The organism is Pseudomonas sp. Marseille-Q7302, from assembly GCF_965111925.1.
Map to the genome: position 1 here is coordinate 4,115,940 of NZ_CBCOPK010000001.1, position 112,428 is coordinate 4,228,367.

The following is a 112,428-nucleotide window of genomic DNA, read 5'->3' on the forward strand; positions in this document are numbered from 1 at the left end:
CAATGTGGCCGCCGCCAGCGAGGCGTTGACGACTGCCTACGCCGCCTATACCGAAGCCCTGAAGAAAGCTGGCGACAGCACCGGTGGTGTCAGCGCCCGGGCGTGATGCTGGCCCCCTGACTGGACGGCCTGGGCTACTCTCGGAGGCTATTCAAGATCTGGAGGGCGTACTCGCATGGCAGCCAAACTCAGCGGCAAGACCGCGCTGGTCACCGGCGCGGCCCAGGGCATAGGCGCCGCCATCGCCCGGGCCTTCGTGGCGGCAGGCGCCTTCGTCTATGTCACCGACCTGAACGATGACCTTGGCCGCGCCGTCGCCGCCGAGCTGGGGGACGGTGCCTGCTACCTACCCCTGGACGTGCGCCTGGAGGCCGACTGGCAGCAGGTCACACGGCAGATCCTCGCGGAGCGCGGTGGGCTGGACGTGCTGGTGAACAACGCCGGGATCACCGGCTTCGAGCAGGGGGTGGTGGCCCACGATCCCGAAAACGCCAGGCTCGAAGACTGGCACGCGGTGCATCGCACCAACCTCGATGGCGTCTTTCTCGGCTGCAAATACGGCATCCGTGCCATGCGCCCGGTTGGGACCGGGTCCATCATCAATATCTCGTCGCGCTCCGGGCTGGTGGGCATCCCCGGCGCGGCGGCCTATGCCTCGTCCAAGGCCGCCGTGCGCAACCACAGCAAGACGGTGGCCCTCTATTGCGCGGAGCAAGGCCTCGCGATCCGCTGCAATTCCATCCACCCCGCCGCCATCCTTACGCCGATGTGGGAGCCCATGCTGGGCGACGGCCCGGACCGCGAGGCACGCATGGCTGCGCTGGTGCGGGATACGCCGCTGCGGCGCTTCGGCCGGCCCGAGGAAGTCGCCGCCGTGGCACTGCTACTGGCCTCCGACGACGCCGGCTACATGACCGGCAGCGAGCTGAATCTGGACGGCGGCCTGCTGGCCGGTTCGGCGGTGACGCCCGCGACAGCGGAAGCGCCCTAGTCGTTGAGTAGGCGATGGAAGACTGCGCTCTGGCGTTCGGCCGGCGAGCGGCTACACCGGCGCCTCAGAGCGCCGTGTCTTCCTGCCGGTAGATCCGCAGCCCACGCGCCTGGTAGTTGGCCAGGGCGGCTGGGTGATCCAGGGTGCAGGTATGCACCCAGACGCGCTCGGTACCAGGCCAATCCCAGGCAGAACGGAGGGCATGGCTGAGCAGCGGCCCACCGAAACCGAGCCCCATGAAGGCGCCGGCCAGGCCGAAGTAGCGGATCTCGGCGTTGCGGCCATCCGGGCGGTACAGCTCGTAGTAACCGGCGATGGCGCCGCGGTGATAGGCGACCCAGGTGCGGTGGCCTTCCTGCTCCACCAGCTCGCGCCACTGGGCGTCGCTCCAGCTATCGAGATCGCTCCAGTCCCAGGCCTGGCCGACTAGGGCATAGAGAAAGCGATTGAGTTCGGGTTGCGGCACCTCGCACTCGACGATCTGCAGGTCAGGCCGTGGCGGCTTCTCGCGCAATTCGGTCGGCGCGGTCATCTCCAGGTAGAAGGTGGTATAGCTCTGCGTCATCGGCTGGCTCCTTGGTAACGTCAGGCCCGATTGTGACCAGAGCCAAGGAGATGCCGCCAGCCTGATTGCGACGTCTAACTAGGTTGCTTGAGCGCGATACGGAGACTTGCCTTAGCGACGTGCGGTGGTATTGGATGAGCCCCTACCTGTATCGAGGATGACCATCATGCCTCTCTCATCGCGCCTGACGCCCCTGTCCGAACAGGCCATGACCGGAGAACAGCAACGCGTGCTAGCCGAGATCCAGAGCGGCCGGCGGGGCAATCTCGATGGGCCCTTCCTGGCCTGGATCCACAGTCCGGCGCTGGCCAACCATGCCCAGCGGCTAGGGGCCTTCTGCCGCTACGGCACCCGGCTGGAACTGCGGCTTACCGAACTGGCGATCCTGACGACCGCCGCCTGGTGGCGCGCCCAGGCGGAATGGCAGATCCATGAGCCCATCGCCCGTCAGGCGGGGCTGGCGGATCAGGTGATAGAGGCACTCCGGCAAGGCGCCGTGCCGTCCTTCGAGACGCCCGAGGACGCCTGCGTCCATGCCATCGGGGTGGCGCTCTACGACACCCGGCGCATCCCCGATGACCTCTACCAGCAGGGCGTGGCGCTGTTCGGCGAAGCCGGGATGGTCGAGCTGATGGGTGTCTATGGCTATTACAGCCTGATCGCCATGACCCTCAACGCCTTCGCAGTGGACCGGGGCGGCAACGCGCCCCTCCCCTTCGCCGAGTAAGGCCGACCTGCTCGTGGCTACCCTGCCACTGCTGTACCGGTCGCCCGACCGCGCCAGGCCAGGGCCAGCACCATCAGCAGCCCCAGGGCGGCCATGCCGGCGCCGGCCAGGGAAATCGCCGGATAGCCCAGACCGGCGCTGATGACCGCGCCACCCAGGGCCGCGCCCAGGGCATTGCCCAGGTTGAAGGCACCGATGTTGACCGCCGAGGCCAGGTTGGGGGCGTCCTTGGCGGCGTCCATCACCCGCATCTGCAGCGGCGGGACCAGGGCGAAGCTGGCGATGCCCCAGAGCAGGATGGCCACGGCGGCCGGCAGCGGCCAGCGCATCAGCACGGTAAAGGCCAGCAGCACCAGGATCAGCAGGCTCAGGGAGGCGATCAGGGTGCGGTCGATGGATTTGTCCGCGGCCTTGCCGCCCCAGAGATTGCCCAGGGTCAGGCCGACGCCGAACAGCACCAGCATGGCGGTGATGAAGGCCGTGGAGCCATGGGTTTCGCTGGCGAGGATGGGCGCGATATAGGTGAAGACGGTGAACATGGCGCCCGAGCCGACCACGGTCAGGCCCAGAGCGGCCAACACCGGCGGGCGGCCCAGCACGCGGATCTCGGCCAGCACGCCGTCGCTGGGTGGCAGGGCCACGTTGGGCAGGGCGAACCAGAGCGCGGCCATGGTCAGCAGGCCGAGTCCGGCGATGCCCCAGAAGGCCTGGCGCCAGCCGAGCAGTTCACCGAACCAGGTAGCCAGGGGCACCCCGCCGATGGTGGCCAGGGTCAGGCCCATGAACATGGCGGCGACCGCCCCGGCGCGCCGATCCGGAGCGACCACGCTGGCCGCCACCAGGGCGCCGACGCCAAAGAAGGCGCCATGGTTGAGCGAGGTCACCACCCGGGCGATCAGCAGGCTGGTGTAGTCGGTGGCCAGGGCCGACATCAGGTTGCCCAGGGTAAAGATGGCCATCAGGCCGATCAGCAGCTGGCGACGCGGAATGCGGCCGGTGGTCAGGGTCATCAGCGGTGCGCCGATCAGCACGCCCAGGGCATAGGCGCTGACCAACAGACCCGCCGCCGGGATGGAGACGCCGAGGTCGGCGGCGATGCCGGGCAGCATGCCCATGGGGGCGAACTCGGTGACACCGATGCCGAAGGCACCCGTGGCCAGGGCCAGCAGAGGGGGATTGATACGCATGGGAAAGGCTCCTTATCTATGCCGTGAATGCTAAGCTCCTGCTCGATGAGCCGGTAGACGGCGGTTTTGGCATGCACCTTTGCCCTGGAGGCACAAGTGGATCTGGCAGGTCGCTCGGGAGAGATGGCGGTGTTCGCGCAGGTGGTCGAGGCTGGCAGCCTCTCGGCAGCGGCCAGAACCCTGCGCCTGACGCCTTCGGCGGTGAGTCGCTCCATCGCCCGCACCGAGCAGCGCCTGGGTACGCGGCTCCTGCTGCGCACCACCCGGGCCATCACCCTCACCGCCGAGGGCGAGGCCTATCTGCGCGCCGCGCGGCGCATCCTCGCGGATCTGGCCGAGGTGGAAGAGGCCATCGCCGACCAGGGCGTGCCCCAGGGACGGCTGCGGGTCAGCGCCGCCCTCGGCCATGGCCGCATGACCATCGTGCCGTTGGTGGCGGCCTTCAGCGCCCGCTATCCCGACATCCTGGTGGACCTGGCGCTGGGTGACGAGGTGGTGGACATCCTCGCCGGCCAGGCCGATGTGGCGATCCGCTTCGGCCAGCTCGCCGACAGCCCTCTCACCGCCCGGCCCATCGGCGTCACCGGCCAGGTGGTGGTAGCTTCGCCCGCCTACCTCGCCCGCCACGGCACGCCCCTGGTGCCGGAAGACCTGCTCGGCCACAACTGCCTGAGATTCAACTTTCGCCGCGCCGCGCCGGACTGGCCTTTCGTGCGCGATGGTCGCGAATTCACCCTGAAGATCGCCGGCAACATCGAATGCAACAGCGGCGAGGCCCTGGCACTGCTGGCCCGCGAAGGCGCCGGTATCGCCCGCATCGGTGAATTCAGCGTGGCCGACGACCTGCGCAGCGGTGCCCTGGTGCCGCTGCTGGAGGCCTGGAATCCGGGCGATCTGGAGCCGATCCACGCCGTTTTCGTCGGAGGCACCACCATGCCGGCGCGGGTGCGGGTATTCGTGGATTTCCTGGTGGAACGCCTGGGCCGCTGACGCGTCATCCGACCGCCGTCACCGCGGTACGGGCCGGCGCTCTGCCGCCCGCGTCATTCGCCAAGCCGGTCCGCTTGTAATAGTCTGAGCAATCAACATGCTTAGGTCGCGGCCCTCCTGCCTGTCGCTGTCGCTGCTGACGGCGGTACGTCCCAGGCCCCTCTTTCCTTGTCCCGCAGGAGCCCTCTTGTCCAACCTTCCCTCGCAGCTGGCCTTTCTCGACGTCCCCGGTGAAATGGCCGCGCTGATGCGCCAGAAGGACTGGTCCCAGACGCCCTTCGGCCCCCTGGAAACCTGGTCGACCGCCCTGCGTTCGGCGGTCAGCATCTGCCTCGGCTCGCGTTTCCCCATCGTGCTCTATTGGGGCGAGACCCGCGCCCTGATCTACAACGATGCCTGGAGCACGGTGCCGGGGCGCAAGCATCCCTGGGCGCTGGGGCGTGCCGGCTGGGAGGTGTGGGCGGAGATCTGGGACATCATCGGCCCCATGTTCGACCACGTGATGACGACCGGCGAGGCCACCTGGTCCGAGGACCAGCTGCTGCCGCTGAACAGATTCGGCTACGTGGAGGAGTGCTACTTCTACTACAGCTACAGCCCGGTACGCGGCGATACCGGCGAGGTGGAGGGCATCTTCACCGCGGTGACCGAAACCACGCACCGGGTGCTCACGGAACGCCGTGAGCGCCTGCTGCGCAATGTCTCCGAGGCCACTTCGGCGACGCGCGTCGCCGAAGACGCCTGCCGCGAAGGGGTGCGCTGCCTGCACGAGGTGCCGGAGGAATCACCCTTCTGCCTGGCCTATCTGCGCGACGCCGCGACCGGCACCTTGCAGCGCGTGGCCCTGGCCGGCCTGGCGCCGGACGATGTCCTTGCCCCATTGGAAGTCACCCCGGAGGCCGCCGGCCTGCCCTGGGCCTTCACCACGGCGCGCAGCGCGCCGACCCTGGTGACCGGTCTCAACGAGCGCCATGGCGGCCGGCTCGCCGGGACCCCTTGGCCGGAGCCCCTGGAAGAGGCGCTGGTGGTGCCGATTCCCGGACCGCTGGGCGAGGAACCCTATGGCTATCTGGTCTCGGGCATCAGCCCGCGGCGGCGAGTGGATGCCGACTACCAAAGCCTGTTCGTCCGCGCTGCCGGGCACCTCAGCACCGCCATCGCCAATGCCCGGCGCTACGAGGAAGAACGCCGCCGTGCCGAGCAGTTGGCCGAGCTGGACCGGGCCAAGACGGCCTTTTTTTCCAACGCCAGCCATGAATTCCGCACGCCGCTGACGCTGATGCTCGGTCCCCTGGAAGACATGCTGGCGCGGCCGGACCGCGCCGACGGCGAGCCTGCGGTGAGTCGCCAGGAGCTGGAACTCATCCAGCGCAACGGCCAGCGCCTGCTGCGGCTGGTCAATTCGCTGCTGGATTTCTCGCGCATGGAAGCGGGCCGGATGCGCGCGAGCTTCGCGCCCCTGGACCTGGCGATCTATACCGCGGAGCTGGCCAGCAGCTTTCGTTCGGCCATGGCCCGCGCCGGCCTGACCTTCACCCTCGACTGCGCTCGCCTGGACGAGCCGGTGTGGGTGGATCGCGACCTCTGGGAAAAGATCGTCCTGAACCTGGTCTCCAACGCCTTCAAGTACACCCTGGAAGGTGAGGTGCGGGTCAGCCTGCACCGCCAGGACGCGCATGTCGTGCTGGCAGTGAGAGACACGGGGGTGGGCATCCCGCAGAGCGAACTGGGCAAGGTATTCGACCGCTTTCACCGCATCGAGGGTCAGATCGGCCGGACCCACGAGGGCACCGGCATCGGCCTGGCGCTGGTCAAGGACCTCACCGAGCTGCACGGCGGCGAGGTGCGGGTCACCAGCCAGATCGGCCTGGGTACCACCTTCGAGGTGCTGCTGCCCTTTGGCCATGCCCATCTGCCCGAGGCCAACCGAGTGGGCGCCACGAACCAGGTGTCCACCGCCACCCGCGCCGACACCTTTGTCGCCGAGGCCCTGCGCTGGCTGCCGGACGAGCCGGCCACCCCTACCCCCACGGGGCTCGACGAGCATGCCGGTGGTGGCCAGGGGCGCGGCGAGCGCATCGTCCTGGCCGACGACAATGCCGACATGCGCGGCTATGTCGAGCGGCTGCTGCAGGAGTCCGGCTACCAGGTGGACGCCGTGGCCGATGGCCGCGCCGCGGTCGAGGCGGTGCAGCGGCAATTGCCCGCGCTGGTGCTCTCCGACGTGATGATGCCGGTGCTGGATGGCTTCGGCGTGCTGCGCGCCCTGCGCAGCGACGAGCGCACCGGCCAGGTGCCCATCATCCTGCTGTCGGCGCGAGCGGGCGAAGAGGCCTCCATCGAGGGCATCGCCGCCGGTGCCGACGACTATCTGGTCAAGCCCTTCAGCGCTCGGGAGCTCATCGCCCGGGTGGAAGGCGCCATGCGCCTGGCGCGACTCAGGCGCGAGACCGCCGATGCCCTGCGGCAGGCCAACGAGGTGCTGGAGATCCGCGTCCGCGAACGCACCCGCGAGCGCGACCAGCTCTGGGCCTACAGCCACGATCTCATCGGCATCGCCGACAGCCGGGGGATCTGGGTCAGCGTCAACCCGGCCTGGACCCGCACCCTGGGCTGGACGGTGGACGAGATCGTTGGCAAGACCTCGGAATGGCTGGAGCATCCCGAAGACCGGCAGCGCACCCGCCAGGAGATCGCCCAACTGGCCGCCGGCGCCGCCACCTTCAACTTCGAGAATCGCTTTCGCACCCGCGGCGGCACCCATCGCCACCTGTCCTGGACCGCCGTGCCCGAGGGCGGGCTGCTCTACTGCGTGGCCCGTGACGTCACCGTGGAGCGCGAACGGGCGCTGGAGTTGGAGCAGGCGCGGGACGCCCTGCGTCAGAGCCAGAAGATGGAAGCCATCGGCCAGCTCACCGGCGGCATCGCCCATGACTTCAACAATCTGCTCACGGCCATCACCGGCTCGCTGGAATTGCTGCAGCGCCATCTGAACGGCGAACAGCCGCGTGCCGAGCGCTACATTGGCATCGCCATCGCCTCGGCGCAGCGGGCCGCCGCCCTCACCCAGCGCCTGCTCAGCTTTGGCCGGCGCCAGGCCCTGGATCTGCAACCCCTGGACGTGAATCGGCTGGTCACCGGCATGGAGACCCTGATCCAGCGCACCCTCAACGAGAACATCCGGCTGCACCTGCGGCTCGACGCGGCCACCTGGCCCACCTGCAGCGATGCCAACCAGCTGGAAAATGCCCTGCTCAACCTCTGCATCAATGCCCGGGATGCCATGGCCCAGGGCGGCCAGCTGGTGATCGGTACCCGCAACCTGCGCGATCCGCAGCTGCTGATGCTGCCCGAGCAACTGAGCGGCGACTATGTCGAGCTGGCCGTGAGCGATACCGGCAGCGGCATCCCGGCCGCCGTGCTGGAAAAGGTCTTCGAGCCCTTCTTCACCACCAAGCCGCAGGGCAAGGGCACGGGGCTGGGTCTGTCGATGGTCTATGGCTTCATCAAGCAGAGCGGTGGCTACATCGACATCCACAGCGAGGAAGGCCGTGGCACCCGGGTCAGCCTGCTGTTCCCGCGCCACCAGGGCATCGCCAGCGAAGGGGTTCCGGAGGAAGTGGCGCTGCAACCAGGTCGCGGCGAGCGGGTACTGGTGGTGGAAGACGAACCCGGGGTGCGCCTGCTGATCGTCGAGGTACTCCGCGACCTGGGCTATACCGCCCTGGAGGCCGAAGACGCCCCCACCGCCCTGGCGCTGCTGGAGCGCGAGCCGCAACTGGACCTGGTGGTGTCCGACGTGGGGCTGCCGGGCCTGACCGGTCGCGAGCTGGTGGAAGAGATCCGTCGCCAGCGCCCCGGTATCGCCGTGCTGCTGGTGACTGGCTACGCCGAAGAGGCCATGGACGTGCAGCGCTTCCTCGGCCAGGGCATGCAGCTGCTGCAGAAGCCCTTCGCCATCGAGGTGCTCAGCGAGCGTATCCAAGGCCTGTTGCAGGACCGTCGCGAGCGCCCCTGACCACGGTTTGCGCCCCTGGCGGGAAATCCTGGAGCTGACGCCTGTCCTATCCAGCCAGGTCGGACCGACCGCCCTCCGTCGCCAGCGGCGCGGGGGCGGTGCGACCTCGCCTACCCCTCAGGTTTTCAGGATACCCGCGTTCGCTATGTCTTCCTTCCGCTCCACCGCTCCCGCCGCCGACCCTGACCAGAAGGCCTCAGCCCGGCGACTGATCTTCATCACCGTGCTGGTCGCCACCATGGGCGCCCTGGCCTTCGGTTACGACACCGGCATCATCGCCGGCGCCCTGCCCTTCATGACCCTGCCCGCCGACCAGGGTGGCCTGGGGCTCAACGCCTACACCGAGGGCCTGGTCACTGCCTCCCTGATCGTCGGCGCGGCCTTCGGCTCCCTGGCGGCGGGCTATCTCGCCGATCGCTATGGCCGGCGCACCACCCTGCGCCTGCTGTCGATCCTCTTCGTCCTGGGCGCCCTGGGCACCGCGGTAGCACCCTCGGTGGAGCTGATGGTGGCCGCGCGCTTCGTGCTCGGCCTGGCCGTGGGCGGTGGCTCGGCCACGGTGCCGGTGTTCATCGCCGAGATCGCCGGACCCAAGCGCCGTGGCCGCCTGGTGAGCCGCAACGAGCTGATGATCGTCAGCGGCCAGCTGCTGGCCTATGTGCTCAGCGCCCTGCTCGCCTGGCTGGTGCACGAGAACGGTATCTGGCGCTACATGCTGGCCATCGCCATGGTGCCGGGCATCCTGCTGTTCGCCGGCACCTTCCTGCTGCCCACCTCCCCGCGCTGGCTGGCGGCCAAGGGGCGACTCGAAGAAGCCGAAGCGGTGCTGGAACGCCTGCGCGACACCCCCGAGGAGGTGAAGCGAGAGGTCGAGGAGATGCGCGAGAGCGAGGAGCAGGCCAAACATCGACCGCCCCTGCGCGAGCTGCTGAGTCAGGGTTGGGTGGTCAAGTTGCTGCTGCTGGGCATCGGCCTGGGCTTCGTCGCCCAGTTCACCGGGGTCAACGCCTTCATGTACTACACCCCGATCATCCTCAAGAGCACCGGCATGGGCACCAGCGCGGCCCTCACCGCCACCATCGGCAACGGCGTGGTCTCGGTGATCGCCACCCTGCTGGGCATCTGGGCCATCGGCCGCGCCGGCCGCCGCACCCTGCTGCTGACCGGCCTGGTGATCGTGGTGCTGGCGCAAATGGCGCTGGGCAGCGTGTTGCTATGGCTGCCGCAGAACCTCACCCAGAGCTACCTGGCGCTTGCCTGCATCCTGGTGTTCCTGCTGTTCATGCAGATGTGCATCGCCCCGGTGTACTGGCTGCTGATGTCCGAGCTGTTTCCCAATCAGGTCCGTGGCCTGCTGACCGGGGTGGCCGTGGCCGTGCAGTGGCTGTGCAACGCCACCGTGGCCTTCAGTTTTCCGGTCGCGCTGGAGTGGATCGGCAACTACACCTTCTATGGCTTCGCCGCGATCAACCTGGGGTCGCTTTTGTTCGTCTATTTCTGCCTACCGGAAACCCGTGGCGAGTCATTGGAAGAAATCGAACGCCATCTGAAGAAAGAGTTATAGCGGGTCGTTAGCTGACCGATCGGCGATTTTCCGGCCTGCTGCGGACCAAATGGAATAATTTTTCATTCCGTATCAAGTCGGACTTATCCGGGCCGATGCAGAGTGAAGGCATGTTGCCGTCACTCTTCGCGCAGCGCGCGACCGGGGCATTCGATGAACATCAAACAAAAACTCACGTCGCTTTTCGCGGTAACCGCCTGCCTTCCGGTGATCCTGGTGGCAGGCGTGGTCATCATGAACGTTCGCAGCCAGGCTACCGGGGATTTCCTCGACGGCAGCGGGCGCGAAATCCGTCAGATCGATCGCAACATCCAGCAGTTCTTTGCCGGCATCCAGCAGAACGTCGACTACCTGGCCAAGGAGCCGAACGTCATCGCTCTGGAAGGCCTGAAGAACTACAGCAGCGCGGATGCCGCTCAGATTCCCCAGACCGAAACCGGCCAGCAGGCGCTGAGCTATTTCACCCGCTTCGCCAAGACCCACCCCACCACCGCCTACCTGTCGGTTGGCCTGGCCGATGGCGGCTACATCAGCTGGCCGGACGACGCCAAGCTGGCCAACTACGATCCGCGCGTGCGCCCCTGGTACCAGGCGGCCATGGCCAATCAGGGCAAGGTGGTCCGTACCCCAGCCTATTATTGGGCGACCGATGATGTCGCCCTGATGGGCATCGTCCGGACCATGGAAGACGCCACCGGCAAGGTGCGTGGCGTGGTCGGCCTGGACATCTCGCTGAAGCAGCTCACCGACCTGGTCAAGAGCATCACCCTCGGCCAGAGCGGCTACCTGATGCTGGTGGAAGACAACGGCAACGTACTGGTCGACCCTCGCGATCCCAAGCACAACTTCAAGCAGCTCAAGGAACTGGGTAACGCCTACCAGACGCTCAGCGGCATCCAGAACGGCCTGGGCGAGGTCAATCTCAATGGCACCGACTACATGGTCAACGTCTACCCCGCCAAGGAGCTGGGCTGGAAATTCATCGGCCTGATCGAGCGCAACGAGGTGATGGGCAAGGCCACCACCCTGACCTGGCAGATCGCCGGCATCACCGCCGTGCTGGCGCTCCTGTTCGCCGTACTCGGTGCGGCCTTCGCCGGCATGATCGTGCGGCCGATCCGCGGCGTCTCCGCGGGCCTCGAATCCATCGCCCAGGGCGAAGGCGATCTGACCAAGAGCCTGAACGTCCAGGGTAAAGATGAAACCGCCACCCTGGCCGGCTGGTTCAACCAGTTCCTCGCCAGCATCCGCCAGCTGGTGCAGCGCATCGGCCAGGCTTCCAATGACCTGCAACAGGCCTCGCAGGCGACCACCCAGGCCGCTGCCAGCATGAACGATGTGGCTGGCCGCCAACGCGAAGCCGTGGAAATGGTCTCCACCGCCTTCAACGAGATGGTGGCTACTTCCAACGAAGTGGCGCGCTCCTGCAGCCACGCCGCGGCCTCCGCCGATGCCGGCCACCACAGGGTGCAAGAGGGCTACGGCCAGATCGAAAAAGCTACCAGCAACGTCAACCAGCTCAGCGGTAGCCTCACCCAGTCGGCTCAGGCCATGGCGGTGCTGGAGCAGGACAGCCACAACATCAACACCATTCTCGACACCATCCGCGGTATCGCCGAGCAGACCAACCTGTTGGCGCTCAACGCCGCCATCGAAGCGGCCCGCGCCGGTGAGCAAGGCCGCGGCTTCGCCGTGGTGGCCGACGAGGTCCGGGCCCTGGCCAAGCGCACCGCTGATTCCACCGGCGAGATCGACGGCCTGCTCGGCAACCTGGCGCGCAAGACCCAGGAGGTCACCCGCCAGATCGAGACCAGCCTGGAGCTGTCGCAGACCAGCGTGACGTCCATCAGCGAGGCACGTGGCAGCTTCGAGGGCATCCGCCAGTCGGTGGACGAGATCCGCGACCAGGCCCTGCAGATCGCCGCGGCCGCCGAGGAGCAGCATCAGGTGGCCGAGGACATCAACCGCCACATCGCCCAGATACAGGACGACGCCCAGCAGGTGGAAGGCCTGGCCCAGTCCACCACCCGCGACTCCTCGCGCCTGTCGCAGCTGTCGGGTGAGCTGGATGGACTGGTGAGACGCTTCAAGGCCTGATGACTGGTTGAGATAGCGAAAGCCCCGCCGGTAATCCCGGCGGGGCTTTTTGTTGGGCGGGAGAGTGGTGACGCGTGGAAAGCAGTGCAGCCTTTTCCGCCACCGTGTCCAGCACCCGTTGGGCTTCGCTGCGCTCAGCGCCAACCTACGACCGTGCACTCCGTAGGTTGGGCTGAGCCGGCTCTATCGTCGAAGCCCAACAGAACCCTGCACTCGAACTACTGCTTGTCCGGCAGCATCTTGCCGCCCTTGGCTTCGGCGCGTTGGCAGCCCGGCAGCTGGCGCAGGCCCTCGAAATAGGCCTTGAACACCGGATACTCGTCCAGCACCCCGGCCATGGCGACCATGGCGCCCAAGTAGGAGAGCTGGATGTCGGCCAGGGTCAGGCGGTCGTCGACGATATAGGTCTTACCGCGCAGGTGGTCGCTCAAATAGCCAAGCACCCTGTCCAGCTCCAGCTTGCCGCGAGGTTCGAGCACACCGACGTCGCCCCGTTTGCCAAAGATCAGGATCAGCACCGGCGGCCAGGCCGAGGCTTCGACGAAGTCCAGCCATTCCTCGTGATGGGCCCAGGTGGCGGTGCCTGGCTCCGGCGCGAAGCGCCCCTGGCCATAGCGCTGATTGAGATAACGCAGGATCGCCGAGGACTCGGACAGTTGCAGCTCGCCATCTTCCAGCACCGGCGACTTGCCCAGCGGGTGAACGCGCTTGAGTGCCTCGGATGCCTGGAAAGCCTCGGTACGCGGATAGCGGACCAGCTCATAGGGCAGGCCCAGTTCTTCGAGCAGCCAGAGCACGCGGTGCGAACGGGAATAATCGAGGTGATGCAGCTTGATCATGGGATCTCCTGGGATGTCAGGCGCCAGAAGGCGAGCCCTGGTCACGGTCGCCGCGCAGGCTGCTGTGGGCCCCCTGGCAGATCTCGCGCAGACCGGACTTCAGGCCTTCTTCGAGGGTAGGATGGTAGAAGGGCATGTCGAGCAGCGAACTGGCGGTCTCGCCATGGATCAGCGCCAGTACCAGCAGGTGGCCGATATGGTCCATGCCCGGCCCGACCATGGCCGCACCAGTGAGCTTGCCGGTACCCGGCTCGGCATAGAAACGAGCGACGCCCTGGTTGCGCGCCTCGGCCCGGGCACGGCCCTGATCCTGATAGGAAGAGGTGCCAATCAGACTGCCCGCGTCTGGCGGGCTGCCCAGCACGGCCACCGGCGGATCGGTGAAGATCAGGGAAAACAGCGGCGAGCGCGGCGTGGGTCGAACCTCCGGATAACAGGCGGCGTTGTGGCCGGCGATGGCGCCCTCGTCGGACGCCTCATGGAGGATGGGGCGGTCGTGGTCGGCATCGCCGGCGATGAAGATCGACGAGGAGCCGCATTGCAGGGTCTGGGGGTCGTAGACCGGAGTGCCATGGTCGTCCAGCTCGATGCCGGTGGTTTCCAGGCCCAGGCCCTTCAGCCGCGGCGGTCGTCCGGCGGCCACCAGCACGTAATCGAAATCACCCTCGCCGCTCGTGGCGCCGGACCAGGACAGCCGGACGCCCTCGCCTTCATGCCGGGCATCCACCTCGACATTCAGGTACAGGGTCAGATCCTGCTCCAGGATCTTGCGCAGCTCGGCCTTGACCTTGGTGTCCTGGAGCGCACCCAGGCCATCGTCCTGACCGAACAGGGTGACGGCCACGCCCAGGCGGGCCATGGCCTGGGCCAGTTCCAGACCTACAGGACCGGTGCCTATCACCGCCAGCGAACGTGGCAGGTCGGGCAGCTCGAAGATCGATTCGTTGGTCAGGGCGCGGTCGCCCAAGGCGTCGAAGGGTGCGGGCACCAGCGGATAGGAGCCCGTGGCGATGATGATACTTTTGGCCTGAATAGTTTTACCATTACTCAGTTGCAGTCGATCTGGCGCGATGAAGCGGGCGGTGGCGCGCTGAGCCACACCCTCGGGTAATTTCCCGAAACCCTGCTTGGTCGCCGCAACGAAGTGATCGCGTTCGCGGCGCACCCGCGCCATGACGGCGGCGCCATCGACGTGGACCTCGCCTACCTCGATGCCAAAGGTCGCGGCGCGCTGGACGGCATGGTGGGCCTCCCCCGCGATGATCAGCAGCTTGGACGGCATGCAACCCACCGAGGCACAGGTGGTGCCGGCCCAGTGGTCGTCGATCAGCAGGGTGCGGGCACCCTGGCGCCGGGCGGCGCGTTCGGCGGCGAGGCCAGCGGTCCCGGCACCGATCACGGCGACGTCGCAATGGAGATCCGGGGAAGTCGAACGCTGTGCGGGGTCACTCATCACATCACCTGACGTTGCGAAGGGTTAACCCGACTCACGCCAGGCTCTAGTTAGGGACCCCAAGCGCAGCGTTGAGGTTGCATCTCCAACTCGTGACCCACTTCGACAAAAAACCGACAATTCTTGTCAGGAGCGTCAATTTTCATGCCATTCGTCACCTTATACTGGCGAACTGGAACCATTGAGGCGTCTCATCCTCAATTAGCCAACTTATATGGACGCAGGCATTCACATGGAACGTGACATCAGCAAGATCCCGCTCATCAACGATTGGTCCTACCTGATCGCTTTGGAAACCGGCCTGTTCACCCGTGGTGAACTCAGCGGCGTGGTGCTCAAGGCACTCAACGACCAGGCCCGCCTGCTCTCCCGTCGCTATCTGGTGCAGAAGTCCAAGCTGGATGTGCGCAAGCTGACGCCTGCCGAGACCGAGATCCTCGATACCCTGAGCGAGACTGCCGCCAATCTGCGTCGCCGTCACCGCCTGCCGCACAACATCGTCAAGAGCCTCCGCGCCGGTGGCCTGATCGCCGCCGTCGAGCGCAGCGTCTGCGCCTCGGGCATCCTGCAGTGCCATAACGGCTTCTATGAAGACGGCCTGGAGCCTGGTGCTTTCGAGCGTATCGTCATGCGTCATCCCCAGGAATTCGGCGACCACGCCCGCCAGAGCGCCGCGCTCTATTTCGCCCAGGAACATCCGCAGGAAGACCTGCAAGACCAGCCGCTGCAGGCCAGCGCCTGATGCGCGTGACGTGCGCAGGGAAAGGGGCGGCCGGGAGGCCCCAGTCCCCTTTCGCCTGCGCGCGTCACCCGTCCCTGCTCGTCCCCGCGGTAGTGCTTTTCCGGAGTCCTGGCGCATGACGCCCGCTTTCGCCCCGCTCAGCCCCCCATAGCTCCTGCCCTCGCTGGCCGGCCGGACGATCCCGTGGATCGCGCTGGCTGCCGCCCCTTCGTTGCCGGTAGATCCGGCAGCGGCCTTTGCCTGCGTCCGTCTCGCTGACGGGCGTTCCTGCCAATGCCGTCCGCGTCACCGCCTGCCTGGCGTTCGTCCAGGGTGGTGGCCGCGGCATGGGCCACGGCTGCGAGGAGCAGACATGACCACCGCTCACGTCCCCCATGGACGCAACAACTTCGATTTCCTGAGATTCGCCGCGGCCTCCACCGTGGTGATCGGCCACGGCTTCTGGCTCTCGGGGCACATCGGCGCCGAACCCATCCTCAACTTCACCGGCTTCACCGACGCGGCCAACATCGCCGTCTATGTGTTCTTCGTGATCAGCGGCTTTTTGATCACGGCGTCCTTCCAGCGCAGTCGCAATCCGCTGGACTTTCTCGCCAAGCGCGCCCTGCGGATCTTTCCGGCCCTGATCGTTTCGGTACTCTTCTCCGTGCTGGTGGTGGGCTGGCTCGCCACCAGTCGCGAGACCGGCGCCTATTTCAGCGACCGTCAGACCCTGGGCTTCTTCAAGAACATCTTCCTGATGACGCGCTTCGAACTGCCCGGCGTCTTTACCGGCAATCCCTATCCCGACACGGTGAACGGCAGCTACTGGACCCTGCCCTACGAGGTGTTCATGTACCTGTCGCTGCTGATCATCGGGGTGCTGGGGCTGCTGACCCGCTCGGTGGTCATGGCCACCCTGGTGGTGCTGGTGCTGGGCAACTTCCTGCTGCTGCCGCAGATGGGCGTCGCCAGCTTCGTGCTGCACAAGGTGTTCAGCCTGGGCATGTTCTTTTTCGCCGGCGCCCTGCTGCAGCTGGCGGGGCCGCGCATCCCCTGGCGGCTGGATCTGGCCCTGGCGCTGTGCCTGCTGTCGCTATCGGCCATCGTCTGGAAGATCGCGCCGGTGATCCACCTGGTGTCGCTGTCCTACGTGATCATCTACCTGGCCCAGGTGCAGGTGCCGGTGCTGCATGGTTTTGGCCGCTTCGGCGACTATTCCTACGGCCTCTACCTGTTCAACTTCCCGGTCCAGCAGCTGCTCATGCACTGGTTTCCCGACCGCTTCTCGCTGGGTGGCTTCCTGGTGGTGAGCTATGTGCTCACCCTGGGCATCGCGATACTGTCGTGGCACCTGATCGAGGCGCCCGCGCTCAAGTTCAAGCCGCGGCGCAAGGTTCCGACCGCCCCCGTGGCACCGGCTTGAGGCCGGCGGCCGGTCGACTCAGCCGAGTCGGCCGGCCAGGGCGAAACCGGCCAGGGTCAGCAGCAACGACCCCAGCACATGGATGGTGATGGTCAGTGCCGCCCAGCCCAGGCGACCGCTCTGCAAAAGCGTCACCACCTCGGCGGAAAAGGTCGAGAAGGTGGTGAAACCGCCGCAGAAGCCGGTCACCAGGAGCAGTTTCCAGTGCGCGTCCAGCCCCGGATAGCGGGCGAACAGCCCCAGCGCCAGACCGATGACGAAGCCGCCGACCAGGTTCACCAGCAAGGTGCCCAGAGGGATATGGGCGAACAGCGCGTTGAGGCGCAGGCCGATCCACCAGCGGCAGGCGCTGCCTATGGCGCCTCCGAACATCACCGCAAACAGCGCAAGGGGCATGACAGGTCCTTGTTAACGACGACGGGCAGCCAGGAGCAGCACGGCGACGCCGGCCAGGGCTGACAGCAGCGAACCCAGCAGCACACCGATCTTGACCTCGTCGACCAGGAAGGGCGCGCCGGGAAAGGCCAGGGCGCCAATGAACAGGCTCATGGTAAAGCCAATCCCGCAAAGCAGGGCCACGCCATAGAGCTGCATCCAGTTGGCGCCCTCCGGCAGGCGCGCCAGGCCACTGCGGATGGCCAGCACCGCCATCAGCGAGATGCCGACCTGCTTGCCGAGGAACAGCCCCAGGGCGACACCCAGCGGGACCGGGTCCAGCAGATTGCCGGGCGACATGCCGGCCAGGGAGACCCCGGCATTGGCGAAACCGAACACGGGCACGATGAGGAAGGCCACCCAGGGGTGCAGCGCGGACTCCAGCTTGAGCAGCGGCGAGGCGTCGTCGGCCTCGGTATCGCCCAGGGGAATGAACAGCGCCAGGATCACCCCGGCCAGGGTCGCATGGATGCCCGAGCGCAGCATGCAGAACCACAGCAGCGCCCCGACCAGCAGATAGGGCAGCAAGGCGGTGACCTTGAGGCGGTTGAGCACGAACAGCACCGCCACCAGCCCAGCCGCGGCCAGCAGCATGCTGGTGGAGAGATCGCTGGTATAGAACAGGGCGATGATCAGCACGGCGCCGAGGTCGTCGAGGATCGCCAGGGCCGAAAGGAAGACCTTGAGCGATACCGGGACCCGCGAACCCAGCAGCGACAGCACGCCGAGGGCGAAGGCGATGTCGGTAGCGGCGGGAATCGCCCAGCCCGACAGGGTCTGGGGATCGTGGCGATTGACCAGGACATAGAGCAGCGCCGGCACCAGCATGCCGCCCAGGGCCGCGAGGCCCGGCAGGGCGCGATCACCCCAACTGGAGAGTTGGCCGACCGCCATCTCGCGCTTGATCTCCAGGCCGACCAGCAGAAAGAAGATGGCCATCAGGCCGTCGTTGATCCAGTGACCGAGCGACAGACCACCGATGTACCAGTGCAGGCTGGCGAAGTAGCCTTCGGCCAGCGGTGAGTTGGCGACGATGATGGCAATGGCCGCGGCGATCATCAGCACCACGCCACTGGCCGCTTCGGCGGCGACGAAGCGATTGAGATAGGCCAGGGCCTTGGCAGGGGAAACCGGGGTTGGCATGGGCAGCAGCACTCCGCGCGGCGGCCCGACCTGCGCTCTGTTCAACCTGTCCTACCGCGCTATTGCGGCGACACCCAGCCCTCGATGTTACTACGGCCTCCCCGCCCGTCGCAGCAGAAAATGCCAGCCCGCCCACTCACTCGCAGGGCCACGCCCGATCTGTTCCGGTCTTGCCAGTGACTTGCGCACGGAGGACCATCACTCCCCCGTTCTGCCCAGCAGCTGCCTTTCGCATGTCCCAGGAACCCGTCACGCCCCCCTCCTCCAGCCCCCTTACCCGCCTCGGCCAGGGCCTGCGTGCCTTCTGGCCGGCCCCCTTGCCCATCGACGCCCGCGAGCGGCTGCGTGCCAGCCTGGGTGCCGGGATCGGCATCCTGCTCGCCGCCCTGCTGGCGGCCTGGTGGCTGGAGGGCCAGCCGGTGCATCAGCACGGTGCCCTGGCGCTGGCGCTGGTGGCCCCGCTGGGCGCCAGTGCGGTGCTGGTGTTCGCCCTGCCGTCCAGCCCCCTGGCGCAACCCTGGTCGGTGGTGGGCGGCAACACCCTGTCGGCGCTGATCGGCATCGCCTGCGCGCTGTGGATTCCCGAAGCCAACCTGGCCGCCGCCGCAGCGGTCGCCCTGGCCATCGCCGCCATGTTCACCCTGCGCTGCCTGCACCCCCCGGGCGGCGCCTCGGCACTGCTGATGGTGCTCATCGGCGCCCAGGATTTCAGCTATGCCTGGAGTCCGGTGGCGGTGGATTCACTGCTGCTGGTCGCCGCCGGCTTGATCTACAACAACCTGACCCGCCGCCCCTGGCCCCATGTGCCGCGCCCCGCCGAACCAGGCGGCGAGACCCTTCTGCAGCGGGCCGACCTGGATGCCGTGCTGGCGCGCTACAACCAGGTGCTGGACATCAGCCGCGACGACCTGGCCGAACTGCTCGAACAGGTGGAAGCCCTGGCCTACCAGCGCAAGATGGGCGAGTTGCGCTGCGCCGACGTCATGAGCCAGGAGCCGGTGACGGCCCGCGCCGAGATGCCGCTGCAGGAAGCCTGGGCACTGATGCGCGCCCGCCGCATCAAGGCGCTGCCCGTGATCGATCGCCAGGGCTACCTGCTGGGTATCGTCACCGTCGCCGACTTCATGCGGCAGATCGACCTGGACGTTCATGAAGGCCTCGGCTGGCGCCTGCGCACCCTGGTCCGGCCGAAGGCACGCCAGGACGACCATACCGTCGGCCACATCATGACCCGCACCGTGCGGGTGGCCAGCGCCGATCGCCTGCTGATCGACCTGGTGCCGGTGTTTTCCGAGAATGGCCACCGCCACATCCCCATCATCGACGGCTCGCGCCGCCTGGTGGGCATCATCACCCAGTCGGATCTGATCCGGGCGCTGTACCAGGCGGTGCGCGTCTAGGGCTCAGACCTGGAAGCGGTTCACCAGGCCCTGCAGGTCCACCGCCAGCCGTGACAGTTCCTGGCTGGCGGCACTGGTCTGGTGGGCACCGTCGGCGGACTGGGTGGAAAGATCGCGGATGTTGACCAGGTTGCGATCCACCTCGCGGGCCACCTGGGCCTGCTCCTCGGCCGCGCTGGCAATCACCAGGTTGCGCTCGTACATCTCGCCAATGCGGGTATTGATCTCTTCCAGCGCCACCCCGGCGGTTTCTGCCAGGGCGCGCGTGGCCTGGGCGCGTTCACTGCTGCTGTGCATGGAGCCCAGGGCCTGACTGGCACCGCTGCGCATGCCCGAGACCATCTGCTCGATCTCGTGGGTGGACTGCTGGGTGCGGCTGGCCAGGGCACGCACCTCGTCGGCCACCACGGCGAAACCACGCCCGGCCTCGCCCGCCCGCGCCGCTTCGATCGCGGCATTGAGCGCCAGCAGGTTGGTCTGCTCGGCGATGGCGCGAATGACGTCGAGCACCTTGCCGATGTCCTGGGACTGCTCGGCCAGGCGCTGGACCACCGTCCCGGTGGCCGCCACCTCGTCGGACAACGCCTCGATGGCGCCCAGGGTCTCGGCGACGCGGGTCTGGCCCTGCTGCGCCGCCTGGCTGGAGGCACGCGAGGCCTCGGAGGTGGAGACGGCGTTGCGCGCCACCTCGTCCACCGCGGTGCTCATCTCGGTGACGGCGGTGGCAGCCTGTTCAATCTCGTCGTTCTGGCGCTGCAAGCCCTGTCCGGCGGCTTCGGTGACCGCATTGAGTTCTTCGGCGGCGGTGGCCAGTTGGGTGGAAGAGCCGGCGATGCGCGAGAGGGTCTCGCGCAGCTGCCCCTGCATCTGCTGCAAGGCGCGCTGCAACTCGCTCACCTCGTCGCGCCCCTGCACCGCCAGGGTCTGGGTCAGGTCACCTTGGGCGACCCGGCGGGCGGCCAGTAGCGCTTCACGCAACGGTCCGACGATGCTGCGGGTCAGGAGCCAAGCCATGAGCACCGTGGCCAGGGCGGCCAGGGCGATCACCGCGATGACAATCAGCCGCGACGCCTCGTAGCGGTCCGCGGAGACCTTTCCATCCCGCTCGATACCTTCGGCATAGAAGTCGCCCAGCTCGCCGAGCTGCTTGCCGGTGCCGTCGACCACCGGCTTCATGTCCACTAGGGTCAGCTTGTTGAGCGCGGCCGTGTCACCCTGGCGCGCCAGGGCGAAGGAAGAGGTCATGCCCTGCTGATAGGTGGCGAAGTCACGCTTGAACAGGTCCCAGCGCTGGTGCTCCTCGGGGGTGTCGACGAAGGCCTCATAGGCCTTGATGCCCTCCATGAGCACCTTGTTGCGCGCCTCGTACTGGCCGACATAGGTGTCGATATTGCGCGGATCCGGGTCCAGCGCCAGGCGCAGGGAGATGGTACGCACCCGCAGCATGTTTTCGCGGATGGCATCCACCGCACGGATGCTCGGCACCCAGTCGCGCTCCACCAGCACCTGACGTTCGCGGATGCCGGCCATCTGCGCCAGGGAAAACAAGCCGAGAAAGGCCACCATCAGAGCGATCAGGCCGAAGCCCAAGGCCGCGCGGGGCGCGATGTTGCAGTTGCGTAACAGCATGGAAATCTCCGTGGCCGCTGGCCCTGTTGTTGTCTGACAACGTATATCGGCCAGGACACCCTGCCCTTTAGCGCAGCGGTTGCAGCGAACCTCGCCGCGTTTTCGTCGTCTCACAGGCACTGTCGCCCATTCCGGGCGACCTGCCAGGAATGTACGGATGAAAACCGGTCCCTCTCGCGCCTCCCCGTTCTCCGCGCCCCGTGCGCTGCTCGCCAGCCTGGTCCTGGGTGGCGGTCTGCTGCTCGCAGGCTGCGCCGGCAATCCGCCGACCGAGCAGATGGCCGTGACCCAGTCCGCCGTCGACGAAGCCGTGAGCAGCGGCGGCAACCAGTTCGCCCCGGTCGAGACCAAGTCCGCCCAGGACAAGTGGACCCAGGCCCAGGCGGCACTGTCCAACGAGAAATACGACGACGCCAAGCGCCTGGCCGAACAGGCCGAGTGGGACGCCCGCCTGGCGACCCGCAAGACCCAGGCCGCCAAGGCCGGCGCGGCACTCCAGGATGCGCAGAACAGCATCCAGCAGATTCGTGAGGAAGGTCAGATCAACCTCCAGCTGCAACAGAATCTCCAGAAAAAGGTGCAGCAGTAAGGCTGCCCCGCTCTCTTGAAGGACGAAACCCATGCGTAAACGTTTTCTGCTTCCGGTACTGTCGGCGCTGACCCTTACCCTGGCCGCCTGCGCCACCCCGCCCAACCCCAACCTGGAAAAGGCGCGCAACGACTACGCCGCCCTGGAATCCCAGCCGCAGGCCACCCAGCTGGCGGCGCTGGAAACCAAGGATGCCGGCACCTGGCTGGCCAAGACCGACAAGGCCTACAAGGACGGTGAGAACGAACGTACCGTCGACCAGCTGGCCTACCTGACCCAGCAACGCATCCAGACCGCCATGCAGACCATCAAGCTGCGCATGGCCGAAGCCGAGCTGAAGAAGGTCGACGCCCAGCGCGGCGAAACCCGCCTGAACACCCGCACCGAGCAGCTGCAGCAACTGCAGAAGGCCATCAAGTAAGGCCGACGGGTGCAGGATCCTTACGGGAATCCTGCACCCCCTACCGTGGTCCTCTACAGACCCGCGAGCCCTCTGCTCGCCATCGCTCTGGAGGATCTCACCTGATGCACGCCATACGCCTACGCAAACCCGGCGGTCTGGACCAGCTGGAACGCTGTGAACTGCCCGATCCCGGTCAGCCCGGAGCCGGCGAGATCCGTGTGCGGATCAAGGCCAGCTCGCTGAATTTCCATGACCTGGGCGTGGTGCTGGGCAAGATGCCCGCTGCCGACGGTCGCATTCCCATGTCCGATGGCGCCGGTGTCGTCGAGGCGGTGGGCGCCGACGTCAGTGAGTTCGCCGTGGGCGATCACGTGGTCTCGACCTTCTTTCCGCACTGGCTGGACGGCGAGCCGCCCATCGACGACTTTTCCACCACCCCCGGCGATGGCGTCGACGGCTTCGCCTGCGAGGTAGTGGTGCGACCGGCCACCGCCTTCACCCGAGCGCCCAAGGGCTACAGCCATGCCGAGGCGGCGACCTTGACCACCGCCGGTCTCACTGCCTGGCGCGCCCTAGTGGTGGACGGCAATCTCAAGGCCGGTGACAGCGTGCTGGTGATGGGTACCGGCGGCGTCTCCATCTTCGCCCTGCAGATCGCCAAGGCCATGGGCGCCACGGTGATCGCGACCTCTTCCTCGGACGAAAAGCTGCAGCGCGCCTATGCCCTGGGTGCCGATCACCTGATCAACTATCGCAGCGAACCCGAGTGGGGCGCCAAGGTCCAGGCCATCACCGGCGGACGCGGCGTCGACATCGTGGTGGAAGTCGGCGGTCCTGCAACCCTGGCGCAATCCATCCAGGCCGCGCGCATCCATGGTCACCTGGCGCTGATCGGCGTGTTGACCGGCGTCGAGGGGCAGGTGCCCACCGCCAACCTGATGCGCCGTCACCAGCGACTGCAAGGCCTGATCGTCGGCAGCCGCCGTCACCAGCAGGACATGATCCGCGCGCTGGAAAGCACCGCAATCAAGCCGGTCATCGATCGCAGCTACCCGCTGGAGGAGATCACCCAGGCCTTCGCCTTCCAGAAGGATGGCAGCCATTTCGGCAAGATCGTTCTGGAGTTCTAAAAATCGTCAGACGAATGCAGGGCGTAAGGTGAAACAGCTCTGCTAGACTTCCGGAACCGCCGCATCGCGTGTTCTGGAAGTCCCGATGACCCTGCCCTCCTCCCCGCCCTACGTCGTCGTCATCGAAGACAACGGGATGCTCGCCGAACTGCTGGGCAGCCATCTCGAAGAACGACTGCAATGGGCTTGCACGCGCTTCGACAATGCCGACGATGCCCTGGTGCATCTACTGCAGCAGCAGGACGCTCCTGCCCTGGTGATCACCGATCACCTGATGCCCGGTCAATTGCGCGGCGGCGAACTGGCGCAGATGCTGTTGCAGCGCTGGCCCGAATTGCCGATGGTGATCACTTCCGGCTATGGCTACGAAATCACCACGGCGTTGCCACCCCAGGTGATCTTCCTGCAGAAGCCCTGGACGCTGGATGAAGTGGATTCGGCGGTACGCCTCGCACGAGCGCGTCAGGCGGTCGGTTAGACGCCCAACTGGCCGCAGGCCTTCAGCAACTGGTCGATCGTCCAGGGCTTGGGCAGGAACAGCGCCCGGTCTTCACGTTCGGCATATTGCTGGCCCGTGTACCCGGAGGACACCAGGATGGGCAACTGCGGAAACCGTTGGCGGACCTGTTTGGCCAGGGCGAGCCCGTCCAGCTGACCGGGCATGCGCACGTCGGTGAACAGCAGATCAGGTGGCAGCGGGTCGGCTTCGAACCAGCACCAGGCGGCATCGGCGGTGTCGAACGACTGGACGGCATAACCTTCCATTTCGAACACCTCCGTCGCCAGCGATCGCAGTACGGGATCGTCTTCGACGACCAGCACAGTGGTAACGGCTGCGGAAGAAACTACATCGGTCATGGCAACGCTACTTCATTAGTACGACTAATTAGACCGAATTTACTCGAATTGGATCACAACACTCGGATAGGCGGCTGGTCGCTTTCCGCTAGCACTTGTCTGATGCCCGCGCGACGACTTAATTCCCAGTCGCTCGAAAAAAGAGTCAGTGAATCCCTGGCCGTCCTCGGACTCTTTAACTCTAAGGCTCTCGCTGGACGCTGTTGGCGTCCTCCCTCTGCTGCTAACGCGTTCGAACGACCTCATGGCTGAATCCGATCTGTCCTACGCTGAACTCCAGGCGGAAGTCCGCCGCCTCCGTGCCGCGCTCGACCAGTGCACCGCGTTGCCCGCCCAGGACGCCCAGCGGCGCCTGGCGATCTTCGACGGCGCCATCGACTTCGCCATGGTCGTGCTCGACCCCACCGGAATAATCAGCGACTGGAACAGCGGTGCCGAACGCCTGCTGGGCTGGACGGCGGAGGAGATCCGCGGCGCCCCGGCTGAGCGCTTCTTCACCCCGGAAGACAACCAGATCGGCCGGGCGACGCTGGAAATGCAACTGGCCCTGCGGGATGGCCGCGCCGAGGACGAACGCTGGCATCTGCGGCGCGACGGTAGCCGCTTCTGGGCCAGCGGCGAAATGCATCCGCTGCACGATGACGCCGGGCGCCATACCGGCTACGTCAAGATCCTGCGGGACCGCACCGCCCAGCACCTGGCGGGCCAGGCCAAGCACGACGAAGAAGGCTATCGCCGGGCGCTCGCCGAACTGGCTGACGGTTTCAGCCACCTGAACGACACCGACGCCGTCACCGAACTCGCCTGTGCCACCCTGGGCACTACCCTGGATGCCCATCTGGTGGGCTATGGGCTGGTGGATGACGACGCTGAAACCATCCGGGTGGAACGCGACTGGACGGCGCCGGGCACCCGCAGCCTGATCGGCACCCTGAATTTCCGCGACTACGGCAGCTGCATCGAGGATTTCAAGCGCGGCGAAACCGTGGTGATCGAAGAGGTCCGCGAAGATCCGCGCACCCGGGCCAATCTCGCGGCCCTGGAGCAGCTGGACACCCGTGCCTTCGTCAACACCCCGCTGTTCGAACACGGGCACTTCGTCGCCCTGCTCTATGTCAGCTCCCGCCATCCACGGCGCTGGACGGCGGCCGAATTGCGCTTCATCGGCGAGGTGGCCAATCGCACTCGCTCGGCAACGGCACGGCTGACCGCCGAGCATGCCCTGCACGACAGTGAGCTCAACCTGCGCCTGGTGGCCGACACCCTGCCCTGCCTGATCGCCTTCGTCGACCGCGCCCTGGTGTATCGCTTCGCCAACGCCGAGGCGCCCAAGTGGTTCAAGAACGCCCCGGACAGCATCCTTGGCCGCAGCATGGCGGAGGTCTTCGCGCCAGAGCTGTTCGCCGCCCGCCGCCCGGCCATCCAGGCCGCACTGGACGGTACCCCGGCACGGCTCGACCTGCCCTGGGCCTGGCCAGACGGCCGCCGGCGCATCGCCGACATCCACTATCGCCCACGGCGCGACGCCCGGGGTGCGGTGGATGGCTTCTATGTCTTCGCCCAGGACGTCACTGTCCAGCGCGACGCCCAGGCGCTGATCCAGGCGCAGAATTTCAGCCTCAGCCAGGAGGTCCAGGCACGTACCGCAGAGCGTGACCGCCTCTGGGCGCTCAGCGAGGACCTGCTGCTCACCGCCGACTTTACCGGGCAACTGCTCCGGGTGAGTCCGTCCTGGTCACGCGGGCTGGGCTATTCCGAGGCGGATCTGCTGAGCCGTCCCTATCCCGAGCTCATCCATCCTGACGATCTTCCCGGGGTCCTGGCAGCGCTGGATGAATTGCGCCGCAGCGGGCTGCCGACCCGGGTGGAGAATCGGGTCCAGGCGGCGAATGGCAGCTGGCGCTGGCTGGCCTGGACCCTGTCGCTGGACCTCGATCAGGAGCACCTCACCGGGGCCGGTCGCGACATAACCCGGGAAAAGGAGGCCATGGAGACCCAGGCCGTGCTGGAAGAGCAGCTGCGGCAGTCGCAGAAGATGGAAGCGGTCGGCCAGCTCACCGGTGGCCTGGCCCACGATTTCAACAACCTGCTCGCCGGCATCGTCGGCAGCCTGGATCTGCTCACGCTGCGCATCGGCCAGGGTCGGCTGAACAATCTCGAGCGCTACACCACGGCGGCCCAGGGCGCCGCCATCCGCGCCGCCGCCCTGACCCACCGCCTGCTGGCCTTTTCCCGCCGGCAGACGCTGGATCCCAAGCCCACCGACGTCAATCGCCTGGTGGCCGGCATGGAAGACCTGATCCGCCGCACGGTGGGACCAGCGATCCAGATCGAAGTAGTGGCCAGCAGCGATCTCTGGTCGACCCTGGTCGATCCACCGCAGCTGGAAAACGCCCTGCTCAACCTCTGCATCAACGCCCGCGACGCCATGCCCGAAGGCGGGCGCATCTTCATCGAAACCGCCAACCGGGTGCTGGATTCCCGCATGGCCCGGGTGCGCGATCTGGAGCCGGGTGAATACATCGCCCTGAGCGTGACCGACAACGGCTGCGGCATGCCACCCGAGGTGATCGCCAAGGCCTTCGATCCCTTCTTCACCACCAAGCCGATCGGCGTGGGCACTGGCCTGGGCCTGTCGATGATCTATGGTTTCGTCCGCCAGTCCGGTGGCCAGGCGCGCATCCATTCCCAGGTCGACCAGGGCACCAGCGTCACCCTATTCCTGCCACGGCATCGCGAAGCCGCAGCCAGCGCCGACTCCGCCATCGCCCAGCCGGCCCTGCCCCGAGTCGGTCATGGCGAGACGGTGCTGGTGGTGGATGACGAACCCACGGTGCGGATGTTGGTCGTCGAGGTGCTGGAAGAGCTGGGCTACGCGGCCCTGGAGGCGGCGGATGCCAGCTCCGGGCTGCGACTGCTGGAGTCCGACGTGCGCATTGACCTGCTGGTCAGCGACGTCGGCTTGCCTGGCGGCATGAATGGTCGACAGATGGCCGACGCCGCGCGGCAGCGCCGCCCGGGGCTGAAGGTACTGTTCATCACCGGCTACGCCGAGAACGCCGTGGTCGGCAACGGCCACTTGGAACCAGGCATGCACGTGATGACCAAGCCCTTCGCCATGGACGCCCTCGCCTTGCGCATCCGCGAGCTGATCGAGGGCACGTGAAGCCGTGGGGTGGCAGGAGCCGTAGATACCGTCTTCCACCTCAGTGTGCAATTGCCAATGCAGGATCGAAAGGCTTGCCCGATTTGAGCACGCCATAGGCGATGCTCAGCAGCTTGCGCATGGCGGCGCAGACGGTTTGTTTCCCTTTCTTGCCCTTGGCTTTCAGGCGCTCGGCTTGCGCCTTGATCGCGGGGTTATGGGTCAACGCCACGACGGCAGGCAGGTACAGCGCGGTGCGCAAGCGGGCTGATCCCGTACGCGAGATACAGGTACGGCCACGATAGGTGCCAGACTCCTGCAAGCGTGGATCCAGACCCGCAAAGGCAGTGACGGCGCGGGCATGAGTGAAGCGACCGATATCGCCCAGCTCAGCTAGGATCAGGGCTGCGGTCTTGTCGGCGATGCCGTCTATGCTCACCAGCAGATCACGTTTGCCGCGCAGGTCCGGATCATCGTCGATGTGCCGTTTGATCTGCTCTAGCGTCCAGGCAATCTGTTCATCGAGCCGCTGCAGGACTGCTCGGATCGAGTCCTGGACGTTTTCCGGGCTGACCTCGAGTCGGTTGAGCTCCATCTGCCGCAGCGATCGAAGATCTTCCAAGCGTCGGGTCAGCGCGCGGAGTTGGCGCAAGGGCAGAGGCTCAGGTTGCCAGGCCCGTAGTCGATCCAGATGCAGCTGGCCATAGGTGGCAATCAGCTTGGCATCGAGCTTGTCTGTCTTGCTGCGCTGCAGCTGACTTTGTGCATAGCGGGCAACCTGCGCAGGGTTGAGTATGGCGATCCGATAGCCCAAGGCATGAAAGTGCTCGGCAAGGGCTTCGTGGTAGATGCCGGTCGCCTCCATCACGATCCAGGCGTCCGGTTCGGCATGCCGCTGCAGCCAGTCGGCAAAGACCGCGAAGCCTGCCTTGTCGTTAGCCAGTTTGCCCTTGGTTCGATACTTGCCGTTGGGTTGCAGCATCGCCAGATCAAAGGTGCGCTTGGCGATATCGATGCCCACTACCACTGCCATGAGATCTCCTCCACGAAGGTGTCTTGATGATCACGTCATCCTGTCCAACCTTGCGTAATACGAGCTCTTGTGGCTCCAGATACCGTTCGGACTTAATGGATGAGTGTGGAGGAGGCAGCCCAATCTACGTTGCAAGCTCAAAGGCTTAAGGGTGGATACGGCTTGCCATCCTCCCCCGATGATCAGTCGGGGACTATGACCTCGCAAAGGGCCGTAGTCGAGATACAAGGGTGGATAACGGCGCAGCCTTATCCACGCGGGTGTGCCGGGTTTAACCAGTGGAAACGCTGCGCGGCTTTCCACGCTAGGTCATGGCCTTGCTCGGATCGCGGCCATGGGCCGCTCCTACGGGAGCGATGGAAGCGCTCACTCCGGCGCACGCCACCAAGCCACAATTTGCACCAGACTCAATCGCGCCCTTTCCCTCCGGGAGAGGGCTAGGGTAAGGGGCCAGGATACGCCGGAGGTCGCTTTTTGTTGGGCTTCGCTGCGCTCAGCTCAACCTACCTCCAGGCGAAGGGTGGATAACGGCGCAGCCTTATCCACGCGGGTGTGCGGAGTTTAAACAGTGGAAAACGCTGCGCGGTTTTCCACGCTACGTCATGGCCTTGCTTGGATCGCGGCCATGGGCCGCTCCTACGGGAGTGATGGAAGCGCTCGTTCCGGCGCACGCCATCAAGCCACAATTTACACCAGGCTAAATCGCCCCCTCTCCCTCCGGGAGAGGGCTGGGGTGAGGGGCCAGGATGGGCTGGGCTCAACCCAACGTCCGTCTTACTCAACCGCCGCCGGTACCCGTACCCAGCCTTCCATCAGCCGCCGGGCACTGCGACTCATGCTGGCTTTTTCCACCTGCCAGCTGCCGTCGATCTCGCGCGCCTGGGCGCCGACCACCACAGTGCCCGCAGTATGCCCCATGCGCACCTGACGGCCGCCCAGGTCACCGGTCAGCCGATTGACCAGGGTCCCCGGCAGCGCAGCGGCCACCGCCACGGCGACCGCGCCGGTACCGGGGATGGCATGGTGCAGCTTGCCCATGGAGATCATCCGCGCGATGACGTCGATAGCCTCGGCCGGCACCTGCTTGCCACCCGCCACTTGGTAAGTCTGGGGCGGCGCGATCAGGCACAGCTTGGGTGTATGCGGACGTTCCACGGTGGCCTGAACCGCGGTCCTGGCTAGGCCCATGGCTACTGCGCCAAGGGCGCGGACAGCCTCCAGGCGCTCCAGCAGCGCCGCATCGCCATTGACCTGCGCCTGGGTCTCGGTGCCGCTGAGGCCGAACGACTCGGCATAGGCGAAAACGGTAGGGTTGCCGGCGTTGAGCAGGGTCACCGGCAGCCGGCCCAGCCCGGGGATATCCAGCTCGTCGACCAGTTGCCCGCTAGGTAAGACGCTGCCATCGGTGCCAGTGGGATCGAGGAAGTCGAGTACCACCTCGGCGGCCGGAAAGGCCACGCCGTCGAAGCGGAAATCGCCCTCCTCCTGCACCTCGCCATTGACCATGGGAACGTGGGCGAGGATGCGCTTGCCGAGATTGGCCTGCCAGATGCGCACCGTGGCCAGGCCGTCGCGGGGCGCCTCGACCAAGCCCTCGCTGATCGCGAAGGGACCGACGGCGGCGCTGAGATTGCCGCAGTTGCCCGACCAGTCGATTACCGGCGCCTCGATGGCCGGAGCGCCGAAGAGGTAGTCGACATCGCAGTCCGGCCGACAGGAGGGCGTGATTACCACCACCTTGCTGGTGCTGGAGGTGGCGCCACCCATGCCATCGATCTGCTTGCCATAGGGATCGGGACTGCCGACCACCCGCAGCAGCAGGGCATCACGCGCTGGACCGGCGGGCGGCAGGTCACGGGCATGAAAGAACACGCCCTTGCTGGAACCGCCACGCATGTAGACGGCAGGAATACGCAGTTGCGGCATCGGTTTCTCCGGTGAGGGAATCAGGCGAGATAGCGGCCGAACCAGTCCAGGGTGCGCTGCCAGGCCAGCTGGGCGGCCGCCTCGTCGTAGCGCGGGGTGGAGTCGTTATGGAAGCCGTGGTTGGTGCCGGGATAGCGGTGCACCTCGTAGGTCCTGCCCGCGGTCTTGAGCGCCTCTTCGTAGGCGGCGGCGCCTTCGTTGATGCGCGGATCGTTCTCGGCGTAGTGGATCAGCAATGGGGCCTTGATGCGCGCGACCTCCTCCGCCCGCGCCTGGCGGCCGTAGAAGGGCACCGCAGCGGCCAGCTCGGGATAGGCGACGGCGGCCGCGTTGGCCACGCCGCCGCCATAGCAGAAGCCGGTGATGCCGACCTTGCCGGTGCTGAATTCATGACCCATCAGGGTTTCCACGGCGGCGAAGAAGTCGTTCATCAGCTTTTCGGGATCGACCTGCTGCTGCAACTCGCGCCCCTTGTCGTCGTTGCCGGGATAGCCGCCCATGGACGTCAGGCCATCCGGCGCCAGGGCCAGGTAGCCAGCCTTGGCCAGACGCCGCGCCACGTCTTCGATATAGGGATTGAGGCCGCGGTTCTCGTGGACCACCACCACGGCCGGTACCTTGCCGCTGGCCTTGGCCGGGCGCACCAGGTAGCCGCGCACTCGGCCATGGCCCTGGGGCGAAGGGTAGTAGACGTATTCGGCGACGATATCCGGATCGGTGAATTCCACCTGGCTGGCCAGGGCATAGTTGGGGCTCAGTGCCGCCAGCACGCCGGTGGCCGAGAGCCCCAGCACCGCGGCGCAGGCCCCGGCGCGGTCGAGGAAGTCGCGCCGGCTAATGCGACCGTGGACATAGAAGTCATAGAGTTCGAGCAGTTCGGGCGAGAAATCCTTGGCGGTGAGACGGGTCATCGCGGCGCTCCTCTGGCGGGAAACGGAGCGCTCGACCCAGCTAGGTAGGCGCCCCGGTGGCTCCCGAGTGTGCCGCGAATCGTCTGACTATGCCACCGCATCTCCCTGACGCCACAAGGCGTGCAGCACGACGATCAGCGCCTCGAATTGACCAACTCGGCGCTTATGGAAGCCTCACGGCCGCAGAAGAAAATGGTCACGCCAACGAGCCTGTTCTTCTGCGCCGTCATCCCCCTGGGTTACCCCTGCCGAAGCTGGCGTTCGAACCAGAGCAGGACGGCGCCCAGCTGCTGCGCGAACTCGACCGCTGCCGCCTGTGGCTGCCGGGCTTCGGCATAGAAGAAATCCAACGCGGTGCGCTGCTCGGGATGCAGCCGCCGGGCTCGGCTGTAATGGTCTTCCAGCGTCCAGGGCCAGCCCGTCTCGTCTGGACGGCGCAGCACCTGTATCGCCCGGAGCAGCCGCCGCGCCGCCTCGCGCTGTATGCCCAGGCGCTCGACCGGACTCGCACAGCTGGCGTGGGCCAGGAGGTAGCGCTGCATCACGGGCAGCACGTCGCCATTCACCGCCTGGGCGATGCCGACCTCCGGTTTGAAGGGCGCGTAGCGCCGCGCCAGGTCTTCGCCCCACAGCCAGCGGCAGTGATGTCTGAGCCAGAAGCCCCAGCTGAGACGGTTACCGGGGGCCAGGGCTTCGGCCCGGCGGCCGATATCGAAGTCGATCTTACTGACCTCGCCATGGCAGCGTTCCAGCAGACGGCGACGCCGCTCCAGTTGCACCAGCAGCCCTGCGGGGCAGGCATCGCTCAGGACCAGGGTGAGATCCAGGTCCGATTGCCCCGGTCGGGCGCGGCCTTCGGCCACGCTGCCATAGACATAGAGGGCTATCAGATGGCGGCCCAGAAGGGCTGGCAACTGGCACCGCACGGTAGCCAGCAGTGCCCGATACTCCACCTGGAATGGCACCCTGGGCACCTGTCGGATAAAACCTTCGGCATCCACTCCATCGTTGGCTTCCCGCATCAGAACAACCCCATTTGCCGATCCAGCAGTCGGTCGAAGCGGTCGCCGACGAAGGGCAGGATGGCGTCGGCCACCGGCGCCAGCTGGCGCTGTACATAGTGGTCATAGTCGGGCGGCGCATGGGGCAGCTCGACCGGTTCGGCGCCGGCGGTGGTGATCAGGTAGCTGATCCAGCCGCCACGGCGAAAGCGGCTGCGGCGTCCCAGCCGGGCGTTTTCCGCCTCCAGCAGCCGCGCCGCGCGGACCTGAGGCGAGAGATTGCTCTGGTACTCCTCCAGCGGTCGGCGCAGGCGCTTGCGATAGACCAGCAGGTCGTCGAAGTCGCCGGCGCGGGTTCGGGCGACGAAGTCGCGCACGTAGTCCTCGTGCGGTTCGCCGGTGAAGATGCGTAGGTACAGCTCACGCTGGAAGCGCTGGGCCAGCGGTGACCAGTCGCTGCGTACCGTTTCCAGGCCCTTGAACACCAGCTCGGGCTGGCCGTCGGCTCCGGGTCTGAGCCCGGCGTACCGCTTCTTGCTGCCCTCCTCCGCACCGCGGATGGTAGGCATGAGAAAGCGGCTGAAGTGGGTCTCGTACTGCAGCTCCAGATGGCTTTCCAGCCCCAGCTCCGCCTGTAGCCGCTCGCGCCAGTGGGCGTTGACCGCCGCCACCAGCTCGCGACCGATACGCTCGGCCTCGGCTTCGGCATGGGCAGCTCCGAGCCAGACGAAGGTGGAGTCGGTGTCGCCATAGATGACCCGATGGCCACGCGCCTCAATCAGCTCGCGGGTCTGGTGCATCACCGCGTGGCCGCGCAGGGTGATGGACGAGGCCAGGCGGTGATCGAAGAAGCGGCAGTGCGGCGTGCCCAGCACCCCGTAGAAGCTATTCATGATGATCTTCAGCGCCTGGGCCAGGGGCGCGTTGCCGGCACGCTTGGCGGCGTCACGGCCTTCCCAGACCCGCGCCACCATCTCCGGCAGGCAATGCCGGGTGCGATGGAAGCGCGCGCCGCGAAAGCCCGGCACGGTCTCGTCCTCGGCTAGCGCCAGCCCCTCCACCAGGCCCACCGGATCGATGAGAAAGGTGCGGATCAGCGAGGGATAGAGGCTCTTGTAGTCCAGCACCAGCACCGACTCGTAGAGCCCGGGCCGGGAATCCATGACGAAGCCGCCCGGGCTGGCCTCGGGCGGCTGGGCACCGAGACTGGGGGCGACGAAGCCCTGGCGGTGCATCAGCGGCAGATAGAGGTGGTAGAAGGCGGCGATGGAGGCGCCATGACGCTCCAGCGGCAGGCCGGTGACGCTGGCGCGCTCCAGCAGGAAGCGCAGCAGCTCGGTCTTGGCGAAGATGCGGGTGACCAGTTCGCAGTCCACCAGGTTGTAGCGCGCCAGGGCGCTCTTCTCGCCCGCGAACATGCGGTTGATGGAGGCCATGCGGTCGTGGGGATTGTCGATGGCCTTGCCTTCGCCCAGGAGGCTGCGGCTGACGTTCTCCAGGCTGTAGGAAGGAAACACCCAGGTCGCCGACTTGAGCGCCTCCACCCCGTCGATGATCGGCCGTCCGGCCAGCAGGGCGTGGAATTGCCGGCCCTGGCCGACGGGTTCGTAGCGATCGTCCTCCAGTGCACCACGCCCCAGGTGCAGGGGCACGCCCAGTTTGCGCGCGTGTTCGTGGAGCACGCGGATGTCGAACTGCAGCACGCTCCAACCGATGATGACGTCGGGATCATGGCGCGCCATCCAGGCGTTGAGACGCTGGAGCAGGGTGGCGCGGTCGTCGACGTATTCCAGGTCGAAGTCAACGGCCGCGTCCTCGCCAGTGGGCGGGCCGAGCATGTACACCTGGCGCTGGCCGCAGCCGTGCAGGCCGATGCTGTAGAGCTCGCCGCGCTCGCTGGTCTCGATGTCCAGCGACAGGGTGCGCAGCGTGGGGCGATAGTCGGGATCGGGCCGCAGTGGCCCGCCGTCTGCCGTGGGCAGTGTCACCGGCGCGGTGATGAAGCGCTCCATGAGGAAGCGATCCGCCGGGGTGATGTCGGCTTCGTAGAGGTCGATGCCGGCGGCAGGGAGGCGCTGCTCCAGTTCGCGCAGGGTGCGATAGCGCGGCGCATAGAGCCCCAGGACGGGGCGCCGCTGGAAGTCCTGCAGCGCCAGCTCGCGGATCTCCACCCCGGCCGGCAGCAGGCGCTCGATGTCCGCCCGTCGCGCGGCCGGCGCAAAGGCCACGGCCTGTTGCGCCGGCACCCGCAGCTGGCGCGGACCGCTGTCGGTGGCGAACCAGAACACCAGCTCCATCCCGGTGGACGTCTCGCGCCAGAGGCGTGTCAGCAAGAAACCCTGGGCGGCGACCAAAGCGGCAGCGCTCCTCGACGTGAATGAAGGGCTCATTCTCGCAAGACCGGCTACCACCGGCGACCCCGGCGCGCCAGATGGTCCGCTCGTCGCCACCGCCGAACGGCCTGTGTCCTGTGGCGATGATCTTGCATCGAATGCCCACACCCGTCGTAGAGCCGACCCTGTCGGCTTCTGGGCGCCTCCTTGGTTTCACCTGTCAGGCCGTGTCATGAACCTGTTGTCGTCGTCTTTTTCTGCCACTGCCGTCCCCGGCTACAACGCCCAGCAAGTGCGGGTGCGCGAACAGGCGCGCCGCTGGCTGGAGCAGGATGTGCTGGTGCTGGATACCGAGGCGACCGGCCTGGGCGAGGACGCCCAGCTGATCGAGGTGGCGGTGATGACCCTCAGCGGCCGGGTGCTGCTCGATACCCTGGTCCGCCCCAGCATCGCCGTACCGCGCGAGGCGACCCTGATCCACGGCCTGACCGATGCCCACCTGAGCCAGGCGCCGTCCTTTCCCGAGGTGTTCGCCCAGCTCTGGTCGCTGCTGCAGGGCCGCACCGTGCTGGCCTATGGCATGGCCTTCGACTATCGCCTGCTGGCCCATAACGCGGGCTTGCATGGCCAGGCACTGCCGCCGGAACTGGAGCGGGAGACGCCGCCGGTGCAACTGGTGGATGGCACCCGCCTGCACTGCCTGATGCAGCTCTATGCCCAGTTCTGGCAGGAGCCGAGCCTGGACAGCCGCAGCCAGGACGGCTGGCGGCGCAAGTCCCTGGCCACGGCTGCGCGCCAGCAGGGCGTCGCCGTGCAGGAGACCCACCGCGCCCTGCCCGATTGTCGCCTCAAGGCCGCCCTGGTCCAGGCCCTGGCCGACGAAGCGCCGGCCACCTGGCATGGCGTGCAGGCCCTGGCCGGCTAACCGAGCAGGTAGTCCACCGGCAGTTGGCGGTCGAGCTTCATCTCCCGCAGGCAGAGGTTGGAGCGGATGTTGAACACCCCCGGCAGCTTGCGCAGCACCTGCTCGACGAAGCGGCTGTAGTCGTCCAGATCCCGCGCCACCACATGCAGCAGGAAGTCCGCTTCCCCGGTGACGTTGTAGCAGGCCAGTACATGGGGCGAGGCACCGATGATGGCCTCGAATTGCGCCGTGACCTCTTCACTGTGCTGGGTGCAGCCGATCTGCACGAAGGCCATGACGCCGATGCCCAGCCGCCTGCGATTGAGCACCGCCTGATAGCCCTCGATCACCCCGGCCTCCTCCAGGCGCTTCTGCCGCCGCCAGCAGGAGGCCTCGCTCATCGACAGCTGCTCGGCCAGCCGTGCATTGGACAGCCGGCCATCGCGCTGCAGGCGCTCGACGATGGCGACATCCCGACGATCGAAGTGAGGCATGGAAGAATCCTTTCTGATTGGGTTGCTGGCACGAAAGACTATTTCAACCTAGCGGCTTCCGAGAAGCCAATCAGACAGGCTAATTCCGCGCGGCTCGCCATACTGGAGGTCTCATCCCACCCGAGGCCCCGCCATGAAAGCCGTCGTCTACGAAGCCTTTTCCGCGCCACCCCGCCTGTGCACCGTGCCGGACCCTACCCCCGAGCCGCACGGCGTGGTGCTCAAGGTCATGGCCACTGGCGTCTGCCGTAGCGACTGGCACGGCTGGGTCGGCCATGACACCGACATCGAACTGCCCCATGTGCCGGGCCACGAATTGGCCGGGGTGGTCGAGGCGGTGGGCAAGGACGTGACCCGCTGGAGCATCGGCGACCGGGTGACGGTCCCCTTCGTCGGTGGCTGCGGCGCCTGCCCGCAGTGCCATGCCGGCCACCAGCAGGTCTGCGACCATCAGTTCCAGCCCGGCTTCACCCACTGGGGCTCCTTCGCCCAGTACGTCGGCATCCACCAGGCCGATCTCAACCTGGTCGGGCTGCCCGAGCAGCTGGACTTCGCCACGGCGGCGAGCCTGGGTTGTCGCTTCGTGACGTCCTTTCGCGCCGTGGTCGACCAGGGCAAGGTCAGCGCCGGCCAATGGGTGGCGGTACACGGCTGCGGTGGCGTCGGGCTCTCGGCGATCATGATCGCCAGCGCCCTGGGCGCCCAGGTGGTGGCCATCGACATCACCGCCGACAAGCTGGCCCTGGCCCGCAGCCTCGGGGCCGTGGCCACTCTCGATGCCACCCAGGTGGCCAGCGTGCCCGAGGCGGTGCAGGAGATCACTGGCGGCGGTGCCCATGTCTCCCTCGACGCCCTGGGGCATCCCACCACCTGCTTCAATTCCGTCGCCAGCCTGCGCAAGCGCGGCAAGCACGTTCAGGTCGGGTTGCTGCTGGGCGACCAGGCGACGCCGGCGCTGCCGATGAACCTGGTGATCGCCAAGGAGCTGGAAATCCTCGGCAGCCACGGCATGCAAGCCCATCGCTACGACGTGCTGATGGCCATGCTACGCAACGGCACCCTGGCACCGGAGCGGTTGATCGGTCGCGAAATCAGCCTGGCCGAGTCCAGCGAGGCCCTGATGCACATGGACAGGTTCGAAGGTACCGGCGTGACCGTCATCACCCGCTTCGACTAGGGCGCTAGCCGGACTCCGCCGCCTGCAACACCCAGCGCAGCCCTTGCAGGTCCTCGGCGGACAGGGTTGCGCGCAGACGGCAGAGGCGATAATTGACCCGGGTATTCATCGCCACCCATTCCAGGTCCTGGCGGCTGGGCTGGCCGATGAAGTACTCGCCGTAGCGCTCATCCAGCCCGGCCATGCGGTACTGGCCCTTGAGCGGCAGGTAGAGCTGACCGTTCATTTCCCAGCGACTGGCGCTGCAACCATGGAAGCGCACCTTGTCGCCAAAGGTGGACAGCTGGGTGCGGAAATCGGTGGTGGCGTTGCCAGCACTGGTCTTGAACTGGCTGGCGATCACGCTGAAGACGATCCCGTCGGGCGAGGGCGCCCCACGCCATTCGATGACCCGACGATTGAGCGCCGTGTCGAACTTGTCGGTGAAGATGCCGGCGGCCTGCGCCGTGAGCGTTGGCAGGGTCAGGGCACCCAGCAACGCCATCATTGTTTTCAAAACAGACTCCTGGTGGCGACCCGCACACCCAGCCTGAAGCAACAGGCAGAGGCGGCAAAGGGCCAGCTTCAGTCTTTGGAGACCCGATTGGCTGAAAGGTGCCCCCAGAGGTCCGGATAAGCGGTATCTTTCACAGTCTAGGCTCTGTACGAAAAGTGCCTGCGCTCGGTGATGCTGCGTTAAAAATCAGCTCGGAATGCTCATTTACCACTCGTAAACTCCGCTTCCTCGCTGATTTTTGCCTTGCCTGACCTTCGCTCGGCGACTTTTCATACAGAACCTAGCGACGAGCCAGGCTCGTCCATCCCTTGAACCGTCGCCAGCGAGGCGTACGGCCCGACCACGAAACGACCGGCCAAACCGCCGGAGAGCACTGCGAGGATCTATGAGCGCTGCGGACATCGATTGGAAGACCCTCGGTTTCGACTACATCAAGACCGACTTCCGCTATATCGCCACCTATCGCAACGGCAGCTGGGGACCCGGCGAGCTGACTCGCGACAACCAGCTGCACATCAGCGAAGGCTCCACGGCCATCCACTACGGCCAGCAGTGCTTCGAGGGCCTCAAGGCCTATCGCTGCCAGGACGGCTCCATCAACCTGTTCCGTCCCGACCGCAACGCCGCCCGCATGCACAAGAGCTGCGCCCGCCTGCTGATGCCGCCGGTCCCCACCGAGATGTTCATCGAGGCCTGCCAGCAGGTGGTCAAGGCCAACGAGGCCTGGATTCCGCCCCATGGCACCGGCGGCGCCTTCTACCTGAGACCCTTCGTCATCGGCGTGGGTGACAACATCGGCGTGCGCACCGCCCCCGAATTCCACTTCGTGGTATTCGGCATCCCGGTCGGCGCCTACTTCAAGGGCGGCATGACCCCGCACAACTTCGTCATCTCCGGCTATGACCGCGCCGCGCCCCAAGGCACCGGTGCCGCCAAGGTCGGCGGCAACTACGCCGCCAGCCTGATGCCCGGCGCCCAGGCCAAGGCCGAAGGCTTCGCCGACTGCATCTACCTGGATCCCCTGACCCATCGCAAGATCGAGGAAGTCGGCTCGGCCAACTTCTTCGCCATCACGGGCGACGGCAAGTTCGTCACCCCGCGCTCCGAATCCGTGCTGCCGGGCGTGACCCGCATGTCGCTGATGGAGCTGGCTCGCGAGCGGCTGAACCTGGAAGTGGTCGAGGGCGATGTCTATATCGACCAGCTCGACCAGTTCGTCGAAGCCGGCGCCTGCGGCACCGCGGCGGTCATCACCCCCATTGGCGGCATCCAGTACGGCGAGAAGCTGCACGTCTTCCACAGCCTGACCGACGTCGGCCCGGTGACGCGCAAGCTGTACGAGGAACTGACCGGCATCCAGACCGGCGACAAGCCGGCTCCGGAGGGTTGGATCGTCAAGGTCTGACTTGGGGTTGGTTTAGTGTGAAGAAGGCGCCTCAGGGCGCCTTTTTTTGTTGGAGAAGGGGTTGGCGGTAGGTTGGGTCGAGCGGAGCGAAGTCCAACACCAAAGGCACGGCGTAGGTTGGCGCTGAGCGCAAGCGAAGCCCAACGGATTGCGGTTAGGGTTATAGGTGCCCTAGCTGTTTATCGCAGTCTGTTCGTGGCTCTTGTTTCGCCCACCCGGGCGAGTCACTTTTGCCAGTCACGGCTGCGCGCCCCGGACAAAAGCAACCAAAAACGCTTGCCCCGATCATCCGGCCCTCCGCTGAGCTCCGGGTGACTCGCGTTGCTCGCCCTTCGGGCCAGCCTGCGACTGTTACTTCGCTGCGCTTCGTTTCGCTCACGCCAGCGCCGTTCCGGGATCGGCCTACACGGGCCGTCCATGGCCCGTTAGGCCTCTCGCCGCATCCATGCGGCTCGACCCACTCCAGGACACTGGCGTTCGCCCTCCTGAACGGGGCGATTCGCGCGCCTGATGCCTTGGGTGCAAACCGGTAGGGTGGACAACGGCGCAGCCTTGTCCACGCGTTAAGCGTTACTCCCTCAGTGGAAAACGCTACGCGGTTTTCCACGCTACAACATGTGAACACCTAAGTATCAGGCTTGCGCCCCGTCCCCCGTCAGTGAGGCCGAGTGCAGGCGTTGCGCAGGGGGATGCGAGGTAGGACGCCGAGCAAGGCGCGAGGGGCAGGAGGCCCCTTCGTGCCGTGCCCCCGGAGCGGCGCCGGAGCGCGGGGACCCGGAGCGCAGCGAAGGGCCGAAACGTGGGGACAAGCGTTTTTGGTTACTTTTTTGGCGTTTGAAAAAAGTAACTCGCCCAGGTGGGCGAAACCAAAACCATCAAGGCACTCGATAACGAGCCGGGGCACAAACGAGCACACAGGAGCGTCGGGCTTCGCTTGCGCTCAACCCAACCTACGCAGCCCTCCCCTACGCCCCCTCTCGCCGCCGCAGGATGGCGCGGGCGCCGATAAAGAGCACCACCACGCAGATCGCCGCCGCGACCAGCCAGCGCTTCGACACATGATGCTCGGCGAAGAAATCCCGCAGGATCTCCCCCACCGCGTAGCCGATGCCGGTCATGACGAAGCCCCACAGCAGGGCGCCGATGATGTTGAAGAACAGGAACCGCCGCGGCCGCACGCCGCTGGCACCGATCAGCAGCGGGCCGATCAGGCGGAAGCCATAGGCGAAACGGATGCCGATGATCCACAACGCTTCGTGGCGATGGATGCGGCTGCGCAGCCAGTCGATGCGCGCTTGCTGGCGCTTGAAGCGGCTGAGGATGCTGTCGCCATAGCGACGGCCGAGATAGAACAGCGTCTGATCGCCGATGAAGCCGCCCAGGGCCACGCACAGCGCCGTGAGCGGAAACAGCAGGTAGCCATGTCGCACGGCGATACCGGCCAGGATGGCGACGCCGTCGCCCTCCACCAGCGCACCCAGGACGGCGGCGCCGTAGCCGTAGTTGCTGATCACCTCGCTGTCGATCATGGGGCCGTCCTAGAGACCGAGGATGGTCAGCATGATGAAGGTGCCGAACAGCACGAAATGGGTCATGCCCTCGATGGCGTTGGTCTCGCCGTCGTTGAGGTTGATGGCGGCGACGATCAGGGTCACGGCCATCATCACCGTCTGCACCGGCGTCATGGCCATCTGGATCGGCTGGCCGTTGTACAGGGCGATGGCCTCCACCACCGGTACGGTGAGGATCACGGTGGACAGGCTGGCGCCCAGGGCGATGTTGATCACCGACTGCATGCGATTGGCCATGGCCGCGCGCAGGGCGGTGAGGATCTCGGGGCTGGCGGAGATCACCGCCACCACCAGCGCCGGGACCAGGGCGGGAACAGCCAGACCCTCCAGCCCGGTATCCAGCGACTTGGACATCACCTCGGCCAGGGCTCCGGTGGCGACGATGCCGACGATCAGCATGGCGATGGACAGGGTGGCGCTGCTTTCACCATGGCCGGCGGTGGCGGCTTCGCCCTCGGCAACCGGGCGCTTACGCTTCTTGTCCGGGTAGTTGTAGCTGAAGAAATAGCTGTGCGGGCCGGTCTGCATGCGCAGGAACAGGGCATAGAGCAGCGCCATGGCACCGATGGTGAAGAAGGAATAGACGTGCCACTGGGCCGAGGGAATGAATTCCGGCACCAGCATGGAGATGCTCACCGCGGTGATGATCATCACCCCGTAGCTGCGGCTGGAGTCATCGTTGTAGGCCTGCTCGCCGTGCTTGAGGCCCCCGAGCAACGCGGCCAGGCCGATGATGCCGTTCATGTCCAGCATGACCGCGGCATAGATGGTGTCGCGGGCCAGGGTCGGCGAGTGGTCGTGGCTCATCATGATCGCCAGGATGATCACCTCCACCAGCACGGCGGAGAGCGTCAGGATCATGGTGCCATAGGGATCGCCGACCTTTTCCGCCAGCAGTTCGGCGTGGTGGGCCACACGCATGGCCGCACAGATGATGGCGGCGATCAGACCGCCAGCCGCGATCAGCGCCAGGGTCTGGCCACCGCCGAGCAGCGCGTGTTCGAACACATAGGCCAGCACCGTGGCGCCAATGGCGACCAGCAGCAGGGTTTCGTCTTTGAGAGCGGCGAGCATGGAAAAGGGCGTCCTTGGTTGAGCAATGCCTTGTTACGACCGCCGTAGACGGCAAAACGCTCGCAGGCACCTCCATCCCGCTGGAGATCGCCGCCCCAGCCGGGCTCAACCCACGCGAGCAGGCGGCACCAGCCGCTTCCATACCGCCTTGGTGCCGGTCGCGCAGGCCTGGCGATAGCCCAGGGCATGGCGTTCCACCAGGAACCAGGACACCACCGCCAACGGCAGGGTGATGCCGATGGAGAGCACCACCATGGTCCAGGCCTCGATGCCGGGAATCACCGCCGCCAGGGTCTGCTGCACCGGGAAGGAATAGATGTAGAGGCCGTAGGAGTAGTCGCCTACTTCATTGAAGGCGCGGATGCGCCCGGCCGGTACGAAGGCGAGATAGAGCAGCACATAACCTAGCGTCAGGTTGTAGACCAGGTAGAAGCTGTCGCGGTCGGGCATCGCCACCGCCAGCAGCGCCACGGCGGCGACGAAGGCCGCCCGCGACAGGGGGATGTAGCCACGCAGCACATAGAAGGCACCGCCCAGGAAGAACATCTGAAACAGCCGCAGCAGGTGCGATTCGCTGGCGGAGAAGTAGTAGGCGAACAGCTTGAACAGCGCGGCGCCCGCGGCGAACAGCAGGATGGCGCGCTGGAAGTGGCGACTGTCCAGCCGCAGCCAGAGCACGAACAACCAGAGCAGCGCCAGGGCGCCATACATGCCCACCTCGAAGGGCAGCGTCCACAGCGAGCCATTGACGATGGCCTGCAGCGGATTGCCCTCGAACAGACCGGGCAGGTCGAATTCGGCGCCAGCGATCAGGCCGGTGTTCTTGAACAGATAGAACCAGGTCTGGGGATCGCTCAGATAGTCGTGCAACGGTGCCCGGGTCAGCCAGGCGCCCAGACCCAGCACGGTCAGCACCAGCATCACCAGCAGCCCTGGCACCACGCGCAGGGCACGGCCCCAGACGAAGTCGATGATATCGGCGCGGCTGAGCAGACTCTTGGTGACCAGAAAGCCACTGGTGATGAAGAAGATGTCGACCGCGATGTCGCCCAGGGTCATGCCCAGGCTCTCGCGTCCGGGTTCCGCCGTGGCGGTACCGCTGGAAATGGCGAAGCTGTGGCTGAAGACCACGGCGAGCGCCGCGATCATGCGAATCAAATTGAGATTGTTGTTCTTGCCGCCAACGTAATCCTGAACGGTCTGCACGGATACCTCACGTCTGGTGTTTGGAGCCATGCGTCCCGATTGTAGTCAGATCCAGACCCAATGCAGGCCTTATGGCCCTTTGCTGGCCCAAAGCGTGGAATGCTGGGAATTTCTGACCGCCCAAACCACCGTACATCGGTCAGCGGGAACCCGGATGCCTGCGGAAACCGATGCAAAGCGTGCGACAATCGTCCATCTTTTTCCGATTCAAGCTATCCCGAGGATCCCATGTACGACTGGCTCAATGCCCTGCCCAAGGCCGAACTGCACCTGCACCTGGAAGGCACCCTGGAGCCCGAGTTGCTGTTCAAGCTGGCCGAGCGCCATGGCGTCGCCCTGGCCTGGCCGGACGTCGAGGCCCTGCGCGCCGCTTACAACTTCGGCAACCTGCAGGAATTCCTCGACCTCTACTACGCCGGCGCCGACGTGCTGCGTACCGAGCAGGACTTCTATGACCTGACCTGGGCCTATCTGCTCAAGTGCAAGGAGCAGAACGTCATACACACCGAGCCCTTCTTCGATCCCCAGACCCACACCGATCGCGGCATTCCCTTCGAGGTGGTGGTACGCGGCATCACCCAGGCGCTGACCGACGGCGAGCAGCAGCTGGGCGTGACCAGCGGGCTGATCCTGAGCTTCCTGCGTCACCTCTCCGAAGACGCCGCCCAGGCCACCCTGGACCAGGCGCTGCCGTTCCGCGACCACTTCGTCGCCGTCGGCCTGGACAGCTCCGAGAAAGGGCATCCGCCAAGCAAGTTCAAGCGCGTCTTCGCCCGAGCCCGCGCCGAGGGTTTCCCGGCCGTGGCCCATGCGGGCGAGGAAGGCCCGCCGGAGTACATCTGGGAAGCCCTGGACCAGCTCGGCGTGGTGCGGATCGACCATGGCGTGCGCGCCTTCGAGGACGAGCGCCTGATGGATCGCCTGGTCGACCAGCAGATCCCGCTCACCGTGTGCCCGCTGTCCAACACCAAGCTCTGCGTGTTCGACGACATGAGCCAGCACACCATCCTCAAGATGCTCGACCGCGGCCTCAAGGTCACCGTCAACTCGGACGATCCGGCCTACTTCGGTGGTTACGTCACCGAGAACTTCATGGCCCTGCACGAAGGCCTGGGCATGACCCAGGCGCAGGCCCAGCGTCTGGCGCAGAACAGCCTCGACGCCCGCCTGGTGAAATGAGCATGAGCCTGACCGCTGCCGAGATCTCCTACTACGAACGCTTCGCCGAGCGCCTGGCCGATGCCGCCGCCGTGGCCATCCAGCCCTATTTCCGCGCCCAGCTGGCAGTGGACGACAAGGGCGACGCCGCCATCGCCGGCCGCCGCTACGACCCGGTGACCATCGCCGACAAGGCCGCCGAACGGGCCATGCGTGAACTCATCCAGGCCGAACACCCGGATCACGGCATCCTCGGCGAGGAAGAAGAGAACGTCGCCGGCAGCAGTCCCCTGAGCTGGGTGCTGGACCCCATCGACGGCACCCGTGCCTTCATCACCGGCCTGCCGCTGTGGGGCACCCTGGTGGCGCTCAACGACGGCAGCCGCCCGGTGATCGGGGTGATGAACCAGCCCTTCACCGGCGAACGCTACCTGGGCACCCCGGCCGGCGCCTGGCGCAACGGCGCGGCCCTGCGCACCCGGGCCTGCGCCAGCCTGGCCCAGGCCCGGCTGATGTGCACCAGCCGCGACATCTTCGACACCCCCGAGCGTCTGGCGGCCTTCGACGCCGTGGCCGCCGAGGTGCAGCTGGCCCGCTTCGGCGGTGACTGCTACGCCTACTGCATGCTGGCCTCGGGCTTCGTCGACGTCATCATCGAGGCGGGCCTGCAGCCCTACGATGTCCAGGCGCTGATCCCCATCATCGAAGGCGCCGGCGGCCGCATGACCGCCTGGGACGGCGGCGACGCCCAGCAGGGTGGTGCCATCCTCGCCTGCGGTGATCCGGCGCTGCATGCGCAGTTGGTGGAGCGGCTCAAGCTCCTGGCCTAGGACGCCCACTTTCGTAGGTTGGCGCCGAGCGCAGCGAAGCCCAACAATACAGTGCGTCCAGCCTGGCTTATGGGCGCTCTGGCTGCTTATCGAGGTTTGGGGGAGATGCTAGAACCACCAGCAGCCCTCTATAACCCGCCAGGGCCCTATAGCTAATCCTCAGCAATCGCGGCCATGGGCCGCTCCTACAGGTTAGGACTAGACCTGTAGGAGCGGCCCATGGCCGCGATTGGCGATGCTCCATTTTCCGTAGGAATGGCGATATCGGCGGACAATCAGTCAGCCCCGCCGTACCCATGCACGTCGCCTCGGATAACCTCCTTAAGCCCCCTCTAAGCCAAACCCCGTATACCGGCAGGATTCCGCCAAGAGTCATTGCCTTGCTCCCCTCCTCCTCCCCTGCCTCGCCACGCGCCGCGCGTCTGGAGCGGGCACTGCTGCTCTGCTGCCTGGTTGCCTACCTGCTCGCTGGCCTGTTCGGCCGTGGCCTGTGGAAGGCCGACGAGCCCTACTCCTTCGGCATGGTGTGGAACTTCCTCATCACGCCGGACTGGCTGATCCCGCGGGTCGGTACCGCGCCCTTCATGGAAAAGCCGCCGCTGATGTACTGGACCGGCGCCCTGGCCGCGCAGCTGTCTTCGCCCTGGTTGAGTGCACCGGACGGTGCCCGGCTGGCGGTACTGGCCTGGATGCTGGTGACCCTGGCCGCCCTGGCCTGGCTTACCCAGAGGGTGCTGCCCGGGCGTAGGCGCCAGGCCGTACTCGCCCTGCTGGGCATGTTCGGCATCGTGCAGCACAGCCATCTGCTGATCGCCGACGTGCCCCAGCTGGCCGGCGCCACCCTCGGCCTGGCTGGCCTCGCCGCGCAGTTGCACGACCGGCGCCACCCCTGGCGTCATGGCCTGCTGTGTGGCAGCGGTCTCGGCATCGCCTTCATGAGCAAGGGCCTGCTGGTACCTGGGGTACTGGGGCTCACGGGAGGACTCTGCGCGCTCTGCTGGCCCAGGCGCTTGGTCGAGCCGGAAGGTCGCCGCTGGCTGCTCGCTGCCAGCCTGGCCGCCCTGCCCTGGCTGCTGATCTGGCCATGGCTGCTCTGGCACCGGGCTCCGGAACTGTTCCATACCTGGTTGTGGACCAACAATATCGGCCGCTTCTTCGGCCTGGAGGCACGCAACAGCGACAGCGATGGCCTGGTCTCCAGCCTGGCGGACCTGGTGGCGCTGTCCTTTCCCACCGGACCGATCCTGCTCGGCGCCACGCTCTGGCAACTGCACCACCGCGGCGGCAGCCCCTTGCGACGGCTGGGCCGCCATCCCGGCCTGGCCACGGTGGTGCTCTACACGATCGTCTGCCTGGCGGTCCTGCTCAAATCAGCGGTGTTTCGCAGCCTCTATCTACTGCCGCTGTTTCCGGCCCTGGCGCTGCTGGCGGCGCGCCTGCAGCCGCCGCCGCCTCTCGCCCGGTTCGGGCGCGTTCTTGGCCTGGGCGTCTGGACGCCTCTCATCACCCTGCTGGCCCTGGGTGGCCTCGGCCTGGCGCGGGGCTGGCCGCTACCCTGGCCAGCCTTGATCCGCGATCACCTGCCGATAGGAGAACGCCTGTCGGTGAGTCTTCCGGCCTGGACCCTGGCCCTGCTGGCCCTGGTCGCCTGGGGACTGGTGCTGGGTGTGTGCCGTCGGCTGACGCCGGGCAGCGTCTGGTTCGTCGGCCTGACCGTCAGCTGGAGTCTCGCCAACAGCCTCTGGCTACCCTGGGTCGATCTGGGCAACAGCTATGCGCGGCCCTTCAGCGAGCTGCAGCGGGTACTCTCGCCCACGGCTTGCCTGGCCAGCTATGGCCTGGGCGAGTCGGAACGCGCCATGGTGCATGTCTATACCGGCTATCCGCCGCAGGAGATATCCGACCTCGCCCAGGTGCCCTGTCGAATCCTGGTGGTCCAGGACGAAAGACACGAAGCGGTGGCCATGCCCACGGGCTGGCAGGAGCTCTGGCAGGGCGCCCGCCCCGGCAATCGCAAGGAGCGCTTTCGCGCCTTTCGGATCAGCCCTTAGTTTCGGCTCGCTACCCGGGCAGGCGGTCGAGAACGTGAAGGGCCCATTCGAAGATGAAAAACCCGTAGCCCTGGACAGACTAGCTGAATCGTTTAACCTTGCCACGACAAGCTCTAGCCTGCGGATTTCAGGCGAAACGGCTCTGCGCTGCCAGACGGCCGTGCCCGGGCCATGGCTGTGCCCCTGACGTGCTAGAGTGAAAAAACGGATCGACGCTGCAACGCTCGACCGAAGGTTCGTCGACCAGGACGGTGCGAACCCGAACGAACGTGCTGCCGGAGCCGCTCGTGTTCCGGCGCAGTCGGCACGGATCAGACGCTGAAAAGGCCCAAGGAGCAGTTCGTGAATCAGGCCAGCGATTCCCCGCCACGCAAACCTCGGCAGCCCAGTCCCGCCGCCCAGCAGCGACGACAGCGCCAGATCGAGGCCAAGCGCGCCCAGATCCTCAGCGCCGCCCTCGACATCTTTTCCCGCTTCGGCCTGCATGGCGCTAGCCTGGATCAGGTGGCGCTGCAAGCGGACGTCTCCAAGACCAACCTGCTCTACTATTTCAGCAACAAGGAAGAGCTCTATCTCGCGGTGCTGCGCCAGCTGCTCGCCACCTGGCTGCGGCCCCTGCGCATCTTCAGCGAAGACCAGGAGCCCCTCGACGCCCTGCGCGGCTATCTGCGGCAGAAGCTGGAGATGTCCCGCGACCACCCCGCCGAATCCCGGTTGTTCTGCCTGGAGATGGTCCAGGGTGCGCCGTTGCTGCTGCCCGAATTGCAGAGCAGCAGCCTGCACGCCCTGATGGACGAGAAGGTCCGGGTGATCCGCGCCTGGATCGACGCCGGCCGGCTGGCACCGGTGGATCCGCATCAGCTGATGTTCAGTATCTGGGCCACCACCCAGCACTATGCGGACTTCCGGGTACAGGTACAGGCCCTGTGCGGCCGCACGCTGAAGGATCCGATCTTCTTCGACGAGGTCCTGCGCGGCCTGGAAACCCTGATCATCGACGGCCTGCGCCCACGTCCGGCCGCCTGAGCACGCCTCAGGGCACGAGGAAGAAGTCGGCGAACAACTCGCTCAGCAAGGGCCAGAGCGGTGCCGGCAGATCGTGAGCCATCTCGGCAATGAGCTCGAAGCGGGCACCGGGAATGGCCCTGGCCACGGCGCGCCCACAGGCTGGGCGCAGGAGCGGATCCCGCGCGCCATGTACTACCAGAGCCGGCGCCTGGATGCGGCGGGCGAAGGGGCGCAGGTCGCCACTGCCCAGCAGGGCGAACAGCTGCCGCTGCACCCCGTCCACGTCCATGCCGCGCGCCAGGATCCGTTGCACCAGGCGTTCGAGATCGGCATCGCTCTGGCGGTAGCTGGGGCTCTCGATACCGCGGAGCAGGTTCTTCTGTCGGGCGAGCGCCGCATCGGCCGGCAGGTCGGTCGGCGGCCGCAGCAGCAGGCTGCCAAGCAGCTTGAACGAGGGCGGCGGCAACAGCGGCTGATTCGTGGACGAGAACAGGATACCCAGGCGCGCGACCCGCTGCGGCCAGTCGGCGGCGAGGATCTGGGCGATCATGCCCCCCATGGAGCCGCCCAGCACATGGGCGCGCTCCAGCCCCAGGTGATCGAGCAGCCCGACCGCATCGGCGGCCATGGCTTCCAGGCGATAGGGCACCGCGCTGGGCTTGCCCAGCTGCGCCCGGCCCAGCACGGGCCACAACGACGGCGGTCGCCCACCGGGCCAGCTCAGCCGCGAAGACTGGCCGACGTCGCGATTGTCGAAACGGATCACCCGCAGTCCACGCCGGACCAGGGCTTCGCAGAAGCCTTCCGGCCAGAGCAGCAGCTGGGCGCCAAAGCCCATGATCAGCAGCAGCGCTGGATCGGCGGGATCGCCCCAGTCCTCGTAAGCCAGTTCGAGGGCGCCAACCCGGGCGCGACCTTCACGTATGTCCATGGCTCCCCCGCGAAATCGGTAAAGGTTCATGCTACTCCAAGGCCAGCGCGAGCAAAGCGGTAGAACCCGACGGTCACGCAGCAGCGGTGCGCTATGCTCAGGCGACCTTCTACCTGAGACCACGGCCATGCCTGCAGCGCCACTGGAATACCACCTTACCGACGAAGCCCGGGAGGACCTGCGCCAGGCCATCGCTGCGCCGCTGCGACAGTACAACGAAGCCCAGGCCGGCCCGAGCGGTTATCGGGCCCTGGTCATCAGCCTGAGCCGCGACGGCCAGCCCCTGGGCGGACTCTGGGGCTACACCAGCTATGGCTGGCTCTATGTACAGTTGCTGGCGGTGGACGAAGCCGCCCGTGGCCAGGGTGCCGGTCGCGAGCTGATGCTGCGCGCCGAGGCCGAAGCGGTAGCCCGCGGCTGCCACGGTGCCTGGCTCGACACCCACGAATTCCAGGCCCGCGGCTTCTACGAGCGCCTGGGTTATGAGGTGTTCGGCGAACTGGCGGACTATCCACCGGGCTTTGCACGGTATTTCCTGCGCAAGGCGCTGGTCTGAGCGGCCGGCTACCGAGGGACCATGCGAGCCTTATCCTTTCGAACGATGGGTCTGATAGCGCTGCTGGCGCTGGCGGGCAGCAGTCAGGCCGAACCGGGCGTCAGGGTCATCGACGGGCGCGGCTGCCTGCTAGGCCTCACCACGGGAGGGCGAACCCAAACTCAGCCGACACTGGCCTTCGTCGGCGCCCTGTACGATGAGCCAGGAGTTCGCCGGGAGGTGCTCTTGCAGATGGCGCAGACCGCCCTGGCCACCGGCTGCGCGGCCGACGAACCTGTCGACGCCGGAGGCCTGACGCCGCTCAACGCCGCCATCCTCTTCAATCGGCCGGACCTGGTCGCCCTGCTGTTGCGCTACGGCGCCGATCCGGAGCGACGTATCGCGCGCCCTGGCAAGGCATCGGATGGCTGGAATGCCTACCAGCTCCAGGCCTTCCTGAAGCAGAAGCGGTCCCTTGATCGCAGTGCCATCGACCGTTTGCTGGACGAGCAGCGCCAGCGCGCCGCGCGCCCCTGAAGTCGCTAGAACGCGGTCAGGAAATTCCCCACCCGGGCGTTCTCTTCCCCACCCTCCAGCAGGGGCACCTCGGCTTCGTCCTTGAGCTGCACCCCGGAGAGCTTGCGACGATCGGCCTCGCGCATCAGGTAGAGCAACTTGTGCGCTGCCAGGCCATAGGCGAGGCCCTCCAGGCGCACGTTGGAGATGCAGTTGCGACCGGCATCGTTGAGGCCCGGGCGCGGACCATAGGTGAAATAGAGACCGAGGCTGTCGGGCGAACTCAGGCCTGGGCGCTCGCCGATGAGCATCACCAGCAGCCGCGCCTTGAGCAGCCCGCCGATCTCGTCACCCACCGCCACCCGGCCCTGTTCCACCAGGGTGACCGGCGCCCAGCGCCAACCGTCGGCCTTGGCCTGGTCGGCCAGCCGCTCCAGGAACGGCAGGGCATGGCGATGCACTGCCAGGGCCGAGAGGCCGTCGGCGATGACCACGGCGACGTCGAAGCCATCCGGATGCTCGGCGGCATAGGCCTGGAGTTCGCGGGCGGATTCCTCCGACAGCTTGCGTCCCAGGTCGGGGCGCTGCAGATAGGTGTGTCGATCCGGCGCGGCGCTCTTGAGCACCAGGGTCTCGCGGCCCTGGGCGGTCAGGCCTTCGCGCAGCGCCTGGTGATCGAAGGCCAGGTGCACGGCATCGCGCGCCTGGGCATGGGCGGCCTGGAAGTCCAGCTGGGCGGCAGTGGGCAGGCTGGTGCCGGCGCGGCCCAGGGCGATGCGCGCCGGGGTCAGGCGACGCAATTCGGCCCAGGGATCGGGGCGGGCGGTGTCGGAGGGGTTCATGGGCAAGACTCCTGAGCGATTCGGTGTCTGTCTGGAAAGGCTGTCGCGGCCATGGGCCGCTCCTACAGGGATGGACGCTCTTGTAGGAGCGGCCCATGGCCGCGATAGTCGCGATCCTCCCTAAATCTGCGCCAACACCCGCTGGAACGGCGCGGGCAGGCCCTCGCCGAGGCAAAAGCGGCCGTCTTCCAGGCGCAGGATGCCCAGGCGATCGAGCCAGGCGGCGAATTCCGGCGCCGGTTGCAGGCCCAGCACCTGGCGGGCGTAAAGGGCGTCGTGGAAGGAGGTGGTCTGGTAGTTGAGCATCACGTCGTCCGAGCCCGGGATGCCCATGATGAAATTGATGCCCGCCGCGCCCAGCAGGGTCAGCAGCATGTCCATGTCGTCCTGGTCCGCTTCGGCATGGTTGGTGTAGCAGATGTCGCAGCCCATGGGCACGCCGAGCAGCTTGCCGCAGAAGTGATCCTCCAGGCCGGCGCGGATGATCTGCTTGCCGTTGTAGAGGTACTCCGGGCCGATGAAGCCGACCACGGTGTTCACCAGCAGCGGCTGGAATTTGCGCGCCACGGCGTAGGCGCGCACCTCGCAGGTCTGCTGATCGACGCCATGGTGGGCGCCTGCAGAAAGAGCACTGCCCTGCCCCGTCTCGAAATACATGAGGTTGTCGCCCAGGGTGCCGCGGCGCTGCGACAGCCCCGCTTCGTAACCTTCCTGCAGCAGCGCCAGGCTGATGCCGAAGCTCTCGTTGGCGCCCTGGGTCCCGGCGATGGACTGGAACACCAGGTCCACGGGCGCGCCACGTTCGATGGCGGCGATGCTGGTAGTGACGTGGGTCAGCACGCAGGCCTGGGTCGGGATCTCGTAGCGCTGGATCACCGCATCGAGCATCTTCAGCAGCTCGCAGATGCCGCCCGTGCTGTCGGTGGCCGGATTGATGCCGATCACCGCGTCGCCGTTACCGTAAAGCAGGCCGTCGAGGACGCTGGCGGCGATGCCGGCCGGATCGTCGGTGGGGTGATTGGGCTGCAGCCGGGTCGACAGCCGCCCACGCAAGCCGATGGTGTTGCGGAAACGGGTCACCACGCGGACCTTCTGGGCTACCAGGATCAGGTCCTGGATGCGCATGATCTTGGACACCGCGGCGACCATCTCCGGGGTCAGTCCCGGGGCCAGCGCAGCGAGACTGGTCTCGTCCGCCGCCGGGCCGAGCAGCCAGTCGCGAAAGCCGCCCACGGTGAGATGGGCGACCGGCGCGAAGGCCTGGGCATCATGGCTGTCGACGATCAGCCGGGTGACTTCGTCGGCCTCGTAGGGAATCACCGCTTCGCTGAGAAAGTGCTTGAGCGGCAGCTCGGCCAGGGCCATCTGCGCCGCCACCCGCTCCACGTCGCTACTCGCGGCGACTCCGGCCAGGACATCTCCCGACCGCGCCGGAGTGGCCTTGGCCATGAGCGCCTTGAGATCGGTGAAACGCCAGGTCTGGCCGCCTACACTGTGCTGGAAACCGCTCATGCTACCTCCCGGGTTGCGCTGCTCAGGCCTCGCCGAAGGCAGCGTCGGGTGCAATGTCGCCCTGTCTACGGCTGAGACCGCAGACCAGCGCCCCTATCACCATCAGCACCACGAAGACGCTGGCGATCACCGGGTTGTACCAGACCATGGCGATCAGGCAGACCACCGCCAGCACCAGGGCGATGGCTGGCACCACCGGATAGCCAGGGGCGCGGAAGGTGCGCTCCAGGTGGGGCTCGCTGCGGCGCAGCTTGAACAGGCTGAGCATGCTCATGATGTACATGACGATGGCGCCGAACACGCTCATGGTGATCATGGCGGCGGTCAGGGTCATGCCCTGCAGGCTGATCACCCCGTCGCTGAAAATGGCGGCGATGCCCACCACGCCGCCGGCCAGCACCGCCCGGTGCGGCGTCTGGAAGCGCGACAGCTTAGCCAGGCCGTGGGGCAAAAAGCCGGCGCGGGCCAGGGCGAAGAATTGCCGCGAATAGCCAAGGATGATGCCGTGGAAGCTGGCCACCAGCCCGAACAGGCCGATGCCCACCAGCAGGTGCAGCCACATGGAGCCTTCGCCCACCACCCCCTTCATGGCCTGGGGCAGCGGATCGTTGATGTTGGACAGCGCTCGCCAGTCGCCCACGCCGCCAGCGAAGATCATCACGCCGATGGCCAGGGTCACCAGGGTGAGGATGCCGGCGATATAGGCCTTGGGAATGGTGCGCTTGGGGTCCTTGGCTTCCTCGGCCGCCATGGCCGCGCCCTCGATGGCGAGAAAGAACCAGATGGCGAAGGGAATGGCGGCGAACATGCCGCCTACCGCGGCCAGGGAGAACTGGTCCTGGCCAGCCCAGCCACCGCTGGTGAAGTTGGTCAGGCTGAAGCCCGGCGCCACCACGCCCATGAAGATCAGCAGCTCGATCACCGCCAGCACCGTGACCACCAGTTCGAAGGTGGCGGCGATGCTCACCCCGAGGATGTTCAGGGTCATGAAGATAAAATAGGCCGCTACCGCGCAGAGCTTGGGATCGAAGGTGGGAAACTGCACATTGAGGTAGGCGCCGATGGCCATGGCGATGGCCGGTGGCGCGAAGACGAACTCGATCAGCGTCGCGATCCCGGCGATGGTACCGCCCCGGGGACCGAAGGCGCGGCGGCTGTAGGCGAAGGGGCCGCCGGCATGGGGAATGGCGGTGGTCAGCTCAGTGAAGCTGAAGATGAAGCAGGTGTACATCACCGCCACTACCAGCGCGGTGACCAGAAAGCCCAGGGTCCCGGCGACGCCCCAGCCATAGCTCCAGCCGAAGTACTCCCCGGAGATCACCAGACCCACGGCGATACCCCAGAGGTGCAGGGTGCCGAGGGTCGGCTTGAGTTTTTCGTTGGTCATGACAGGCCACTCCCCTTGTAGCGACGTGATCCGAATGGGCGACCGCGATCCCGCGATACCCGGCTTTTTCGAGCTTAAACAGACCAGGACCGCGCCGACTTGACCGCTCGGCACGGCCGGTGCGACCCAGGGTCAAGTCGGCGTTACCCCTCTTCCCAGGCTGCTACCCGCGACCGCACCAGCTCGGTGCGACACCCACCCTCGCGCCCCGCAATGAGGCATGCCAAGGGCCGAATACCGTGAAGCCCTCGACGTTACGGCACCTGTACCGGGTCGACGTCTGGCCCGGGGCACAGCCTTTGCTTCATTCATGCCGATCCCCTCCCTGGACCCGCCCCATGCCCCTGGCCGCTTCCGGCTTAGCCGCCCTGACCTCACCGTCGCGCAACCTCGGCGTGCTCTCTGCCGCCGCCAGCGGGCTGGATACCGTCATCACCAGCCACGGCGGCGATGTCGATCGCATCTTCGGCACCGCCGGCATCGATCCGGAACAGTTGCAGCACCCCACCCTGAGTCTGGGGCTGGGCAACTACTGCCGGGTCCTGGAAGAAGCGGCTGCCCAGTCCGGCTGCGACAATTTCGGGCTGCACTACGGGCAGCAGTTCAAGCCGCAGATGCTCGGTCTGCTGGGCTATGTGGGGCTCTGCTCGCCCACCGCCGAGGCGGCGCTGCAGAACTTCGCCGCCGCCTTTCCCTTCCACCAGCACAGCACCCTGATCCAGCTGGTGGACGCCGGCGATTGCTGGCGCTTCGACTACCAGGTGCGCCACGGCGCCATCGTTGCCCGCCGCCAGGACGCCGAGCTGACCCTGGGTATGCTGCTCAACCTCTTGCGCCATGTGCTCGGCCCGACCTGGGCGCCGCGGGCGGTGCAATTCGAACATCCCCGGCCCGAGGGCTGGCACGAGCATCGCCGGCTGTTCGATGCGGCGGTCAGCTTCGGTCACCCCTACAACGCCATGCTGGTGCCCAAGGCCGACCTGCGCGACCGCACCATGCCCGACCACGACCCATTGCTCCTGCTGGTGGTGCAGGACGCCATTCGCCAACTCGGCCAGCGCCTGCCGCAGCTGGAACTGCTCGAAGAGGTCCGCGCCTCGGTACGCCTGGCCCTGCCCCTGGGCGAACCCAGCCTGGAGACCATCGCCCAGCGTCTGGACCTGTCCACCAGCCAGCTGCAACGCCGCCTGCGCGACCAGGGAGCGAGTTTCTCGGCGCTGGTCGAAGGCGTCCGCCGCGACCTGGCTCAGCACTACCTGCGGCAGCGGCTGCCGATCACCGACCTGGCGCCGCTGCTGGGCTACTCGGAGACGAGTGCCTTTTCGCGGGCGTTTCGGCGGTGGTTTCAGGTGAGTCCGCGGCAATGGCGGGGCCTTTCGTAGAGGTTGGATCCTTGAGCGCCAGCGAAGCCCTACGTCGAGCGGCCATCCAAGCACCGGCATCGGTAGGTTGGTGCTGAGCGTAGCGAGGCCCAACGGCAACTCCTGCTCATCCGGTCAGATTCTTGCAAGGCCTTGCCCCAAACAGCCCCAACCAGAACAACGACCACCCGATGACCTCTGCCCTGCCCCCTGCCCTCTTCACCCCGGCCTGGCCGGCGCGCCTGGAGCTGGCCTATGCCCGCCAGGGCGACTGGACCCGGCCCACCACCCGCCGCCACCTCGGTCCCTTGCGTGTCCAGAAGCATCTGCACGCCGAAGGCCCCGCGGTCTGCCAGCACATCCTGGTGCATCCACCGGGCGGCATCGCCGGCGGGGATCGGCTGGACATCGACGTCAGTGTCGGCGAAAACGCCTGGGCCCAGCTCACCAGCCCCGGGGCAGCCAAGTGGTATCGCGCCGACAGCGCCGCCCACCAGCAGATCGACCTGCGCGTGGCCGCTGGCGCCACCCTGGAATGGTTGCCCCAGGAGACCATCGTCTTCTCGGGCGCCCAGGCCCATCTCGCTACCCGCATCGAGCTGGAAGGCGATGCCCGCCTCTGCTACTGGGACATCGTCGCCCTGGGCCGCCCGGCCAGTGCCGAACGCTTCACCGAAGGCCTGTTCCAGGCACACCTGGACATCCGTCGCGATGGCATCCCGTTGTGGCACGAGCGCCAGCGCCTGGTCGGCGCGGATCGGCTGCTGGACTCGCCCATCGGCCTGGCCGGCCAGCCGGTGTTCGCTACCCTGCTAATCACCGGCACCCTGGACGCCGACACCCTGGCACGCTGCCGCGACCTCGCCCTGCCGGTACGCGGCGACCTGACCCAGCTGCCCGGCCTGGTGGTCGCCCGCTGCCTGGCCGCCGAATCCCTGCAGGCCCGCGCCTGGCTGATCGAGGTGTGGCGCCTGCTGCGCCCGGCCCTGCTCGGCCGCGTGGCCATGCCGCCGCGGATCTGGAGTACCTGAGGCAGCGCCGCCCTTGTAGGCGCGGCCCATGGCCGCGATGATCGACCGACATCCCTTGACCGCATCTGCCAACCGGAACACCCATGGACCTGACGCCCCGCGAAAAAGACAAACTGCTCATCTTCACTGCCGGCCTGGTGGCCGAACGCCGCCTGGCGCGCGGGGTGAAGCTCAACTACCCGGAAGCCATGGCGCTGATCTCCGCCGCCCTGCTCGAAGGCGCCCGTGACGGTCGCACCGTGGCCGACCTGATGCACTACGGCACCACCCTGCTGACCCGCGACCAGGTGATGGAAGGCGTTCCGGAGATGATCCCGGAGATCCAGGTGGAAGCCACCTTCCCCGACGGGACCAAGCTGGTCACCGTCCACCAGCCGATTGCCTAGGGAGACCATCATGAGTCTGATCGTCCGCGACGCCACCCCTGCCGACCTGCCGGCGGTGCTGCACATCTACAACGACGCCGTCAGCAACACCACGGCGATCTGGAACGAAACCCCGGTGGACCTGGCCAACCGCCAGGCCTGGTTCGACCTGCGCGCTACCCAGGGCTATCCGATCCTGGTCGCCGAGAACGCCGAAGGGACGGTGGTGGGCTACGCCTCCTTCGGTGACTGGCGGCCCTTCGAGGGCTTTCGCCACACCGTCGAGCACTCGGTCTATATCCATCCTGACCAGCGCGGCCAGGGCATTGGCCCGCAGCTGATGATGCCGCTCATCGAACGCGCCCGCGCCTGTGACAAGCACGTGATGGTGGCCGCCATCGAGAGTGGCAACCAGGCGTCAATCCGCCTGCACGAGCGCCTGGGCTTCATCACCACTGGGCAGATGCCCCAGGTCGGCATCAAGTTCGGACGCTGGCTGGACCTCACCTTCATGCAACTGATGCTGGAGCAGCGCCCATGATCCCCGGCGAATACCAGATCCAGGACGGCGACATCGAACTCAATGCCGGCCGCCGTACCTTGAGCCTGACCGTTGCCAACAGCGGCGACCGACCGATCCAGGTGGGCTCGCACTACCACTTCCACGAAACCAATGACGCCCTGGTGTTCGACCGCGCCCTGGCCCGTGGCATGCGCCTGAACATCGCAGCCGGCACCGCCGTACGCTTCGAGCCGGGCCAGAGTCGCGAGGTAGAACTGGTCGAGCTGGCCGGCCTGCGCACCGTCTACGGCTTCGCCGGGCGGGTGATGGGCAGGTTGTAGGGACAGCCCCCTCACCCCAACCCTCTCCCTCAGGGAGAGGGGGCCAAAAGCAGACACCGTGCCTTTCGTCCTTCCCTTTTCTGCCTGAGAAATGGCGGGCGTGAAGGCCCCAACCAGAACACCCGCTCTTCCCCCTCTCCCTCCGGGAGAGGGCCGGGGTGAGGGCAAACCGAACCACCTTTATTCGGGATCAACGCCTATGAAAATCTCCCGCCAAGCCTATGCGGACATGTTCGGCCCCACCACCGGCGACCGGGTGCGCCTGGCTGATACCGACCTCTGGATCGAGGTCGAAGAGGACCACACCGTCTACGGCGAAGAAGTGAAATTCGGTGGCGGCAAGGTCATCCGCGACGGCATGGGCCAGAGCCAGCTGCTGGCGGCCGAGGTGGTCGACACCGTCATCACCAACGCCCTGATCGTCGATCACTGGGGCATCGTCAAGGCCGATGTCGGCCTCAAGAACGGGCGCATCCAGGCCATCGGCAAGGCCGGCAACCCGGACATCCAGCCCGGCGTCAGCGTACCCATCGGCGCCGCCACCGAGGTCATCGCCGGCGAAGGCATGATCCTCACCGCGGGCGGCATCGACTCCCACATCCACTTCATCTGCCCGCAGCAGATCGAAGAGGCGCTCATGAGTGGCACCACCACCATGATCGGCGGCGGCACCGGCCCAGCCACCGGCACCTATGCCACCACCGTGACCCCCGGTCCCTGGCACATGGCGCAGATGCTCAAGGCCGCCGATGCCTTCCCCATGAACATCGGCTTCACCGGCAAGGGCAACGCCAGCCTGCCCGGACCGCTGGAGGAACAGGTGCGCGCCGGCGCCATCGGCCTAAAGCTGCACGAAGACTGGGGCACCACCCCCGCCGCCATCGACAACTGCCTGGCGGTGGCCGATCGCTTCGACATCCAGGTGGCCATCCACACCGATACCCTCAACGAATCCGGTTTCGTCGAGACCACCCTGGGCGCCTTCAAGGGCCGCACCATCCACACCTATCACACCGAGGGTGCCGGCGGCGGCCACGCGCCGGACATCATCAAGGCCTGCGGCTTCCCCAACGTGCTGCCCAGCTCCACCAATCCGACGCGGCCCTTCACCAGGAACACCATCGACGAGCATCTGGACATGCTCATGGTCTGCCACCACCTGGACCCTAGCATCGCCGAGGACGTGGCCTTTGCCGAGAGTCGCATCCGCCGCGAGACCATCGCCGCCGAGGACATCCTCCACGATCTCGGCGCCTTCGCCATGATCAGCTCCGACAGCCAGGCCATGGGCCGCGTCGGCGAGGTCATCACCCGCACCTGGCAGACCGCCGACAAGATGAAGAAGCAGCGCGGCCCGCTGCCCGAGGATGGCGCTGGCAACGATAACTTCCGGGTCAAGCGCTACATCGCCAAGTACACCATCAACCCCGCGATCACCCATGGCATCAGCCACGAGGTGGGTTCCATCGAGGTGGGCAAGTTCGCCGACCTGGTGCTCTGGCGCCCTGCCTTCTTTGGCGTCAAGCCGACCCTGATCCTCAAGGGCGGCGCCATCGCGGCCAGTCTGATGGGCGACGCCAACGCCTCCATCCCCACCCCGCAACCGGTGCACTACCGCCCCATGTTCGGCAGCTACGCCGGCATGCTCCACGACACCAGCCTGACCTTCATCAGCCAGGCCGCTTTCGAGGCGGGGGTACCGGAGCAACTGGGGCTGAAGAAGCGCATCGGCGTGGTCAAGGGCTGCCGCACCGCGCAGAAGAGCGACCTCATCCACAACGACTATCTGCCCACCATCGAGGTCGATCCGCAGAACTACCAGGTCAAGGCCGACGGCCAGCTGCTCTGGTGCGAACCGGCCGAGGTGCTGCCGATGGCACAGCGGTATTTTCTTTTCTAACAGTGATGATCGCGGAGGGACCCGCCTTATCAATGAATTTGTAAAGACTGTTTCGTCAGCCTGGCATTTACGCCTAATTCGCATAGTGTAATCATGCCTACACTTACCTGGGCCGGCTTCATGCCTGCCAGGAGTAGTCAACTTGCTCACCAACTAACCCTGGCAACGCACTCTGGACAGTCATGCTGTTCTTGGACAGAACCAACTGCTGCCATGCTAGCCACTTTAGCAGCGACTCCAGGCCCGGGTTTTAGAGGGCATAAAGCTGCGGCCAACAAACCACCAAACAGAAGATGAAACCTTGGAAAAAAAGACACCGTCAAAACCCAAATAGCAAAAGCAATAATTTCAATGCTAATCGCAGCCCTACTCTACACCATATACTGGGCTTATCAATTATATCAGTATGAAAAAATACCAATAAATAAAAAAGATGTAATCTTAAGAGAGACAATAAAGTCCAGATTTCCTAAAAATTACGACATAGAAATAATCAACGCCGACCTCTTAGGGCTTGGCGAAAACTTCATTGTCGCCTATGGAAATGAATCATTTTTAAACACTGCCTTTGCATTAGATAGTGAAGCAATAAAAAATATAAAGAAAAATTCTGGCAAAACAAATATCCCGATCTTAAAGATTTTCTACATATCTGAGCCTGGCCCACTAGAATCGATCATAAGCATCTCACCATTAAACAATGTAAAAGACAGCATTATAGAGTTGAGCGTAAAGGAATACAAAAATATTACTTTGCTTCCAACAGTTAATGGCAAAGCGCACAATAAAATAGACGAATACCTAAAAACCCATGAATTTCCACAGATATTCATGATAAGCAACGTTTATATCGACGATATCGATGAAGATAAAAAAGACGAAATTATAATTGATTATCTTTCTTACGCAGGGGGATCTGGAGGCACCAAATGGTCCATTATAGCCGAGATAATTGACGGCGAGATCAAAATCAGCTCTGGCTACCCACAAATGCTAAATATTGATTCGGCCAAGTTTGCTCAGGCTGTAGCACTATACTCCGGAATTGATGGTACGCGCCCAAGGGACGAAAAAAACCTCAAATTAACTTTGGAAAAAGAAAAATCCCTAGGAAACATAAGTATCGAACAAAAAATAGTTCTTCTAAGGGAGATTAAAAACTCAAATCTCTTTATCGAAAACTTATTTAGCGCATCCCAACAAATCAAGATGCAGACCGATCCCTTTTTTGAGCTACAGTCAGGCGTAGAATATAAACTTTACAGCAGACATACAGATGACTACAAAACATTCATAAACATTGATTCAAAACGTATTTTTGTGGAGGGCTTTTATGTTTCGGACTCAAAATGCCACTGGTGCGGCCATCACTGGAGAATAATGGCCTTTTACTACGACAACGGAAGATGGATATCCGATAGAAACATAAACGGGAACACATTTAACGGGCAATGGCTAGAAAACGCCAAAGAATTTGACTTAAATGAAATATTTGGAACATATGAGGATCAGGGACCTACTGGCCTTGCCTGGTCATTTATAAATAAAAACTGGAATTCATCTGGCAAAGAAAACTCAGATGACCCGCTCGGAATAGGAATGCGTACCACATCACCAATTGACCGCCAAGTCAGAAAAACCTATCAAACTCAATAGCTTAGCAGAGATTAAACGCCATTAACCCTCCTCCCAATTTTACGTTTAATTCATAAAGCATCTTCACCTCAAAAGATGCCATATAGGTAGAGCAAAGTCAGCATCGCAATTGCATTAATTTATCAACACTATAAATTGGGCTTAGGCTATTACATCGCCAAAGCCCGATCAGACGGACCTACATATTAGCTGCTTTATCCTTACCCCTGCCCTATCGACCCAGGCGGGGCCTCCGCCCTGTCGTCGCGGTCGTAGGCGGCCTTGTCCAGCTGGCCCATCCAGCGTGCGGTCAGGGTGCCGGCGGTCATGGAGCCGTTTACGTTGAGCGCGGTGCGGCCCATGTCGATCAGGGGCTCGATGGACACCAGCAGTGCCACCAGGGTGACCGGCAGGCCCAGGGCTGGCAGCACGATCAGGGCGGCGAAGGTAGCGCCGCCACCTACGCCTGCTACACCCGCCGAACTCAGGGTGACGATGCCCACGAGCGTGGCGATCCACAGCGGATCGAAGGGATCGATGCCCATGGTGGGCGCGATCATCACCGCCAGCATGGCCGGATAGAGACCGGCGCAACCGTTCTGGCCGATGGTGGCGCCAAAGGAGGCGGCGAAACTGGCGATGGCCGGCGGTACGCCGAGGCGCTCGGTCTGGGCCTCGATGTTCAGCGGGATGGTCGCCGCGCTGGAGCGGCTGGTGAAGGCGAAGCTCAGCACCGGCCAGACCTTGGGAAAGAAGCGCGCTGGCGACAGGCCGCTCAGGGTCAGCAGCAGCGCATGCACGCCGAAGAGGATGGCCAGGCCCAGGTAGGAGGCGATCAGGAAGGTGCCCAGCTTGAGCACGTCCTGGGGGCTGGCGGTAGCGACCATCTTGGTCATCAGCGCCAGCACGCCATAGGGGGTCAGTTGCAGCAGCAGGCGTACCAGCTTCATCACCCAGGCCTGGAGCACGTCGATGCCGGCCAGCACCTTCTCGCCACGGACCGGATCGTCGCGCTGCAGGCGCAAGGCGGCGACGCCGAGGAAGGCGGCGAAGATCACCACGCTGATGATGGAGGTGGGACTGGCACCGGCAAGATCGGCGAAGGGATTCTTCGGAATGAAGGACAGCAGCAGCTGGGGCACCGACAGGTCCGCCACCTTGCCGACATAGCTGTTCTGCAGGGTGGTCAGGCGCGCGGTCTCCTGGGCGCCCTGCACCAGGCCTTCGGCGCTCAGGCCGAACAGCCAGGTCACCAGCACCCCGACCAGGGCGGCGATGGCGGTGGTGAACAGCAGCGTGCCCAGGGTCAGCAGGCTGATGCGGCCCATGGACGAGGCCTCGCGCAGCCGCGCCACGGCCGCCAGGATGGAGGCGAACACCAGTGGCATGATGCTCATCTGCAGCAGCTGCACATAGCCGTTGCCGACCAGGTTGAACCAGCTGATGGAGGTCTTGAGCACCGGGGCGTCATGCCCGTAGACGAGTTGCAGCACCAGGCCGAAGGCGACGCCCAGGGCGAGGCCGATGAAGACGCGCACGGCCAGGCTCCAGCCGGTATTGCGGGTACGCGCCAGCAGGCCGAGCAGCACGGCGAAGGCGACGAGGTTGAGGACGAGAGGCAGATTCACACGAGGTCTCCGAAACGGCGCCCGGCGCGGCCGCCGGACGAGAGGCGGGCGATGGTATCAGTTCAGGCCGCCCGGGCTTAGATCGAGGCGCTATCACCTGATAACCCTGGGACCTTGGGCGGAGCGGTTCTATCGCCGGAGCGAACGGTATTTCCGCGGTGCTCTGCACTGCTAGAGTGCGCCGCGTCGGGAAACGAAGCCCGACCCTGCCAACCAGAAAAGGAGTCACCTCATGCAACGTTTCGCCAAGCTCGCCGCCTCTTTCGCCCTCGCCGCCGCCGTCGCTGGCTGCACCGGCACCGCGATGAAGACGCAGAACCTGGATCCGTCGCAGTACACCGTCGTCGGTCATGGCGAAGGCAAGGCTACCGGTATCATGCTGTTCCAGATCATCCCGATCCAGCAGAACGACCGCTTCGTGCGCGCCCAGCAGGCCGCCATCAAATCCCGCGGCGGCGATGCCCTGATCAACACCCAGGTGCAGGAAAACTGGTTCTGGGCCTGGGTCCTGAATGGCTACACCACCACCGTTTCCGGCGACGTGGTCAAGCTCAAGCGCTGAGCCTTCCGCGACCGACAGGCGCCGCCCACCCGGGCGGCGTTTTTGCGCTAGGCTGGCAACTTCTCCCCGAGGAAGCCGACCATGACCGCGACCCTGATGAAACTCCCGCTGCAATCCATCGACGGCGAAACCCTGACCCTGGAACGCTACCTGGGCAAGGTGCTGCTGGTGGTGAATGTCGCCTCCAAGTGCGGCCTTACCAGCCAGTACGAAGGCCTGGAACGCCTTTACGAGACCCAGCGCGAGCGCGGCCTGGAAGTGCTCGGCTTTCCCGCCAACGACTTCAAGCAGCAGGAGCCCGGCAGCGATGCCGAGATCAAGGAGTTCTGCACCCTGACCTACGGCGTGCAATTCCCCCTGTTCGCCAAGCTCAGCGTGGTGGGTGAAGACCAGCATCCGCTCTATGCGGAACTGACCCAGGCGCAACCCGAGACGACTGGCGATGGCCCCTTCCGCGAGCGCATGCTGAGCCGTGGGGGCACTCCCAATCCCAAGCCCGAGGTGCTGTGGAATTTCGAGAAATTCCTGATTGGGCGCAATGGCGAGGTGGTGGGTCGTTTCGCGCCCGACGTGACGGCGGATGATCCGCGGTTGCTGGAGGCCATCGAGAAGGAGTTGGCGAAGGGGTGAAGCTGCCCTGCCGTTAAATGGCGAGGCGTGACCTGATTCGTAGGTTGGGTTGAGCGCCAGCGAAGCCCAACACTGCCAGGGTCAACCTTCAATCTTGGTGCCCTAGCTGATTATCGAGTTTTGCTGGCACTTCTTGTTTCGCCCACCCGGGCGACTCACTTTTTTCAATCGCGGCTGCGCGCCCCGGACTACGCGCCCCGGACAAAAGTAAGCAAAAACGCTTGCCCCGATCATCCGGCCCTACGCTGCGCTGCGGGGCCACTCATGCCAGCGCCGTTCCGGGGTCGGCCTACACGGGCCGTCCATGGCCCGTTAGGCCTCTCGCCGCATCCATGCGGCTCCACCCACTCCACAGCACTGGCTGTTCGCCCTGCTGAACGGGGCGATTCGCCAGCCTGAAAATTTTGGTTAAAGAGCCGGTAGGATGGACAACGGCGCAGCCTTGTCCACGCGTTAAGCGTTGCTCCTCAAGTGGAAAACGCTGCGCGGTTTTCCACACTACACCTGAACACCCAAGCATCAGGCTTGCGCTTCGTCCCCGTCAGTGAGGCCGAGTGCAGGTGTCGCGCAGGGGGATGCGAGGCAGGACGCCGAGCAAGGCGCGAGGGGCAGGAGGCCCCTTCGTGCCGTGCCCTCGGAGCGGCGCTGGAGCGAGGGAGACGTAGCGAAGCGAAGTAACAGCCGCAAGCTGGCCCGAAGGGTGAGCGAAGCGAATCACCCAGAGCGCAGCGCAGGGCCGAAACGTGGGGACAAGCGTTTTTGGTTACTTTTTTCGGGGCGCGCAGCCGCGTTTGAAAAAATTGACTCGCCCGGATGGGCGAAACAAAAGCCATCAGGACACTCGATAACCCGCTAAGGCGCCTGATATCCAAAATGTTGGGCTTCGCTGACGCTCAGCCCAACCTACGGTAAGTGCCTGGAGCTCCTGCGCGATCAGGCTATGACAGCAGGTCTACCCCCGCTGCAACACCCCGCGCATGGACCCGAAATGCCCCGGGAAGGAACAGAAGAAGGTGTATTCCTTGCCCGCTTCCAGGACCCCGGTGTCGAAGGTCACCGAATCCTTCTCGCCACCACCCAGCATGCGGGTATGGGCGATGATGCGCTCGTCACCCTCGGGCAGGTAGCCCTTGTCTTCGCCTGCATTCATGCCGGCGGCGTCGACCGCCGAGGCGTCGGTGGAGCGGGTCAGCACCCAGTTATGGCCCATGACATTCTTGGGCAGGCTGCCACTGTGGATCAGCTCGACGGTAAAGGTCTTGCACGAGGCCGGGACCTGAATCGAGGCGCGGCTGTAGGTCATCTGGTCGCCGGCTTCGATCTGGGTGGTGCAACTGTCAGCGGCCCAAACGCCGGTACTTCCCAGGGCGAACAGCGCGGCGGCAAAGAACTTGGATTTCATGAACCCTCCGGATGCGTGAAAGTCGCCAGTCAGACCAATGCGAGGGTGGCGGGTTCCGAGCGCGCTGGCAAGCAGGCCGCTGCGCTTCGCTCTATCGCCCCCATCGAAACCTTTGCCAGGTGGCCGTGCCCAATCTCTGCGTACCATGCTCCCATCATCCGCCAGCCAAGGACGCCCGCCATGACCCTTACCGCCCTGCTGCACGAGTTGTTCGCCAGCTATGCCCAGGCCGCCAGTGGCAATGCGCCGGAGGAAGCGTTCCTCGCGCGATGACGAAGCTTTGATCCGGCGGAACGGACGGCTAGGCTAGGCGTTTTGCCTGCCTAGGAGTCCTCATGTCGCTGAAAGCCGTCTGTGTCTTCTGTGGCGCCAAGTCCGGCGCCTCGCCTGTCTTCGAGCAAGCCGCTGCGCAACTCGGCCATGCCCTCGCCGAACGGGGTCTCACCCTGATCTACGGCGGTGGCAAGGTCGGCCTGATGGGCGTGGTCGCCGATGCCGCCCTGGCCGCCGGTGGCGAGGTGATCGGCATCATTCCCCAGAGTCTCAAGACCGCCGAGCTGGGCCATACCGGCTGCACCCGCCTGGAAGTGGTCGACGGCATGCATGCGCGTAAGGCGCGCATGGCGGAGCTGGCCGATGCCTTCATCGCCCTCCCCGGCGGCCTGGGCACCCTGGAAGAACTTTTCGAGGTCTGGACCTGGGGCCAGCTTGGCTACCATGCCAAGCCCATGGGGCTGCTGGAGGTCGACGGCTTCTATGCCCAGCTGGAGGGCTTCCTCGATCACCTGGTGGCCCAGGGCTTCGTCGCCGCGCCGCATCGCGCCATGCTGCAGGTGGAAGACTCGCCAACCGCCCTGCTGGACGCCCTCGCCGCCTGGCAGCCCACCGCACCGCCACGCTGGGCGGAATCGGCACCGCGCTAGTTCGACTACACCGCCCGTCCCGGATCTAGAACCCTCGCCGCTTGTGGCCTGTCGGTACTGACAGGCCCGCAAACGTTTCAAGAGCGACGAGGATTCTCCCATGACCGATTTCCCCAAATCCCCCATGCCGGAACAGCAGCAAGAGGTTCCCGGCCTGCAATCGCGCATGAATCCGGTCCCGGATTGCGGCGAACAGAGCTACAAGGGCTCCGGCCGCCTGACGGGCAAGAAGGCCCTGATCACCGGTGGCGACAGCGGCATCGGCCGCGCCGTGGCCATTGCCTTCGCCCGCGAGGGCGCCGATGTCGCCATCAGCTACCTGAACGAACACGAAGACGCCGAGGACACCGCCCGCCTGGTGCGCGAAGCCGGCCGCGAGGCCCTGTTGCTACCGGGGTGCCTGTCCAAGCGCGAGCAGTGCCTGGCGGTGGTGGACGAGACCGTGGCCGCCTTTGGCCGCATCGATGTGCTGGTCAACAACGCCGCCTTCCAGATGACCCACGAGACCCTCGAAGAGATTCCCGACGACGAGTGGGTCTACACCTTCGATGTGAACATCACCGCCATGTTTCGCATCACCCAGGCCGCGATAAAGCACATGGGCCAGGGTGGCTCCATCATCAACACCACCTCGGTGAACTCCGACATGCCGCGGCCGACGCTGCTGGCCTATGCCACCACCAAGGGCGCCATCGCCAACTTCACCGCGGGCCTGGCCCAGTTGCTCGGCGAGAAAGGCATCCGCGCCAACAGCGTGGCCCCCGGCCCCATCTGGACCCCGCTGATTCCCGCCACCATGCCGCCTGAGCAGGTCAAGGAATTCGGTGGCAACACCCCGCTGGGCCGCCCCGGCCAGCCGGTGGAGCTGGCGCCGGTCTATGTGATGTTGGCCTCGGACGAATCCAGCTACACCTCAGGCGCGCGTATCGCCGTCACCGGTGGCAAGCCGATCCTCTAAATGCCCTCGCGCACCCCGGCACGCCCCGGGGTCGCCCTTCTTTTTCCGCATTCGGAGGCCTCTCGTGAGCGAACATCCCAAACCCCCACTGAAACCCCAACCCCAGACCTTTCCCGGCTCCGAAGCGCGCATGGATCCTCAGCCCGACAGCGGCGCCGAGACCTACCGCGGCTCGGGTCGCCTGGCAGGCAAGAAGACCCTGATCACCGGTGCCGACAGTGGTATCGGCCGCGCCGTGGCCATCGCCTACGCCCGTGAGGGCGCCGATGTCGCCATCGCTTATCTGGACGAGCACGAGGATGCCCAGGAAACCGCCCGCCTGGTCACCGAGGCGGGTCGCCAGGCCGTGCTCTTGCCCGGCGATCTGGCCGAGCGCCAGACCTGCCTGGACGTGGTGCAGAAGACCGTCGAGGCCTTTGGCCGCATCGACGTACTGGTCAACAACGCTGCCTTTCAGCAGGTACGTGACAGCCTCGACGAGATTCCCGACGAGGAATGGGTGCATACCTTCAACGTGAACATCCATGGGATGTTCCGGATTACCCAGGCGGCGCTGAAGCACATGCCGCGTGGCGGCTCCATCATCAACACCGCTTCGATCAACGCCGACATCGCGCCCCCGACCCTGCTGGCCTATTCGGCCACCAAGGGCGCCATCGCCAACTTCACTGCAGGTCTGGCGCAGCTGCTCGGCGAGAAAGGTATCCGTGCCAACAGCGTCGCCCCCGGCCCGATCTGGACGCCGCTGATCGTCAGCACCATGAAGCCGGACGAGCCGGAGCAATTCGGTAGCAGCACGCCGCTGGGGCGTCCCGGCCAGCCGGTGGAACTGGCGCCGGCCTATGTGCTGCTGGCGTCGGATGAAGCGAGCTACATCTCCGGCGCCATGCTGCCGGTGACGGGCGGTATGCCAGTTCTTTAAGGGGTCTGGCTAGGGTGCCAGGGTTTGCCCTCACCCCAGCCCTCTCCCAGAGGGAGAGGGGGTTGGCGGATCCGTAGGTTGGATTGAGCGCAGCGAAGCCCAACGCGGGATAGCCAGCAGCGTTTGCCTTCGACGGTGAGGCCCGCTCAGGCACCGCGTGGAAAACGCTGCGCGGTTTTCCACCCTACGAATCTGAGTTTCTCCTCACCCCAGCCCTCTCCCCAAGGGAGAGGGGTTGGCGGGTCCGTAGGTTGGGTTGAGCGCAGCGAAGCCCAACGCGGGATAGCCAGCAGCGTTGGGCTTCGACGATGAGGCCGTCTCAACCCAACCTACGGGATTTCCACCCTGCGAATCCATGTTGGAGACTAGAAGCCTCGGTCAAACGCCCCCTCTCCCTTCGGGAGAGGGTTGGGGTGAGGGCCGCATGGACGCTCTACGGCTGCAGGTAGCGCACCATCGCATCGCCGATCATGTTCTTGTGCCGCCGCAACACCGCCGGTGCCTCCATGTCGATGTCGTGGATACGCCCGAAGGTGTGGCGGTTGGAGACGCGGTAGAAGCAGAACGAACACATCAGCAGGTGCACATCCACGGCGTCGAGACCGCTGCGGATTTCACCGCTCGCCTCGCCGCGCGCCAGGATGCGGCGCAGAGCCTCCAGGGCCGAGGAGTTGAGGCTGGAGATGGTCTCGGACTGCGCCAGGTGGCGGCCGCGATGGATGTTCTCGATGCTTACCACGCGGATGAAGTCGTCGTGGCTGCGGTGGTGCTCGAAGAGGAACTCGGCCAGGGTGCGGATCGCTTCCAGCGGTGGCAGGCGATCAAGCGGCAGCTCGGCTTCGTCGCCGCGCACATCGCTGTAGAGCTTTTCCAGCACCGTCAGGTAGAGCTGCTCCTTGCTGCCGAAGTAGTAGTAGATCATCCGTTTGGAGGTATGGGTGCGCTCGGCGATGGCGTCCACCCGCGCACCGCTCAGGCCCAGGTCGGCGAACTCGGCCACGGCGGCGGCGAGGATGGCCTGGCGGGTCTTTTCGGGATTGTTCTTGCGCGGCGTACGGAGCGCGGGCGCGAGCGCCGGGGTGTCCTGCATCGGGTCTGACTCTTGGCTGGGGAGAGACGCGGGTACCTGCAGGTACCCGCCTGGCTCAGAATTCCAGGGGCGCCGGGCGACCCTGGCGGGCTTGCAGCATGGCGGCCAGCCGCACCGGACTATTGGCGGCGCCGTAGCCACTGTAATCCTTGCGCTCCAGGATTTCGAAGAAGAATCGGTCGGCGAAGGACTCGGTATAGACGTGGAACAGCTCGCCACCCTGGGCATCGCGGTCGTAGAGCACGTTGTAGTAGGCCAGGCGACTGAGGAAGTCGTCGTCGAAATCGAAGCGCGCCCCCAGGTCGTCGTAGTAGTTCATCGGGATCTCCAGCAAGGGCACCCCGGCGGCCTTGGCCTGCTCCACGGCCTGGAAGATGTCCCGACAGGCGAAGGCGATGTGATGTACCCCGGAGCCCCGGTAGCTGGACAGCGCCCGGGCGATGGCGGTGTTGCGATTCTCCGAGATGTTCAGCGCCAGGCGCACGTTGCTCTCGCGATTCTTCAGCGCACGGCTTTTCACCAGGCCATAGGGGTCAGGGACCACCACCTCGTCATCGGCGCTGAAGTCGAACAGACTCTTGTAGAACAGCACCCAGCTGTCCAGCGCATCGGCCGGCAGGGCGATGGCGACGTGGTCGACGTGGGTCAGGCCGAGGCCACCGCTGGCGCCGGCGCTGACATCGAAGTCGGTGTCATAGAGGCTGCGCCCGTCGGCGCCGCGATCGGCGAGATAGATCAGGCTGCCGTCCGGCGCCCGCATCGCGGGGATCTCCCGTTCGTTCGGCCCGACCAGGCCGCGATAGGGCTGTGCCCGGTACTGCTGGGCGCGTTCCAACGCCGCGTGACTGTCGGGCACCCGTAGCGCCATGGCGCACAGTGAGGGGCCGTGGGCCTCGAAGAAGTTGTGGCCGAAGGAATAGGGTTCGGCGTTGAGCACCAGATTGATCTCGCCCTGGCGCAGCAGGGTGACGTTCTTGGAGCGGTGCCGCCCGGCCTGGGCGAAGCCCAGCTTGCCCAGCCAACGGGCCAGTTCGGCACCGTGGGCGTCGTCCACGGCGAATTCGAGGAATTCGGTGCCTTCCAGACGCGGCGCCTCGGGCGGGGCGAACAGGGGCGCCGCCACCGGCGTTTCCTCACGCTGCAGGCGAGCCGCGGTCTGCTCTTCCAGGTACAGCAGGGATCTCAGGCCATCGGCGGCGGTGGCACGGGTCTGGGCGGCGCGGAAGCCGTCGTTGAAGATCTCCAGCGACAGTGGCCCCTGGTAACCGGTCTGCAGGATGGGCGCGAGAAAGCCGGCCAGGTCGAACTCACCCTGCCCCGGGAAGCAGCGGAAATGCCGGCTCCACTCCAGCACGTCCATCTGCAGCAGCGGTGCATCGGCCATCTGCACGAAAAAGATCTTGTCCCCGGGAATCTGGGCGATGCCCGCCGGATCACCACCGATGGACAGGGTGTGGAAGCTGTCGAGCAAGACGCCGAGATTGGGGTGGTCGACCGCCTTCACCAGGCGCCAGACCTGCTGCCAGCTGTTGACGTGGCGACCCCAGGCCAGGGCTTCATAGCCGATGCGCAGGTCGCGCCGGGCGGCGCGTTCGGCCAGCAGCTGCAGGTCATCGGCGATCAGACGCTCATCGCCGAGGCTGTCGGCGGCGGTGTTGCTGCATACCAGGATGAGATCGGTGCCCAACTCCTGCATGAGGTCGAACTTGCGCTCGGCGCGGTCGAGATTGCGCTGCAGCCGCTCGCGGCGTCCGCCCTCGAAGTCGCGGAACGGCTGGAACAGGGTGATGGCCAGCCCCAGGTCCTGGGTACGCTGGCGGATCTCGCGCGGGCTGGCACCGGAATACAGCAGGTCGTTCTCGAAGATCTCCACACCGTCGAAGCCCGCCGCGGCGATCGCTTCGAGCTTCTCGGTCAGGGTGCCACTGATGGATACGGTCGCGATGGAACGCTGCATGCCGGTGCTCCTGTGTTGAACGGCTGTCTCCACTGGCTGACTGTAGCGGAGCGGCTCTGGTTCGTCGGGTCTGGAGACGATTATTCTTGGCGCCGGCCAGGCCAACAACGGATTATGTACGAACTGGTTAGTTTCTGTTCGCTGATCGAACAAATGGGTATCTGGCGAATTGACCCACCGCCGTGGCGCCTCGCACTATGGATTGCAGAGCCCTCGTGCTTGCTTCCACCGCGTCGACCATAACAAGACAAACAAGAGTGTGCGTCCATGCCTCTGCCATCCACGCTATCCTCCGCCCCCCGTCTCGTCTGTAGCCCCCTGGCGCTCAGTCGGCGACGGTCAGGCTAGGTCATCCACCCCATCGCACCTTCGGCCCACGGCAGCCCGCACGGACCTGCACGCCATGCCGAAGCTTCCCCTGGCCTGACAATAATTACGGAGACAACCATGGCCAATACCGCCTCCCACACGTCCAGCTCCCAAGCCAAGAAGGCCACTGCCAGCGGCTGGATCGGCTCGGCGCTGGAATACTACGATTTCTTCATCTACGCCCAGGCGGCGGCGCTGATCTTCCCGCAGATCTTCTTCCCCTCCACCGATCCCAAGATGGCCATCGTCGCCTCCCTCGCCACCTATGGCGTGGGTTATCTGGCCCGCCCGGTCGGCGCCTTCGTGCTCGGTCACTGGGGTGATACCCGCGGTCGCAAGAACGTCCTGCTGCTGTGCATGTTCCTCATGGGCATCGCCACCATGGCCGTGGGCCTGCTGCCCACCTATCACCAGATCGGCATCCTCGCCCCCATCCTGCTGGTGGTGCTGCGGCTGATCCAGGGCTTCGCCGTGGCCGGGGAGATCTCCGGCGCCAGTTCCATGGTGCTCGAACACGCGCCCTTCGGCCGGCGTGGCTACTATGCGAGCTTTACCCTGCAGGGGGTGCAGGCCGGCCAGGTGATGGCCGCCGCGGTGTTCCTGCCGCTGGCCTACTTCATGCCCGCCGATGCCTTCAACAGCTGGGGCTGGCGGATTCCCTTCCTGCTCAGCGCCTTCGTGCTGCTGGCCGGCTTCATCATCCGCCGCGAAGTCCAGGAGACGCCCGCCTTCGTCAAGGAAGAAGCCAAGACCGAGACCGTAGCCAGACGCTCGCCCATCGGTGAAGCCCTGACCACCAGCTGGAAGGCCATGATCCTGGTCGGCCTGATGGCGTTGATGAACGTGATCCCCGTGGTGGCGACCATCTTTGGCGCGGCCTATGCGGTGCAGCCGGCCTATGGCATCGGCTTCGACAAGAGCGTCTACCTGTGGATACCGGTGGTGGGCAACATCGTCGCCGTGCTGGTGATCCCCCTGGTCGGCAACCTTTCCGATCGCATCGGCCGGCGACCGACCATGATCGGCGGTGCCCTGGGTTCGGGGCTGCTGGCCTTCGGCTACCTCTACGCCATCAGCATCCACAGCATGCCGCTGGCCTTCCTGATGTCGCTGCTGATGTGGGGTGTGGTCTACCAGGGCTACAACGCGGTGTTCCCCAGCTTCTACCCGGAGCAGTTCCAGACCCGCTATCGCGTCTCGGCCATGGCCATCGCCCAGAACATCGGCACCATGCTCACCGCCCTGCTGCCGGCGCTGTTCGCCCTGGTCGCCCCGCCCGGTACCGACAACATCTGGATCGTGGTCGGTGGCCTGGCCTTCGCCGTGACCTGCCTGTCGGCCCTGGCCGCCTACCTGTCGCCGGAAACCTACCGGGTGCCCATGAGCGACCTGGGCAAGCCAGGCGCCCAGCAGATGGACAAGCACGCCTACGACACGGCCCGTCAGGACAGCTTCAAAGCCAGCGCCTGATCCGCTTGGAGCCCTCGTCAGCCGAGGGCTCCGGCCTGCTACCTTGGTAGTCTTGCCCCAAGACATACGTTGTCATATAACTACTCAGCCGCTCGTATCGGCTACTGCTTTCCAATAATTCAAATAAGAAAGGAATCCGTCATGTCGCCTGCCCCTTCCTAGCGCCACCTCGCCTCGTCCCGCTCTCCCGCCCTCGTCAGATGCCGCCCCTGTGCCGGCAGGGCACCCCTTACCCACAATAACAAGGAACCTCATGAGCACTCGACTCGCTTCCGGCCGGCTCGGCCGTGCCTGCGCCGCCTTCGCCGCCCTGGCCAGCACCACGCCGCTGTGGGCCGCCGACAACGGTTTCATCGAAGGCACCAAGGCCAACCTCAACCTGCGCAATTACTACATCAATCGCAACTTCGTCGATCCGGCCTACACCGCGCAGGACAAGGCCGAGGAATGGACCCAGAGCTTCATCTTCGGCCTGACCTCCGGCTACACCCAGGGGCCGGTGGGCTTCGGCATCGATGCCCTGGGTCTTTATTCGGTCAAGCTCGATGGCGGCGCCGGTACCTATGGCACCGGGTTGCTGCCGACCCACGCCGGCAACGAACCCGCCAAGGACTTCGGGCGCCTGGCGGTGGCGGCCAAGGCCAAGGTTTCCAAGACCGATATCAAGGTCGGCGAATGGTTCGCCGTGCTGCCGATCCTCAGGTCCGACGATGGTCGCTCGCTGCCGCAGACCTTCCAGGGTGCCCAGCTCCACTCCACCGAGATCCAGAATCTGGAACTCTGGGGTGGCCAGATGCGCCAGAACAGCCCGCGCAACGATGCCAGCATGGAAGACATGTTCATGCAGGGCCGCGCCAATGCCACGTCCGACCGCTTCAACTACGTCGGTGGCGAATACAGGTTCAACGAGAAGCGCACCCAGATCGGCCTCTGGTACGCCCAACTCGAAGATATCTACAGCCAGAAGTTCATCAACCTGGTCCACTACCAGCCGGTGGGCAGCTGGACCCTGGGCGCCAACCTCGGCTACTTCGTTGGCGACGACGACGGCTCGGCCCGCGCGGGCGCCCTGGACAACCGCACCGCCTATGCCCTGCTCTCCGCCAAGCAGGGCGGCGGCACCTTCTACGTCGGCCTGCAGCGCGTCAGCGGCGACAGCCCCTGGATGAGGGTCAACGGCACCAGCGGTGGCACCCTGGGCAACGACAGCTACAACTCCAGCTACGACAACGCCCGGGAACGCTCCTGGCAGGTGCGCTACGACCACAACTTCGCCGCCTTCGGCGTGCCGGGCCTGACCCTGATGAACCGCTACATCAGCGGCGACAACGTGCACACCGGCACCATCACCGACGGCAAGGAATGGGGTCGCGAGTCCGAGGTGCAATACGAGGTGCAGAGCGGTCCGCTGAAGAAGCTGCTGATTCGCTGGCGCAACTCCAGCATGAGACGCGACTACAGCGCCAGCGGCTCCTTCGACGAGAACCGCATCATCCTCAACTATCCGATCTCGGTGTTGTAGGGCGCAGTTTCGGCGGCGGCCGGGGTGGCCGCCGCTCGCGCCGACTGGACTCGTTGACAGCCGTTCCTACAGTCCAGCCGACCGCCGCACCCTTGCCCCGATCCCTCAGGCCTTATACTGTACAAAGATACAGCTTTCGAGGCCTCCGCATGACCCAGCCCCAGCGCCCGCCACGGGGTCGTGGCACCGCCAGCAATCCGCACAATCGCTTTGCCGCCACCCGTAGCGAGGCCGAGCATGACGGCTGGTACGAAGAGGCGACGCCGCTGACCTTCACCACCAGCGTCCGCCAGGAAACGGCGAAGACCGTGATCAGCCGCAACCAGTCCCCGGATGTCGGCTTCGATCGCTCGGTGAATCCCTACCGTGGCTGCGAGCACGGCTGCATCTACTGCTTCGCCCGCCCCTCCCACGCCTACTGGGATCTCTCGCCAGGCATCGACTTCGAGACCCAGCTGATCGCCAAGACCAACCTGGCCGAGCGGCTGGAGGCGGAGCTGAGCAAGCCGGGCTACCAGCCGCAACCCATCGCCCTGGGCATCAACACCGATAGCTACCAGCCCATCGAGCGCCAGTACCAGCTGACCCGCCAGGCGCTGGAAATCCTGCTGCGCTATCGCCATCCGGTAACGATCATCACCAAGAGCGCGCTGATCCTGCGCGATTTGGATCTCTTCGTGCAGCTCGCCGAGCGCAATCTGGTCCGCGTCGCCTTCAGCCTCACCACGCTGGACGATGACCTCAAGCGCGTCCTCGAACCGCGCACCGCGGCGCCCCAGGCCCGCTTGCGCGCCATGCGTACCCTGCACGAGCACGGGGTGCCGGTGAGTGCCCTGCTGGCGCCGATGATTCCCATGATCAACGACCATGAACTGGAGGCCCTGCTGGAAGCGGCCCGCGACCACGGTGCCCGCTCGGCCGGCTATGCGTTGTTGCGGCTGCCACTGGAGATCGCCGACCTGTTCGAGGAGTGGCTGCAGACGCACTTCCCCGAACGCGCCGCCCATGTGATGAGCCTGATCCGGCAGTCGCGTGGCGGCAAGAACTACGACAGTCGCTTCGGCATCCGCATGAAGGGCGAAGGCCAGTTCGCCGAGCTCCTGGCCCAGCGCTTTCGCCTGGCCCGCCGCCGCTTCGGCCTGGAACGCCGCGAGGGCGAGGGCCTGGATTGCAGCCAGTTCGCCCTGCCGGGGGAGCAATTGGGATTGTTCTAGGACAGGCGCCGCACGAACTGCTCCCTCACCCCAACCCTCTCCCAGCGGGAGAGGGGGAAAAGCAGTTCACGCTTCGTAGGTTGGGTTGAGCACAGCGAAGCCCAACAATCCTGCCCCTCACCCCAGCCCTCTCCCAAAGGGAGAGAGGAAAAGCGGCGCGCCCATAGGTTGGGTTGAGCGCAGCGAAGCCCAACACCCCTACCTCCTCACCCCAGCCCTCTCCCAAAGGGAGGGGAAAAGCGGCGCACCCGTAGGTTGGGTTGAGCACAGCGAAGTCCAACGATCCGCCCCCTCACCCCAACCCTCCCTCAGCGGGAGAGGGGAAAAGCGGCGCACTCGTAGGTTGGGTTGAGCGTAGCGAAGCCCAACGGGCCGGCACGCCCCCCAGACCTTCCCACACAGCTGCTAGGCTAACGGCTGTTCCTACTTCCGGAGTCGCCATGACCGCCCCTACCTCGCTCACGCCGGCCCAGGCCGTTGCCGCCGGCATCGACTTCGCCGAACTCAAGGTCGACGCCAGTGGCCTCTACTGGAGCCAGTACGACCCTACCGATGGCGCCACCCGGCTGTGGTTGCGCGCATCCGGCGCCGCACCGCGGTGCCTCACGCCGGCAGGCTTCAGCCTGCGCAGCAAGGTGTATGAGTACGGCGGTGGCGCCCTGTGCCTGGCGAACGAGGGACCGCTGTTCGTCAACGAGGGGGATCAGGCGATCTATCGCCAACCCCGGGACGGCAGCGCCCCCGAACGCCTGGCGGGCGGCGAACGCTGGCGCTACGGCGACCTGCACTGGGATGGCGTCCGGCAGCGGGTGCTGGCGGTCGAGGAAGACCGCAGCGAACAGCCGCCGCGGCATCGCCTGGTCGCCCTGAGCTCGGGCGGCGAGCGCCAGGTGCTGGCCGAGGGCGCGGATTTCTATGCGGCGCCGCGTACCAGCGCCGACGGCCGTCGCCTGGCCTGGATCGAGTGGGACAGGCCGCACCAGCCCTGGACGCGGACTCGTCTGCTGGCCGCGGTACTGGACGCTCAAGGACGCCCTAGCGCACCTACGGTCGTTTCGGCCGATCCCGACGAATCGCTGCAACAGCCGCTCTTCGATAGCGAGCACCGGCTCTGGGCACTGAGCGATCGTCAGGGCTGGTGGCAACCCTGGTGCGAGACCCCGGAGGGTTTCACACCGCAAGAGGCACCGGCAGCGGATCATGCCGCAGCGCCCTGGCAACTAGGCGGCTCCAGCTGGCTGCCAACGGTGCAAGGCTGGCTGGCGACCTGGCAGGAGGCCGGCTTCGGCCTCCTCGGCGAGCGGCGGGCGAATGGCGAGATCCGGCGTCTGGCCGCGGATTTCAGCCGTTTCCGCGGCCTGGCCCTGGACGAGGATCACTGCTACTGCATCGCCGCTGCGCCGACCCGGCCGTCGGCCGTGCTGGCCATCGACCGCCAGACCGGTGCGGTGGAGATCGTCACCGGTGGCGTGGCGCCCCTGGCGGAGGCCACCATCGTCGCGCCGCAGCCGCTGAGCTACCCCAGCGGCGATGGCCAGGCCCAGGGCTTTCTCTATCTGCCCGACATCCAGGCCGAGGGCCCACCCCCGCTGCTGGTCAGCATCCATGGCGGCCCCACCTCCTGCACCTATCCGGTGTTCGATGCGCGTATCCAGTTCTGGGTCCGCCAGGGCTTCGCCGTGGCCGATCTCAACTATCGCGGCAGCAGCGGCCATGGCCGGGCCTATCGCCAGGCGCTGCACCTGCGCTGGGGCGAGGTGGACGTCGAGGATGCCTGCGCGGTGGTCGAGCACCTCGGCGCCCAGGGGCTGGCGGATCCGCACCGCGCCTTTATCCGCGGTGGCAGCGCCGGTGGCTACACGGTGCTCTGCGCCCTGGCCTTCCGCGACGTCTTCCGCGCCGGCGCCAGCCTCTATGGCGTCAGCGATCCCCTGGCGCTGGCCAAGGCCACCCACAAGTTCGAGGCGGACTACCTGGACTGGTTGATTGGCGATCCCGAAGCCGACCGGGACCGCTACGAGGCGCGGACCCCGCTGCTGCATGCCGATGGCATCCAGGCGCCGGTGATCTTCCTGCAGGGCCTCAAGGACGCCGTGGTGGTCCCGGCCCAGACCGACGCCATGGCTGCCGCCCTGGAAGCGCGCGGCATACCGGTGGTGGTCAGGCGCTATCCCGACGAGGGCCATGGCTTTCGCCAGGCAGCCAACCAGGCCGATGCCCTGGAGCAGGAGGCAGCCTTCTATCGCCGCTGGCTGTGATCGAGACGCGCTCAGAAAGTCGGTCCGGGCCGACGCTGAGCGCACCCAGGCCGTATAGAATGGCGCTTTAGCCGTCGAGTTCTTGCATGCCCTTCGTTCGCCGCAGTATCGAAAGCGTCGTATCCACCTGGCTGGCCGGCCTGCTCTTGCTCCTGCCGCTGGTGCTGACCCTGGCGCTGATCGGCTGGATCGTCAGCTTCCTCAACGGGCTGATCGGACCCAACACCACCCTGGGCAGGCTGTTCGTGGCGGTCGGTCACCCCTTCGTCGGCAACTCCCTGGCGGCCTACGGCCTCGGTACCCTGCTGCTGCTGGTGCTGCTTTATCCATTGGGACTGGCGGTCAAGCTGGGGCTGCGCCGGCCGCTGGGCTGGTTCGCCGACGTGACCTTCCGCCGCATTCCGGTGGTGGGCAAGCTCTATGGCCTGGCCGAGCGGTTCGTCGAGTTGCTCGACCGCAAGGAAGGCGGGGCGGATATCCGCGCCATGAGTCCGGTGTGGTGCTTCTTCGGGGGCCAGGGCGTGGCGGTGCTTGCATTGCTGCCCAATCCGGCGGTGATCGACATCGACGGCCGCCACTATCACGCCGTGCTGGTGCCCTCGGCGCCGGTGCCGGTGGGCGGTGGGTTGCTCTATGTACCGGTGGACTGGGTGAAGCCGGCGGACATGGGCATCGACATGTTCACCAGCATCTATGTCTCCATGGGCATCACCCTGCCACCGGTGGTCAAGGATCGCCAGGTGGAGTTCATTCCCCTGGAAGAGGCGGTACGCCGCCAGCAGGGGCAGGAAGACGGGACGGCCGAGGAGCCGCCCCGCTCGTCCTAGTTCTGCACGGCCTGGACCGAGCCACCGTCGACGCGCAGATTGCTGCCATTGATGAAGGAGGCACGCTCTGACACCAGCAGGGCGATGGCCGCGGCCACCTCTTCCACCTTGCCGCGACGCTTCTGCACGATGCCGGGCCGCTCTTCGTCGAGAAAGCTTTCGATGGCTTCCTCGACCGACACGCCCAGTTCCTTGGCCCGCTTTTCCATCATGCCGTCGGTCATGCCGGTCTCGATGAAGGCCGGCGAGACGGTGTTGCACAGCACGCCGTGGGCTGCCTCCTGGTAGGACAGATTCTTGATGAAGGCGGCCAGGGCGGCCTTGGCCACGTTGTAAACGGCCTCTTCCCAATAGGGCTGGACGGCGTTTTCCGAGGTGATGCAGACGAAGCGACCCCAGCCCCGCGTGCGCATGCGCGGAATGGCGGCGCGGCCGACACGCACGGCGGAAAAGAAGTCGGTGGCCCAGGCTTCCTGGTAGTCGGCGTCGCTCAGCTCCAGGGGATCGCCCTTGGCACCGGTAACACCCGCGGTGTGGACCACGATGTCGATCTGGCCGAAACGGGCCTCACCCTGCTCCACCAGCTTGTCCACCGCAGCCTGGTCGGTCATGTCGGCGGCGATCAGCAGCGGCTCGCCCGGCAGGCGCTTGGCCGCTTCCTCCAGCTTGCCCTGCTCCAGGTCGGACAGCACCAGCTTGACGCCTTCTTCGGCCAACAGCGTCGCCGTGGCCAGACCTATGCCACCACTGGCACCCGTGATGAGGGCGACGCGCCCCTTGATTCCCAGATCCATACCGACCTCGCTCATTGATTGCGTACAGTGCCGTCATCCGGCGTCTCTGATTCCGACTCGCCACAGGGCGCCGTTGCGCTTACCGTTCGGCGGAAAGCGCAACGGCTGCCCCGCCTGCCGGTCCAGATAGGCAAGACCACTGGGAAGACCACGATGCAAGCACCCCGCCTGCCCCTGACCCTTTTTCACGATGGTGCCTGCCCGCTCTGCGCTCGCGAGATCGCCTGGCTGCGCCGCCATGCCGATCCGAGTCGCCTGCACCTGGTCGACCTGGCCGCACCGGACTACCAGACCCAGGCACCCGCCGATGCCCCGCCACGCCAGGCCATGCTCGATCTGCTCCACGCCCGGGATGCCGACGGCCGCTGGTTCAAGGGCCTGGACGCCACCTACTGGAGCTGGCGTACCGCGGGACTGGGCCGCTGGGCCCAGCCGCTGGGCTGGCGGCCGCTGCGACCCGTTCTGGAACTGGGCTATCGGCTCTTCCTGAAGCTACGCCCGGGCCTGACCTGGCTGCCGCATCCGGAGGGCAGCCGGCGCTGCCAGGATGACGTCTGTACCCTGGACGAGCCGCGCGAGCCGCCGCGCAAGGGCTAGCTCCGCTGCTCTCCCGCCATCGCCAGAGTCCTGAAGAGGCGCTGATTGACCCTGCTGGCATCCGGCCAGGGTTCGCCTGCTCGCGCGTCTCGGCTAAACTGCGCGGCTGCTCGCGTTACGGATCCTGACATGTCTGCTGCTCTACCCGCCCGCGCCCTGGGCCTCGACTTCGGTACCTCCAACTCCACCGCCGGCTGGCTCAGGCCTTCGGGCGAGGTCCTGCTGGCCCTCGAAGAAGGCAAGGCCACCCTGCCCTCGGTGATCTTCTTCAACGCCGAGGAACGCCGCCCGGCCTATGGCCGCCAGGCGCTGCACGAATACCTGGAAGGGTACGAGGGCCGCCTGCTGCGCTCGCTCAAGAGCCTGCTCGGCTCCAACCTGCTCAAGGGCGAGACCAGCATCCTTGGCAGCGCCCTGCCCTTCACCGAGGTGCTCGGCCTGTTCCTCGGCACCCTCAAGCAGCGTGCCGAACAGCAGGCCGATCGCCCCTTCGACGCCGTGGTGCTGGGCCGTCCGGTGCATTTCGTCGATGACGACCCGGTCGCTGACCAAGAGGCCGAGGACACCCTGGCCACCGTGGCGCGCCAGGTAGGCTTCAGCGACATCTCCTTCCAGTTCGAACCCCTTGCCGCCGCCTTCGACTACGAGCGCAGCATCGAGCGTGAAGAATTGGTGCTGATCGTCGACATCGGCGGCGGTACCTCGGACTTCTCCCTGGTGCGCCTGGCGCCGGAGCGCCGCAACCTGGCCGACCGCGCCGGCGACATCCTCGCCACGGGCGGCGTGCACGTCGGCGGTACCGACTTCGACCGCCAGCTGAGCCTGGAAGGGGTGATGCCGCTGCTGGGCTACGGCAGCGCCATGAAGAGTGGCGCCACCATGCCCACCAGCCACTACATCAACCTGGCGACCTGGCACACTATCAATGCCGTCTACGCCAAGAAGAGCGTGCTGGGCTTGCGCGACATGAGATACGACGCTCAGGACACCCGCTGCATGGACCGCCTGTTCAAGCTCATCGAGCAGCGCGCCGGCCATTGGCTGGCGATTCAGGTGGAAGACGCCAAGATCGCCCTGACCGACGACTGGCGCCGTACCCTGCGCCTGGATCGCATCGAGACCGGCCTGGCGGCGGATCTGGAGCGCCCGCTGTTCGACGCCGCCATCGCCCTGCAGCTGGAGCGCCTGAGCCGCGGCGTGGACGACCTGCTGGCCCGGGCCGAGCTCGATCCGGCACGGGTCGACAGCCTGTTCTTCACTGGCGGCTCCAGCGGCATCCCGGCGCTGCGCCAGGCCCTGGCCAGGCGCTTCCCCGGCGCTCGCCTGGTAGATGGCGACCGCTTCGGCAACATCGGCAACGGCCTGGCCATCGAGGCGTTCAAGCGCTACGGCTGAGTCCTTCGCCACCGCCTGGGTCGGCGCCCACCAGGGCGTCGGCTCCACCTCAGGCTCGCTTGCCAGCCGCGCTCCGCCGCCATCTCGCTACCGCCAGCCAAGCCGCCGAGATCATGAAGTAGCAGGCACCGAAAGCCACATAAGGCGTCACGCTGGAAACATCCAGCGGGACTCCGTCAGTCGCCTGCTTCACGAAGAAGCCACCCGCCAGGGCGGATTGAGCGCCACTCAGGATCATCGCCCACTGGCCAGCGGACGTCCGCCAGCGCCGTACCGCCACGACCAGCTGGAAAAGCCCAGCGGCCAAGGCCCAGACCCCGAACACCCCGATCGCGGCGCCTAGGCCGAACGTCAATGCCAGCCCTATCGCCACCGCGACGCCCAGACTGACGACGGCGTTGAGCCGCTGCGCAGCGTTGTGCCGCAGCCCGCCGCTCTGGCGGGCATCCAGGACGTTCGCCAGAGCATCCCAGGCAGGGTAGAGGACGAGCAACAGCGGCCCCGCCCACCCCTGCTCGTGGCCAATGGCGAGAGCCAGCGCGATCCACAGCAGCGAAACCGCAGCCCTGATGAAATAGTAGCGTTGCAGCCAGTGGCCGGCAGTCGAATCCGGGAAGGTATGACTCATGGAGCACTCCAGCGGTGTTCATTTACGGAACGGCAAGGACGCTTGCCGAGAAAGGAATTCACTCACCAGGCAAAACGGCCCTGGCATCTCACCGCGCTGAGCGTGCCGCTCAAGCGGGTTGGGCATAGGGATCGAGATGACCCGCGAGATGGGTGGAAGGGTCGGAGTCACGGGCACTGCAGCCCCGCCGAGATCGATCAGTCGAAGTCGGTATGCAGGGCGATGTCGCGCCAGGCCGCCATGTCAGCGCGCAGCGCCTGCGACTTGCGTTCCGCGATGTCGTAGGCGACCGGTCCAAGCGGCAGATGCAAGGGCGGCTCGGTCGCCATGACGGCCTGCACTATCACTGCGGCAGCCTTTCGCGGATCTCCCGCCTGTTTGCCGTCATTGCTGTCCCGGTAGGCACGCCGGCGCCCCGCCGTGTCGGCATAGGCCGGGATCACCTGGTTCGCCATGGCGATGGAGCGCCCGAGAAAATCGGTGCGAAACGGCCCGGGCTCGACGATGGTCACGCGGATTCCGAAGGGTTCCACTTCCCTGGCCAGCGACTCGGAAAATCCCTCGACCGCAAACTTGCTCGCGCTGTAGTAGCCGGAACCTGGTCCTCCCGAAAGCCCTGCCCCGGATGACAGGTTGACGATACGGCCGCCGCCCCGTCGACGCAGGACAGGCAACGCCAAACGGGTCGTTTCGATCAGACCGAATACATTCACGTCGAATACCGGCCGGTATTCGCTGGGCTCAGCCTCCTCCACGGCACCGATGAAGCCTATCCCGGCGTTGTTCACCAGGACATCCAGACCACCGAACTCCCGCTCTGCAAAGGCAATCGCGGCAGCCACCGAGACGGGGTCAGTGACATCCAGCTGCACGGCCTTCAGGTTCTCCGGAAATTGCCGAGCCAAGGGTTGCAATACGGCGGGATCGCGAGCCGTTGCCACGATGCTGTCGCCACGCGCAGCGGCCGTTGCCGCTATATGGCCGCCAAGACCGCTCGAGCAGCCGGTAATAAGCCAGGTCTTTCTCATGCTGTTTTCCTCGTGCCTTGAAAAGTGCTTTTCACTCTGCGTCACAGGCCTTGCGCGACGCGGTCGTCGGGGCGCTAGGCCAGCTCAAAACGGCCGCTAGCGCCAAGGCACCGCCCATCGTCAGGGCGGCAACGGAAAAGGCGACCTGCACCTCTCTCCCGCCAGCGCCATCGGGGGCGAGGGCGAAAAACAGGCCACCGATGAGCGCTACCGCCAGGGCGGCGCTGATCTGCAAGGTGGCATTCATCAAGCCGGCGGCGAGTCCGGCCAGGCTCGGTGCCACCTGGTCCGCGTTCACTCTCACCAGGGCCGGAAGCGCTATGCCCTGCCCCAGGCCGATCAACAGCAGCGGTACCGGCAGTCAGGTGGGCAAGCCCGCCAGCGCGGCCGCCAACATCAGGCCCATGACCTCCAGGGCCATGCCAAAGGCGGCGGTGCGTGCGCCCATTCGTTGGGCAAGCTGCGGACTGCACAGGGGCCCGCAGAGGAATCCGATCCCCAGGGGCAGGATCGCCCAACCCGCAGCCAGGGCTCCGTGACCCAGACCGGCCTGCTGGTAGACGGCGAAGATGAGAAAGAAAGGCGCCAGGGCATAGAACAGAAAGGTCGCCAGGAGGGTGCGTCTGAGCCGGGAGGCGATGAGCAAGGAAGGCAGCACCAGGGGCGTCTCGCCGGCCGCTTCCTTGCGTTGCTCGTAGCGCCAGAAGGTGATCAGCAACCCGCCACTGACGATGAGCAGGGGCAGCGACCACCAGGGCCAATGCAGTCGTGGCCCCTCGACCAGGGGTACGACCAGCGCCAACAGCCCAGCCGCGAGCAGGCCGGCACCCATGACATCCAGCCGGCCCGGTTGCGGGGCCCGGCTCTCGCGCAGCACGACCAGCGCGGCCGGCAGGGCGCAGAGAATGACGGGAAGATTGATGAGGAAGATGCTGCGCCAGCCCAATCCGCAAGGATTGGCTTCTATCAGCACCCCACTCAAGAGCTGGCCCAGCACAGCGGCGAGTCCGAAGGTCGCGCCGTACAAGCCGAGCGCCCGATTCTTCTCTTCCGCGGGGAAGGTCGCATGGATCAGGGCCATGGACTGCGGCGCCATGATGGCAGCCGCTACGCCCTGCAGCAGCCGCCCGGCAATAAGCATGGCTGGCGTCGGCGCGACCCCGCATAGTGCAGAGGCGATACCGAAGCCCAGCATGCCGCCGAGGTAGACACGCTTGCGGCCGAACATGTCGCCCAGACGACCGCCCAGGATCAGGGTGACCGCATAAGCCGTCGCATAGACGGAGACCACCAGTTGCGCCAGGTCCGACGTGGTAGCGAAGTCGCGACGGATCACTGGGAGCGCCACATTGACGATGAAGAAGTCGAGCGGTGGCAGTAGCGTACCGACCAGCAGCACGCCCAGCGCGAACCAGCGACGGCTGTCGGGCTGGACCATGGGAAGGGATGAGTTCATGGACGTTTACCGTTAATCGAGCTGCATCCTGATCCGCGCAGGCGTTGCCGGCCCGCGACCTGTAGGTGCAGCGATTTCTCGAAAAGCGCGGCTATAGCTGGCAGGGGCGTCAGCAAGCGGCAACAGCGATCGGCGCGCGCGGCGAAGGCAACCGCCAGGTCTAGCGCATGCCGCCGGAGCCGAAGATGAATTCGCCGGTCACCCAGCCGGCATCGTCGGACGCCAGAAAGGCGACGATGGGGGCGATATCCCGTACCTGGCCGATACGGCCCAGTGGGGTGCGGGCCTCGTTCCAGGCCTGGAATTCCGCGCCCAGGGCGCCGGCGGTCCGGGTGCCCTCGGTTTCGATGAGGCCAGGATTGACGGCATTCACGCGGATACCACGAGGGCCCAGCTCGCGAGCGAGCACCCCCGTGATCGCATCGAGCGCGCCCTTGGTGCCGCTGTAGACGGCGCTTTCCGCCGGCAGGACGCTGGTGACATTCGAGCTGATGTTGATGATGCTGCTGCCGGCGCCCAGATAGGGACTGGCGGCGCCTATGAGCTGCAAGGGTCCGAGCACATTGATGTCGAATTGCAGCCGATACAGGTCTACCGTGGTGTCTTCGATCCTGGCGAACTGATAGACGCCGGAATTGTTCACCAGGATATCCAGGCGACCGAAGTGTTCGAGGGCCGCCTTTACCAAGGCCTCCATATCGGCCCGTTGGCGGACATCGGCGCGTAGCGCGATAGCCGTGCCCCCTGCTATCTCGATGTCGGCGAGGACGGCGTCCGCTCCGTCCTTGCCGGACGCATAGCTGATGACGACCTTGGCGCCGTCCGCCGCCAGTTGCCGGGCAATACCCGCGCCGATGCCCTTGGAGGCGCCTGTTACAATCGCAACCCTATCCAGCAATCTGCTCATAGCTGCTCACCTGCATGGAGCCAGTTCGAACATCACTGGCTGAATCCAAAGTATCTAAGTCGATGTGAGCCGCCATGGTCGCCCTTACGATATTGTTTGGGGACTGCCTTTCCTGCATATTTAATGTTCACTTTTGAACGTAGGTGCGCCATGGAATGGAGCGATGTACGGATCTTTCTGGCAGTCGCCCGCGGCGGATCCTATGGCTCGGCCGCGCGAGCCTTGGGAATCAGCCACCCGACGGTAGGTCGACGGATCAAAACGCTCGAGGATGAAGCCGGACAGGCGCTGCTACGGCGCACCCGCGAGGGCCTGATCCTCACGAATTCGGGAGATGCCGTATTCGCCCTGGCCGAGTCCATGGAAGCCTCGGCCCTGGCCATGGAGCGGCGTCTGGCAGGTAATCACCAGCGCCTGGAGGGCATCCTGCGAATCTCTTCGGCGGACTGGTTTGCCTGCTATGTTCTAGCGCCGGTCCTGGCCGACCTCACCCGGCGGCACCCCGCCGTGGTACCCGAGGTCATTGCCAGCTATCGACTGCTGGATCTCTCCCGCCGCGATGCGGACGTGGCCTTTCGCCTGGTGCCCTTCAGCGAACCGGATATCGTGCAGCGCCGTTTCCTGAGGATGTCCTATGGCCTCTATGGCTCCGCCGAGACGGCGCTGGCCGTGCAGGAGGATACGGCTGCGGTCGGGCTGATCCTCATGAACAGCGCGCAATCGCACTTTCCCGATGTCGCCTGGTTGCTCGATCGGCTGCCGGGAGCGCAACGTACCTTCACCAGTACCAGTCGAACCGTTCAGGCGCAGATGTGCCGCCGGGGACTGGGGGTTGCCGTCCTGCCTCGCCCGCTCGGCGATGCGACGACAGGACTGCAGCTTATCGAAAGCCTCGGCAGTCCTCCGTCACGAGATATATGGGTAGGCTATCACCAGGACCTGCGCCATATGGACAGGCTGCGGGCGCTGCTGGATATCGCCGAGGAGGTATTAGGGCCGGCGCACTAGGTACGCCGGCCGGACAACGGGTAGTCGCCCCTATCGCCTGGGCCCCGGGTGATAGGGGCGACTACCGCGATCAGGCGCCAAAGGCCCCGTCTATGGTGTGCATGGCGCCGGTGACGAAGCCAGCCTCGGGGCCGGACAGCCAGGCGACCATGCCGGCCACCTCGTCGGCGCTGCCGTGGCGCTTGATCGCCATGAAGCTGTGCATCAGCTCCTTCATGGGGCCATCGGCCGGATTCATCTCGGTATCGATAGGACCCGGCTGCACCACGTTGACGGTGATGCCGCGCGGTCCGAAATCTCGCGCCAGGCCGCGAGCCAGCCCCTGCAGGGCGGATTTGCTCACGGCATAGGCGGCCAGGCCGGGGACCGGCATGCGATCGCCGTTCACCGAGCCGATGACGATGATCCGCCCGCCCGCGGGCATCTGCCGCGCGGCTTCCACCGCCGCGTGATAGGGCGCCTGCACGTTGATGCTGAACAGGCGGTCTACGGCGTCCGGGTCCTGCTCCAGGGCATCGCCGAAGAGCGCCACGCCGGAATTCACCACCAGCACATCCAGGGGGCCGCTGTCGCGGACCCGGGCGATCACGGCATCACGATTGGCACTGTCGGTCGCCTCGGCGATGCTGCCCGTTTCCGCGGCCAGCGCCTGGGCGGCGTCCTTCGAGCTGGAATAGGTGAAAGTCACCCGGGCACCCTCGGCGGCGAAGCGCCGCACGATGGCCGCGCCTATGCCGCGACTGCCGCCCAGTACCAGCACCTTCTTGCCTGCGAAATTCGCCATGAGCCTGCCTCCTGATTAATGTAGTGAATGCTACAATAAACGTCCCCCGCCCTCTGTCAAAGCATTTTTGTAATGAGCACTACAATTAAATCCATCGCTCGCGGCCGGCCGCGTCGCTTCGATCCGGACGAGGCGGTCGCCAAGGCGCAGCGCCTGTTCCATGAAAGAGGCTATGACGGCGTGAGCGTCGCCGATCTGACCCAGGCACTCGGGATCAATCCACCCAGCTTCTATGCGGCCTTCGGCAGCAAGGGCGAGTTGTATCTCAAGGTGCTGGAGCGCTATGTCTCGAACGGCGCCCTGCGGCTGCAACAGATCCTGGAAGCCGACCAGCCGTTGGTCGTCGCCCTGACCCAGGTCCTGGAAGAGGCGGCGCGCAGCTATGCGGCCGATCCGCAGGCCGCCGGCTGCCTGGTGCTGGAGGGAACCCACTGCGACGATCCCCAGGCACGCGCGGCGGCGAATGGCTACCATCAGGCCGCGCAGGAGCTGATCCGCGCCAGCATTGCCGCACGCCAGCCGCAGCAGGCGCAGGAACTGGCCGATTTCGTCGCCACCACCATGGCCGGACTCTCCGCCAGTGCACGGCACGGCCAGAGCCTGGAGCGCCTGCTGGCCAGCGCGCGCCTGGCTGGTGTTGCCCTGGCTCAAACGCTTCCCGCCTAGAGCTGAACCGCTACCCGGCTCCAGGTCATCGCAGCCGTTGCCCTGACTGAGTTCCAGGTCAAGGCGACTGGCATGCCCAGGATGGACGGGGACGGCAGCTCGGCTAGGCTGCGACCATTGGCCCAGCCGGGTTATGCCCTGCCCTGGCTGACCGCGAGGCGCCGCTGGAGTAAGGTGGCGGCCTTCATTGCATCTTCGAGAGAGTCTCATGTCGCTGGAAATCGTCGACCATCCCGCCCTGGAAGTGACCGGCCTGCTGTTCGAGCCTGGCCAGGGCGAAGACATCGCCGCCCTCTGGCGGCGCTTCGCCGACCGTGCCGGGGAAATCACCGGACGTGAAGGCGAGGCCGAATGGTATGGCCTGAGCTGGCGTCAGGCCGGCGCCATGCATTACCTGGCCGCCGTGGCCACGGCGCCGGGTACGTCGCTGCCCGCCGGCATGGTGCGTCAGGAACTGCCGGAAGGCCGCTATGCCCGCTATGTGCACCTGGGCACCGCGCCCAGCGTGGCCAAGAGCCTGGGCCGGTTGTTCGCCGAACTGCTCCCCGCCCGCGGCCTGCAACCGCGCCCGGGTGCCTGCTTCGAGCACTACACCGAGGCCTTCACGGGCGTGGATGCCCAGGACTCGCAGATCTACATCTACGTCCCGGTGTTCTAGCAAGGCTGCCTTCGGGCGGAGCGCCGCACGCCGGACAGGACGTTCGTCAGCTGCGGCTTGCCTCCCGGCATAACCCTTTCCAAGCTGGGGATATCGCCCGCAACCCCAGGTGCCCGATGTCCCTGCCCGAGCTTCAGTCCTTTATCGCCCGGCACGAGCGGATCTTCCTGCTCACCGGTGCCGGTTGCAGCACCGATTCCGGCATTCCCGACTACCGCGACCGCGACGGCGCCTGGAAGCGCCCGCAACCGGTCACCCTGCAGGCCTTCGTCGGTGACGAGCTGCTGCGCCGCCGCTACTGGGCGCGCAGCCTGATCGGCTGGCCGCGCTTCTGCCAGGCGCGGCCCAATGCCACCCACCAGGCCCTGGCGGCCCTGGAGCGGCGCGGCCAGGTGGAGATGCTGCTGACCCAGAACGTCGATCGGCTGCACCAGGCCGCCGGCAGCGAGGCGGTGATCGACCTGCACGGCCGCCTCGACCAGATCCGTTGCCTGGGTTGCGAGATGCGCCTGCCGCGCCAGGAATTCCAGCAATGGCTGGGCGAACTCAATGGCGACTGGCTGCAGCTGGACGCGGCTACCGCGCCGGATGGCGATGCCGATCTGGAAGGCGTGGACTTCATGAGTTTCCGCGTGCCCGATTGCCCGCGCTGCGGGGCTCTGCTCAAACCGGACGTGGTGTTCTTTGGCGAACACGTGCCCGGCGCGCGGGTGGAACGCGCCTTCGCCCACCTGGGCCGCGCCGATGCGCTGCTGGTGGTGGGCTCGTCACTGATGGTCTATTCAGGCTTTCGCTTCGCCCAGGCAGCGGCCCGCGCCGGGCTGCCCATCGCCGCCCTGGGCTATGGCCGGACCCGGGCGGACGAGTTGCTGACCCTCAAGGTGGAAGACTCCTGCGCCAAGGCCCTGGCCTTCTTGCTGGAGCATCCCGGCGCGCCATCGACCTCGCTCAAGCCGGCACTTCGCGACGCTGCGGGGCTCGTCCCAGGTGCATCAGCGGACGTTCGATCCAGCAGTAGCTGAGCATCGACAGCAGGCAGGCGAGTACCAGCACCGGCGGCAGCAGCGCCATGAAGCCGAGCGTGCCCAGGGTCTCGACCGAACCCAGGTCGAGCAGGGTGAAGAGCCCATAGAGCAGCAGGCCGTGGGTGAGATAGAGGCTGTAGCTGATCTCGCCGAGGACCTTGAGGCCACGACTGCGCAAGAGGCCGAAGAGGTCGTTGCCGGCGGCCATGGCGGCGAAGGGCAGGGCCAGCGCCAGCATCTGCTTGAGGCTGTAGTCCGGCTGCAGCATGGCGTAGCCCACCAGCGCCAGCACCAGCACCGCCACCAGGGGCGTGCGCAGCCGCGCCAGCAGCGCCGGCCGATGGACCTTGACGAACACCGGCAGGAACCCCAGCAGGAACAGCAGGCCGAAGCGGGCGCCCAGCACGTGATAGTGATAGCCGGCGGCGACCAGGCCGCCCACCATCAGCACCGAGACCAGCAGCGGCAGCCCGAAGCCGCGACGATTGAACAGTGCGGCGATGATCGGCAGGGCCAGATAGAACAGCGCCTCGTAGCGCAGCGTCCAGTGGGCGCCGGCGGTCATCCAGCCGCTCTCCTCCAGGCCGTTGAGGCTGAAGCCGGAAAACAGCTCCCAGCTGAGCAGTTCGAGCATGAAGTGCTGGCCGTCGGCGATGACGAAGTGGGTGCGGATCAGGGTGAAGAGCACCACCACGGCCACCACGCAGAGATACAGCGGCATGACCCGCAGCACCCGCGAACGGAACAGCTCGCCCCAATTCGGCGTGCGCCGGTAGACCTTCCCGAAGAACAGGTAGCCGGTGATCATGAAGAACAGCGAGACCGGTACCACGCCCATGTTGTAGAGCAGGTCGCTGTCGGGTTCGCGCCACTGGCCCTCGGCCTTGAGGTGATAGGTCAGCACGAAATGCAGGCAGACCACGGCAGTGGCGAGGATGCCGCGCAGGGCATCCAGCGGTGAGGAACGCGCCAGGGTCTCCTGGGTGAGCAGCGGGCTGCGGCGCAGGGCGAAGGCCAGCAGCACCAGGGTACCCAGGTAGAGGGCGATGGGTAGAGCGACGTCAGTCATATCCGTGACCTTTGTTGGCGGAGCCAGAAGAGGCCTGCCCCCTGAGCGGACGGGCGCTCGCCGGGACAGGCACGCAGGAACAGCGACAGCCGGGCACGCTACCGCGCGGTACGCGACCGTGGGCAGGAAGACCGGAAGAAGGAAAGGAACCGTGCGAGCGGAAAGATCCGCCCGCTTCAGGAAAGCCTGAGAACGCCCATCAGACAAGTCTTGTTACAGGCGTTCCCTGGACAATGCCGTTTCGTTGCAGCGGATCAGCAGCCCTGGCACGCGGCCTGACGGTCGCGCGCCGTTCGTCGGATCCTTTGCTCAGGGCGCCAGTGCCCGCGCCACCACCGGGTAGTGATCCCATACCTGGCCATCCGCCATGGAGCGCAGCAGCTTCACGTATTCGGCGTGGGACCAGGCCAGGGGGGTGGCGGAATCGGTGCCCTGCCCCATCTGGTAGCCATGGCGCCGGTTGTCACCCACGCCATCCCAGACCTGCTCGGGCAGCATCAGGCCGGCGTTGGCGAACAGCTCCAGGCCGCGAACGTAGGTGTCACGCAGCTTGCCCAGCGCCGCCGGGTCCGGCTTGCCCTGCAGGGCCAGGCGTGCCAGCTCGTAATGGCCGCGCTCGCCGGTGAAGATCGGCCAGACCCGGCCACGCAGCCCCGAGTTGGGCACCGGCTGCTCGGTGGCCGGGAAATTGATGCCGGAGCTTTCGCTCTCGCCATAGCCGTCGTTGCCGTAGCGCCGCCAGCCGGGGAAGGTGCCGGTGACGCCGGGATACTGGAAGCTGTACTTGACCCGCAGATTCTCCGGCAGGCCTTCGTCGTCCAGCACCGCCAGGCTTTTCTGTACCAGGGGATCGCTGGCCGGTCGCACGCCGTAGCGCACCAGTTCGAGGAAGCCGGCGTCCAGCACCTGGTCCTCCGGCAGGCCCGGACGACTGTTGTTGTCCACCAGCTTGCCCTTGTCGTTGGGATCGTCGTTCTGGGTGATGCGCAGGTAGTAGTTGCCGGCGCCCAGGCTGCCCTGGGTGGTGACCATGGTCTTTTCGACCTGGCCGGAATAGCGCCGGGCGGTCTCGCGGTAACGGCTGGCATTGGCCTCGTCGCCGGCATGGCGCGCCAGCTCGCTGGCGGTGGCGAGACTGGCGATCACCGCCGCGGTGGTGGATGGCGAATAGCCCCACTGCTCTTCCCAGCGTTCCTGCTGGGTCTGCGGCGGCTTGACCTGCCAGGTGTTCCAGCCCAGGTTGACCTGGCTGTCACGGGCGAGGAAATCCGCCGCGGGCCTGAGCATGTCGCGGTACCAGCGGTCGATTTCGGCGTCGCCGAGAAGGCCACCCTGCCAGAGGCGATAGCCGAGCATGATGGGCATGGCGGTCTGGTCGAGTTGCACGCCGACCCATTCGATGGTGCCGTCGACGTGGGTCTTCTGCAGGAACCAGCCGGTGGCGCCCGGTGCCCGTACCTCGTCGCCCCGTTTCTGCTGATGGATGAAGGCGGAGCTGTCGGCCGGCTTGTGCGCGGTATTGGCATCCACCTGCACCTGCTTGAGGTAACTGAAGGCGACCTTGGGCGTCTGCCGGTCACCCAGCGCCAGCAGGGCCATGGCGCACTGGTAGAAATCCCGTGGCCAGACCGCCTTGTAGCCGGTGGTGCCCTTGCCCGCCGGCACCGTTTCACCCCAGGGATTGGAGAGCGAGGCGATCAGGGCGCCGGCGTGGGTCTTGTCCTCCTGGGCCTTGAGCACCAGGGCGCTGGCATTGAGCAGCTTGCCGCCGTCGCCGGCCTGGGCCTGCAGGCGCGGCAGCTGGTCGAGGCCGGCCAGGTAGTCCTGCCAGCCGATGGCGTCGCCCTCGCCGTTGTAGTGGGCCAGCACCTTTTGATAACCGCGGGCCAGGGTGGCATCGGCCGGCGCCTCGGCCTGGCGCGGATTGGCGCCGAAGCCCACCACCACGTCCAGGGTGGTCTCGGCGCCCTTGAGCGGCAGCTTGGCCAGCATGGCGACGTTGCCGGCCTGGTCGCCGGTGCTGCTGTAGATCTGGGTCAGTTTGCCGTTGCGGCGCAGGTCGTCGAGGCCATCGGAGCTGCCGACGAAACCTACGGTAGGCGTCTGCAGCGGCTGGCTGGCCTTCACCACCAGCGCGTGCTCGCCTTCGCTGGCGTAGAGCACCCCACCCTTCACCGCGGCGCGGTCATGGCTGCCGCTGTTGGCCAGCGCCGGATCGACATAGAGATAGGGCTGGATGCGTGGGTCCTGGCTGCGAAAGATGACGCGCATGACCAGGGTGTCCTGGTCCGGGTCGGTGAAGACGTGCTTCTCGATCTCGTAGCGGCCCTGACGGTCGCGGTTGACGATCTTGTAGGCCAGGGAGGTGGGCCGGCCGGCGGCATCGGTGGCCAGGTATTCGATGCGGCTATCGGTGTCGTCGCGCTCCAGGTGGGTGAAGTCGGGCCCGCGGATCACCAGCTGCATCTCGCGCAGCTGCGCCTCATGGATGAGACCCTGCATGGTCTCGGTGACCACGCCCTGGGCCAGGGAGAACCACACCCGCGAGACGCGGCCGGTGCTGGCCTGGTCGCTGTAGGCGCCGTCGCGATAGGCCTCGTAGCTGGTGCCGATGCCGGTCTTGCCGGAATAGGACCAGAAGGGCGTGGCACCGGGGGCACCTGGGGCTTCCAGGGCAGACGCCAGGGGCGTCAGGAGAAAACTGGCGGAACAGAGCAGCGGACGGACGAAGCGGACGGGCATGGGCAGGCGGGCCTTGTTCTGGTTGTGCCGAAAGTCGCATGGCAGAGGGCCTGACGGCCCTCCCCGTTCGTAAGCCTAGCCAATATTTCCAGAAGCGCTGCTCAGCCTTCGTCCCGCGCCGGTTGCCTGGCCGGCGGCAGGTACCCGGCCAGGGGCGAATCCGGCGCCAGCAGCGAGGTGCGGATGAAATGCAGGTAGCTGGCGATACGGCGCAGCGGTGAGCGATCGAAGTCGCCCGGATTGGGCTCCAGGTGGCGCTGGGCCTGGTGCGCCAGGGTGATGGCGTGGTCCACAGCGGCCAGGGCGCGGGCCAGGTTGGCGGCGTCGGGCTTGCGGAACAGTCGCACCAGGGCCCGTCCCAGGGCGCGAATGGCCAGGCGCCAGGCACGTTCTTGGCGATACCAGGGCAAGGGTGGCAGCGCGGCCTGCTCCAGGCGCAACTCGATGATGGCGTGGCCCAGCTCCAGACTGAGAAAGGTCCAGCGCAGCAGCCGGCGCTGCACCTCCGGCTGGCCGACGGTAAGCACCTGCACCTGGTTGAGCAGATCGCGCAGGCCGGAATCGAAGCGACCACTCAGACCGGCCAGGGGTGCCCCGATGGCATGGACCAGTCGCTCGCGCAGGGCATCTTCCAGCCGGCGCCAGACCCAGGGCTGGCTGGGCGGCAGGAGCACGCTGACGGCTACCACCGCCACCGCGCAGGCCACCCCGTAGGCCAGGTAGGTGTTGCAGAAGACATCGGCGTCGTAGCGCGGCAGATTGCCCGGCAGCGCCGCCGAGCAGAACCAGACCATCAGCCCTGTGCCATAGCCCGCCAGCCGCGGTCGAGTGATCAGCCAGGCACCGGCGGCGAACACTGGCATCAGGACCAGCAGCAACAGGGCGAAGCCGTCGATCCAGGGCAACACCTGGAATTGCAGCAGCCCACCGGCCAGGGCGCCGACCAGGGTCCCGCCGGCCAGTTGCAGGCAATAGCGGCGCGGATCGGCCGAGGTGGAGGCCAGCGCCGAGATCAGCGCCACTGCCAGGGTGCAGGCCGCGCCGCTCGGCCAAGCGGTCTCGATCCAGAACAGCCCCACGCCCAGTACCACCAGGGCGCTGCGCAGCCCGGCCATCCAGGCCACCGCGCGACTGGCCAGGGGCGTGAAGGTCTCCCGGGGTGTGGGTGTCGTACTTGCCGGCGCCTCAAGTGCCAGCTGGGCGCCAAGCAGCAGGTGCAGATCCTCGGCGAAGCGATAGAGCAGTTCGGCGGCGGTGTCGTAGTCGAGCCGGTCGGCCTGGGTGGCGGGCGCGGTCCGGATCAGCTGCTGGCGGCCACTGCGGATCGCGGCCATCAGCGTCTCGCGCTCCGTGGCCAGGCGTTCACTGAGGCGGCGCAGGTCACGCTCTTCCGGCAGGCGACCCAGGGCCGGCGCCAGGGCGGCGGCGATCAGCCCCAGGGCGGGCGCAAGCGCCTGGCGTACGGCCGGGGGCCGATCACTCAGGCGATCGAGCAGTTGGTAGAGCGCGTGGAAACGGGTGTTGAGCAGCATGAGGCGATTGCCCAGGGCGGCCAGGCGTCCGCTGCGTCGGCGCAGATAGGGTTCCTCGAAGACACTGGCGCTGCGCAGGCTTTCGAAGCCCACGGAGTCGGCAGCGAAACGCGCACTGAGCCCGGCGAAGCGTTCGCCGTCGAGCTGGCCCAGCAGACCGTCATGGGCCATGGCCAGGAAATCGCGCAGGCGCTGGGCCAGGGTCCGGCGCAGGACGCCACGGGTGGTCTGCGGCAGGATCGCGACACTTACTACCCCGGCGCAGCAGATGCCCAGGGCAATTTCCAACAGACGCCACACCGCCTGCAGAAAGGCGCCCTGGGGCTGGGCCACCGCCGGCAGCCCCACCAGGCAGGCGGTGTAGCCGGCCAGCAGGAAGCCATAGCTGCGAAAGTCGCGATAGCGCGCCGCGCCCCGGGTGCAGTAGCCGATCCACAGCACCAGGGCGCCGAGCAAGAGCACCCGCTCCTGGGCGAACAGGGCGATGGCGGCGACAGTGAAGGTGAGCCCGGCGAGACTGCCGAGGATCCGGTAGAAACTCTTGCCCAGCACCTGGCCGCTCTGCGGCTGCAAGACGATGAACACGGTAACCAGCACCGTGCTCGGTTGCGGCAGTTCCAGGCGATAGGCCAGCCACAGGGCCAGGGTGGCAGCCAACAGCGCCTTGGCGATGAAGGCCCAGGTCTGCCCATCGGTACGGGCCCATTCGCGAGCGGCGCGGCGCCAGGCGTTCAGGCTGGGCCAGTGTCTAGGAAGGGAAGCAGTGCGGTGCCGCGCGAAGAGCGGCGAAGCGAAGGGCATGGTGGGCAACGACGGGAGAGACCGGAGGGGAGGAGGCGCAGCGCCTCGGCGGCCATTCTAGAAAGCCCGCCCCACGGCGATTAAGTCGGGTGTGACGGCAAAGAGCGTTAACCAACGGGCGGGTAATGGCCCACAATGCCCCTTTCCGCCGCCCTGCCCCGCCCATGGATCATCTCTTCAATCTGCGCGCCTTCGCCTGCGTGGCCCAGACCGGCAGCTTCACCGCCGCCGCCCGCCAGCTGGAACTCACCACCGCCTATGTCTCCCGGGCGGTCAGTCAGCTGGAGCAGCACCTGCAGACCCGGCTGCTGCATCGCACCACCCGCCAGTTGCGCCTGACCGACGCCGGCGAACGCTACCTCACGCGCTGCCAGCGCATCCTCGCCGACCTCGACGAAGCCGATGCCGAGGCCCGTCACGCCCTGGCGGTGCCGCGCGGGAGGCTGCGCATCCACACCATGACCGGCCTCGGCCAGCACTATCTGATCCAGAGCCTGGCCGGCTATGCCGAGCGCTATCCCGAGGTGGATCTGGACCTGCAACTGACCAACACCTTTACCGACATCCTCAAGGAAGGCTACGACCTGTCGCTGATCCTGGCCGCTGGCCTGCCGGATTCGGCCTTCCATTCGGCGCATCTGGGCAGTACCTATAGCGTGCTCTGCGCGGCGCCTGCCTATCTGGACCGCCAGGGGCGCCCGGCCACGCCCGCCGACCTTACCGGGCATCGCTGCCTGCGCCTGGTCAATCGGGCCATGGCGCCGGATCGCTGGCTGCTGGAGGGGCCTGAAGGGATAGCTGAGGTGGCGGTGGATCGCCCCCCCTTCCAGGTCAACACCGCCGATGCCCTGGCCGAAGCCGTGGCCAGCGGCCTGGGTATCGGCGCCCTGCCGCTGTACGCCGCGGTCGCCGGCCTGGCCAGTGGCCGCCTGCAACGCGTACTGCCCGCGCACCGGCTCTATGGCCTGGACATCCATGCGCTCTATCCGTCGCGGCGCTTTCTCGACGCCAAGATCCGCACCCTGGTCGACCACCTGCGCGAGACCCTGCCCGCCCTACTGGAGCGCGATCGGCTGCTGGTGGAAGGGTCCTGACGCTTAAGGCCGCTGCTCGGGCAGCATCCGCTCCAGGGTGCCGTCACGGCGGATCGCCACATGCCAGACCACCGCCGCCACATGCAGGATCACCAACCCGTAGACGGCGAACTGGCCAGCCACATGGATGCGATTGGCGAGGATGCCGAGGGCTTCGTGGCGAGGAAAGCCGGGCAGGGAAAACAGTCCGAACACCGGCACCGGCTGTCCCTGCCCGGCCATCAGGTAGCCGGTCACCGGCATCATCAGCAGCACGGCGTAGAGCAGGCCGTGATTGAGCCCGGCGAGCAGTTGCAGCAGGCGACCGTCACGGGGGTTGGCCCGCGGCGCCGGATGCCGCCAGCGCCAGGTCAGGCGGATCAGGATCAGCAGGAACACCGAGATCCCGGTGGATTCGTGCAGCAGATACCAGAGGGTCCGCACCGGCCCAGGTGGAAAGTTTTCCGCCACCCAGACGAAGGGCAGCAGCAGGCACAGCAGCGCGACGGTCAGCCAGTGCAGCGCCTGGGCGAATCCGGTATAGCGGGCGACGGCCATGGGCAGCTCTCTCCAGCAGAAGTATTCCGATAGTGCCCTAAGCGCAGCGACAATGCCGCCACGCCGGGGGACCGCCGGTCAGCGCCTTAGAGATGGATCAGCGCGGCCAGCGCCAACACCAGCGCCGGGATCATCACCACGGCGCCCAGCCTGAGGAATTGCCAGAAGCTCACCGACAGCCCCTCGCGGCGCAGCGCGGCCAGCCACAACAGGGTCGCCAGGGAACCGGTGATGGACAGGTTGGGGCCGAGATCGATGCCGATCAGCACGGCGCCGGCGATCTTCTCCGAGACCTGGGCGGTCTGCACCGCCGCCCCGGCCAGCAGGCCGGCCGGCAGGTTGTTGACCAGGTTGCTGCCAAAGGCCACCAGCAGGCCGGCGCCCCAGGCAGCCCGTTCCGGCGTCGCCTGGGCGGCCGCCTGTAGCTGATTGGCCAGCGCCTGCAATACCCCGGTGGTCTCCAGAGCCTCCACCAGCACGAACAGCCCGGCCACCAGTGGCAGCACGCTCCAGGAGATGTGCTTGAGCAGCTCCAGGCCGCCGCCGCGCTTGCAGGCCACCACCACCAGGAAGGTGGCGAAGCCGGCGAGAAAGGTTGGCAGACCCAGCTCCAGATCCAGTGCCGAGGCGCCGAGCAAGACCAGGATGGTCAGGATCAGACCACAGCCGGCGATGCGTCCGGTGGCGGGCAGGGCCTCCACAGCGCCCCCCTCGGACAGGCGCTCGGCGCGCAGGACCTTGGCCTGGGTCGCCCAGAGGGTCAGGAAGGTCACCACGATGGCCAGGATCGACGGCAGGGTGAACAGCGCCAGCCAGCGGCTCAGCTCGGGCATGTGCTCGGCGAACACCACCAGGTTGGCCGGGTTGGAGATCGGCAGCACGAAGCTCGCCGCGTTGGCGATGAAGGCGCAGGAGAACAGATAGGGCAGCGGATTCTTCACCTTCGCCGCGCGGGTGGCGTAGTAGACCGCCGGCGTCAGCACCACGGCGCAGGCGTCGTTGGACAGAAACACCGTGACCAGGATGCCGACGCCATAGACCAGCGCGAACAGCCGCAACGCCGAACCCTTGGCCGCGCGCACCGCATGGCCGGCGACCCAGTCGAACAGCCCTTCCTTCCGGGCGATCTCGGCCAGCAGCATCATGCCGATCAGGAACAGATAGACGTCGGTGCCCTTGGCGATCCCGTGCCAGACGCCATCCAGTGGCAACAGACCGAAGACGGCCAGTAACGCCGCGCCGGCGACGGCGAACAACGCCTCCGGCAAGCCGAAGGGCCGGGAGACCACCCCAAGGGTGGCTAACCCGGCAATGATCCAGGTCAGCAGGTGAGGAGAGAGCGCGAGTGACCCCATGAACGCCTAGTGCCTTCTGTCGAGCGGGAAAGCGGCAGACATTAGCCTAGTCCGGCCGATTGCGGAGGCCCCATGGAGCCGGATTGGGCATCGGAAGCCCCGCGGTGATCCCGGGTTTCCGGCATCAGCAGCAGATAGAGCACGAAGCCCACGCCCGCGATGGCGGCCAGGGTGGTGAAGGCCGCCGCATAACCGAAGCGGACGATGATGATCCCGGCGATGGTGGCGCTGATCGCGGCGCCCAGGCCCTGGGCGGTGGCGATGGCCCCCTGGCTGACGTTGAAGCGGCCGCTGCCCCGGGTCAGGTCGGCGACGATGACCGGCATCAGGGCGCCATAGATGCCGGCGCCGACACCGTCGAGCAACTGCACCGCCACCAGGTAGTAGGGGCTGTCGGAGAAGGTATAGAGCACCCCGCGGAGCGCCAGCACGGCAAAGGCGAACAGGAAGATCGGCTTGCGCCCGAAGACGTCGGCCTTGCGCCCTACCAGGATGGCCACCGGCACCATCACGCACTGGGCGGCGACGATACAGACGGCGACCAGCGAGGTGGCGCTGTCCTTGCCGACGATGTGGGTCAGCTGCTGACCGACCGAGGTCAGCATGGCGGCATTGGCCAGATGGAAGATGGCGGCCAGCAGCGCCAGCAGTTGCAGCTTGCGATTGGCCAGCAGCGCCTGCCAGGCCGATACCGGCTTGGCGTCGCGGGCACCCTCTGCGTCGCTCAGGCCCTGGGCCAGGTCATCGTCGATCTCGTCCTGGGGAACGCGGACGATGGCGACGATGGAGGCCGCCGCCAGCAAGGCCATCAGCCAGAACACCACGGTGGGACCGAAGAAATAGGCCAGGCCACCCGCCAGGGCTGCCGAGACGGCATTGCCGGCGTGGTTGAAGCCTTCGTTGCGGCCGATGTGCCTGGTGAAGGCCTTGGGCCCGACAATACCCAGGGTGATGGCCGCCAGCGCCGGGGCGAAAAGGGCTGCCGCGGCATGGGCCAGGGACTGGGTGGCAGCCACCACATAGAAGTTGGAGACGAAGGGCAGCATCACGCTGGAGACGGTCACCACCAGGGCGGCGATGCCGACCATCAGGCGCTTGTGCCGGGTACGGTCGATCAGGGCGCCGGCCGGAGTCTGGGCGATCAGCCCGGCGATACCGGCCAGGGTCATGATGAGACCGGCGGTGGCCTCGTTCCAGCCCTCGCCCGGGCCGCGCACGGCGATCAGGTAGATGGCCAGATAGGGGCCCAGGCCGTCGCGGACGTCGGCCAGGGTGAAGTTGAGGGCATCCAGGGCATGGCGCGCGCGGCGTGAGGGCTCGGCGCTGGCCGCGGTGGCCGGGGCACGGGTTTCGGACATGAGCGGGCATCCGTAGCGAGATGAAGAGTCGCAGGACAACACGCCCCACGGCACCTCTCGTCCTAGCCCGCCAGAGGCCGTCGGTATGATTCGACGGATCCCAGCCAACCACCGCTGCCAGGGGAGATTACAAAATGTGACCGGAGCGAAGCGGCGCTAGTGCCGTACCGACAGCAAAGAAATCCCTCTGGCACGGCAGTTTCCGCACGTCTTCACACTTTTGGGTGGCGGCCGTCGCAGGTCGCGCCTCAGGCCACCTGACGTGCCAGGGGCAGCTCGGCCTCGGTCTGGGCCAGCGCCACCGCACTGCCCTCTTCGCTGCGCGGCCGCAGCATCGACAGCAGGTTGGCCTCGATGGTGGCGCACAGCTTGTCCATGGTGATCTGGTGCTGGCTGTCGGCGAAGGGCGCCTGCAGATCGCTGCCGATGCGCTCCAGCGCCAGCAGCATGAAGCCGACCACGGTGGACACCAGCGGCGTGAACCAGCCCAGGGTCGACACCAGCCCCAGCGGCATGGCGATGCAGAACAGAAAGCTGAACAGCTGCGGAAAGCAGACGTAGGGATAGGGCAAGGGCGTGTTGGCGATACGCTCCATGCCGCCCTGCCAGTTGGACATGTCCACCAGGGTCTCTTCCAGTCGCGCCAGGCGGATGCTGTCCAGGCGGCCCTGGCGGTATTCGCTGGCGATCAGCTCGGCGGTGCCGGCGAGGATGTCGTTGGCGAAGTTGAGGCTGCCTTCGGCCAGCGTCAGTTCGTGACGGGCCAGATAGGGGGCCGCGGCCTGGGCCGGGTCCTGGCGCTTGAGCTGGGCGCGCAGGGCATGCAGGTAGCCCATGTGCCGGCGCAGCAGCACTGCCTTGACCCTGTTCTGCGCCTTGCCGTTATCGTCGATCAGGGTCAGCACCTGGCGGCCGAAACTGCGAGAGCTGTTGACCATGGCGCCCCAGAGGGTGCGCGCCTCCCACCAGCGGGCGTAGGCGCTGCTGTTGCGAAAGCTGATCAGTACCACTAGCGCCGAGCACAGCAGGGTCAGGGGCGTGAGCGGCAGGTCGAAGCGATCCTCGACGAACAGCATGGCGTCCACCGTGACCGCCACGTCCCACAGCAGCAGGCCGAACAGCGACCAGCCGACATAGCTGAAGCTGGTACGCAGGAACTGGATCTTCTTCTGGATCGAACAAAGCTGGATCGGACTGGACATCTGGTACTCCCGGCGGCGGCGCGGATTCTCGATTCGCGGTTGCCGATACCCTCCTGTCGTCCTGCCACGGATCCTTCGACCCATCGCCGCGCCTCCTCCTGAGAATGCAACCTGTTCGCGAGACTAGTCGGCGGGCCTTAAGTCAAACTTAATCCGGACCGACCAGCGGATCATGGCAAAGTGCCGTGTTAGAGCCTTCGGCAAGGGCCTTAACGGCTCTACCGGAAGCCTTCCCGTCCACCTGACCACCGATCGGTCGTGCGCCCGCGCCGCTCGTCCGGGTTGGCGAAAATGTGATCGATCCTGCAGCCGCTCCCGTCCCCCTGTGGCTGAGGACGCGCGTAGCCAGCGCTTTTGGGACGGGCACCGCCCTCGTCACCAGGAGTGGCGTGCCATAATCCGGCCACCTTCGCCGTCCTAGATGCCTGCATGCCCAGAATTGTGAAAGCGAGCCTCCTGCTGCTCGCGCTCTTGGCCCTCTACAGTCTGCTCGGTTTCCTGGTCGGGCCGCGCCTCGCCCTGCACTACCTCAACCAGACGCTGGCCGAGCGTCTCACCCAGCCGGCCAGCCTGCAGGCCCTGAGCTTCAATCCGTTCACCCTGGAACTGCACGCCGAAAAGCTGCTGATCGGTCCCACCGAGCACCCCACGGTGGCAGCCGAGGGCCTTTATGCCGATCTGCAGTGGGACAGTCTCTGGCGCCGCACCCTGCACCTGACCGAGGTACGCCTCGACCAGCCCCAGGTCGATCTGCGCATCGCCAAGGGTGGCCAGGTCAATCTGGCCCAGCTCTTGCGCAGCGAACCCACCACCACCGCCGCGCTGACGCCAGCGGATACGGAGCCGGGCCAGCCCTTCCCGGTGCATATCGAGCGCATCGCCCTGGTCGGCGGCAGGCTGCACTTCCTCGACGCCCAGGGTGCCCAGCCGGTGGAAGCCACCTTCACGCCCCTGGATGCCCAGCTGCATGATTTCCGCACCCGCAGCGGCGACACCCCGGGTCAGCTGGCGCTGACCGCCACCACCGCCCAGGGCGGCCAGCTCACCTGGAAGGGCAGCCTGGACCTCCTGCCGCTACGCAGCGAAGGCGACCTGACCCTCAAGGGCGTCAGCCTGGCGCCCTGGTGGCCCTATGTGCGCAACCAGCTGCCCCTGGCGCTAGGCAAGGGGCGCCTGGAAGCCAGCACCCACTACCGCCTGGACCTGGCCAAGACCCTGCAGCTGCAGCTCAGCCAGGGCCGTCTGGCGCTGGACGACGTCGCCGTGCAGGCGGTGAATGCCGAACCCAAGGCCAGCTTCAAGCGCCTGGCCGCCGAGGGCATCGGTCTGGATCTGCAGAAGCGCGAAGTCAGCATCGCCCGCCTGCGCGGCAACGGCCTGGATGCCTGGGGTAACCGCGAGCAGGACGGCACGCTCGACTGGCAGAAGCTCTTCCCCACCAGCGATGCCCCCAGCAGTGGCCCGGCCTGGCGCGTGAAGCTCGACGACGTTCAGCTCAGCGACAACCAGCTGCACCTGGTGGACCGGGTTCCCCAGGACCCGGCCAGCCTCTATTTCAGCGGCCTGGACCTGGCGCTCAAAGGCTTCGATACCGCCGGCGACAAACCCTTCGACCTGGCACTCAAGACCACCCTGGGCGATCGCGGTCGCATCACCGCCAGCGGCCAGCTGGCGCTCAGCCCCCTGCAGGGCAACTTCGACGTCGGCATCGACGAACTCAACCTGCGCCAGGCCCAGCCCTATCTCAGCCCCTATGTGCGCCTGGAGATCCGCAGCGGCCAGCTGGCCAGTCGGCTCAAGGTGGCCCTGAAACCCGGCGAGCCGCTGGGGCTCACCGTCAGCGGCGCGGCCCAGGTCACCCAGGTGCATGTGCTCGATACCCTGCACCAGCAGGACTTCATGCGCTGGCAGCTGCTGGACCTGCAGGGCATCGCCTTCACCCTTGGCAAACAGCTGGTCATCGACAAGATCGATTTGGAACAGCCCTATGGCACCCTGGTGATCAACGAAGACCTGAGCAACAACTTCAGCGCCCTGCTGGTGCCCCAGCCCAAGCGCGAGACCAAGGACACCTCCCCGCCGCTGCAGATTCGCATCGGTGGGGTAACCATCAAGGACGGCAGCGCCGACTTCGCCGACAACAGCCTGAAGCCCGGTTTCGCCACCAACATCCAGTCGCTGGAAGGCGGCATCGGCACCCTGGACACCGCCGCCTCGAAGCCGGCCGACATCCACCTCGCCGGCAAGGTCAATCGCTTCGCGCCGGTGGAGATCAAGGGACGCCTCGACCCTCTCGATCCGCTGCAGCAGCTGGACGTGACCGCCTATTTCCGCCAAGTCGAACTCACCACCCTGTCGCCCTATACCGGCAAGTTCGCCGGCTATGCGGTGCGCAAGGGGCGCCTCGACCTGGATCTGCAATACCGCATCGACGACGGCAAGCTGCAGGCGCAGAACCACGTGGTGCTCGACCAGCTGGAACTGGGCGAGCGGGTGGACAGCAAGGACGCCGTGGACCTGCCGGTACGCCTGGCCGTGGCCCTGCTCAAGGACAGCCATGGCCGCATCGACCTGCGCCTGCCGGTAGCCGGCAATCTCGACGACCCCAACTTCAGCGTCATGCCGGTGGTCTGGCAGACCCTGCGCAACGTGCTCAGCCGTGCCGTCCAGGCCCCCTTCCGCATGCTGGCGGGGCTGGCTGGCAGCCACGAAGCCGACCTCAGCGCCATCGACTTCACGCCGGGCAGCACCACCCTCTCCGCCCAGGCCCGTGGTGACCTGGACAAGCTGGCCACGGCCCTGCGCCAGCGGCCGCAACTCACGGTGGAGGTGAAGGGGCATGCCAGCGCCGCCAGTGACGGTCGCGCCCTGGCCGCCAGCCAGCTGGAAAAGGACTTCCAGACCCAGTACTTCAACCTGCTGCAACGCCGCGGCGACAAGGTCCCGGCCGATCCGAGCCAGCTGCAGGTGCCCGCCGACATGCGTGCCCCGCTGCTGGAAGGCCTGTACCGGCTGCGTCTGCAGGCGCAACCGCCGCAGGAATGGGATAATCTTGACGATGCCACCCGCACGGCGCGCCTGCGCCAGGCGGTCCTCGAAGCCTGGAGCGGCAACGATGGTCTCCTGCGCAGCCTGGCGCAGCAACGCGCGGGCGCCATCAAGACCTACCTGGTGGACACGGCGAAACTCGATGCCCAGCGGGTCTATCTGCTGGACGTCAGCACTAAAACCCCATCCGGCGAGTCGCCCACGGCCGCGCAGTTGCAGCTCGGGGTGCTCTGACCGGTCAGGAGACCTGGACATGCGTTGCCTGCTCGCCGCCTTCACCCTGCTGGTCGCCACCGGCGCCGCCGCTGATTCCATGAGATGCGGCAACGCCCTGGTCAGTCGCGGCGATCGTACCTTCGAAGTGCTGCAGAAATGCGGCGAACCGGCCCACCGCGACCTGGTGGGCTACGAGCTGGGCCGCAACGAACGCCGCGAGGCGGTGATCGAGGAATGGGTATACGGCCCCAGGAATGGCGCCAACTACATCCTCACCTTCGAAGCCAACCGCCTCACTCGCATCGAGTTCCAGCGCCAATGACCCCTCGCGTTCTGCTTCTGCTGCTTCTGCTCGCCACGGGCACCAGCCAGGCCGCGTCGCTGCGTTGCGGCAGCGCCCTGGTCTCCACCGGCTCCACCACCCACGAAGTACGCGGCAAATGTGGCGAGCCGCTGAGCGTCACGCCCCTGGGCGAGCGCCAGGTCACCGACGGCTATGGCTATCGCCAGGTGGAGTTCGTCGAGGAATGGGCCTACGGCCCCTGGAACGGCATGCTCTATTTCCTCACCTTCCGCGGCGGCCGCGTGGACCAGGTGGACAGCAAGAGAGCCAACTGAGGCGACGCGCGTTGCGGCGCTCGCGTGGACGAGGCTACGCCGTCGTCCACCCTACGGCGCTGTAGCGTGGAAAACGGCGCAGCCTTTTCCACTGGATCAATAGGTTCGTGCTCGCTGCGGCATTCGTAGGTTGGTTTGAGCGCCAGCGAAACCCAACACCATCCAAGGCCTACCCACACCGTTGGGCTTCGCTACGCTCAGCGCCAACCTACGGCGCTTGGCACGGTTCCCGTAGGTTGGGTTGAGCGCCAGCGAAGCCCAACACCCCCCCAGGTCCACCCACGCTGTTGGGCTTCGCGACGCTCAGCGTCGACCTACGGCACCTGGCACGGTTTCCGTAGGTTGGGTTGAGCGCCAGCGAAGCCCAACACCACCCAAGGTCCAAGCACCCTGTTGGGCTTCGCTACGCTCAGCGCCAACCTACGGCGCTTGGCTGGCCATCCTGGGCTTCGACAGGCTGCTGCTCTGGCCCGAACGCCTGCACCGCGACCCAGCCCATGCCTGGCTGCGCGAACGGATCGTTGCCAGCCTCGTGAGCCAAACACCAGCCTGACCAATCGACTCTCTGCATGGAGGGCATACAGCGGCTTGGCTGTTCGCCCCTGCCCTCGCCAAGCATCCTTGGTCGCCTTGTACGAACGCGGCAAGACTGCCCGCAGTCGCATGCTTCGTCTCTTCCCTTTCCGGAGTCCGCCATGGCCACGCTACGCCTCTTCACCTCGCCGTCCGCCTTTCCCAATCCGCAACGCCTGCGGCTGTTCATCCATGAAAAGGGCATTGCCGATCAGTTCGAGGAGGTCATCCTGAAGATGGCGCCCGAGGGCGAGCAGCGCCAGTGGCAGCACCTCAAGCGCAACCCCTGGGGCGAAACGCCCACCCTGGAGCTCGCCGAAGGCGGTTACCTGGCCGAGAGCGCGGCCATCGCCCGCTATCTGGACAACAGCTATCCCGGCCGCAAGGTAATGGGCGAAACGCCGCTGGAGCAGGGCCAGGACGCCATGTGGAACGACCGCATCTTCGTCCATGTGCTCTATCGCATCGTGACCATGTTCCATGTGCAGCACGAAGGCCTCGGCCACAAGCTGGAGCTGACCCACAACCCGCAGTGGGGCGAGCATTGCCGCAAGGAAGCCCTGATGCACGCGGCCCTGGTGGATCGGCACCTGGCCGATGGTCGCGAGTGGCTGCTGGGTGGCGCAGCGCCGACCTTCGCCGACATCACCCTGTGCACCGCCATCGCCTTCTCCAAGTTCCCGACCAACCAGACCCCGCTGGACGAGCGCTTCGAGCATCTGGCGGCCTTCTGGGCACGCTGGCAGCAACGCGACAGCTTCCGCGCGGCCTATGCCGACGGCCACAGCGGGCTGGACGAGCTGGCGTCCCTGGCACGCGGCTGACCTCGCTCCAACCACCCCCTCTCCCCCCCGGGAGAGGGCCGGGGTGAGGGTCATACCCATCTAACTTTCTAGCCGAGCCGCTCGCGCAACACCGCCAGAGACATCTCCGGCCCACCGCTCCGCTCCAACCACCCCCTCTCCCCCCCGGGAGAGGGCCGGGGTGAGGGTCGCACGCCCGCCTCGCTACCCAGCCGCTCGCGCAACACCGCCAGAGACATCTCCGGACCACCGCTCCGCTCCAAGCACCCCCTCTCCCCCTGGGAGAGGGCCGGGGTGAGGGTCGTACCCACCTGACTCGCTAGCCGAGCCGCTCGCGCAATACCGCCAGGGCCACCTCCGGCCCACCGACGACGATGCTGGCCGGTACCGCCAACATCAGGTTGAGCGGCAAGCCGAATTCCTCCAGCGTCCAACCCTCTTTATCCAGCAGCCCGGTCCCCACCCACTCGGGACGCCGCGCGCGAATCCGCTCGGCCAGGCTGCCCGTGTCCGGGACATAGCCCACCACCGGCTTGCCCAGCGCCACCGCATAGCCCACCTCGAAACAGGTGCCGCTGTCGGGCTCGGCGCCGCGAAAGAAATCCAGACTGGCCAGCACCCCATCAGCCTGCTCGATCAGCGCCAGATTCGCCCGATAGATCCAGGCGGCCTGCTCGCGCGGCTCGGTCAGTTCCGGGGGAATGGCGTTGTCCAGCGGAAACAGGCCCGTGCAGCCGTGACGGGCGCACAGCGCCTTGAGGGCCTCGCCGTGGGCGACGGCATCAGGCCGAAACACCTCGGGGCCGGCCAGATAGAGACGGGGTGGCATAGGGAGTCCTCGCTCAAAACGGCCAGTGTAGAGGGCGGGCGAAACCTCGTCTCGGTGGCGAGGACTTCGCGCTGTACGCCAGGGTCGGCTAGACCAGCGCCGCCACCGATCGCGGCAGCGCCTCATCAAGCAGCCGGCACGCCGCTTCACCGATGCGCCGCACCCCTTCCTCCACGCCCGGGCGCTGGGCCTGGGCATAGTTCAGGCGCAGGCAGTTGCGGTACTTGCCCGAGGCAGAAAAGATGCTGCCACAGGCGATCTGCACGCTTTGGGCGAGCAACTCGCGATTGAGCCGATGACTGTCGCAGGCCTCGGGCAATTCCACCCAGAGCAGGAAACTGCCCTGGGGCTGGCTGACCCGCGTGCCGGCCGGAAAGTAGCGCTGCACCCAGGCGCTCATCAGGTCGCGATTGCGCTGGTACTGGGCGCGCATGCGCCGGACGTGGACGGTGTAGTGCCCGGCGGCGATGAATTCGGCGATGGCCAGCTGCGGTTGGGGGGCGGTGCAGCCAGTGCCTATGTACTTGAGGTGCAGGATGCGCTCGGCATAGCGCCCGGGTGCCACCCAACCGACCCTGAGCCCGGGGGCCAGGGTCTTGGAGAAGGAACTGCAGAGGATCACCCGGTCGTCTTCGTCGAAGGCCTTGAGCGCCCGCGCCCGCGGATAGCCATAGAGCAGATCGCCATAGACGTCGTCCTCGATCACCGCCAGGTCGTGCTTGCGCGCCAGGGCCACCAGCTGGCGCTTGTTGGCCTCGGGCATGCAGTAGCCCAGGGGATTGTTGCAGCTGGGGGTGAGCTGGATGGCGCGCACCGGCCACTGCTCCAGGGCCAGTTCCAGCGCCGGCAGGCTGATGCCGGTACGCGGATCGGTGGGGATCTCCAGCGCCTTGAGGCCCTGGCCCTTGAGCGTCTGCATCACCCCGTGGAAGGTCGGCGAATCCACCGCGACGATGTCGCCCTCCTGGCAGGTGGCCCGCAGCGCCGTGGCCAGCGCCTCGTGGGCACCGCTGGTGATGACGATGTCATCGGCGGTCAGCACGCAGCCGGCATCCAGTTGCAGTCGTGCGACCTGTTCACGCAGCGCCGCCACACCCTGGATGCTGTCGTAGGACAGCCCGGCATTGCCTGGTCGCCGCGCCAGGCGTGCCATGCCGGCGAGCAAGGGGGCCAGGGTCGGTGCCTCGGTATCTGGCAGACCGCGGCCGAGTTGCACCCGCACCGAGTCGGGGGTGCTGGTCATCAGCTCGCGCACCGGCTCCCAGCCGGACACCTCCACCGGCCAGCGCGCCGGACGGGTCACCCGGGGCAACTCGATGGCGCGTCTTTCCAGGCGGACGAAATAGCCGGACTTGGGCCGTGGCTCGACCAGGCCGCGATCCTCCAGCAGCCGATAGGCCTGTTGCACCGTAGCCAGGCTCACCCCGTGCTCCTGAGCCAGGGCCCGTACCGACGGCAGGCGTTCGCCCGGTCGATAGAGGCCCTGTTCGATACGGCGGCCGAGCGCGTCGGCCAACAGCTGATAGCGATTCATGTCCGGACTATAGCGGTGCCGGACCGGATCGCGCGCCATACAGATGGCCACGCTACCTACCATACAGCTGCCTGCTGCAAGGCGGCTGTATGGCGGACAACCGATCGGCCTGGACCTGCCCCTGGACGGGCTGGCGGCGGAGCATGGAGACAGCACAGGAGAGACGCCATGCCCAGAGACGCCCGCCTTCATGATCGGACCCACACCAGCGGCTGCTGGCTGCTGTTCCAGCGCCAGCTGAGCACCCGCCGCACCCTGCTGGAGCTGTCGGACGAAGAACTGGCCGACATCGGCCTGGATCGCCTGACGGCATTGCACGAAGCTCACCGCCCCTGGTGGCGGGTGCTACTGGACGCCTGGCGTCAGTCCGGCAACCGCGACAACCGTGCGGCCCACTCCGCCACCGGCGCCGGTAGCTCCGGATGCCAGAGTCTGCGCCAGACCACCGCCAGCTGCTCGCGACCGCCCCGCTCGCGCGGCCACAACGAGGGCTCGGCCACCAGCCGCCAGCCGCTCGTGTCGCGCTGAGCCAGCACGAAGCGAAAGCTGTGGTAGCCGGTGGCGCCCAGGTGCAGATCGGTCACCACCAGGTCGTTACCGAGGCGGTCGTACCTCAGCCAGTCGTCGGTGAACCAGCGCAGTCGCTGTTCGGCCGGGGAATCGACGAGGATGGGTGCCAGCTCGCCGCCACGCGGCAGCGGGACCAGCTGCGGCGGTCGGTCGTCGAACAGGCCGACCCAGGTTTCCCGGTAGCGCTCCCGACCATCGTCCACCATGACTCGCCAGAGCAGACTGGTGAACGGCAGGGGCGCGCTGAACAGGCGCGCGTCCGCCTGCCCCTGGGTTGCCAGCACCTCGCGCACCTGCCGTTCGGCGGAATACTTGGCCACCAGCGTCCAGCCCAGATAGCCCGTGGACAGCGCCAACGCCGCTACCGCCAGCCGTGGCGAGCGTCCACGCGGGCCAGCCACCAGCCCGGCGAGCACCGCCAGCAGCAGTGGCAAGGTATAGAGCGGATCGATGATGAAGACGCTGGACCAGGCCACCGGGGTGCTCGGCAAAGGCCAGAACAGCTGGGTGCCGTAGGTGGTGAAGGCATCCAGCAGGGGATGGGTGATGAGCACCAGCCAGAGGGTCAGGAACAGCCGTCGCTGGCTGTAACCCGGATCGCGCCAACGCCCGCACAGCCAGGTCAGCAGCAGGGCCACCCCGGTCAGCACGAACAGCGAATGGCTGAAGCTGCGGTGGTAGGTCATCTCGTTCACGGCGTTGCCGTAGTCGATGACCACATCGAGATCCGGCAGGGTGCCCAGAGCCGCGCCATAGAGAAGGGCGCGGCGGCCCTGCCAGCGCCCCAGCAGCGCGGTCTGGACGGTGGCGCCGAGCACGGCCTGGGTCAGCGAATCCACCGGTCAGAGGTCCCGGGCGAAATCGAGCATCAGCCGCGCCAGGGCCTGGGGCGTCTGCAGCGGCATCAGGTGGCCGGCACCGGGGATCACCTCCAGCCGGCTATTGGGAAAGGCCGCCAGGGTGGTTCGGCGTTGTTCGTCCGGTCCCGGCACCTGCTGGTCATCGGCGCCACAAACCAGCAGCACCGGATAATCCAGGGTCTCGATCCGGTCGCTCCAGTCTTCACGGCTGCCGTGATCGACCCAGGCACGCCAGGCCTCAAGATTCAGTCGCTGGGCGTCGGCGATCACCACTTCACGGATGGCATCGGGCAGGCGATGGGCGCTGGATTCGTCGACGAAAGCCTCGGCTTCCGTCCGGCTCTTGCCATAGCCGCGCTGAGCATCGCGATCCGCGTCGCTCATCGGCTGCGGCCCGGGCGGCGAAGGCGCCACCAGGATCAAGCCGACCAGATACTCCGGCCGCCGCGCCGCCAGTACCACGGCGACCTTGCCAGTCATCGAGTGGCCGACCAGGATGCAGCGTTCCAGGCCCAGGGCGCGGATGCTGGCATCCACCTGATCGGCCATCTCGGCCACGCTGTAACCGTCGACCTCGGCGGCATCGCCAAAGCCCGGGGTATCGAGCGCTACGCAGCGGTGTTCGCCATCCAGGTAGGGCGCGGTGGGAAACCAGGTGCGGTGGGAACCGCCGAGAAAGTGCATGAGCACGAAGGTGGGCGAACCACTGCCCTGCTGACTGTGGGGGAGCATTGGAAGTCCTCGGTGCGGGGCTGAAGGCAGGCACTTCTCAGATGGAGAGACGGGCAGCACGCTAAGTTCCGCCTCGCCAAGACCTGGCAACCCAGGCCGCGCGGGTCGGTCTCATCCAGGGCCCCCTCTTCCAGGAGTCCACCATGACCGATCTGTCGCGCTTTCCCATCACCCGGCGCTGGCCCGCCCGGTATCCCGAGCGCCTGCAGCTCTATTCGCTGCCCACACCCAATGGCGTCAAGGTCGCTATCCTGCTGGAGGAGCTCGGCCTGCCCTACGAGGTGCATCGCATCGACTTCGGCCAGGACGACCAGCACACCGCGGAATTTCTCTCGCTGAGCCCCAACAACAAGATCCCCGCCATCCTCGACCCCGACGGTCCCGGCGGCGAACCCCTGGGGCTGTTCGAATCCGGCGCCATCCTGCTCTATCTCGCGGAAAAGACCGGACGCCTGCTACCCCAGGAGCCGGCCCGGCGCTACCAGGCCATCCAGTGGCTGATGTTCCAGATGGGGGGCATCGGTCCCATGTTCGGTCAGCTCGGCTTCTTCACCACCTTCGCCGGCAAGGACATCGAAGACCCGCGGCCTCGCGAGCGCTATGTAGCAGAAGCCCGGCGACTGCTCGGCGTACTGGACGGCCAGCTCAGGGGGCGCGCCTGGATCCTGGACGAGGACTACAGCCTCGTCGACATCGCCACCTTCCCCTGGATCCGCGCCCTGCTGGAGGTCTACCAGGTGGCTGACCTGGTCGGCTTCCAGGACTTCCCCGACGTCCGCCGCGCGCTCGACGCCTTCCTCGCCCGCCCGGCAGTGCAACGCGGCCTGCAGATCCCGGCTGCACCCTGATGCTCGCCGACGCTGAACTGCAGTTGCGCCAGTGGCAGCCGAAGGATGGCCAGGCCTTGGCGCCGCTGAATGCCGATCTGTCCCTAGCGCAACTGACTGTCCTTGCTCGCACGGCGGTTGTAGCCGCCAGCGCGCTGGTCTTCCGCGTCCTGCTCGGATTGGCAGCGGATGCACAGGTGTACACCCGGGACCGCCTGGCGGCGCGCCTCGGGGATGGCGTCGCCGCACTCCTCGCAATGGGTGAGGCTCGCGCCTCGGTGCAGACGGCTGCGAGCGCGTTGCACCGCATCGTCCACCGTGCTGTCGATCTGTTCCTGAACCGCGCCGTCTCCGGCCCACCCGTTGGCCATGGCTGATCTCCCACTGCGTTGCCTTGATACCCATTGGAAGCGAAGCTCGCGCAGATGTTCGCTGCCGTCCAGCGTCCGCCCGTCGTGCTGGCGGTGGCTGTCGCTGCTGGTGTTGGCCATGACGCTGTCAGGTTGCTCCAGCCGCCTGTTGCTGCGCCAGGTCACGGTTGGGCTGTGCGAGCCCAATGCCCGGCTGACCGGCCTGCCCGCCCCCTGCCGCCAGGTGGTCAGGGATCCCGGCTTCGCCGTGCTGCGTGCACCCGGCGAGCGCCAGCATTTCATCCTGGTACCCCTGCGCCCCCTGCGCGGGCTGGAGAGCCCGGCCCTGTGGCA

General features: G+C 66.3%; 98 protein-coding genes and 4 pseudogenes (2 of these 102 running past the window's edge). 57 read left to right on the forward strand and 45 right to left on the reverse strand.

Translation table 11 applies throughout. The features are described from left to right. Both ACWPW1_RS19200 and ACWPW1_RS19205 read left to right on the forward strand, forming a co-directional pair. On the forward strand, positions 1 to 106 hold the final stretch of the coding sequence (locus tag ACWPW1_RS19200; protein ID WP_271653023.1) for a hypothetical protein. It extends 377 nt beyond the left edge of the window; only the last 106 of its 483 coding nucleotides appear in the window; the start codon falls outside the window, past its left edge; it ends in the stop codon at positions 104 to 106. A gap of 69 nt (positions 107 to 175) precedes the next feature. Further along, positions 176 to 991: an SDR family oxidoreductase gene (locus tag ACWPW1_RS19205; RefSeq protein WP_454253711.1), complete on the forward strand. Its 816-nt coding sequence runs from the start codon at positions 176 to 178 to the stop codon at positions 989 to 991. A gap of 64 nt (positions 992 to 1,055) precedes the next feature. On the opposite strand, the gene ACWPW1_RS19210 is transcribed toward ACWPW1_RS19205, so the two are convergent. After that, the gene (locus tag ACWPW1_RS19210) at positions 1,056 to 1,556 is read right to left on the reverse strand and encodes a GNAT family N-acetyltransferase (protein ID WP_059316186.1); all 501 of its coding nucleotides are present in this window, start codon (positions 1,554 to 1,556) and stop codon (positions 1,056 to 1,058) included. Between the two features lie 166 nt (positions 1,557 to 1,722). Between ACWPW1_RS19210 and ACWPW1_RS19215 the strand changes: the two genes are divergently transcribed. Beyond that, on the forward strand, positions 1,723 to 2,283 hold the full coding sequence (locus ACWPW1_RS19215) for a carboxymuconolactone decarboxylase family protein (protein ID WP_454253712.1): 561 nt from the start codon (positions 1,723 to 1,725) through the stop codon (positions 2,281 to 2,283). Between the two features lie 17 nt (positions 2,284 to 2,300). Here ACWPW1_RS19215 and ACWPW1_RS19220 read toward each other — a convergent pair whose 3' ends face one another. Beyond that, positions 2,301 to 3,470 carry an MFS transporter gene (locus tag ACWPW1_RS19220; protein WP_271653026.1) on the reverse strand — a complete coding sequence of 390 codons (1,170 nt, stop codon included), beginning with the start codon at positions 3,468 to 3,470 and terminating at the stop codon, positions 2,301 to 2,303. A 96-nt stretch (positions 3,471 to 3,566) separates the two neighbouring features. On the opposite strand from ACWPW1_RS19220, the gene ACWPW1_RS19225 reads away from it, so the two are divergent. From ACWPW1_RS19225 to ACWPW1_RS19245, 5 genes and pseudogenes are all read left to right on the forward strand, one after another. After that, positions 3,567 to 4,460 (forward strand): LysR substrate-binding domain-containing protein, encoded by an 894-nt coding sequence (locus ACWPW1_RS19225; RefSeq protein WP_434775006.1) that lies wholly within the window; start codon positions 3,567 to 3,569, stop codon positions 4,458 to 4,460. Between the two features lie 187 nt (positions 4,461 to 4,647). Continuing rightward, on the forward strand, positions 4,648 to 8,478 hold the full coding sequence (locus ACWPW1_RS19230) for an ATP-binding protein (protein WP_454253713.1): 3,831 nt from the start codon (positions 4,648 to 4,650) through the stop codon (positions 8,476 to 8,478). A 145-nt stretch (positions 8,479 to 8,623) separates the two neighbouring features. Then, positions 8,624 to 10,042 (forward strand): sugar porter family MFS transporter, encoded by a 1,419-nt coding sequence (locus ACWPW1_RS19235; RefSeq protein WP_454253714.1) that lies wholly within the window; start codon positions 8,624 to 8,626, stop codon positions 10,040 to 10,042. A gap of 234 nt (positions 10,043 to 10,276) precedes the next feature. Continuing rightward, positions 10,277 to 11,284, forward strand: a pseudogene (locus ACWPW1_RS19240) (cache domain-containing protein); the annotation flags it as partial. A 126-nt stretch (positions 11,285 to 11,410) separates the two neighbouring features. Next, positions 11,411 to 12,139 (forward strand): methyl-accepting chemotaxis protein, encoded by a 729-nt coding sequence (locus ACWPW1_RS19245; RefSeq protein ID WP_420480524.1) that lies wholly within the window; start codon positions 11,411 to 11,413, stop codon positions 12,137 to 12,139. A gap of 218 nt (positions 12,140 to 12,357) precedes the next feature. On the opposite strand, the gene ACWPW1_RS19250 is transcribed toward ACWPW1_RS19245, so the two are convergent. Both ACWPW1_RS19250 and ACWPW1_RS19255 read right to left on the reverse strand, forming a co-directional pair. Beyond that, positions 12,358 to 12,978: a glutathione S-transferase family protein gene (locus ACWPW1_RS19250; RefSeq protein ID WP_454253715.1), complete on the reverse strand. Its 621-nt coding sequence runs from the start codon at positions 12,976 to 12,978 to the stop codon at positions 12,358 to 12,360. A gap of 16 nt (positions 12,979 to 12,994) precedes the next feature. Next, positions 12,995 to 14,431 carry a dihydrolipoyl dehydrogenase gene (locus ACWPW1_RS19255; RefSeq protein ID WP_454253716.1) on the reverse strand — a complete coding sequence of 479 codons (1,437 nt, stop codon included), beginning with the start codon at positions 14,429 to 14,431 and terminating at the stop codon, positions 12,995 to 12,997. Positions 14,432 to 14,663: 232 nt separating this feature from the next. Between ACWPW1_RS19255 and ACWPW1_RS19260 the strand changes: the two genes are divergently transcribed. Continuing rightward, positions 14,664 to 15,173: a hypothetical protein gene (locus ACWPW1_RS19260; RefSeq protein ID WP_271653032.1), complete on the forward strand. Its 510-nt coding sequence runs from the start codon at positions 14,664 to 14,666 to the stop codon at positions 15,171 to 15,173. Between the two features lie 352 nt (positions 15,174 to 15,525). Then, the gene (locus ACWPW1_RS19265; protein ID WP_059316195.1) at positions 15,526 to 16,578 is read left to right on the forward strand and encodes an acyltransferase family protein; all 1,053 of its coding nucleotides are present in this window, start codon (positions 15,526 to 15,528) and stop codon (positions 16,576 to 16,578) included. 18 nt (positions 16,579 to 16,596) lie between these two features. Here the strand turns inward: ACWPW1_RS19265 and crcB are convergent, their stop codons facing one another. After that, positions 16,597 to 16,974, reverse strand: a complete 378-nt coding sequence (crcB, locus tag ACWPW1_RS19270) for a fluoride efflux transporter CrcB (RefSeq protein WP_271653033.1) — start codon at positions 16,972 to 16,974, stop codon at positions 16,597 to 16,599. Between the two features lie 12 nt (positions 16,975 to 16,986). Next, a complete protein-coding gene (nhaA, locus tag ACWPW1_RS19275; RefSeq protein WP_323149169.1) occupies positions 16,987 to 18,156 on the reverse strand; it encodes a Na+/H+ antiporter NhaA in 1,170 nt (389 codons plus the stop codon). 233 nt (positions 18,157 to 18,389) lie between these two features. Between nhaA and ACWPW1_RS19280 the strand changes: the two genes are divergently transcribed. After that, the gene (locus ACWPW1_RS19280) at positions 18,390 to 19,556 is read left to right on the forward strand and encodes an HPP family protein (protein WP_059316197.1); all 1,167 of its coding nucleotides are present in this window, start codon (positions 18,390 to 18,392) and stop codon (positions 19,554 to 19,556) included. 3 nt (positions 19,557 to 19,559) lie between these two features. Here the strand turns inward: ACWPW1_RS19280 and ACWPW1_RS19285 are convergent, their stop codons facing one another. Then, on the reverse strand, positions 19,560 to 21,185 hold the full coding sequence (locus ACWPW1_RS19285) for a methyl-accepting chemotaxis protein (protein ID WP_059316198.1): 1,626 nt from the start codon (positions 21,183 to 21,185) through the stop codon (positions 19,560 to 19,562). Positions 21,186 to 21,342: 157 nt separating this feature from the next. Here ACWPW1_RS19285 and ACWPW1_RS19290 point away from each other — a divergent pair, with 157 nt between their 5' ends. From ACWPW1_RS19290 to ACWPW1_RS19305, 4 genes and pseudogenes are all read left to right on the forward strand, one after another. Next, entirely contained in the window at positions 21,343 to 21,774 is a 432-nt protein-coding gene (locus tag ACWPW1_RS19290) for a DUF4398 domain-containing protein (RefSeq protein WP_271653036.1), read from the forward strand. Positions 21,775 to 21,805: 31 nt separating this feature from the next. Beyond that, positions 21,806 to 22,189, forward strand: a pseudogene (locus ACWPW1_RS19295) (DUF4398 domain-containing protein); the annotation flags it as partial. A 110-nt stretch (positions 22,190 to 22,299) separates the two neighbouring features. Then, complete coding sequence (locus ACWPW1_RS19300; protein ID WP_454253717.1) at positions 22,300 to 23,307, forward strand: zinc-dependent alcohol dehydrogenase family protein; 1,008 nt, start codon at positions 22,300 to 22,302, stop codon at positions 23,305 to 23,307. Between the two features lie 85 nt (positions 23,308 to 23,392). Then, a complete protein-coding gene (locus ACWPW1_RS19305; RefSeq protein ID WP_454253718.1) occupies positions 23,393 to 23,785 on the forward strand; it encodes a response regulator in 393 nt (130 codons plus the stop codon). On the opposite strand, the gene ACWPW1_RS19310 is transcribed toward ACWPW1_RS19305, so the two are convergent. Then, positions 23,782 to 24,165, reverse strand: a complete 384-nt coding sequence (locus tag ACWPW1_RS19310; protein ID WP_059316203.1) for a response regulator — start codon at positions 24,163 to 24,165, stop codon at positions 23,782 to 23,784. The genes ACWPW1_RS19305 and ACWPW1_RS19310 overlap by 4 nt on opposite strands. 244 nt (positions 24,166 to 24,409) lie before the next feature. Here ACWPW1_RS19310 and ACWPW1_RS19315 point away from each other — a divergent pair, with 244 nt between their 5' ends. Beyond that, on the forward strand, positions 24,410 to 27,331 hold the full coding sequence (locus ACWPW1_RS19315) for a PAS domain S-box protein (RefSeq protein ID WP_454253719.1): 2,922 nt from the start codon (positions 24,410 to 24,412) through the stop codon (positions 27,329 to 27,331). Positions 27,332 to 27,371: 40 nt separating this feature from the next. On the opposite strand, the gene ACWPW1_RS19320 is transcribed toward ACWPW1_RS19315, so the two are convergent. The 5 genes from ACWPW1_RS19320 to ACWPW1_RS19340 all read right to left on the reverse strand — a co-directional run bounded on the left by ACWPW1_RS19320 (position 27,372) and on the right by ACWPW1_RS19340 (position 34,535). Beyond that, a complete protein-coding gene (locus ACWPW1_RS19320) occupies positions 27,372 to 28,331 on the reverse strand; it encodes an IS110 family transposase (protein ID WP_454252528.1) in 960 nt (319 codons plus the stop codon). A 786-nt stretch (positions 28,332 to 29,117) separates the two neighbouring features. Continuing rightward, entirely contained in the window at positions 29,118 to 30,269 is a 1,152-nt protein-coding gene (prpF, locus tag ACWPW1_RS19325; RefSeq protein ID WP_454253720.1) for a 2-methylaconitate cis-trans isomerase PrpF, read from the reverse strand. 20 nt (positions 30,270 to 30,289) lie between these two features. Then, positions 30,290 to 31,180, reverse strand: a complete 891-nt coding sequence (yghX, locus tag ACWPW1_RS19330) for a YghX family hydrolase (protein WP_454253721.1) — start codon at positions 31,178 to 31,180, stop codon at positions 30,290 to 30,292. Between the two features lie 239 nt (positions 31,181 to 31,419). Next, a complete protein-coding gene (locus ACWPW1_RS19335) occupies positions 31,420 to 32,145 on the reverse strand; it encodes a nucleotidyltransferase domain-containing protein (RefSeq protein ID WP_323149057.1) in 726 nt (241 codons plus the stop codon). Between the two features lie 56 nt (positions 32,146 to 32,201). Next, positions 32,202 to 34,535: a DNA polymerase II gene (locus ACWPW1_RS19340; protein ID WP_454253722.1), complete on the reverse strand. Its 2,334-nt coding sequence runs from the start codon at positions 34,533 to 34,535 to the stop codon at positions 32,202 to 32,204. 211 nt (positions 34,536 to 34,746) lie between these two features. Here ACWPW1_RS19340 and ACWPW1_RS19345 point away from each other — a divergent pair, with 211 nt between their 5' ends. Next, positions 34,747 to 35,439, forward strand: coding sequence for a 3'-5' exonuclease (locus tag ACWPW1_RS19345; protein ID WP_454253723.1), 693 nt, complete (start codon positions 34,747 to 34,749; stop codon positions 35,437 to 35,439). On the opposite strand, the gene ACWPW1_RS19350 is transcribed toward ACWPW1_RS19345, so the two are convergent. Beyond that, positions 35,436 to 35,912, reverse strand: a complete 477-nt coding sequence (locus tag ACWPW1_RS19350; protein WP_454253724.1) for an Lrp/AsnC family transcriptional regulator — start codon at positions 35,910 to 35,912, stop codon at positions 35,436 to 35,438. The two genes, ACWPW1_RS19345 and ACWPW1_RS19350, sit on opposite strands and share 4 nt — an antisense overlap. A gap of 133 nt (positions 35,913 to 36,045) precedes the next feature. Between ACWPW1_RS19350 and ACWPW1_RS19355 the strand changes: the two genes are divergently transcribed. After that, positions 36,046 to 37,089 (forward strand): zinc-dependent alcohol dehydrogenase family protein, encoded by a 1,044-nt coding sequence (locus tag ACWPW1_RS19355; protein ID WP_454253725.1) that lies wholly within the window; start codon positions 36,046 to 36,048, stop codon positions 37,087 to 37,089. Between the two features lie 4 nt (positions 37,090 to 37,093). Here the strand turns inward: ACWPW1_RS19355 and ACWPW1_RS19360 are convergent, their stop codons facing one another. After that, positions 37,094 to 37,585, reverse strand: a complete 492-nt coding sequence (locus ACWPW1_RS19360) for a hypothetical protein (RefSeq protein ID WP_174523150.1) — start codon at positions 37,583 to 37,585, stop codon at positions 37,094 to 37,096. A 385-nt stretch (positions 37,586 to 37,970) separates the two neighbouring features. On the opposite strand from ACWPW1_RS19360, the gene ACWPW1_RS19365 reads away from it, so the two are divergent. Continuing rightward, the gene (locus ACWPW1_RS19365) at positions 37,971 to 38,990 is read left to right on the forward strand and encodes a branched-chain amino acid aminotransferase (RefSeq protein ID WP_271653052.1); all 1,020 of its coding nucleotides are present in this window, start codon (positions 37,971 to 37,973) and stop codon (positions 38,988 to 38,990) included. A 965-nt stretch (positions 38,991 to 39,955) separates the two neighbouring features. Here the strand turns inward: ACWPW1_RS19365 and ACWPW1_RS19370 are convergent. From ACWPW1_RS19370 to ACWPW1_RS19380, 3 genes are all read right to left on the reverse strand, one after another. Then, a complete protein-coding gene (locus ACWPW1_RS19370; RefSeq protein WP_454253726.1) occupies positions 39,956 to 40,519 on the reverse strand; it encodes a DedA family protein in 564 nt (187 codons plus the stop codon). Positions 40,520 to 40,528: 9 nt separating this feature from the next. Then, positions 40,529 to 41,635: a calcium:proton antiporter gene (locus ACWPW1_RS19375; RefSeq protein ID WP_059316214.1), complete on the reverse strand. Its 1,107-nt coding sequence runs from the start codon at positions 41,633 to 41,635 to the stop codon at positions 40,529 to 40,531. Positions 41,636 to 41,740: 105 nt separating this feature from the next. Beyond that, positions 41,741 to 42,841, reverse strand: coding sequence for an acyltransferase family protein (locus ACWPW1_RS19380; protein ID WP_454253727.1), 1,101 nt, complete (start codon positions 42,839 to 42,841; stop codon positions 41,741 to 41,743). A gap of 228 nt (positions 42,842 to 43,069) precedes the next feature. Here ACWPW1_RS19380 and ACWPW1_RS19385 point away from each other — a divergent pair, with 228 nt between their 5' ends. The 4 genes from ACWPW1_RS19385 to rutR all read left to right on the forward strand — a co-directional run bounded on the left by ACWPW1_RS19385 (position 43,070) and on the right by rutR (position 47,906). Beyond that, a complete protein-coding gene (locus tag ACWPW1_RS19385) occupies positions 43,070 to 44,020 on the forward strand; it encodes an adenosine deaminase (RefSeq protein WP_454253728.1) in 951 nt (316 codons plus the stop codon). Positions 44,021 to 44,022: 2 nt separating this feature from the next. Then, positions 44,023 to 44,829, forward strand: coding sequence for a histidinol-phosphatase (gene hisN / locus ACWPW1_RS19390; RefSeq protein ID WP_434775024.1), 807 nt, complete (start codon positions 44,023 to 44,025; stop codon positions 44,827 to 44,829). 380 nt (positions 44,830 to 45,209) lie between these two features. Then, positions 45,210 to 46,880 carry an ArnT family glycosyltransferase gene (locus tag ACWPW1_RS19395; RefSeq protein ID WP_454253729.1) on the forward strand — a complete coding sequence of 557 codons (1,671 nt, stop codon included), beginning with the start codon at positions 45,210 to 45,212 and terminating at the stop codon, positions 46,878 to 46,880. A gap of 342 nt (positions 46,881 to 47,222) precedes the next feature. Then, the gene (gene rutR / locus ACWPW1_RS19400) at positions 47,223 to 47,906 is read left to right on the forward strand and encodes an HTH-type transcriptional regulator RutR (protein ID WP_454253730.1); all 684 of its coding nucleotides are present in this window, start codon (positions 47,223 to 47,225) and stop codon (positions 47,904 to 47,906) included. A 7-nt stretch (positions 47,907 to 47,913) separates the two neighbouring features. On the opposite strand, the gene ACWPW1_RS19405 is transcribed toward rutR, so the two are convergent. Further along, complete coding sequence (locus ACWPW1_RS19405; protein ID WP_454253731.1) at positions 47,914 to 48,819, reverse strand: alpha/beta fold hydrolase; 906 nt, start codon at positions 48,817 to 48,819, stop codon at positions 47,914 to 47,916. A 127-nt stretch (positions 48,820 to 48,946) separates the two neighbouring features. Here ACWPW1_RS19405 and ACWPW1_RS19410 point away from each other — a divergent pair, with 127 nt between their 5' ends. Beyond that, positions 48,947 to 49,375, forward strand: coding sequence for a GNAT family N-acetyltransferase (locus ACWPW1_RS19410; RefSeq protein WP_313649546.1), 429 nt, complete (start codon positions 48,947 to 48,949; stop codon positions 49,373 to 49,375). A gap of 21 nt (positions 49,376 to 49,396) precedes the next feature. After that, complete coding sequence (locus ACWPW1_RS19415; protein ID WP_454253732.1) at positions 49,397 to 49,891, forward strand: ankyrin repeat domain-containing protein; 495 nt, start codon at positions 49,397 to 49,399, stop codon at positions 49,889 to 49,891. Between the two features lie 5 nt (positions 49,892 to 49,896). Here ACWPW1_RS19415 and eutC read toward each other — a convergent pair whose 3' ends face one another. From eutC to eat, 3 genes are all read right to left on the reverse strand, one after another. Continuing rightward, positions 49,897 to 50,712 (reverse strand): ethanolamine ammonia-lyase subunit EutC, encoded by an 816-nt coding sequence (gene eutC, locus ACWPW1_RS19420; protein WP_313649548.1) that lies wholly within the window; start codon positions 50,710 to 50,712, stop codon positions 49,897 to 49,899. 120 nt (positions 50,713 to 50,832) lie between these two features. Further along, on the reverse strand, positions 50,833 to 52,224 hold the full coding sequence (locus ACWPW1_RS19425; protein WP_454253733.1) for an ethanolamine ammonia-lyase subunit EutB: 1,392 nt from the start codon (positions 52,222 to 52,224) through the stop codon (positions 50,833 to 50,835). A gap of 22 nt (positions 52,225 to 52,246) precedes the next feature. Next, positions 52,247 to 53,611, reverse strand: a complete 1,365-nt coding sequence (gene eat / locus ACWPW1_RS19430; RefSeq protein WP_454253734.1) for an ethanolamine permease — start codon at positions 53,609 to 53,611, stop codon at positions 52,247 to 52,249. 338 nt (positions 53,612 to 53,949) lie between these two features. Here eat and qhpR point away from each other — a divergent pair, with 338 nt between their 5' ends. From qhpR to ACWPW1_RS19465, 7 genes are all read left to right on the forward strand, one after another. Further along, complete coding sequence (gene qhpR, locus ACWPW1_RS19435; RefSeq protein ID WP_454253735.1) at positions 53,950 to 54,993, forward strand: AraC-like transcriptional regulator QhpR; 1,044 nt, start codon at positions 53,950 to 53,952, stop codon at positions 54,991 to 54,993. Positions 54,994 to 55,163: 170 nt separating this feature from the next. Continuing rightward, entirely contained in the window at positions 55,164 to 56,003 is an 840-nt protein-coding gene (locus ACWPW1_RS19440; protein ID WP_454253736.1) for an urease accessory protein UreD, read from the forward strand. An 83-nt stretch (positions 56,004 to 56,086) separates the two neighbouring features. After that, complete coding sequence (ureA, locus tag ACWPW1_RS19445; RefSeq protein WP_059316227.1) at positions 56,087 to 56,389, forward strand: urease subunit gamma; 303 nt, start codon at positions 56,087 to 56,089, stop codon at positions 56,387 to 56,389. Between the two features lie 10 nt (positions 56,390 to 56,399). Further along, positions 56,400 to 56,909, forward strand: coding sequence for a GNAT family N-acetyltransferase (locus ACWPW1_RS19450; RefSeq protein ID WP_059316228.1), 510 nt, complete (start codon positions 56,400 to 56,402; stop codon positions 56,907 to 56,909). After that, positions 56,906 to 57,211, forward strand: a complete 306-nt coding sequence (locus ACWPW1_RS19455) for an urease subunit beta (RefSeq protein ID WP_454253737.1) — start codon at positions 56,906 to 56,908, stop codon at positions 57,209 to 57,211. The genes ACWPW1_RS19450 and ACWPW1_RS19455 overlap by 4 nt, the downstream gene beginning before the upstream one ends. Positions 57,212 to 57,410: 199 nt before the next feature. Next, positions 57,411 to 59,111 carry an urease subunit alpha gene (gene ureC, locus ACWPW1_RS19460; protein ID WP_454253738.1) on the forward strand — a complete coding sequence of 567 codons (1,701 nt, stop codon included), beginning with the start codon at positions 57,411 to 57,413 and terminating at the stop codon, positions 59,109 to 59,111. A 351-nt stretch (positions 59,112 to 59,462) separates the two neighbouring features. Continuing rightward, a complete protein-coding gene (locus ACWPW1_RS19465) occupies positions 59,463 to 60,767 on the forward strand; it encodes a hypothetical protein (protein WP_454253739.1) in 1,305 nt (434 codons plus the stop codon). A gap of 200 nt (positions 60,768 to 60,967) precedes the next feature. Here ACWPW1_RS19465 and ACWPW1_RS19470 read toward each other — a convergent pair whose 3' ends face one another. Next, positions 60,968 to 62,374, reverse strand: a complete 1,407-nt coding sequence (locus ACWPW1_RS19470; RefSeq protein ID WP_454253740.1) for an L-cystine transporter — start codon at positions 62,372 to 62,374, stop codon at positions 60,968 to 60,970. A gap of 232 nt (positions 62,375 to 62,606) precedes the next feature. Here ACWPW1_RS19470 and ACWPW1_RS19475 point away from each other — a divergent pair, with 232 nt between their 5' ends. Both ACWPW1_RS19475 and ACWPW1_RS19480 read left to right on the forward strand, forming a co-directional pair. Beyond that, on the forward strand, positions 62,607 to 62,936 hold the full coding sequence (locus ACWPW1_RS19475; protein ID WP_093256472.1) for a hypothetical protein: 330 nt from the start codon (positions 62,607 to 62,609) through the stop codon (positions 62,934 to 62,936). 81 nt (positions 62,937 to 63,017) lie between these two features. Then, positions 63,018 to 63,566, forward strand: coding sequence for a glutathione peroxidase (locus tag ACWPW1_RS19480; protein WP_454253741.1), 549 nt, complete (start codon positions 63,018 to 63,020; stop codon positions 63,564 to 63,566). 952 nt (positions 63,567 to 64,518) lie between these two features. On the opposite strand, the gene azu is transcribed toward ACWPW1_RS19480, so the two are convergent. Beyond that, the gene (azu, locus tag ACWPW1_RS19485; protein ID WP_454253742.1) at positions 64,519 to 64,968 is read right to left on the reverse strand and encodes an azurin; all 450 of its coding nucleotides are present in this window, start codon (positions 64,966 to 64,968) and stop codon (positions 64,519 to 64,521) included. Between the two features lie 335 nt (positions 64,969 to 65,303). Here azu and ACWPW1_RS19490 point away from each other — a divergent pair, with 335 nt between their 5' ends. The 3 genes from ACWPW1_RS19490 to ACWPW1_RS19500 all read left to right on the forward strand — a co-directional run bounded on the left by ACWPW1_RS19490 (position 65,304) and on the right by ACWPW1_RS19500 (position 67,771). Further along, positions 65,304 to 65,891 carry an LOG family protein gene (locus tag ACWPW1_RS19490; RefSeq protein ID WP_454253743.1) on the forward strand — a complete coding sequence of 196 codons (588 nt, stop codon included), beginning with the start codon at positions 65,304 to 65,306 and terminating at the stop codon, positions 65,889 to 65,891. A 100-nt stretch (positions 65,892 to 65,991) separates the two neighbouring features. Further along, positions 65,992 to 66,849: an SDR family oxidoreductase gene (locus ACWPW1_RS19495; protein ID WP_454253744.1), complete on the forward strand. Its 858-nt coding sequence runs from the start codon at positions 65,992 to 65,994 to the stop codon at positions 66,847 to 66,849. A 64-nt stretch (positions 66,850 to 66,913) separates the two neighbouring features. Then, on the forward strand, positions 66,914 to 67,771 hold the full coding sequence (locus ACWPW1_RS19500) for an SDR family oxidoreductase (RefSeq protein WP_454253745.1): 858 nt from the start codon (positions 66,914 to 66,916) through the stop codon (positions 67,769 to 67,771). A 433-nt stretch (positions 67,772 to 68,204) separates the two neighbouring features. Here the strand turns inward: ACWPW1_RS19500 and ACWPW1_RS19505 are convergent, their stop codons facing one another. Together ACWPW1_RS19505 and quiC are read right to left on the reverse strand one after the other, a co-directional pair. Beyond that, the gene (locus ACWPW1_RS19505) at positions 68,205 to 68,861 is read right to left on the reverse strand and encodes a TetR/AcrR family transcriptional regulator (protein ID WP_454253746.1); all 657 of its coding nucleotides are present in this window, start codon (positions 68,859 to 68,861) and stop codon (positions 68,205 to 68,207) included. A gap of 55 nt (positions 68,862 to 68,916) precedes the next feature. Further along, entirely contained in the window at positions 68,917 to 70,818 is a 1,902-nt protein-coding gene (gene quiC, locus ACWPW1_RS19510; protein WP_271653073.1) for a 3-dehydroshikimate dehydratase QuiC, read from the reverse strand. A gap of 447 nt (positions 70,819 to 71,265) precedes the next feature. On the opposite strand from quiC, the gene ACWPW1_RS19515 reads away from it, so the two are divergent. The 5 genes from ACWPW1_RS19515 to ACWPW1_RS19535 all read left to right on the forward strand — a co-directional run bounded on the left by ACWPW1_RS19515 (position 71,266) and on the right by ACWPW1_RS19535 (position 78,478). Further along, the gene (locus ACWPW1_RS19515) at positions 71,266 to 72,657 is read left to right on the forward strand and encodes an MFS transporter (protein ID WP_059316239.1); all 1,392 of its coding nucleotides are present in this window, start codon (positions 71,266 to 71,268) and stop codon (positions 72,655 to 72,657) included. 253 nt (positions 72,658 to 72,910) lie between these two features. Next, positions 72,911 to 74,179, forward strand: coding sequence for an OprD family porin (locus ACWPW1_RS19520; RefSeq protein WP_454253747.1), 1,269 nt, complete (start codon positions 72,911 to 72,913; stop codon positions 74,177 to 74,179). Positions 74,180 to 74,328: 149 nt separating this feature from the next. After that, entirely contained in the window at positions 74,329 to 75,393 is a 1,065-nt protein-coding gene (locus ACWPW1_RS19525; RefSeq protein WP_454253748.1) for a PA0069 family radical SAM protein, read from the forward strand. Positions 75,394 to 75,833: 440 nt separating this feature from the next. Further along, positions 75,834 to 77,651 (forward strand): prolyl oligopeptidase family serine peptidase, encoded by a 1,818-nt coding sequence (locus ACWPW1_RS19530; RefSeq protein WP_454253749.1) that lies wholly within the window; start codon positions 75,834 to 75,836, stop codon positions 77,649 to 77,651. Positions 77,652 to 77,737: 86 nt separating this feature from the next. Further along, positions 77,738 to 78,478 carry a DUF502 domain-containing protein gene (locus ACWPW1_RS19535; RefSeq protein ID WP_454253750.1) on the forward strand — a complete coding sequence of 247 codons (741 nt, stop codon included), beginning with the start codon at positions 77,738 to 77,740 and terminating at the stop codon, positions 78,476 to 78,478. Here the strand turns inward: ACWPW1_RS19535 and ACWPW1_RS19540 are convergent. Beyond that, a complete protein-coding gene (locus ACWPW1_RS19540) occupies positions 78,475 to 79,272 on the reverse strand; it encodes an SDR family NAD(P)-dependent oxidoreductase (protein ID WP_059316948.1) in 798 nt (265 codons plus the stop codon). The two genes, ACWPW1_RS19535 and ACWPW1_RS19540, sit on opposite strands and share 4 nt — an antisense overlap. A gap of 153 nt (positions 79,273 to 79,425) precedes the next feature. On the opposite strand from ACWPW1_RS19540, the gene ACWPW1_RS19545 reads away from it, so the two are divergent. Beyond that, positions 79,426 to 79,869: a thiol-disulfide oxidoreductase DCC family protein gene (locus tag ACWPW1_RS19545; RefSeq protein ID WP_454253751.1), complete on the forward strand. Its 444-nt coding sequence runs from the start codon at positions 79,426 to 79,428 to the stop codon at positions 79,867 to 79,869. 129 nt (positions 79,870 to 79,998) lie between these two features. Further along, complete coding sequence (locus tag ACWPW1_RS19550; protein ID WP_271653080.1) at positions 79,999 to 81,264, forward strand: Hsp70 family protein; 1,266 nt, start codon at positions 79,999 to 80,001, stop codon at positions 81,262 to 81,264. A 49-nt stretch (positions 81,265 to 81,313) separates the two neighbouring features. On the opposite strand, the gene ACWPW1_RS19555 is transcribed toward ACWPW1_RS19550, so the two are convergent. The 5 genes from ACWPW1_RS19555 to ACWPW1_RS19575 form a co-directional block, all read right to left on the reverse strand. After that, the gene (locus ACWPW1_RS19555) at positions 81,314 to 81,892 is read right to left on the reverse strand and encodes a DUF308 domain-containing protein (protein WP_454253752.1); all 579 of its coding nucleotides are present in this window, start codon (positions 81,890 to 81,892) and stop codon (positions 81,314 to 81,316) included. A gap of 197 nt (positions 81,893 to 82,089) precedes the next feature. Continuing rightward, positions 82,090 to 82,920, reverse strand: coding sequence for an oxidoreductase (locus ACWPW1_RS19560; RefSeq protein ID WP_454253753.1), 831 nt, complete (start codon positions 82,918 to 82,920; stop codon positions 82,090 to 82,092). Positions 82,921 to 82,951: 31 nt separating this feature from the next. Beyond that, complete coding sequence (locus ACWPW1_RS19565) at positions 82,952 to 83,218, reverse strand: hypothetical protein (protein WP_454253754.1); 267 nt, start codon at positions 83,216 to 83,218, stop codon at positions 82,952 to 82,954. A 63-nt stretch (positions 83,219 to 83,281) separates the two neighbouring features. Beyond that, the gene (locus ACWPW1_RS19570) at positions 83,282 to 84,376 is read right to left on the reverse strand and encodes an MFS transporter (protein ID WP_454253755.1); all 1,095 of its coding nucleotides are present in this window, start codon (positions 84,374 to 84,376) and stop codon (positions 83,282 to 83,284) included. A gap of 160 nt (positions 84,377 to 84,536) precedes the next feature. Beyond that, positions 84,537 to 85,283 carry an SDR family NAD(P)-dependent oxidoreductase gene (locus ACWPW1_RS19575; protein ID WP_454253756.1) on the reverse strand — a complete coding sequence of 249 codons (747 nt, stop codon included), beginning with the start codon at positions 85,281 to 85,283 and terminating at the stop codon, positions 84,537 to 84,539. 150 nt (positions 85,284 to 85,433) lie between these two features. Here ACWPW1_RS19575 and ACWPW1_RS19580 point away from each other — a divergent pair, with 150 nt between their 5' ends. Next, a complete protein-coding gene (locus ACWPW1_RS19580) occupies positions 85,434 to 86,291 on the forward strand; it encodes a LysR family transcriptional regulator (protein WP_454253757.1) in 858 nt (285 codons plus the stop codon). Positions 86,292 to 86,361: 70 nt separating this feature from the next. On the opposite strand, the gene bdcA is transcribed toward ACWPW1_RS19580, so the two are convergent. Beyond that, positions 86,362 to 87,075 (reverse strand): SDR family oxidoreductase, encoded by a 714-nt coding sequence (gene bdcA, locus ACWPW1_RS19585; protein ID WP_454253758.1) that lies wholly within the window; start codon positions 87,073 to 87,075, stop codon positions 86,362 to 86,364. Positions 87,076 to 87,147: 72 nt separating this feature from the next. Between bdcA and ACWPW1_RS19590 the strand changes: the two genes are divergently transcribed. The 3 genes from ACWPW1_RS19590 to ACWPW1_RS19600 all read left to right on the forward strand — a co-directional run bounded on the left by ACWPW1_RS19590 (position 87,148) and on the right by ACWPW1_RS19600 (position 89,421). Continuing rightward, complete coding sequence (locus ACWPW1_RS19590; protein ID WP_271653082.1) at positions 87,148 to 87,741, forward strand: TetR/AcrR family transcriptional regulator; 594 nt, start codon at positions 87,148 to 87,150, stop codon at positions 87,739 to 87,741. A 208-nt stretch (positions 87,742 to 87,949) separates the two neighbouring features. Next, on the forward strand, positions 87,950 to 88,399 hold the full coding sequence (locus ACWPW1_RS19595) for a GyrI-like domain-containing protein (RefSeq protein ID WP_454253759.1): 450 nt from the start codon (positions 87,950 to 87,952) through the stop codon (positions 88,397 to 88,399). A 116-nt stretch (positions 88,400 to 88,515) separates the two neighbouring features. Next, positions 88,516 to 89,421: an NAD-dependent protein deacetylase gene (locus ACWPW1_RS19600; protein ID WP_059316249.1), complete on the forward strand. Its 906-nt coding sequence runs from the start codon at positions 88,516 to 88,518 to the stop codon at positions 89,419 to 89,421. Here the strand turns inward: ACWPW1_RS19600 and ACWPW1_RS19605 are convergent. From ACWPW1_RS19605 to ACWPW1_RS19615, 3 genes are all read right to left on the reverse strand, one after another. Then, entirely contained in the window at positions 89,348 to 90,493 is a 1,146-nt protein-coding gene (locus ACWPW1_RS19605) for an acyltransferase family protein (RefSeq protein WP_059316250.1), read from the reverse strand. The genes ACWPW1_RS19600 and ACWPW1_RS19605 overlap by 74 nt on opposite strands. Before the next feature lie 309 nt (positions 90,494 to 90,802). Further along, positions 90,803 to 93,235 carry a glucan 1,4-alpha-glucosidase gene (locus tag ACWPW1_RS19610; RefSeq protein WP_454253760.1) on the reverse strand — a complete coding sequence of 811 codons (2,433 nt, stop codon included), beginning with the start codon at positions 93,233 to 93,235 and terminating at the stop codon, positions 90,803 to 90,805. A 101-nt stretch (positions 93,236 to 93,336) separates the two neighbouring features. Next, on the reverse strand, positions 93,337 to 95,568 hold the full coding sequence (locus ACWPW1_RS19615) for an FUSC family protein (RefSeq protein WP_454253761.1): 2,232 nt from the start codon (positions 95,566 to 95,568) through the stop codon (positions 93,337 to 93,339). Positions 95,569 to 95,732: 164 nt separating this feature from the next. Here ACWPW1_RS19615 and ACWPW1_RS19620 point away from each other — a divergent pair, with 164 nt between their 5' ends. Next, a complete protein-coding gene (locus ACWPW1_RS19620) occupies positions 95,733 to 96,662 on the forward strand; it encodes a LysR family transcriptional regulator (RefSeq protein ID WP_454253944.1) in 930 nt (309 codons plus the stop codon). A gap of 3 nt (positions 96,663 to 96,665) precedes the next feature. Here the strand turns inward: ACWPW1_RS19620 and ACWPW1_RS19625 are convergent, their stop codons facing one another. From ACWPW1_RS19625 to ACWPW1_RS19640, 4 genes are all read right to left on the reverse strand, one after another. Then, entirely contained in the window at positions 96,666 to 97,199 is a 534-nt protein-coding gene (locus ACWPW1_RS19625) for a cytochrome b (RefSeq protein ID WP_454253762.1), read from the reverse strand. An 86-nt stretch (positions 97,200 to 97,285) separates the two neighbouring features. Continuing rightward, positions 97,286 to 98,554 (reverse strand): arsenic transporter, encoded by a 1,269-nt coding sequence (locus tag ACWPW1_RS19630; RefSeq protein ID WP_271653090.1) that lies wholly within the window; start codon positions 98,552 to 98,554, stop codon positions 97,286 to 97,288. Positions 98,555 to 98,595: 41 nt separating this feature from the next. Then, positions 98,596 to 99,912 carry an MFS transporter gene (locus ACWPW1_RS19635; RefSeq protein ID WP_059316254.1) on the reverse strand — a complete coding sequence of 439 codons (1,317 nt, stop codon included), beginning with the start codon at positions 99,910 to 99,912 and terminating at the stop codon, positions 98,596 to 98,598. 248 nt (positions 99,913 to 100,160) lie between these two features. Beyond that, entirely contained in the window at positions 100,161 to 101,114 is a 954-nt protein-coding gene (locus ACWPW1_RS19640) for a bestrophin family protein (RefSeq protein ID WP_271653092.1), read from the reverse strand. A 429-nt stretch (positions 101,115 to 101,543) separates the two neighbouring features. On the opposite strand from ACWPW1_RS19640, the gene ACWPW1_RS19645 reads away from it, so the two are divergent. The 5 genes and pseudogenes from ACWPW1_RS19645 to ACWPW1_RS19665 all read left to right on the forward strand — a co-directional run bounded on the left by ACWPW1_RS19645 (position 101,544) and on the right by ACWPW1_RS19665 (position 106,393). Further along, positions 101,544 to 104,396, forward strand: coding sequence for a DUF748 domain-containing protein (locus tag ACWPW1_RS19645; protein WP_454253763.1), 2,853 nt, complete (start codon positions 101,544 to 101,546; stop codon positions 104,394 to 104,396). 19 nt (positions 104,397 to 104,415) lie between these two features. After that, positions 104,416 to 104,700, forward strand: coding sequence for a DUF2845 domain-containing protein (locus ACWPW1_RS19650; protein ID WP_454253764.1), 285 nt, complete (start codon positions 104,416 to 104,418; stop codon positions 104,698 to 104,700). Next, positions 104,697 to 104,996, forward strand: a complete 300-nt coding sequence (locus ACWPW1_RS19655; protein ID WP_454253765.1) for a DUF2845 domain-containing protein — start codon at positions 104,697 to 104,699, stop codon at positions 104,994 to 104,996. The genes ACWPW1_RS19650 and ACWPW1_RS19655 overlap by 4 nt, the downstream gene beginning before the upstream one ends. A 433-nt stretch (positions 104,997 to 105,429) precedes the next feature. Then, positions 105,430 to 105,549 (forward strand): annotated as a pseudogene (locus tag ACWPW1_RS19660) (LysR family transcriptional regulator); the annotation flags it as partial. 142 nt (positions 105,550 to 105,691) lie between these two features. Then, positions 105,692 to 106,393: a glutathione S-transferase family protein gene (locus tag ACWPW1_RS19665; RefSeq protein WP_059316260.1), complete on the forward strand. Its 702-nt coding sequence runs from the start codon at positions 105,692 to 105,694 to the stop codon at positions 106,391 to 106,393. 298 nt (positions 106,394 to 106,691) lie between these two features. Here the strand turns inward: ACWPW1_RS19665 and ACWPW1_RS19670 are convergent, their stop codons facing one another. Further along, positions 106,692 to 107,201 carry a nucleoside 2-deoxyribosyltransferase gene (locus ACWPW1_RS19670; RefSeq protein WP_454253766.1) on the reverse strand — a complete coding sequence of 170 codons (510 nt, stop codon included), beginning with the start codon at positions 107,199 to 107,201 and terminating at the stop codon, positions 106,692 to 106,694. Positions 107,202 to 107,289: 88 nt separating this feature from the next. Then, on the reverse strand, positions 107,290 to 108,735 hold the full coding sequence (locus tag ACWPW1_RS19675; protein ID WP_454253945.1) for an aminotransferase-like domain-containing protein: 1,446 nt from the start codon (positions 108,733 to 108,735) through the stop codon (positions 107,290 to 107,292). Positions 108,736 to 108,903: 168 nt separating this feature from the next. Here ACWPW1_RS19675 and ACWPW1_RS19680 point away from each other — a divergent pair. Next, positions 108,904 to 109,035: pseudogene (locus tag ACWPW1_RS19680) on the forward strand (DUF1127 domain-containing protein); the annotation flags it as partial. A 62-nt stretch (positions 109,036 to 109,097) separates the two neighbouring features. On the opposite strand, the gene ACWPW1_RS19685 reads toward ACWPW1_RS19680, so the two are convergent. Continuing rightward, on the reverse strand, positions 109,098 to 110,144 hold the full coding sequence (locus ACWPW1_RS19685; RefSeq protein ID WP_454253767.1) for a metal-dependent hydrolase: 1,047 nt from the start codon (positions 110,142 to 110,144) through the stop codon (positions 109,098 to 109,100). 3 nt (positions 110,145 to 110,147) lie between these two features. Next, a complete protein-coding gene (locus ACWPW1_RS19690; RefSeq protein ID WP_323148533.1) occupies positions 110,148 to 110,897 on the reverse strand; it encodes an alpha/beta fold hydrolase in 750 nt (249 codons plus the stop codon). Positions 110,898 to 111,040: 143 nt separating this feature from the next. Here ACWPW1_RS19690 and ACWPW1_RS19695 point away from each other — a divergent pair, with 143 nt between their 5' ends. Further along, a complete protein-coding gene (locus ACWPW1_RS19695) occupies positions 111,041 to 111,745 on the forward strand; it encodes a glutathione S-transferase N-terminal domain-containing protein (RefSeq protein WP_454253768.1) in 705 nt (234 codons plus the stop codon). 83 nt (positions 111,746 to 111,828) lie between these two features. Here the strand turns inward: ACWPW1_RS19695 and ACWPW1_RS19700 are convergent, their stop codons facing one another. Beyond that, positions 111,829 to 112,095, reverse strand: coding sequence for a DksA/TraR family C4-type zinc finger protein (locus tag ACWPW1_RS19700; RefSeq protein WP_017642690.1), 267 nt, complete (start codon positions 112,093 to 112,095; stop codon positions 111,829 to 111,831). A gap of 118 nt (positions 112,096 to 112,213) precedes the next feature. On the opposite strand from ACWPW1_RS19700, the gene ACWPW1_RS19705 reads away from it, so the two are divergent. Next, positions 112,214 to 112,428, forward strand: the beginning of a protein-coding gene (locus ACWPW1_RS19705) for a CDP-diacylglycerol diphosphatase (RefSeq protein ID WP_454253769.1). 502 nt of this gene lie beyond the right edge of the window; 215 of the gene's 717 nt are visible here — the first part of the coding sequence; it begins with the start codon at positions 112,214 to 112,216; its stop codon lies beyond the right edge, outside the window.

What these genes read in the sequence shown, in the direction of transcription:
- ureC (WP_454253738.1), top strand. Translation starts at nt 57,411, where the DNA reads ATGAAAATCTCCCGCCAAGCCTATGCGGACATGTTCGGCCCCACCACC.
- ACWPW1_RS19285 (WP_059316198.1), bottom strand. Translation starts at nt 21,185, where the DNA reads ATGCTGTTACGCAACTGCAACATCGCGCCCCGCGCGGCCTTGGGCTTC.
- ACWPW1_RS19410 (WP_313649546.1), top strand. Translation starts at nt 48,947, where the DNA reads ATGCCTGCAGCGCCACTGGAATACCACCTTACCGACGAAGCCCGGGAG.
- azu (WP_454253742.1), bottom strand. Translation starts at nt 64,968, where the DNA reads ATGAAATCCAAGTTCTTTGCCGCCGCGCTGTTCGCCCTGGGAAGTACC.
- ACWPW1_RS19545 (WP_454253751.1), top strand. Translation starts at nt 79,426, where the DNA reads ATGCAAGCACCCCGCCTGCCCCTGACCCTTTTTCACGATGGTGCCTGC.
- ACWPW1_RS19480 (WP_454253741.1), top strand. Translation starts at nt 63,018, where the DNA reads ATGACCGCGACCCTGATGAAACTCCCGCTGCAATCCATCGACGGCGAA.
- ACWPW1_RS19535 (WP_454253750.1), top strand. Translation starts at nt 77,738, where the DNA reads ATGCCCTTCGTTCGCCGCAGTATCGAAAGCGTCGTATCCACCTGGCTG.
- hisN (WP_434775024.1), top strand. Translation starts at nt 44,023, where the DNA reads ATGAGCCTGACCGCTGCCGAGATCTCCTACTACGAACGCTTCGCCGAG.
- ACWPW1_RS19300 (WP_454253717.1), top strand. Translation starts at nt 22,300, where the DNA reads ATGCACGCCATACGCCTACGCAAACCCGGCGGTCTGGACCAGCTGGAA.
- ACWPW1_RS19440 (WP_454253736.1), top strand. Translation starts at nt 55,164, where the DNA reads ATGACCTCTGCCCTGCCCCCTGCCCTCTTCACCCCGGCCTGGCCGGCG.
- ACWPW1_RS19265 (WP_059316195.1), top strand. Translation starts at nt 15,526, where the DNA reads ATGACCACCGCTCACGTCCCCCATGGACGCAACAACTTCGATTTCCTG.
- ACWPW1_RS19610 (WP_454253760.1), bottom strand. Translation starts at nt 93,235, where the DNA reads ATGCCCGTCCGCTTCGTCCGTCCGCTGCTCTGTTCCGCCAGTTTTCTC.
- ACWPW1_RS19690 (WP_323148533.1), bottom strand. Translation starts at nt 110,897, where the DNA reads ATGCTCCCCCACAGTCAGCAGGGCAGTGGTTCGCCCACCTTCGTGCTC.
- ACWPW1_RS19630 (WP_271653090.1), bottom strand. Translation starts at nt 98,554, where the DNA reads ATGGGGTCACTCGCGCTCTCTCCTCACCTGCTGACCTGGATCATTGCC.
- ACWPW1_RS19250 (WP_454253715.1), bottom strand. Translation starts at nt 12,978, where the DNA reads ATGATCAAGCTGCATCACCTCGATTATTCCCGTTCGCACCGCGTGCTC.
- prpF (WP_454253720.1), bottom strand. Translation starts at nt 30,269, where the DNA reads ATGCCGCAACTGCGTATTCCTGCCGTCTACATGCGTGGCGGTTCCAGC.
- ACWPW1_RS19525 (WP_454253748.1), top strand. Translation starts at nt 74,329, where the DNA reads ATGACCCAGCCCCAGCGCCCGCCACGGGGTCGTGGCACCGCCAGCAAT.
- ACWPW1_RS19665 (WP_059316260.1), top strand. Translation starts at nt 105,692, where the DNA reads ATGGCCACGCTACGCCTCTTCACCTCGCCGTCCGCCTTTCCCAATCCG.
- ACWPW1_RS19280 (WP_059316197.1), top strand. Translation starts at nt 18,390, where the DNA reads ATGTCCCAGGAACCCGTCACGCCCCCCTCCTCCAGCCCCCTTACCCGC.
- ACWPW1_RS19260 (WP_271653032.1), top strand. Translation starts at nt 14,664, where the DNA reads ATGGAACGTGACATCAGCAAGATCCCGCTCATCAACGATTGGTCCTAC.
- ACWPW1_RS19425 (WP_454253733.1), bottom strand. Translation starts at nt 52,224, where the DNA reads ATGAGCGGTTTCCAGCACAGTGTAGGCGGCCAGACCTGGCGTTTCACC.
- ACWPW1_RS19345 (WP_454253723.1), top strand. Translation starts at nt 34,747, where the DNA reads ATGAACCTGTTGTCGTCGTCTTTTTCTGCCACTGCCGTCCCCGGCTAC.
- ACWPW1_RS19290 (WP_271653036.1), top strand. Translation starts at nt 21,343, where the DNA reads ATGAAAACCGGTCCCTCTCGCGCCTCCCCGTTCTCCGCGCCCCGTGCG.
- ACWPW1_RS19620 (WP_454253944.1), top strand. Translation starts at nt 95,733, where the DNA reads ATGGATCATCTCTTCAATCTGCGCGCCTTCGCCTGCGTGGCCCAGACC.
- ACWPW1_RS19540 (WP_059316948.1), bottom strand. Translation starts at nt 79,272, where the DNA reads ATGGATCTGGGAATCAAGGGGCGCGTCGCCCTCATCACGGGTGCCAGT.
- ACWPW1_RS19495 (WP_454253744.1), top strand. Translation starts at nt 65,992, where the DNA reads ATGACCGATTTCCCCAAATCCCCCATGCCGGAACAGCAGCAAGAGGTT.
- ACWPW1_RS19695 (WP_454253768.1), top strand. Translation starts at nt 111,041, where the DNA reads ATGACCGATCTGTCGCGCTTTCCCATCACCCGGCGCTGGCCCGCCCGG.
- ACWPW1_RS19415 (WP_454253732.1), top strand. Translation starts at nt 49,397, where the DNA reads ATGCGAGCCTTATCCTTTCGAACGATGGGTCTGATAGCGCTGCTGGCG.
- ACWPW1_RS19505 (WP_454253746.1), bottom strand. Translation starts at nt 68,861, where the DNA reads ATGCAGGACACCCCGGCGCTCGCGCCCGCGCTCCGTACGCCGCGCAAG.
- yghX (WP_454253721.1), bottom strand. Translation starts at nt 31,180, where the DNA reads ATGACCCGTCTCACCGCCAAGGATTTCTCGCCCGAACTGCTCGAACTC.
- nhaA (WP_323149169.1), bottom strand. Translation starts at nt 18,156, where the DNA reads ATGCCAACCCCGGTTTCCCCTGCCAAGGCCCTGGCCTATCTCAATCGC.
- ACWPW1_RS19575 (WP_454253756.1), bottom strand. Translation starts at nt 85,283, where the DNA reads ATGAGCAGATTGCTGGATAGGGTTGCGATTGTAACAGGCGCCTCCAAG.
- ACWPW1_RS19590 (WP_271653082.1), top strand. Translation starts at nt 87,148, where the DNA reads ATGAGCACTACAATTAAATCCATCGCTCGCGGCCGGCCGCGTCGCTTC.
- ACWPW1_RS19350 (WP_454253724.1), bottom strand. Translation starts at nt 35,912, where the DNA reads ATGCCTCACTTCGATCGTCGGGATGTCGCCATCGTCGAGCGCCTGCAG.
- ACWPW1_RS19220 (WP_271653026.1), bottom strand. Translation starts at nt 3,470, where the DNA reads ATGCGTATCAATCCCCCTCTGCTGGCCCTGGCCACGGGTGCCTTCGGC.
- eat (WP_454253734.1), bottom strand. Translation starts at nt 53,611, where the DNA reads ATGACCAACGAAAAACTCAAGCCGACCCTCGGCACCCTGCACCTCTGG.
- ureA (WP_059316227.1), top strand. Translation starts at nt 56,087, where the DNA reads ATGGACCTGACGCCCCGCGAAAAAGACAAACTGCTCATCTTCACTGCC.
- ACWPW1_RS19650 (WP_454253764.1), top strand. Translation starts at nt 104,416, where the DNA reads ATGCGTTGCCTGCTCGCCGCCTTCACCCTGCTGGTCGCCACCGGCGCC.
- eutC (WP_313649548.1), bottom strand. Translation starts at nt 50,712, where the DNA reads ATGAACCCCTCCGACACCGCCCGCCCCGATCCCTGGGCCGAATTGCGT.
- ACWPW1_RS19255 (WP_454253716.1), bottom strand. Translation starts at nt 14,431, where the DNA reads ATGAGTGACCCCGCACAGCGTTCGACTTCCCCGGATCTCCATTGCGAC.
- ACWPW1_RS19700 (WP_017642690.1), bottom strand. Translation starts at nt 112,095, where the DNA reads ATGGCCAACGGGTGGGCCGGAGACGGCGCGGTTCAGGAACAGATCGAC.
- ACWPW1_RS19655 (WP_454253765.1), top strand. Translation starts at nt 104,697, where the DNA reads ATGACCCCTCGCGTTCTGCTTCTGCTGCTTCTGCTCGCCACGGGCACC.
- ACWPW1_RS19355 (WP_454253725.1), top strand. Translation starts at nt 36,046, where the DNA reads ATGAAAGCCGTCGTCTACGAAGCCTTTTCCGCGCCACCCCGCCTGTGC.
- ACWPW1_RS19450 (WP_059316228.1), top strand. Translation starts at nt 56,400, where the DNA reads ATGAGTCTGATCGTCCGCGACGCCACCCCTGCCGACCTGCCGGCGGTG.
- ACWPW1_RS19385 (WP_454253728.1), top strand. Translation starts at nt 43,070, where the DNA reads ATGTACGACTGGCTCAATGCCCTGCCCAAGGCCGAACTGCACCTGCAC.
- ACWPW1_RS19215 (WP_454253712.1), top strand. Translation starts at nt 1,723, where the DNA reads ATGCCTCTCTCATCGCGCCTGACGCCCCTGTCCGAACAGGCCATGACC.
- ACWPW1_RS19580 (WP_454253757.1), top strand. Translation starts at nt 85,434, where the DNA reads ATGGAATGGAGCGATGTACGGATCTTTCTGGCAGTCGCCCGCGGCGGA.
- ACWPW1_RS19555 (WP_454253752.1), bottom strand. Translation starts at nt 81,892, where the DNA reads ATGAGTCATACCTTCCCGGATTCGACTGCCGGCCACTGGCTGCAACGC.
- ACWPW1_RS19675 (WP_454253945.1), bottom strand. Translation starts at nt 108,735, where the DNA reads ATGAATCGCTATCAGCTGTTGGCCGACGCGCTCGGCCGCCGTATCGAA.
- ACWPW1_RS19465 (WP_454253739.1), top strand. Translation starts at nt 59,463, where the DNA reads ATGCTAATCGCAGCCCTACTCTACACCATATACTGGGCTTATCAATTA.
- ACWPW1_RS19615 (WP_454253761.1), bottom strand. Translation starts at nt 95,568, where the DNA reads ATGCCCTTCGCTTCGCCGCTCTTCGCGCGGCACCGCACTGCTTCCCTT.
- bdcA (WP_454253758.1), bottom strand. Translation starts at nt 87,075, where the DNA reads ATGGCGAATTTCGCAGGCAAGAAGGTGCTGGTACTGGGCGGCAGTCGC.
- ACWPW1_RS19305 (WP_454253718.1), top strand. Translation starts at nt 23,393, where the DNA reads ATGACCCTGCCCTCCTCCCCGCCCTACGTCGTCGTCATCGAAGACAAC.
- ACWPW1_RS19455 (WP_454253737.1), top strand. Translation starts at nt 56,906, where the DNA reads ATGATCCCCGGCGAATACCAGATCCAGGACGGCGACATCGAACTCAAT.
- ACWPW1_RS19645 (WP_454253763.1), top strand. Translation starts at nt 101,544, where the DNA reads ATGCCCAGAATTGTGAAAGCGAGCCTCCTGCTGCTCGCGCTCTTGGCC.
- ACWPW1_RS19520 (WP_454253747.1), top strand. Translation starts at nt 72,911, where the DNA reads ATGAGCACTCGACTCGCTTCCGGCCGGCTCGGCCGTGCCTGCGCCGCC.
- ACWPW1_RS19640 (WP_271653092.1), bottom strand. Translation starts at nt 101,114, where the DNA reads ATGTCCAGTCCGATCCAGCTTTGTTCGATCCAGAAGAAGATCCAGTTC.
- ACWPW1_RS19605 (WP_059316250.1), bottom strand. Translation starts at nt 90,493, where the DNA reads ATGACTGACGTCGCTCTACCCATCGCCCTCTACCTGGGTACCCTGGTG.
- ACWPW1_RS19365 (WP_271653052.1), top strand. Translation starts at nt 37,971, where the DNA reads ATGAGCGCTGCGGACATCGATTGGAAGACCCTCGGTTTCGACTACATC.
- ACWPW1_RS19210 (WP_059316186.1), bottom strand. Translation starts at nt 1,556, where the DNA reads ATGACGCAGAGCTATACCACCTTCTACCTGGAGATGACCGCGCCGACC.
- ACWPW1_RS19600 (WP_059316249.1), top strand. Translation starts at nt 88,516, where the DNA reads ATGTCCCTGCCCGAGCTTCAGTCCTTTATCGCCCGGCACGAGCGGATC.
- ACWPW1_RS19595 (WP_454253759.1), top strand. Translation starts at nt 87,950, where the DNA reads ATGTCGCTGGAAATCGTCGACCATCCCGCCCTGGAAGTGACCGGCCTG.
- ACWPW1_RS19515 (WP_059316239.1), top strand. Translation starts at nt 71,266, where the DNA reads ATGGCCAATACCGCCTCCCACACGTCCAGCTCCCAAGCCAAGAAGGCC.
- ACWPW1_RS19405 (WP_454253731.1), bottom strand. Translation starts at nt 48,819, where the DNA reads ATGGACATACGTGAAGGTCGCGCCCGGGTTGGCGCCCTCGAACTGGCT.
- ACWPW1_RS19375 (WP_059316214.1), bottom strand. Translation starts at nt 41,635, where the DNA reads ATGCTCGCCGCTCTCAAAGACGAAACCCTGCTGCTGGTCGCCATTGGC.
- ACWPW1_RS19235 (WP_454253714.1), top strand. Translation starts at nt 8,624, where the DNA reads ATGTCTTCCTTCCGCTCCACCGCTCCCGCCGCCGACCCTGACCAGAAG.
- crcB (WP_271653033.1), bottom strand. Translation starts at nt 16,974, where the DNA reads ATGCCCCTTGCGCTGTTTGCGGTGATGTTCGGAGGCGCCATAGGCAGC.
- ACWPW1_RS19635 (WP_059316254.1), bottom strand. Translation starts at nt 99,912, where the DNA reads ATGTCCGAAACCCGTGCCCCGGCCACCGCGGCCAGCGCCGAGCCCTCA.
- ACWPW1_RS19560 (WP_454253753.1), bottom strand. Translation starts at nt 82,920, where the DNA reads ATGAGAAAGACCTGGCTTATTACCGGCTGCTCGAGCGGTCTTGGCGGC.
- ACWPW1_RS19205 (WP_454253711.1), top strand. Translation starts at nt 176, where the DNA reads ATGGCAGCCAAACTCAGCGGCAAGACCGCGCTGGTCACCGGCGCGGCC.
- ACWPW1_RS19475 (WP_093256472.1), top strand. Translation starts at nt 62,607, where the DNA reads ATGCAACGTTTCGCCAAGCTCGCCGCCTCTTTCGCCCTCGCCGCCGCC.
- ACWPW1_RS19530 (WP_454253749.1), top strand. Translation starts at nt 75,834, where the DNA reads ATGACCGCCCCTACCTCGCTCACGCCGGCCCAGGCCGTTGCCGCCGGC.
- ACWPW1_RS19245 (WP_420480524.1), top strand. Translation starts at nt 11,411, where the DNA reads ATGGTCTCCACCGCCTTCAACGAGATGGTGGCTACTTCCAACGAAGTG.
- ACWPW1_RS19550 (WP_271653080.1), top strand. Translation starts at nt 79,999, where the DNA reads ATGTCTGCTGCTCTACCCGCCCGCGCCCTGGGCCTCGACTTCGGTACC.
- ACWPW1_RS19370 (WP_454253726.1), bottom strand. Translation starts at nt 40,519, where the DNA reads ATGATCGACAGCGAGGTGATCAGCAACTACGGCTACGGCGCCGCCGTC.
- ACWPW1_RS19570 (WP_454253755.1), bottom strand. Translation starts at nt 84,376, where the DNA reads ATGAACTCATCCCTTCCCATGGTCCAGCCCGACAGCCGTCGCTGGTTC.
- ACWPW1_RS19625 (WP_454253762.1), bottom strand. Translation starts at nt 97,199, where the DNA reads ATGGCCGTCGCCCGCTATACCGGATTCGCCCAGGCGCTGCACTGGCTG.
- quiC (WP_271653073.1), bottom strand. Translation starts at nt 70,818, where the DNA reads ATGCAGCGTTCCATCGCGACCGTATCCATCAGTGGCACCCTGACCGAG.
- ACWPW1_RS19310 (WP_059316203.1), bottom strand. Translation starts at nt 24,165, where the DNA reads ATGACCGATGTAGTTTCTTCCGCAGCCGTTACCACTGTGCTGGTCGTC.
- ACWPW1_RS19490 (WP_454253743.1), top strand. Translation starts at nt 65,304, where the DNA reads ATGTCGCTGAAAGCCGTCTGTGTCTTCTGTGGCGCCAAGTCCGGCGCC.
- ACWPW1_RS19315 (WP_454253719.1), top strand. Translation starts at nt 24,410, where the DNA reads ATGGCTGAATCCGATCTGTCCTACGCTGAACTCCAGGCGGAAGTCCGC.
- qhpR (WP_454253735.1), top strand. Translation starts at nt 53,950, where the DNA reads ATGCCCCTGGCCGCTTCCGGCTTAGCCGCCCTGACCTCACCGTCGCGC.
- ACWPW1_RS19670 (WP_454253766.1), bottom strand. Translation starts at nt 107,201, where the DNA reads ATGCCACCCCGTCTCTATCTGGCCGGCCCCGAGGTGTTTCGGCCTGAT.